Annotated in this window: 113 protein-coding genes and 3 riboswitches (1 of these 116 only partly in view); of the genes, 31 read left to right on the forward strand and 82 right to left on the reverse strand. The window is 47.6% G+C overall.

The genetic code is table 11. The annotated features are described in order from the left end of the window. The 6 genes from gatA to pcrB form a co-directional block, all read right to left on the reverse strand. Positions 1–335 carry the start of an Asp-tRNA(Asn)/Glu-tRNA(Gln) amidotransferase subunit GatA gene (gene gatA, locus ATL39_RS12865; protein ID WP_120193762.1) on the reverse strand. The gene continues 1123 nt to the left of window position 1, outside the view, so only the first 335 of its 1458 coding nucleotides appear in the window; its start codon is at positions 333–335; the stop codon falls past the left edge of the window. A gap of 13 nt (positions 336–348) precedes the next feature. Continuing rightward, positions 349–639: an Asp-tRNA(Asn)/Glu-tRNA(Gln) amidotransferase subunit GatC gene (gatC, locus tag ATL39_RS12870; protein ID WP_120193763.1), complete on the reverse strand. Its 291-nt coding sequence runs from the start codon at positions 637–639 to the stop codon at positions 349–351. 110 nt (positions 640–749) lie between these two features. Next, positions 750–1937 (reverse strand): CamS family sex pheromone protein, encoded by a 1188-nt coding sequence (locus ATL39_RS12875; RefSeq protein ID WP_170146929.1) that lies wholly within the window; start codon positions 1935–1937, stop codon positions 750–752. A gap of 36 nt (positions 1938–1973) precedes the next feature. Next, positions 1974–3980, reverse strand: a complete 2007-nt coding sequence (gene ligA, locus ATL39_RS12880) for an NAD-dependent DNA ligase LigA (protein ID WP_120193765.1) — start codon at positions 3978–3980, stop codon at positions 1974–1976. 20 nt (positions 3981–4000) lie between these two features. Next, positions 4001–6226 carry a DNA helicase PcrA gene (gene pcrA, locus ATL39_RS12885; RefSeq protein WP_120193766.1) on the reverse strand — a complete coding sequence of 742 codons (2226 nt, stop codon included), beginning with the start codon at positions 6224–6226 and terminating at the stop codon, positions 4001–4003. Between the two features lie 28 nt (positions 6227–6254). Further along, entirely contained in the window at positions 6255–6941 is a 687-nt protein-coding gene (gene pcrB / locus ATL39_RS12890; protein ID WP_120193767.1) for a heptaprenylglyceryl phosphate synthase, read from the reverse strand. Positions 6942–7193: 252 nt separating this feature from the next. On the opposite strand from pcrB, the gene ATL39_RS12895 reads away from it, so the two are divergent. Together ATL39_RS12895 and ATL39_RS12900 are read left to right on the forward strand one after the other, a co-directional pair. Continuing rightward, complete coding sequence (locus ATL39_RS12895) at positions 7194–7835, forward strand: ABC transporter ATP-binding protein (protein WP_120193768.1); 642 nt, start codon at positions 7194–7196, stop codon at positions 7833–7835. Next, the gene (locus tag ATL39_RS12900) at positions 7828–8607 is read left to right on the forward strand and encodes an ABC transporter permease (RefSeq protein WP_120193769.1); all 780 of its coding nucleotides are present in this window, start codon (positions 7828–7830) and stop codon (positions 8605–8607) included. Before ATL39_RS12895 ends, ATL39_RS12900 begins: the two co-directional genes overlap by 8 nt. A 33-nt stretch (positions 8608–8640) precedes the next feature. Here ATL39_RS12900 and ATL39_RS12905 read toward each other — a convergent pair whose 3' ends face one another. The 8 genes from ATL39_RS12905 to ureA all read right to left on the reverse strand — a co-directional run bounded on the left by ATL39_RS12905 (position 8641) and on the right by ureA (position 15050). Continuing rightward, positions 8641–9972 carry a TrkH family potassium uptake protein gene (locus ATL39_RS12905; RefSeq protein ID WP_120193770.1) on the reverse strand — a complete coding sequence of 444 codons (1332 nt, stop codon included), beginning with the start codon at positions 9970–9972 and terminating at the stop codon, positions 8641–8643. Between the two features lie 99 nt (positions 9973–10071). After that, positions 10072–10872: an urease accessory protein UreD gene (locus ATL39_RS12910; RefSeq protein ID WP_120193771.1), complete on the reverse strand. Its 801-nt coding sequence runs from the start codon at positions 10870–10872 to the stop codon at positions 10072–10074. Continuing rightward, positions 10862–11500: an urease accessory protein UreG gene (ureG, locus tag ATL39_RS12915; RefSeq protein ID WP_120193772.1), complete on the reverse strand. Its 639-nt coding sequence runs from the start codon at positions 11498–11500 to the stop codon at positions 10862–10864. Before ureG ends, ATL39_RS12910 begins: the two co-directional genes overlap by 11 nt. A gap of 18 nt (positions 11501–11518) precedes the next feature. Beyond that, positions 11519–12193 (reverse strand): urease accessory protein UreF, encoded by a 675-nt coding sequence (locus tag ATL39_RS12920; protein WP_170146930.1) that lies wholly within the window; start codon positions 12191–12193, stop codon positions 11519–11521. Then, positions 12183–12632, reverse strand: a complete 450-nt coding sequence (locus tag ATL39_RS12925) for an urease accessory protein UreE (protein ID WP_120193774.1) — start codon at positions 12630–12632, stop codon at positions 12183–12185. The genes ATL39_RS12920 and ATL39_RS12925 overlap by 11 nt, the downstream gene beginning before the upstream one ends. Positions 12633–12650: 18 nt before the next feature. Then, positions 12651–14366: an urease subunit alpha gene (ureC, locus tag ATL39_RS12930; RefSeq protein WP_120193775.1), complete on the reverse strand. Its 1716-nt coding sequence runs from the start codon at positions 14364–14366 to the stop codon at positions 12651–12653. Further along, positions 14366–14728, reverse strand: a complete 363-nt coding sequence (locus ATL39_RS12935) for an urease subunit beta (protein WP_120193776.1) — start codon at positions 14726–14728, stop codon at positions 14366–14368. Before ATL39_RS12935 ends, ureC begins: the two co-directional genes overlap by 1 nt. Positions 14729–14747: 19 nt before the next feature. Continuing rightward, complete coding sequence (gene ureA, locus ATL39_RS12940) at positions 14748–15050, reverse strand: urease subunit gamma (RefSeq protein ID WP_120193977.1); 303 nt, start codon at positions 15048–15050, stop codon at positions 14748–14750. A 261-nt stretch (positions 15051–15311) separates the two neighbouring features. Between ureA and urtA the strand changes: the two genes are divergently transcribed. From urtA to urtE, 5 genes are read left to right on the forward strand one after another with little or no spacing between them, the layout of a single operon-like run. Continuing rightward, on the forward strand, positions 15312–16616 hold the full coding sequence (gene urtA, locus ATL39_RS12945; protein WP_245960988.1) for an urea ABC transporter substrate-binding protein: 1305 nt from the start codon (positions 15312–15314) through the stop codon (positions 16614–16616). 14 nt (positions 16617–16630) lie between these two features. Beyond that, entirely contained in the window at positions 16631–17533 is a 903-nt protein-coding gene (gene urtB / locus ATL39_RS12950) for an urea ABC transporter permease subunit UrtB (RefSeq protein WP_120193777.1), read from the forward strand. Positions 17534–17553: 20 nt separating this feature from the next. Beyond that, the gene (gene urtC / locus ATL39_RS12955) at positions 17554–18642 is read left to right on the forward strand and encodes an urea ABC transporter permease subunit UrtC (protein WP_120193778.1); all 1089 of its coding nucleotides are present in this window, start codon (positions 17554–17556) and stop codon (positions 18640–18642) included. Beyond that, on the forward strand, positions 18593–19384 hold the full coding sequence (gene urtD, locus ATL39_RS12960) for an urea ABC transporter ATP-binding protein UrtD (protein ID WP_245960989.1): 792 nt from the start codon (positions 18593–18595) through the stop codon (positions 19382–19384). The genes urtC and urtD overlap by 50 nt, the downstream gene beginning before the upstream one ends. Then, on the forward strand, positions 19377–20066 hold the full coding sequence (gene urtE, locus ATL39_RS12965; protein WP_120193779.1) for an urea ABC transporter ATP-binding subunit UrtE: 690 nt from the start codon (positions 19377–19379) through the stop codon (positions 20064–20066). Before urtD ends, urtE begins: the two co-directional genes overlap by 8 nt. A gap of 118 nt (positions 20067–20184) precedes the next feature. On the opposite strand, the gene ggt is transcribed toward urtE, so the two are convergent. Both ggt and allB read right to left on the reverse strand, forming a co-directional pair. Further along, positions 20185–21795, reverse strand: coding sequence for a gamma-glutamyltransferase (ggt, locus tag ATL39_RS12970; protein ID WP_120193780.1), 1611 nt, complete (start codon positions 21793–21795; stop codon positions 20185–20187). Between the two features lie 16 nt (positions 21796–21811). Beyond that, positions 21812–23158, reverse strand: coding sequence for an allantoinase AllB (allB, locus tag ATL39_RS12975; protein WP_120193781.1), 1347 nt, complete (start codon positions 23156–23158; stop codon positions 21812–21814). Positions 23159–23330: 172 nt separating this feature from the next. Here allB and ATL39_RS12980 point away from each other — a divergent pair, with 172 nt between their 5' ends. The 4 genes from ATL39_RS12980 (at position 23331) to ATL39_RS12995 (ending at position 27374) form a co-directional block, all read left to right on the forward strand. Then, a complete protein-coding gene (locus tag ATL39_RS12980; RefSeq protein ID WP_120193782.1) occupies positions 23331–24953 on the forward strand; it encodes a PucR family transcriptional regulator in 1623 nt (540 codons plus the stop codon). Positions 24954–25049: 96 nt separating this feature from the next. After that, complete coding sequence (uraD, locus tag ATL39_RS12985) at positions 25050–25640, forward strand: 2-oxo-4-hydroxy-4-carboxy-5-ureidoimidazoline decarboxylase (protein ID WP_170146931.1); 591 nt, start codon at positions 25050–25052, stop codon at positions 25638–25640. Positions 25641–25668: 28 nt separating this feature from the next. Continuing rightward, positions 25669–26028, forward strand: coding sequence for a hydroxyisourate hydrolase (uraH, locus tag ATL39_RS12990; RefSeq protein ID WP_120193784.1), 360 nt, complete (start codon positions 25669–25671; stop codon positions 26026–26028). Positions 26029–26060: 32 nt separating this feature from the next. Further along, positions 26061–27374: an NCS2 family permease gene (locus ATL39_RS12995; RefSeq protein WP_120193785.1), complete on the forward strand. Its 1314-nt coding sequence runs from the start codon at positions 26061–26063 to the stop codon at positions 27372–27374. Positions 27375–27453: 79 nt separating this feature from the next. Here the strand turns inward: ATL39_RS12995 and ATL39_RS13000 are convergent, their stop codons facing one another. The 38 genes from ATL39_RS13000 to ATL39_RS13185 form a co-directional block, all read right to left on the reverse strand. After that, on the reverse strand, positions 27454–28305 hold the full coding sequence (locus ATL39_RS13000) for a class I SAM-dependent methyltransferase (protein WP_245960990.1): 852 nt from the start codon (positions 28303–28305) through the stop codon (positions 27454–27456). A gap of 72 nt (positions 28306–28377) precedes the next feature. Further along, a complete protein-coding gene (locus tag ATL39_RS13005; protein ID WP_120193787.1) occupies positions 28378–28785 on the reverse strand; it encodes an Rrf2 family transcriptional regulator in 408 nt (135 codons plus the stop codon). Between the two features lie 137 nt (positions 28786–28922). After that, on the reverse strand, positions 28923–29849 hold the full coding sequence (locus ATL39_RS13010; RefSeq protein ID WP_120193788.1) for a metal ABC transporter solute-binding protein, Zn/Mn family: 927 nt from the start codon (positions 29847–29849) through the stop codon (positions 28923–28925). Positions 29850–30001: 152 nt separating this feature from the next. Further along, the gene (locus ATL39_RS13015; protein WP_425453019.1) at positions 30002–30523 is read right to left on the reverse strand and encodes a (2Fe-2S)-binding protein; all 522 of its coding nucleotides are present in this window, start codon (positions 30521–30523) and stop codon (positions 30002–30004) included. Beyond that, complete coding sequence (gene pucD / locus ATL39_RS13020; protein WP_120193790.1) at positions 30501–32768, reverse strand: xanthine dehydrogenase subunit D; 2268 nt, start codon at positions 32766–32768, stop codon at positions 30501–30503. Before pucD ends, ATL39_RS13015 begins: the two co-directional genes overlap by 23 nt. After that, complete coding sequence (locus ATL39_RS13025; RefSeq protein ID WP_120193791.1) at positions 32752–33627, reverse strand: FAD binding domain-containing protein; 876 nt, start codon at positions 33625–33627, stop codon at positions 32752–32754. Before ATL39_RS13025 ends, pucD begins: the two co-directional genes overlap by 17 nt. Beyond that, positions 33600–34220, reverse strand: a complete 621-nt coding sequence (locus ATL39_RS13030; protein WP_120193792.1) for an NTP transferase domain-containing protein — start codon at positions 34218–34220, stop codon at positions 33600–33602. Before ATL39_RS13030 ends, ATL39_RS13025 begins: the two co-directional genes overlap by 28 nt. Continuing rightward, complete coding sequence (locus ATL39_RS13035) at positions 34217–35191, reverse strand: XdhC family protein (protein ID WP_120193793.1); 975 nt, start codon at positions 35189–35191, stop codon at positions 34217–34219. Before ATL39_RS13035 ends, ATL39_RS13030 begins: the two co-directional genes overlap by 4 nt. Positions 35192–35205: 14 nt before the next feature. Beyond that, positions 35206–36552, reverse strand: a complete 1347-nt coding sequence (locus ATL39_RS13040) for a 5'-deoxyadenosine deaminase (RefSeq protein WP_120193980.1) — start codon at positions 36550–36552, stop codon at positions 35206–35208. A gap of 234 nt (positions 36553–36786) precedes the next feature. Beyond that, complete coding sequence (locus ATL39_RS13045) at positions 36787–37137, reverse strand: Na-translocating system protein MpsC family protein (RefSeq protein WP_120193794.1); 351 nt, start codon at positions 37135–37137, stop codon at positions 36787–36789. 120 nt (positions 37138–37257) lie between these two features. Beyond that, complete coding sequence (locus tag ATL39_RS13050) at positions 37258–37560, reverse strand: YerC/YecD family TrpR-related protein (RefSeq protein WP_120193795.1); 303 nt, start codon at positions 37558–37560, stop codon at positions 37258–37260. 132 nt (positions 37561–37692) lie between these two features. Beyond that, positions 37693–39435, reverse strand: coding sequence for an adenine deaminase C-terminal domain-containing protein (locus ATL39_RS13055; RefSeq protein ID WP_120193796.1), 1743 nt, complete (start codon positions 39433–39435; stop codon positions 37693–37695). 250 nt (positions 39436–39685) lie between these two features. Further along, positions 39686–40942, reverse strand: coding sequence for a phosphoribosylamine--glycine ligase (purD, locus tag ATL39_RS13060; protein ID WP_120193797.1), 1257 nt, complete (start codon positions 40940–40942; stop codon positions 39686–39688). 17 nt (positions 40943–40959) lie between these two features. Then, on the reverse strand, positions 40960–42498 hold the full coding sequence (purH, locus tag ATL39_RS13065; RefSeq protein WP_120193798.1) for a bifunctional phosphoribosylaminoimidazolecarboxamide formyltransferase/IMP cyclohydrolase: 1539 nt from the start codon (positions 42496–42498) through the stop codon (positions 40960–40962). Positions 42499–42503: 5 nt separating this feature from the next. Further along, positions 42504–43085: a phosphoribosylglycinamide formyltransferase gene (purN, locus tag ATL39_RS13070; RefSeq protein WP_120193799.1), complete on the reverse strand. Its 582-nt coding sequence runs from the start codon at positions 43083–43085 to the stop codon at positions 42504–42506. Further along, positions 43082–44119 carry a phosphoribosylformylglycinamidine cyclo-ligase gene (gene purM, locus ATL39_RS13075; protein WP_120193800.1) on the reverse strand — a complete coding sequence of 346 codons (1038 nt, stop codon included), beginning with the start codon at positions 44117–44119 and terminating at the stop codon, positions 43082–43084. Before purM ends, purN begins: the two co-directional genes overlap by 4 nt. Before the next feature lie 19 nt (positions 44120–44138). After that, positions 44139–45560 (reverse strand): amidophosphoribosyltransferase, encoded by a 1422-nt coding sequence (purF, locus tag ATL39_RS13080; protein ID WP_120193801.1) that lies wholly within the window; start codon positions 45558–45560, stop codon positions 44139–44141. Continuing rightward, positions 45536–47761, reverse strand: a complete 2226-nt coding sequence (purL, locus tag ATL39_RS13085; RefSeq protein WP_120193802.1) for a phosphoribosylformylglycinamidine synthase subunit PurL — start codon at positions 47759–47761, stop codon at positions 45536–45538. Before purL ends, purF begins: the two co-directional genes overlap by 25 nt. Beyond that, on the reverse strand, positions 47745–48428 hold the full coding sequence (gene purQ, locus ATL39_RS13090; protein WP_120193803.1) for a phosphoribosylformylglycinamidine synthase subunit PurQ: 684 nt from the start codon (positions 48426–48428) through the stop codon (positions 47745–47747). The genes purL and purQ overlap by 17 nt, the downstream gene beginning before the upstream one ends. Beyond that, entirely contained in the window at positions 48425–48676 is a 252-nt protein-coding gene (gene purS, locus ATL39_RS13095) for a phosphoribosylformylglycinamidine synthase subunit PurS (protein ID WP_120193804.1), read from the reverse strand. The genes purQ and purS overlap by 4 nt, the downstream gene beginning before the upstream one ends. After that, positions 48669–49388 (reverse strand): phosphoribosylaminoimidazolesuccinocarboxamide synthase, encoded by a 720-nt coding sequence (gene purC / locus ATL39_RS13100; protein ID WP_120193805.1) that lies wholly within the window; start codon positions 49386–49388, stop codon positions 48669–48671. Before purC ends, purS begins: the two co-directional genes overlap by 8 nt. 22 nt (positions 49389–49410) lie before the next feature. Beyond that, positions 49411–50706, reverse strand: coding sequence for an adenylosuccinate lyase (gene purB, locus ATL39_RS13105; protein ID WP_120193806.1), 1296 nt, complete (start codon positions 50704–50706; stop codon positions 49411–49413). Positions 50707–50737: 31 nt separating this feature from the next. Beyond that, on the reverse strand, positions 50738–51871 hold the full coding sequence (gene purK, locus ATL39_RS13110) for a 5-(carboxyamino)imidazole ribonucleotide synthase (RefSeq protein ID WP_120193807.1): 1134 nt from the start codon (positions 51869–51871) through the stop codon (positions 50738–50740). Further along, positions 51868–52356, reverse strand: coding sequence for a 5-(carboxyamino)imidazole ribonucleotide mutase (gene purE / locus ATL39_RS13115; RefSeq protein WP_120193808.1), 489 nt, complete (start codon positions 52354–52356; stop codon positions 51868–51870). The genes purK and purE overlap by 4 nt, the downstream gene beginning before the upstream one ends. 140 nt (positions 52357–52496) lie before the next feature. Continuing rightward, positions 52497–52598: riboswitch (purine riboswitch) on the reverse strand. Positions 52599–52679: 81 nt separating this feature from the next. Then, entirely contained in the window at positions 52680–52871 is a 192-nt protein-coding gene (locus ATL39_RS13120; RefSeq protein ID WP_120193809.1) for an NETI motif-containing protein, read from the reverse strand. An 11-nt stretch (positions 52872–52882) separates the two neighbouring features. Continuing rightward, positions 52883–53386, reverse strand: coding sequence for a DUF2179 domain-containing protein (locus ATL39_RS13125; RefSeq protein ID WP_211326996.1), 504 nt, complete (start codon positions 53384–53386; stop codon positions 52883–52885). Positions 53387–53567: 181 nt separating this feature from the next. Then, positions 53568–56390 carry an ATP-binding protein gene (locus tag ATL39_RS13130; RefSeq protein WP_120193810.1) on the reverse strand — a complete coding sequence of 941 codons (2823 nt, stop codon included), beginning with the start codon at positions 56388–56390 and terminating at the stop codon, positions 53568–53570. Continuing rightward, positions 56383–56748 (reverse strand): response regulator transcription factor, encoded by a 366-nt coding sequence (locus tag ATL39_RS13135; RefSeq protein WP_120193811.1) that lies wholly within the window; start codon positions 56746–56748, stop codon positions 56383–56385. Before ATL39_RS13135 ends, ATL39_RS13130 begins: the two co-directional genes overlap by 8 nt. A 24-nt stretch (positions 56749–56772) precedes the next feature. Then, the gene (locus tag ATL39_RS13140) at positions 56773–58182 is read right to left on the reverse strand and encodes a glycosyltransferase family 2 protein (RefSeq protein WP_120193812.1); all 1410 of its coding nucleotides are present in this window, start codon (positions 58180–58182) and stop codon (positions 56773–56775) included. Then, positions 58179–59234, reverse strand: a complete 1056-nt coding sequence (locus ATL39_RS13145) for a HEAT repeat domain-containing protein (RefSeq protein ID WP_120193813.1) — start codon at positions 59232–59234, stop codon at positions 58179–58181. Before ATL39_RS13145 ends, ATL39_RS13140 begins: the two co-directional genes overlap by 4 nt. After that, the gene (locus ATL39_RS13150) at positions 59235–60836 is read right to left on the reverse strand and encodes a GGDEF domain-containing response regulator (RefSeq protein ID WP_120193814.1); all 1602 of its coding nucleotides are present in this window, start codon (positions 60834–60836) and stop codon (positions 59235–59237) included. 185 nt (positions 60837–61021) lie between these two features. Then, positions 61022–62017 (reverse strand): NADPH:quinone oxidoreductase family protein, encoded by a 996-nt coding sequence (locus ATL39_RS13155; RefSeq protein ID WP_120193815.1) that lies wholly within the window; start codon positions 62015–62017, stop codon positions 61022–61024. 107 nt (positions 62018–62124) lie between these two features. After that, complete coding sequence (locus ATL39_RS13160) at positions 62125–63438, reverse strand: NCS2 family permease (protein ID WP_120193816.1); 1314 nt, start codon at positions 63436–63438, stop codon at positions 62125–62127. A 128-nt stretch (positions 63439–63566) separates the two neighbouring features. Next, positions 63567–63667: riboswitch (purine riboswitch) on the reverse strand. Continuing rightward, complete coding sequence (guaA, locus tag ATL39_RS13165) at positions 63660–65198, reverse strand: glutamine-hydrolyzing GMP synthase (protein ID WP_120193817.1); 1539 nt, start codon at positions 65196–65198, stop codon at positions 63660–63662. It overlaps the preceding riboswitch by 8 nt. 127 nt (positions 65199–65325) lie before the next feature. Continuing rightward, positions 65326–65425, reverse strand: a riboswitch (purine riboswitch). Positions 65426–65482: 57 nt separating this feature from the next. Further along, positions 65483–67603, reverse strand: a complete 2121-nt coding sequence (locus ATL39_RS13170; protein WP_120193818.1) for a transglutaminase TgpA family protein — start codon at positions 67601–67603, stop codon at positions 65483–65485. 12 nt (positions 67604–67615) lie between these two features. Next, positions 67616–68812 (reverse strand): DUF58 domain-containing protein, encoded by a 1197-nt coding sequence (locus ATL39_RS13175; protein WP_120193819.1) that lies wholly within the window; start codon positions 68810–68812, stop codon positions 67616–67618. Further along, positions 68809–69774, reverse strand: coding sequence for an AAA family ATPase (locus tag ATL39_RS13180; RefSeq protein WP_120193820.1), 966 nt, complete (start codon positions 69772–69774; stop codon positions 68809–68811). Before ATL39_RS13180 ends, ATL39_RS13175 begins: the two co-directional genes overlap by 4 nt. 298 nt (positions 69775–70072) lie before the next feature. Further along, on the reverse strand, positions 70073–71434 hold the full coding sequence (locus ATL39_RS13185) for a sodium-dependent transporter (protein WP_120193821.1): 1362 nt from the start codon (positions 71432–71434) through the stop codon (positions 70073–70075). 236 nt (positions 71435–71670) lie between these two features. Here ATL39_RS13185 and ATL39_RS13190 point away from each other — a divergent pair, with 236 nt between their 5' ends. Further along, positions 71671–72060, forward strand: a complete 390-nt coding sequence (locus ATL39_RS13190) for a hypothetical protein (protein ID WP_120193822.1) — start codon at positions 71671–71673, stop codon at positions 72058–72060. A gap of 46 nt (positions 72061–72106) precedes the next feature. Here the strand turns inward: ATL39_RS13190 and ATL39_RS13195 are convergent, their stop codons facing one another. The 3 genes from ATL39_RS13195 to ATL39_RS17455 all read right to left on the reverse strand — a co-directional run bounded on the left by ATL39_RS13195 (position 72107) and on the right by ATL39_RS17455 (position 74895). Continuing rightward, on the reverse strand, positions 72107–73048 hold the full coding sequence (locus ATL39_RS13195) for a 2-hydroxyacid dehydrogenase (protein WP_120193823.1): 942 nt from the start codon (positions 73046–73048) through the stop codon (positions 72107–72109). Between the two features lie 137 nt (positions 73049–73185). Continuing rightward, on the reverse strand, positions 73186–74571 hold the full coding sequence (locus tag ATL39_RS13200; RefSeq protein WP_120193982.1) for an acetamidase/formamidase family protein: 1386 nt from the start codon (positions 74569–74571) through the stop codon (positions 73186–73188). A gap of 171 nt (positions 74572–74742) precedes the next feature. Then, complete coding sequence (locus tag ATL39_RS17455; protein WP_170146932.1) at positions 74743–74895, reverse strand: hypothetical protein; 153 nt, start codon at positions 74893–74895, stop codon at positions 74743–74745. A 201-nt stretch (positions 74896–75096) separates the two neighbouring features. On the opposite strand from ATL39_RS17455, the gene ATL39_RS13205 reads away from it, so the two are divergent. Beyond that, positions 75097–75393, forward strand: coding sequence for a hypothetical protein (locus ATL39_RS13205; RefSeq protein WP_120193824.1), 297 nt, complete (start codon positions 75097–75099; stop codon positions 75391–75393). Next, the gene (locus ATL39_RS13210) at positions 75390–75749 is read left to right on the forward strand and encodes a hypothetical protein (protein ID WP_120193825.1); all 360 of its coding nucleotides are present in this window, start codon (positions 75390–75392) and stop codon (positions 75747–75749) included. The genes ATL39_RS13205 and ATL39_RS13210 overlap by 4 nt, the downstream gene beginning before the upstream one ends. A 9-nt stretch (positions 75750–75758) precedes the next feature. On the opposite strand, the gene ATL39_RS13215 is transcribed toward ATL39_RS13210, so the two are convergent. From ATL39_RS13215 to ATL39_RS13250, 8 genes are all read right to left on the reverse strand, one after another. After that, positions 75759–75941 carry a hypothetical protein gene (locus ATL39_RS13215; RefSeq protein ID WP_120193826.1) on the reverse strand — a complete coding sequence of 61 codons (183 nt, stop codon included), beginning with the start codon at positions 75939–75941 and terminating at the stop codon, positions 75759–75761. 25 nt (positions 75942–75966) lie between these two features. Beyond that, positions 75967–77154 (reverse strand): patatin-like phospholipase family protein, encoded by a 1188-nt coding sequence (locus tag ATL39_RS13220; RefSeq protein WP_120193827.1) that lies wholly within the window; start codon positions 77152–77154, stop codon positions 75967–75969. A gap of 14 nt (positions 77155–77168) precedes the next feature. Beyond that, entirely contained in the window at positions 77169–78047 is an 879-nt protein-coding gene (locus ATL39_RS13225; RefSeq protein ID WP_120193828.1) for an ROK family protein, read from the reverse strand. Positions 78048–78113: 66 nt separating this feature from the next. Beyond that, positions 78114–78752, reverse strand: a complete 639-nt coding sequence (locus tag ATL39_RS13230; RefSeq protein ID WP_120193829.1) for a response regulator — start codon at positions 78750–78752, stop codon at positions 78114–78116. After that, positions 78745–79791, reverse strand: a complete 1047-nt coding sequence (locus ATL39_RS13235; RefSeq protein ID WP_120193830.1) for a sensor histidine kinase — start codon at positions 79789–79791, stop codon at positions 78745–78747. Before ATL39_RS13235 ends, ATL39_RS13230 begins: the two co-directional genes overlap by 8 nt. After that, positions 79788–80510, reverse strand: coding sequence for a cell wall-active antibiotics response protein LiaF (gene liaF / locus ATL39_RS13240; protein ID WP_120193831.1), 723 nt, complete (start codon positions 80508–80510; stop codon positions 79788–79790). Before liaF ends, ATL39_RS13235 begins: the two co-directional genes overlap by 4 nt. Positions 80511–80572: 62 nt before the next feature. Continuing rightward, positions 80573–81184 (reverse strand): PspA/IM30 family protein, encoded by a 612-nt coding sequence (locus tag ATL39_RS13245; protein WP_120193832.1) that lies wholly within the window; start codon positions 81182–81184, stop codon positions 80573–80575. A gap of 12 nt (positions 81185–81196) precedes the next feature. After that, the gene (locus tag ATL39_RS13250) at positions 81197–81544 is read right to left on the reverse strand and encodes a lmo0954 family membrane protein (protein ID WP_120193833.1); all 348 of its coding nucleotides are present in this window, start codon (positions 81542–81544) and stop codon (positions 81197–81199) included. 173 nt (positions 81545–81717) lie between these two features. On the opposite strand from ATL39_RS13250, the gene ATL39_RS13255 reads away from it, so the two are divergent. The 4 genes from ATL39_RS13255 (at position 81718) to ATL39_RS13270 (ending at position 86257) form a co-directional block, all read left to right on the forward strand. Further along, complete coding sequence (locus ATL39_RS13255; RefSeq protein WP_120193834.1) at positions 81718–82503, forward strand: SDR family oxidoreductase; 786 nt, start codon at positions 81718–81720, stop codon at positions 82501–82503. Positions 82504–82623: 120 nt separating this feature from the next. Next, positions 82624–83295, forward strand: coding sequence for a TVP38/TMEM64 family protein (locus ATL39_RS13260; RefSeq protein WP_120193983.1), 672 nt, complete (start codon positions 82624–82626; stop codon positions 83293–83295). Positions 83296–83630: 335 nt separating this feature from the next. After that, the gene (locus ATL39_RS13265) at positions 83631–84593 is read left to right on the forward strand and encodes an L-lactate dehydrogenase (protein ID WP_120193984.1); all 963 of its coding nucleotides are present in this window, start codon (positions 83631–83633) and stop codon (positions 84591–84593) included. Between the two features lie 35 nt (positions 84594–84628). Then, on the forward strand, positions 84629–86257 hold the full coding sequence (locus tag ATL39_RS13270; RefSeq protein WP_120193835.1) for an L-lactate permease: 1629 nt from the start codon (positions 84629–84631) through the stop codon (positions 86255–86257). Between the two features lie 65 nt (positions 86258–86322). Here the strand turns inward: ATL39_RS13270 and ATL39_RS13275 are convergent, their stop codons facing one another. From ATL39_RS13275 to ATL39_RS13295, 5 genes are all read right to left on the reverse strand, one after another. Further along, positions 86323–87300, reverse strand: a complete 978-nt coding sequence (locus tag ATL39_RS13275) for a ring-cleaving dioxygenase (RefSeq protein WP_120193836.1) — start codon at positions 87298–87300, stop codon at positions 86323–86325. A 104-nt stretch (positions 87301–87404) separates the two neighbouring features. Then, complete coding sequence (locus tag ATL39_RS13280; protein ID WP_120193837.1) at positions 87405–88700, reverse strand: acetamidase/formamidase family protein; 1296 nt, start codon at positions 88698–88700, stop codon at positions 87405–87407. 174 nt (positions 88701–88874) lie between these two features. Next, positions 88875–89921, reverse strand: a complete 1047-nt coding sequence (locus tag ATL39_RS13285; protein WP_120193838.1) for a LysM peptidoglycan-binding domain-containing protein — start codon at positions 89919–89921, stop codon at positions 88875–88877. Positions 89922–90174: 253 nt separating this feature from the next. Next, complete coding sequence (locus tag ATL39_RS13290; RefSeq protein WP_120193839.1) at positions 90175–90732, reverse strand: DUF4256 domain-containing protein; 558 nt, start codon at positions 90730–90732, stop codon at positions 90175–90177. A 40-nt stretch (positions 90733–90772) separates the two neighbouring features. After that, positions 90773–91258: a VOC family protein gene (locus tag ATL39_RS13295; protein WP_120193840.1), complete on the reverse strand. Its 486-nt coding sequence runs from the start codon at positions 91256–91258 to the stop codon at positions 90773–90775. 106 nt (positions 91259–91364) lie between these two features. On the opposite strand from ATL39_RS13295, the gene ATL39_RS17460 reads away from it, so the two are divergent. Further along, positions 91365–91523, forward strand: a complete 159-nt coding sequence (locus ATL39_RS17460; protein ID WP_170146933.1) for a hypothetical protein — start codon at positions 91365–91367, stop codon at positions 91521–91523. Positions 91524–91626: 103 nt separating this feature from the next. Beyond that, a complete protein-coding gene (locus ATL39_RS13300) occupies positions 91627–91986 on the forward strand; it encodes a SpoIIAA family protein (RefSeq protein WP_120193841.1) in 360 nt (119 codons plus the stop codon). 41 nt (positions 91987–92027) lie between these two features. On the opposite strand, the gene ATL39_RS13305 is transcribed toward ATL39_RS13300, so the two are convergent. After that, positions 92028–92492 (reverse strand): NUDIX domain-containing protein, encoded by a 465-nt coding sequence (locus ATL39_RS13305; RefSeq protein WP_120193842.1) that lies wholly within the window; start codon positions 92490–92492, stop codon positions 92028–92030. A 271-nt stretch (positions 92493–92763) separates the two neighbouring features. Here ATL39_RS13305 and ATL39_RS13310 point away from each other — a divergent pair, with 271 nt between their 5' ends. Then, the gene (locus ATL39_RS13310; protein ID WP_120193843.1) at positions 92764–94512 is read left to right on the forward strand and encodes an amidase; all 1749 of its coding nucleotides are present in this window, start codon (positions 92764–92766) and stop codon (positions 94510–94512) included. A gap of 43 nt (positions 94513–94555) precedes the next feature. Here the strand turns inward: ATL39_RS13310 and ATL39_RS13315 are convergent, their stop codons facing one another. Together ATL39_RS13315 and ATL39_RS13320 are read right to left on the reverse strand one after the other, a co-directional pair. Beyond that, a complete protein-coding gene (locus ATL39_RS13315) occupies positions 94556–95113 on the reverse strand; it encodes a flavodoxin family protein (protein WP_120193844.1) in 558 nt (185 codons plus the stop codon). Between the two features lie 260 nt (positions 95114–95373). Further along, positions 95374–96231 carry a YusW family protein gene (locus tag ATL39_RS13320; RefSeq protein ID WP_120193845.1) on the reverse strand — a complete coding sequence of 286 codons (858 nt, stop codon included), beginning with the start codon at positions 96229–96231 and terminating at the stop codon, positions 95374–95376. A 167-nt stretch (positions 96232–96398) separates the two neighbouring features. On the opposite strand from ATL39_RS13320, the gene cls reads away from it, so the two are divergent. Beyond that, on the forward strand, positions 96399–97853 hold the full coding sequence (gene cls / locus ATL39_RS13325) for a cardiolipin synthase (RefSeq protein WP_120193846.1): 1455 nt from the start codon (positions 96399–96401) through the stop codon (positions 97851–97853). Positions 97854–97902: 49 nt separating this feature from the next. Here cls and ATL39_RS13330 read toward each other — a convergent pair whose 3' ends face one another. After that, positions 97903–99075, reverse strand: a complete 1173-nt coding sequence (locus tag ATL39_RS13330) for a GTP-binding protein (RefSeq protein WP_120193847.1) — start codon at positions 99073–99075, stop codon at positions 97903–97905. Between the two features lie 151 nt (positions 99076–99226). Between ATL39_RS13330 and ATL39_RS13335 the strand changes: the two genes are divergently transcribed. Then, a complete protein-coding gene (locus ATL39_RS13335; protein WP_120193848.1) occupies positions 99227–99592 on the forward strand; it encodes a SpoIIAA family protein in 366 nt (121 codons plus the stop codon). Between the two features lie 66 nt (positions 99593–99658). Here the strand turns inward: ATL39_RS13335 and ATL39_RS13340 are convergent, their stop codons facing one another. From ATL39_RS13340 to ATL39_RS13365, 6 genes are all read right to left on the reverse strand, one after another. Next, positions 99659–100423, reverse strand: a complete 765-nt coding sequence (locus tag ATL39_RS13340) for a LamB/YcsF family protein (RefSeq protein ID WP_120193849.1) — start codon at positions 100421–100423, stop codon at positions 99659–99661. Between the two features lie 4 nt (positions 100424–100427). Then, a complete protein-coding gene (locus ATL39_RS13345) occupies positions 100428–101780 on the reverse strand; it encodes an acetyl-CoA carboxylase biotin carboxylase subunit (protein WP_120193850.1) in 1353 nt (450 codons plus the stop codon). A gap of 19 nt (positions 101781–101799) precedes the next feature. Continuing rightward, entirely contained in the window at positions 101800–102033 is a 234-nt protein-coding gene (locus ATL39_RS13350; protein ID WP_120193851.1) for an acetyl-CoA carboxylase, read from the reverse strand. 19 nt (positions 102034–102052) lie between these two features. Continuing rightward, positions 102053–103030: a 5-oxoprolinase subunit C family protein gene (locus ATL39_RS13355; RefSeq protein WP_120193852.1), complete on the reverse strand. Its 978-nt coding sequence runs from the start codon at positions 103028–103030 to the stop codon at positions 102053–102055. Further along, complete coding sequence (locus ATL39_RS13360) at positions 103023–103910, reverse strand: 5-oxoprolinase subunit B family protein (RefSeq protein ID WP_120193853.1); 888 nt, start codon at positions 103908–103910, stop codon at positions 103023–103025. Before ATL39_RS13360 ends, ATL39_RS13355 begins: the two co-directional genes overlap by 8 nt. Positions 103911–104359: 449 nt before the next feature. After that, on the reverse strand, positions 104360–104572 hold the full coding sequence (locus tag ATL39_RS13365; protein ID WP_120193854.1) for a hypothetical protein: 213 nt from the start codon (positions 104570–104572) through the stop codon (positions 104360–104362). A gap of 178 nt (positions 104573–104750) precedes the next feature. Here ATL39_RS13365 and ATL39_RS13370 point away from each other — a divergent pair, with 178 nt between their 5' ends. Continuing rightward, a complete protein-coding gene (locus tag ATL39_RS13370) occupies positions 104751–105626 on the forward strand; it encodes an AraC family transcriptional regulator (RefSeq protein WP_120193855.1) in 876 nt (291 codons plus the stop codon). A 54-nt stretch (positions 105627–105680) separates the two neighbouring features. Here the strand turns inward: ATL39_RS13370 and ATL39_RS13375 are convergent, their stop codons facing one another. Further along, a complete protein-coding gene (locus tag ATL39_RS13375; protein WP_120193856.1) occupies positions 105681–106136 on the reverse strand; it encodes a hypothetical protein in 456 nt (151 codons plus the stop codon). A 243-nt stretch (positions 106137–106379) separates the two neighbouring features. Here ATL39_RS13375 and ATL39_RS13380 point away from each other — a divergent pair, with 243 nt between their 5' ends. The 7 genes from ATL39_RS13380 (at position 106380) to ATL39_RS13410 (ending at position 113417) form a co-directional block, all read left to right on the forward strand. After that, a complete protein-coding gene (locus tag ATL39_RS13380) occupies positions 106380–106730 on the forward strand; it encodes a DUF2294 domain-containing protein (protein ID WP_342768789.1) in 351 nt (116 codons plus the stop codon). Between the two features lie 244 nt (positions 106731–106974). Next, positions 106975–108030 carry an ABC transporter substrate-binding protein gene (locus ATL39_RS13385; RefSeq protein WP_120193858.1) on the forward strand — a complete coding sequence of 352 codons (1056 nt, stop codon included), beginning with the start codon at positions 106975–106977 and terminating at the stop codon, positions 108028–108030. A 27-nt stretch (positions 108031–108057) separates the two neighbouring features. Further along, positions 108058–109026, forward strand: coding sequence for a nucleoside hydrolase (locus ATL39_RS13390; RefSeq protein WP_245960993.1), 969 nt, complete (start codon positions 108058–108060; stop codon positions 109024–109026). Continuing rightward, positions 109023–109856, forward strand: a complete 834-nt coding sequence (locus ATL39_RS13395) for an ABC transporter permease (RefSeq protein ID WP_120193860.1) — start codon at positions 109023–109025, stop codon at positions 109854–109856. The genes ATL39_RS13390 and ATL39_RS13395 overlap by 4 nt, the downstream gene beginning before the upstream one ends. Further along, complete coding sequence (locus tag ATL39_RS13400; protein WP_425453006.1) at positions 109849–110631, forward strand: ABC transporter permease; 783 nt, start codon at positions 109849–109851, stop codon at positions 110629–110631. Before ATL39_RS13395 ends, ATL39_RS13400 begins: the two co-directional genes overlap by 8 nt. Positions 110632–110647: 16 nt before the next feature. Further along, positions 110648–111724, forward strand: a complete 1077-nt coding sequence (locus tag ATL39_RS13405; protein WP_120193861.1) for an ABC transporter ATP-binding protein — start codon at positions 110648–110650, stop codon at positions 111722–111724. Further along, positions 111714–113417: an adenine deaminase C-terminal domain-containing protein gene (locus tag ATL39_RS13410; protein ID WP_120193862.1), complete on the forward strand. Its 1704-nt coding sequence runs from the start codon at positions 111714–111716 to the stop codon at positions 113415–113417. The genes ATL39_RS13405 and ATL39_RS13410 overlap by 11 nt, the downstream gene beginning before the upstream one ends. Before the next feature lie 56 nt (positions 113418–113473). Here ATL39_RS13410 and ATL39_RS13415 read toward each other — a convergent pair whose 3' ends face one another. Next, positions 113474–114907 carry a glycoside hydrolase family 1 protein gene (locus tag ATL39_RS13415; RefSeq protein ID WP_120193863.1) on the reverse strand — a complete coding sequence of 478 codons (1434 nt, stop codon included), beginning with the start codon at positions 114905–114907 and terminating at the stop codon, positions 113474–113476. Positions 114908–114933: the final 26 nt, after the last annotated feature.

Genomic DNA, 114933 nt, shown 5'->3' on the forward strand with positions numbered 1-114933 from the left:
TGCAGCCCTTCAACAACTGTGGCATCATACACGGGTATAAAGTTATCCAACAGCTGGCTCGCGCAGGTCGTGCGCAGATTTTTGGTGACGATATTATCTTTAATACCGCCAGGCAGGCCAAACAGCATACCGTTTATACGATCCTCAGCAATCGCTTCATCCAGCGTTTTTGCATGGGCTCTGGCCTGCTCTTCATTTAATGTGAGAAAGGCCTTTACTTTATCGTCCACTTCATTAATACGATTATAAGAAGCATCTACCAGTTCAGATACTTTTATTTCTTTATTTTCAAGCTTCTTATGTACGCTCGAAAAACTTTCTTCTAATATAGACATGGTCTTCCCCCCTTTACTCTAAAACTGATGGTACTTTCACCTGGCCGTCTTCCTGATCCGGCGCATTTCTTAATGCTTCTTCTCTATCTAAAGATGGTGCTGTTTTATCTTCACGAAGTACGTTATGAATATCAAGTACGTGTGATGTCGGCGAAATATGATCTGTATCCACCTCATTAAGCTGCTCGGCAAACTCAATAATTTTATCAAGCTGCTCGGTAAACCTGTCCGCTTCTTCTTCTGATACCGACAGCCGTGCCAGATGTGCCACATGCTTTACCTGTTCTTTTGTAATTTTATCCATTCTTTGTCACCTCCGGCTTCTTATGCTTTCACAATATACTGATGATACCAAATTAGCTGTGGCTCAGCAACGCTGAGACAAGCGGCCCCCTCAAGAAGGGAGCCGGCTTTTTAGTAAATATGGGTGTATGGGTCTTCCCCTGATTCTCTTACAATTAATGCTTCCTGTCCCTGAGTGGAATTAATTTCAATTTCAATTTCCATTTCAGATGGGAAACGGGCTTCCATTCGATCCACTACAAACTGGGTAAACGCAATAACTTCTGTTTTGCTGTAGAAACGGATGGGGATTTCAATATGAAGCTCTCTCATTTCCCCATTCTGATAATAGCCTTCCCCTACCACACCTGTAAAGTTCTCAAAGAAATTATTAATATCCGATTGAAAAGAATCAAATGCTTCCGAATCAGCGCGCTGGGCGTCTGACGCTGTAGTGGAAGGGAACAAGTAATGATTTTCGTTGATTTCCGTCCAGTTCCCTACATCATTGCCGGGCTGGGCAATGCCGGTGGCGATAAAATCGCCCGGGACTGAGGAATCACGAGGTGCCTCACGGAATACTGAAAACATAATCGGCACCTCTTCGAGCACGCCGTTTCTCCGGTCTTCACTGCGAAGGCGGTCAGTGATCTCCTGGGCAATGCGCTTTGCATCTTCCAGACTCGTCTCTTCATCGATGTTTTCCTGAAGCCATGGGCCGTAGGAGCCATCGTCGAGTTCCTCACGGAAATAATACGTGCTGTTCATCGACAAGCCGATCATGACGCCGCCCGGCTCATAGTCACTACCGTCTTCCACCATATAATTATGTTCAATGATGTTTGAGAGGGTCCGGGGAGCAGAGCTTTCTCTTGCTTCAAAATCGTCCCCGCTTCCAAGAACCGGATTCAAGCCTTCCGGATTTCCTTCCTCGTCGTCTGTTGCTTCTTCTTCGCGGCTCAGCCAGCTGTTTAATTCATTTCTTGTAATAAAGCGGCCTTCCCGGAAAAAATAATCATCCTGGCTGAATTCATCTACAGCAATTTCCTGCATGCCTGTTTCCAGGCGTTCCAGATCCAGCCGATTGTATGTCATCTGTGTACTGAATCCGCGTGACTGCCCATGCACATACTGTCCATCTACGAGAATGCTGCGGTAATATTCATCCAGGCCCGGAATATCAGGACTGACTTCTACTGTCGTTTCTTCTTCCTCCTGGTTTTCCTCCGAACTTTCTTCTTCGTCTGAAGACATTCCCGGAAGGCACCCGGAGAGCAGCAGCACAGCAGATATTCCAAACAAGCCTGTTTTTCTCCACATATCTTTCATCTCCCTATCTGAATCGGCCGTGCTTTATTAAACAGCATCCGTTTCCTTTTTAAAACGAGCTTCGTCCCACACTTCAACAGAGAGCTCTTCTGCTTTAGACAGCTTGGACCCCGCGTCTTCACCGGCAATAAGAATATCTGTTTTTTTACTCACGCTGCCCGTGACGTTTCCGCCCAGCTCTTCTACAATTCCCTGAAGCTCTTTTCGGGAATAGTTTTCCATTTTGCCGGTAAGTACAACGGTTTTGTCTTTAAGCGGTGATTCTTTAACCGCCGTCTGCTTTTTCGGTCCTTTGTACTCCATATTGACGCCAAGGCGCTTTAATTCGGACAAAAGCTCTGCGGCTTCTTCATTATCAAAAAAGCTCACAACCGAATCCGCCATCTTTTCACCGATTTCATATACTGCCAGCAGTTCATCTTTAGAAGCATTCATCAGCTGGTCCATGGATTCAAATTCCACTGCAAGGGTTCTTGCTGCTTTTGCTCCGACAAAACGAATACCCAGGCCGAAAAGCAGCTTTTCCATGGAGTTGCTTTTGGAGGCTTCAATGGCCTCCAGTAAATTCTGTACGGATTTTTCGCCCATGCGTTCCAGTTCCAGCAGTTTTGCTTTCTCCAATTTGTATAAATCGGCAATTCCGTGAATAAGTTCATGCTGGAACAGCTGAATCACCACTTTTTCACCGAGACCGTCGATGTTCATCGCTCCTCGGGAGACGAAATGGATAACAGCTTCTTTCAGCTGAGCCGGACACTGCGGATTGATACAGCGCAGAGCTACTTCACCTTCAAGGCGGACGAGCTCACTTTCACAAGCCGGGCAGTGTGTCGGCATGACAAAATCTTTCTCTTCTCCGCTTCTAAGCTCTGTCAGAACCTTTACTACTTCCGGAATAATGTCACCGGCTTTTTTGATGACAACTTTATCTCCAAGCTTAACGTCTTTTTCCCGGATCAGATCTTCGTTATGAAGCGATGCACGTTTGACAGTCGTTCCTGCTACCTGCACAGGCTCGAGCAGGGCGGTCGGCGTCACCACGCCGGTACGTCCAACGGACAGGATAATATCCTCAAGCGTGGTTACTTTTTCTTCAGCCGGAAATTTGTAGGCCGTAGCCCAGCGCGGACTTTTGGCCGTAAAGCCAAGCTTCTGCTGCTGTGCCAGCGAATTCACTTTTATAACAATACCGTCTGTTTCATATGCAAGATTCGTCCGGGCATCTTCCCATTCGTTCACGTAGGCGATGACTTCTTCAATAGAGCGGCAGTACCGGCTTTCCGGATTCGTTTTGAAACCCAGTTCCTTCATATATTCAAGAGATTCCAGATGAGAGGGAAGGCCCCGCCCTTTGTCGTCGGCAATCGCATATAAAAAGATATCCAAATTGCGGTTGGCAGCAATTTTAGGATCCAGCTGGCGGAGTGAGCCGGCTGCTGCATTTCTTGGATTCGCAAATGGCTCTTCGCCGTTTTTTTCTTTTTCTTCATTCAGCCGTTCAAATGATTTTTCCGGCATGAATACTTCTCCACGTACTTCAATATTGACCTGGTTATCAAGACGGAGCGGAATCGAACCGACCGTCCGGAGGTTTTTCGTTATATCTTCTCCAGTTGTACCGTCACCTCTGGTTGCCCCACGGACAAACCGTCCTTCTTCATATGTTAAAGAGACGGCAAGTCCGTCAATTTTCAATTCACAGATATACTCCGCAGGCTCATCCAGATTCTGCTGTACGCGCCGGTCAAAATCCCGGAGGTCCTGCTCATTAAAGGCGTTTCCCAGACTCATCATCGGAATCTCATGCTGGACTTTTTTAAACGAATCCAGCGGCACTCCTCCGATGCGGACCGTTGGGGAATCCTCTGTCTGCAGCTCCGGGTAGGCTTCTTCTATATCTACCAGTTCTTTTAGTTTCTCATCGTATTCCGAGTCGGGAACGATTGGATCATCAAGTACATAGTAATGGTAGCCGTATTTCTCGAGCAGCCTGCGCAGCTCGACGGCTTTTTCTTCTGCTTGTGCCTGCTGCATCTTGTACTTCCTTTCTTTGCTTATTCCTTCGTAATCGGAGCAAACCGGGCCAGAAGCCGCTTGATACCGTCTTTAGGAAAAGCAATATCGAGCTCCATGTCCTCTGCGTCTCCTTTGACGCTTACAACGGTACCCGTTCCCCATTTTTTATGGGAGGCTTTGTCTCCCACTTTCCAGCCAATCTCGGATCCTCCGGTTTCGGCCTGCACTGAGTGTTTTCTGTCAGAGACAGCCGCCTGCCGCCGGCGTTCATACGGCGACAGCTTCTGCTGAAAAGAAGGAGAGAGCGGTTTTTCTTCCTCCATGCCTTCGAGCAGTTCTTTCGGAAGCTCACCGATAAACCGCGATACAGGGTTGGCCTGGGTTTTTCCGTAAAGCTGTCTTACTCTGGCATGCGTAATGAACAGCTCCTGCTCGGCTCTCGTAATTCCAACGTAAGCCAGACGGCGCTCTTCTTCCATTTCTTCTGCTTCAAACAATGAGCGGCTGTGCGGGAAGATTCCTTCCTCCATACCTGCAATAAACACTGTAGGAAACTCCAGCCCCTTGGCCGAATGGAGCGTCATCATGACAACCGCGCCTTTTTCTTTTTCTTCTTCGTCCGGAGCATTTATGTCAGAGACGAGTGCTAGATCAGTCAGAAAGCCGATCAGCGACTTATCTTCAGCATTTTTTTCGAAATCTTTTGTTACAGATAAAAATTCATCGATGTTTTCCATCCGGCTCTGCGCTTCAATGGTCTGTTCTTCTTTGAGCGCCTGGCGGTATCCCGTTTTTTCCAGTATTTCTTCCACCAGTTCGGTAACGGAAAGATATTCCTGCATCTCTATCCAGCCCGCCATCTGCCGCGAAAAATCAATTAATTTTTTAGCTGCTCTGGCGCCGAGGCCGATCTGGTCGGCATCCTGGATCGCGTCAAACATCGTAATATCGTTTCCGGCAGCAAAATGGGCGACTTTATCAATTGTAGTCGCACCAATGCCGCGTTTTGGAACATTAACGATCCGTCCAAGGCTGATGTCATCATTTGGATTCGCGATCGTACGGAGATAGGCGAGCACATCTTTGATTTCTTTTCTGTCATAGAACTTGGTGCCGCCGATCATATTATAGGCAATATTGGATTTCACAAACATTTCCTCTATCATCCGCGACTGGGCGTTGGTACGGTACAAAATAGCAACATCCGAGTAATTGCGGCGTCCACTGTTCACTTCATCTTTTATCTTTTCAATAATATAGGCGGCCTCATCGCGTTCGTCTGACGCATTGTAATAACGGATATTCAGACCGTCGTCATTATCGGTCCAAAGATTTTTTGGCTTTCGTCCCGCATTGTTTGTAATAACCGCGTTTGCCGCCTGCAGGATTTTCTTGGTAGAACGGTAATTCTGCTCGAGCAGAATTGTTCGTGCTTCTTCATAGTCGGATTCAAACGATAATATATTGGAAATATCGGCCCCGCGCCACTTATATATGGACTGATCCGAATCCCCCACCACACAGATGTTGTGGCGTTTTTCAGCGAGCATCTGCACGATAGTGTACTGTGCTTTATTCGTATCCTGATACTCATCTACGTGTATATATTGAAATTTCCGCTGGTAAAACTCGAGCACTTCCGGGACCTGGCGGAATAGACGAATGGTCGTCATAATCAAATCGTCAAAATCGAGCGCGTGGTTACGGCGCAGACGCTTTTGGTATTCGCTGTAGACTTTGGCCGCCGTTTCTTCAAATGGGCCAAAAGCACGTTCCGTCAGTTTCTCCGGTGATTCCAGCACGTTTTTACTTGCTGAAATAACGCTCAGCATACTCCGGGCATCAAACTTTTTGGAATCAATGTTTTCGTCTTTGAGTATCTGCCGGATAACGGAAAGCTGATCCGTTCCGTCCAAAATAGAGAAATTGCGGTTATAGCCGACCCGGTCGATGTCTCTTCGCAGGATCCGGACACACATCGAATGAAACGTGGACATCCAGATATCTTCCGCTACCGGCCCGACAAGTTTTCCGACCCGGTTTTTCATTTCCCGTGCTGCCTTATTTGTAAATGTAATGGCCAGAATCGCGTAGGGCGGAATTCCCTTCTCTCTCATTAAGTAGGCAATCCGGTGGGTTAACACTCTCGTTTTTCCACTTCCTGCCCCGGCCATAACAAGCAGCGGTCCTTCCGTATGAAGGACGGCTTCTTTTTGTTCCGGGTTCATGCCCGCGAGCATTTTTTCAATAATTTCTTTTTGCATGCCGATTCCTCCGTCATAATCAGAATAGCTATCTCTTTACTGCTTTTACCGTGGAAAGAGCAGCTTTCATGTTTTCATAAATAATGTTCCCTACCACAATGGTATCTGCAAAAGCGGCCATCTCAGCGGCTTCCTCTTTCGTCCGAATGCCCCCTCCGTAAAAAAAACGGGCCTGCTCAAGCACCGCGGCTGTTTTCTTTACCGTTTCCACCGGTCCCAGCACTCCGCTGTATTCAAGATAAAACACCGGGATGCGGAACAACTTGTCAGCAAGCTGTGCATACGCCAGAATATCTTCATCATCGAGGCTGCCGGCTACGCCGGTACGGTTCGCTGCTTTGGAATCGGGATTGGCGATGCAGTACCCTTCCATAATCATCTCTTCCCATTGTATCAGAGGACCGATCGATTTGAGAGCTTCCTGATGCGCTCCGGTAATCCACTTAGGGTCACCGGCGTTCAGGACACTCGGAACAAGGTAATAATCAAATCCCGGCGTCACCGCATCGAGCTCTGATATTTCCAGGGCACAAGCCACCGAATACCTGCGGATTCTTGCCAGAAGATCAAGTGTGTTATCGAGCGTTACGCCGTCGGTACCACCTACGATAACCGCATCAGTACCCGATTCGCAAAGCTTTTCCAAATCCTCATCCGATATTTCTTTAGCCGGATCTAATTTAAATACATGCTGCCATTCTGTATATAAAAGCATTTCTGCTCCTCCAAATTCACGCTTCAAAGTAATAAGTCTCAGCCATTAATTATACCAAAACCAAACGCATATTCCTAAGATAATTTCACCCGTATGCACATAGATACCCTTATCATCTGCAGGCTTTTTCTTTTTATACCTTTTGCCGCCACGCGCTCTGCATGCGATGCAGAATGTTCGACACGCTGCTTTTCCTGCTTTATACTATTTTTCGTTCTATGTAAAAAACCCGAAGCCGGAAGGAGCCCCTGTATGTTCGAATGCAGAAACGTTCAGTATAAAGATATCCTGCAAATTGACAGCCTGACCATAAAAGGCGGCGCTATCACCTGTATTGTGGGAGAAAGCGGAAGCGGAAAATCCACCTTTTTAATGCTGCTCAACCGGATGATTGAGCCGGACCGCGGGGAGATTTCCTATACTGGAAATGTTTTATCTTCGCTTGATCCCATTAAGCATAGACGGGAAGTGGCAATGCTGCCGCAGACGCCGGTTCTATTCGGCGATACGATCCGCGACAATATCAACGCCGGCCGCCGCTTCGCCGGTAAATCGGAGGCTGATGATGATTTTCTCAAACAGATGATGAGTGCTTTTTACTTATCCAAAGATCTGGATGTTGAAGCAGATACACTTTCCGGAGGAGAAAAGCAGCGTCTCGCCCTCATACGGGCTGCCGTGCTCGACAGCCCGGTGCTGCTGCTCGACGAACCAACATCCGCCCTGGATGACAACCTCGAGCACGAAGTTATGGAACGCTTTGTACAATGGGCACGTGAACACAGGAAGACAGTTATTTTTGTCACCCATTCCCGTCCTATTGGTGAAGCATTTTCCGATACGTTAATCGATTTCAACCAGTATACGCTGCAGGGAGGTGCGCTTGATGGATAACGATATGATAAGCCTGGGTCTTTACCAGCTTCTGGCGGCTTACGTTTTTATTATTCTGCTTCTCGTCATCGTGCGCATCCGGAAAATACCGCGCGATAAGGAAATTCTTATTGCCACCCTGCGCATGACCGTTCAGCTTCTTATTGTAGGCTATGTGCTTATGTATTTATTTGAAAACCCGCACCCTCTTTTTACCATCGGCGTCGTTTTATTCATGACTGCTTTTGCTATTCATAATGTTCATAAAAGAGTTCGCGGCGAAATCAGCAGAGAACTGAAAAAAGCGGTGGCTGTGTCCATCACAGTTGGCACGCTTACCAGCCTGATTTACTTTAATTTTATTGTTATTCAGTTTTCCCCCTGGTATGACCCACGCTATACCATTCCTATTGCCGGCATGATTATCGGCAACTCCATGACCGGGGTCACACTTGGGGTTCAGACGCTTGTCGACAGCATGAAAAACCAGCGGAATCAGGTGGAAGCCGCGCTTATGCTTGGCGCTGATCCTAAAGAAGCAAGCAGGGAAATTGTAAACAAAGCCTTCGACTCCTCTATACTTCCGACCATCAATTCTATGGTAGGAATGGGGATTGTTTTCCTTCCAGGTATGATGACCGGGCAGATTTTAGCAGGCGCCGATCCGGTCACTGCGATTGAATACCAGATTGCGATTCTGCTCGGTATTACCGGAGCCGTAGCGCTTACCGTTATCATCTTCGCCCGGATGGGATATAAAGTTTTTTTCACAGAAAACAGCCAGTTAAAATAAAAAAATCTCCCGATTTGACGGGAGATTCTTTTTTTATCCGGTATAAATATCAGCCCGTGGATAGCGTACGTTTGATTTTTCCGTCCGGGCCAGTGCAAATACGATCGTAAGCGGGCCGATCCGGCCAAAAAACATCAGCAGCATGATTACATATTTTCCAGGCTCCGTCAGTTCGTAGGTGAGTCCCATAGACAGCCCTACCGTGCCAAAAGCTGAAAAAACTTCAAATAAAATAACTAAAAACGGCGCCTGTTCGGTGAGCGTTAAAAGGAACAGACCGGTAAATACAAGCATCAGGCTCGTCACCGTAATAATAAACGACCGGGCGATAACAGCCTGCGGAACCGAGCGTTTAAACAGGACCGGCTCCTCCTCCCCTTTGAAAAAAGTAATAACTGCCCAGATAATAACAATAACCGTCGTTAATTTAATTCCGGAAGCGGTGGAGGCACTTCCGCCACCGATAAACATTAGAAGGGACATAAGTAAAGCCGTCCCCGGCTCTATCTGCGTGATATCCACCGAGTTAAATCCTGCCGTTCTCGGAGTAACGGCTTGAAAATAAGACGCCCACAGCTTATCGCCGAGAGATAATGAAGCCATGGTTCCCGGGTTATTTGACTCCAGCAGAAAGATGATTATGGCAGCGGATGCGTTTATAATCAGCGTGCCGACAATCATTATTTTCGAATGAACCTGCAGGGATTTGAACCGCTTCTTTTCAATAACATCATACAGGACGGTGAATCCAATACCACCTGCTATAAAAAGGCTGGTAATTATCACGTTTACAAGCGGGTCTCCGACGTATTTTGTAAGCCCGTCCGACCAAAGCGAAAATCCTGCATTGTTAAATGCCGAGATAGAATGAAACAAGCTCGTAAATAAGCCGTACCGCCAGCCGTATTCAGGCACCCAGTCAATCGCCAGAAGCGCAGCGGCCAGTGCTTCCATGCATACAGAAAAAATAAACAGCACTTTTACAAGCTTTACCATACCGCCTATGGACGTCTGGTTAAAGGACTGCTGGATACGCAGTCTCTCCTTCAGCCCGATCTTCTTCCCGAGCAGAATAACAATCATCATTGCAACCGTTAACAAGCCGAGGCCGCCGATTTTGATTAAAATCATAATTACCACCTGACCGAAAATGGTATACACCGTTCCCGTGTCCAGTACAATCAGGCCGGTTACCGTCGTAGCGGAGACGGCAGTGAATAGAGCATCTGTAAAACTTACCGGTTCAACCGCTGATACCGGCAGCAGCAACAGCAGCGTTCCTGCCGCAATAACGGCCAGAAAACTCAACGCTAATATCTGCGGCGGCGTCATGTTAATTTTACGACGGTGCATGTATGATGCCATTGGGCAGCCTCTCTCTTTATCTATTACGTTTCATTTGAAAGATTTGTCAATTGTATACATATTAAAGACCCATTCACTTTAAAAGTAAATGGGTCTTTATTACTGCATAAAATAAGCTGCTGCCTGCTGCCATAGCTTTTTCAAAGCAATGAGATCAGAAGATAGAATCCGCATATGAATAATATTATCTTCGGGTTTCGTTACAGCAGCCCTCGTGCCCTCGGGAATTAACAGATGTCGGTTTAACGCGCCGGCATCTGCCTCTTCGGCTGCTGCTCCTGCTGCCCAGAAGGACGCGTAGTAATCACAGCCGTCCATAATGCCTATATGATGAGGATGAGATTTATCCGGCTCCAGCTGCAGACGGTCCAGGCATTTGAGCTCCTGATTAATCCACAGCGTAAAAGAGGTATCCAGCTTCTGATATTCCCAGGCTTCGCGGCGCTCCCGCCGCCCCGGGGTCAAAATCTCCCCCCAGATCACCGATGCCTCCCCGCTCATCCGAACTGTCGTCCGGCTTGTAAAAGAAGACGCTTTATAAGGAATTAATGTATCCGGCTGCAGGACGAGAACGGCTCCATTCTCTACATCCACCGTGAATTCCTGAAGGGTATCCTGAGCTTTCGTCTGTGGATATACCTTTACCGCTGACTGCGGAATCAGCGTCACATCCGCGTTTTCTTCTAAATGTATGCGGTAGGTGTACGTATCACCCGAAACCATCCCGCCGGAAGTTTCCACTAAGTAGGCCACCGCCCGTGCGGAATTTTCCGGATAGAGCACCCGGCTTACCTTGAGCGGCGGGGACTGGTAGGCATCTTTTAAAATCGTACGCCCGGATTTGCGCGCGAACCGAATATCGAGCTTCCCCTGAAGAGCCAGGCTTGTATCAGGCCCCACTTTTCACTTCATCATCAAGCTTGACATCTTCAAGCAGCAGCGAATGGCGGATCCAGGAAATAACCCCATCAAGCCCCGATCCGTCTTTTTGATTTGCGAAGACAAAAGGTCTTCTGCCTCTGGCATTGCGCGCATCCTGCTCCATTATTTCAAGATCCACCCCAACATAAGGAGCCAGGTCTTTTTTATTTATAACAAGAAAATCCGAACGCGCTACGCCGGGTCCGCCTTTACGGGGAATATCCTGACCTTCCGCTACATCAGTTACATAAATAAAGCCGTCGACCAGCTCCGGGCTGAACGTAGCCGATAAATTATCCCCGCCGCTTTCAACGAAAATAATATCGAGTCCGGGAAATGATTCATTCAATTCATCAATAGCCGCAAAATTCATCGAAGCATCCTCACGAATAGCTGTATGCGGGCATCCGCCCGTTTCTACGCCGAGGATACGTTCTTCCGGAAGTACACCGTTTTTCGCCAAAAACTGGGCGTCTTCTTTTGTATAAATATCGTTGGTAATGACAGCTATATAATAATCTTCATGCATTCTTCTCGTCAGCTGTTCAATTAACGCTGTTTTGCCGGATCCTACGGGACCCGCTACACCAATACGTACTGGATTCATCTTCCATCTCTCCTTTTATTATGAGCTGAATAAACGTACTTTAATATGTTCATGTTCCATCGAAGCAAGTTCTATGCCGACCGCCTGGTTTCGTACGTCTTCAAGAGACAGCTCTTCTACTAAGGCTGCAGCTTTCATTACAGAAGGAAGAAGGGCGGAAATCGTCCGCATGCCGCTTTTCTGCCCCAGAGGAACCGCCCGGACGGCATTGTGCACGAGAGATGTTGTTGTGGAATACAAAAACCCCGTCACGGCTTCCTTTGTCCCTATATTTGTCTGTAGCATATACAGAGCATAGACGACACTGTAGTGCCGCCTCAGCTGATGAGCGGTCATTATTCTCTTCAGCTCCTCGGCCGCTGCCTCTCCTTCTATTGATTCCACCGTCTGCAGAAACTGGCTTCCCATCCGCAGGCTCGCTTCTTTGGTTTCTCTTGCAATTTTCACGGCGTGCGCGACGGCTCCTGCATGAGCAAGGCTTTCTTCAGTACCGTTCATGATTTCCTGAACGATAATCGCATCGCCGTAGACGACATTTTCAAACAAGTAGGATTCACAGAACGCAAGAAGCTCGTCGCCGTTTGTAATCCAGTCCCTCTGAATATAGGTTTCCATTCCAAACGACTGCGTATACGATCCGATCGGAAACGCACTGTCATGAAGCTGCATCAGCTTCAGAAAATCAATGTGCATGCGCATGCCCTTTATATTTGAACGGACGGTCGATCCGTCTCTGTTCCAGCTTATAGGCAGTTCCTGTGTCCTTAAAAATCGTTTCCAGCGTGCTGTCGTATCTCACCGTTATATGATCATCTTCTACAAGACAGGGTGTATGGCGGTTGCCCAGTTCAAAAGCAACCTTCCCCATTTCTGTCATCGAAGCCGGCGTAATCACATACACATCTTCCAAAGTCGTGCGGACGGCAATCTGCAGGTTCTCGTCTTCATAAAGCAGGCCGCCCGTTTCCAGATGCTCTCCCGGCTCCAGGGAAATCGAGAGATCCCGTCCCGCCGCGGTGTCTTTTCTTAAAATACGCTTAGCCAGCTCCTCCCACTCTACTTCCAGCCAGTCCACTTCTTTGGAAGAAGCGTCTTTCTCGTTAAATCGTCCAGCCATTTTTGTGATTTTCATAACAGGTCTCTCCTCTTTTTAAAATAAAAAATACCGCTGGGCCATCGCCACTTCTTTTAAGGGCTCGCACGTCAGTACAACGCCGTCGGCTTTTACCTCATAGGTTTCCGGATCAATTTCAATATTGGGCATCTTATCATTGGCTTTCATATCCTGTTTGCCGATCGTGCGGCAGTTTTTTACATAGGAGATATTCTTCTGGAGGCTGAGCTTCTCTCCAATCCCGTCTTCGTAGGCCGCCTTTGATACAAATGTCAGGCAGGAAGAATACAGGGCACGGCCGAAGCTTGCGAACATCGGGCGCTGAAAGACCGGCTGCGGCGTCGGAATAGAAGCATTCGGATCCCCCATCTGTGCATGCGCAATATGACCGCCTTTCACAATAATTTCCGGTTTGACTCCGAAAAAAGCCGGCTCCCAGAGGACCAGATCGGCCCATTTTCCTGGTTCGACTGATCCAATTTCGTGGCTGATGCCGTGGGCGACAGCCGGATTGATCGTATATTTGGCGACGTATCGTTTCGCACGTTCATTATCATTTTCCTGTGCTTTGTCTTCATCTATAAAACCAAACTGCTTTTTCATTTTATCTGCCGTCTGCCACGTCCGGATAATAACTTCGCCTACCCTTCCCATGGCCTGGGAGTCTGAGGAAATAATACTCATCGCTCCCATATCATGAAGAATGTCTTCTGCGGCGATCGTTTCCGGCCGGATCCGCGAGTCAGCAAACGCCACATCCTCCGGGGAGTTATGATCCAGATGATGGCATACCATGAGCATGTCCAGATGCTCATCAATCGTATTATGCGTAAACGGCCGTGTCGGGTTGGTGGAAGAAGGCAGCACGTTCGGATACCCGGCAATTTTCATAATGTCCGGTGCGTGACCGCCACCTGCCCCTTCCGTGTGATACGTATGAATGACGCGTCCCGCAATCGCATTAATGGTATCTTCGACGAACCCTGCTTCATTCAGCGTATCGGTATGTATCGCTACCTGTACATCCATATCGTCCGCTACGCTCAGCGCTGCATCGATCGCGGCCGGCGTTGTTCCCCAGTCTTCATGAAGCTTCAAGCCGATCGCCCCGGCTTTCACCTGTTCTTCGAGCGGCTCTTTGGACGCTCCATTTCCTTTGCCCAGAAAACCGAGATTAACCGGAAACCCTTCGGCGGCTTCCAGCATGCGGTGAATATTCCACTCGCCCGGCGTACACGTCGTCGCTTTCGTTCCGGTAGCAGGACCGGTACCTCCGCCAAGCATGGTGGTGACTCCTGACGAAATAGCAACATCCACCTGCTGGGGGCTGATAAAGTGAATGTGGGCATCAATTCCTCCCGCTGTTACAATCATACCTTCAGCGGCTATCACTTCTGTGGAAGCTCCTGCAACCAGTTCAGGGTGAACCCCATCCATAATGTCCGGATTCCCACTTTTGCCAATCGCTTTAATGCGCCCGTCTTTAATTCCAATATCGGCTTTATAGATACCCGTGTAGTCTACAATCAGGGCGTTCGTGATCAACACATCCACGACTCCCTGGTCACGCACGGCCCGCGAGCTCTGCCCCATTCCTTCACGCAGGACTTTCCCCCCGCCGAATTTAGCTTCTTCTCCGTATACGGTATGATCCTTTTCCACTTCTATCCAAAGATCGGTATCTGCCAGTCTAACCTGGTCCCCTGTCGTTGGTCCGTACAGACCGGCATAGCTTTTTCTCGAAATATCCATTACCGCTCTCCTCCAAACCCTTTTTTCTCAGCATCTGCCGCCAATTGTTCCGGATCGTCCACCGTTCCATCGGTCAGGCCGTTCAGGCCGTAAACTTCCTTTTTTCCGCCGATTTCCACAAGCTCAACTTCGCGCTCTTCTCCCGGCTCGAACCGCACAGCTGAACCGGAGGAAATATTAAGCCGCATGCCCACCGCCTGTTTCCTATCAAAAGACAGGTTTCGATTCACTTCAAAAAAATGAAAATGCGACCCTGTCTGTACAGGCCGGTCGCCTCGATTCGCTACTCGGATCGTTACGGTGCGCCGGTTTTCGTTAATCGCAACCGGCTCCTCTTTTAATCTGTATTCTCCCGGAATCATGAACAGCATCCTCCTTTTGTTATTGTATAGGCTGATGAACGGTCACAAGCTTAACTCCATCTGGAAATGTCGCTTCGATCTGTACGTTATCGATCATCTCCGGAATGCCCTCCATTACCTCTTCGGATGTAAGGACATGCTTTCCCTCTTTCATCAGCTGGGCTACTGTTTTACCTTCTCTTGCCCCTTCCATTAAAAAAGAACTTAAAATAGCCATCGCTTCCGGATAATTTAATTTGAGTCCTTTTTCCCGGCGCTGTTTTGCCAGTTCAGATGCCATAAAAATTAACAGCTTTTCCTGTTCAGTTGGAGTCAATTTCATTTTTTCACGTCCCCAGACAATTTTCAGAATCATGAGACTTTCTTATACGTCGATATTATACCTATCATCAAATGTTAACTTCAAGCTGTCTGTCAGATTATGTGACACTGTTTATATATGGTGAAAATCACTCCTCGATTTCCTCTTCTTTGTGCAAAGTGTCCAAGTAAATTCTATGTTATGTAATCTGACAGTGATATCCAAACCCCTTCGTATATATGCTACTTTAACAATTACACATGTTAAGGAGGTTTACATACGATGTTATATTCCCCCAAAAAAGCAGTACTTGTTTTCGGTATGACCGCTCTATTAACGGCTGCCGGTTGCTCCAGCCAGGATGAAGCGGCTGTAGAAGACGGTACAGCCAGCGGCGAAGCGTCCACCTCTGCGGAAGGCGGCTCCTCCGAAGAAGAAGCGGTAGAAGTTGATTCCGACCAGATTCCGGTGGGCATTCTCCATTCCCTGAGCGGAACGATGGCCATGAGTGAATCTTCCGTCCGGGACTCTGAGCTGCTTGCTATAGAAGAAATCAATGAAGCAGGCGGCGTCCTCGGCAAAGAACTTGTACCGGTTATTGAAGACGGCGCATCCGACTGGCCGACATTTGCGGAGCGTGCCTCCAAGCTTCTGCAGCAGGATGATGTTCCCGTTATCTTCGGCGGCTGGACATCTGCCAGCCGAAAAGCGATGCTGCCAGTCGTTGAAAACAATAACGGCCTGTTATTTTATCCCGTTCAATATGAAGGAATGGAGTCCTCACCGAACATATTTTATGCAGGTGCTGCTCCCAATCAGCAGATTACTCCTGCGATTGAATGGCTGATGGAAAACAAAGGCGATGATATCTTTCTGCTGGGGTCGGACTATGTGTTTCCCCGCATTGCCAACCAGGCGGTCATTTCCCAGGTGGATGATGCCGGCGGAACGATTGTAAACGAGCAGTATACTCCGCTCGGCCATACAGACTACAATACGATTATTTCCCGTATTAAAGAAGAAGAGCCTGACGTTATTTTCAATACGTTAAATGGAGACAGCAATGTTGCTTTCTTTAAACAGCTGTATGACGCCGGCATTACATCAGAAGATATTCCCGTCCTCAGCGTGTCAGTAGCTGAAGAGGAAATTCAGGGGATCGGCGCTGACGTCCTTGAAGGCCATTATGCCAGCTGGAATTACTATCAGAGTACCGACACTCCGGAAAACGAAGAATTTGTAGAATCCTTTAAAGAGGAATACGGGGAGTCCCGGGTAACGGGTGACCCGATTGAAGCAGGATATTTCATGGTGCATCTATGGGCTAAAGCTGTAGAAGAAGCCGGCACAACAGATGTTGATGCAGTAAGGGAAGCTGCCGGCGGCGTTACCTTTGATGCTCCGGGAGGCCCTGTAGAAATCAACGGAGACAACCAGCACGTCAGTAAGACAGTCCGTATTGGTGAAGTCCAGGAAGACGGCCAGTTTGAAGAAGTGTGGAATTCAGGGGATCCGGTTGTACCCGACCCTTACCTCGAAAACTACGACTGGGCATCCGGCCTAAGCGACGTGCTTACAGACGAATAAAAGGAGGACTCACTGTGGAAGGTATTATTTCTCAACTGTTCAACGGCATCAGCCTCGGGTCTATCCTGCTGCTGATTGCCCTTGGGCTCGCCATTACATTTGGATTAATGAACGTTATTAATATGGCACACGGCGAATTAATTATGATCGGGGCCTACGCAACCTATGTGGTGCAGAGCCTGTTTATCGATTACCTGCCCGAATCCATGTTTAACTGGTATTTTATTTTAGCTGTCCCTGCCGCCTTTTTAACTGCGGCGCTTATCGGCTGGCTGCTCGAATGGACGGTCATCCGCCATTTGTACGGCAGGCCGCTCGACAGCCTGCTTGCTACATTCGGTGCCGGCCTTATTCTGCAGCAGGCCGCCCGCTCTATTTTCGGCGCCCCAAACGTTGGCGTCCAGAGCCCGGCGTTGTTATCCGGCGCTGTAGAAATTTTTTCCATCAGCTTTCCTAAATCACGAATCTTCATTATTCTGCTCGTGACCGCCTGCGTATTGTTTATGTTTTACTACTTTTACAAAACATCCAACGGCAGACGAATCCGTGCCGTAATGCAGAACCGGGATATGGCGTCGAGCGTCGGTATCTCCACGCGCCAGGTCGACTCCACCACCTTTGCGCTCGGGGCAGGATTTGCCGGTATCGCCGGAATGGCACTTACTTTAATTGGCCCGATCGGCCCGACACTTGGTACCGCCTATATTATCGATGCATTTATGGTTGTAGTGGTCGGCGGCGTCGGAATGCTTCTTGGTACCGTTATTGCAGCTCTTGGAATCGGTGTATTTAATACCGGCTTTGAATATTTCACTAATGCGTCTATGGGACGCGTGCTGTTATTTGCCGTTATTATTTTATTTCTGCAGTGGCGCCCAAATGGTTTATTCAACCTGAGTACACGAAAGCTTGATTAATACAAGAACGGAGGGAAGACATGGGATTATCAAAATGGATCGGAACAAAGCAGGGCATTTTTATCGTGCTGCTTGTTCTGTTGGCTGTACTGCCTCTTATACTTAATGATTTTCATACAAATCTGCTCGGCCGCTATCTGGCCTTTGCCATACTCGTCATCGGCCTGGATCTTGTCTGGGGCTATACCGGCATATTAAGCCTTGGCCATGGAATTTTCTTTGGGCTTGGTGCTTACATTATGGCTATCTACGTAACGACTGAATCATCCGGAGGCGCCCTCCCCGACTTTATGATGTGGAGCGGGATGACTGAACTTCCGTTTTTATGGGAACTGCTTTCCAATCCCGTAGCTGCTATTCTTCTTGGAATTCTTCTACCGATGGCTATCGCCTCCCTGCTCGGTTTTTTTACATTTCGGAACCGGATTAAAGGCGTGTACTTCACTATCTTAACGCAGGCGCTTGTGCTCGTAACCGTCACCCTTATTGTCAGCCAGCAGCGCTACACCGGCGGTTCGGATGGGTTAAGCGGTTTAAGCACGATGTTTGGATTTTCTTTATCGAGTCCGCAGACCCAGCTGTTTTTATACTTTCTGACGCTTGTCGTGCTGGCAGCTGTCTTTTACTTCTGCTTCAAGCTGGTGAACAGCCGTTTTGGTAAAGTGCTGATTGCCATACGGGACGGGGAAAACCGTCTTCGTTTTTCCGGCTACAATACCGCTTATTATAAAATGGTGGTATTTACGCTCTCTGCCGGTATTGCCGGACTCGCCGGAATGTTATACGTGCTTCAGATCCGCATTATCACGCCGACGATGATCGATATTATTCCATCCATTGAAATGGCTCTCTGGGTCGCGATAGGTGGACGCGGTACCCTTCTCGGACCGATATTCGGGGCCATTCTTGCCAATGTGGGAACTACCTTTTTCAGTGAAAATTACCCTGAATTATGGACCTATTTTATCGGACTTGTCTTTATTGTCGTTATCGTCTTTCTGCCGGGAGGCCTGATGTCGATTGGAAATAAATTAAAAAGAAAACGGAGGGGATCAGATCATGAAGAAGCAGAACAACAAGCAGGATCAGCCGCTGACAAGCATTCTTAAATGCCGGGACGTTCTTGTGAAATTTGGTGATTTTACCGCACTGGACCGCTTTTCGTTCGGCATGGCCGATAAAGAAATTCACTTTCTTATCGGGCCGAATGGCGCCGGTAAAACGACATTTCTTGATGTGCTCTGCGGATTAACAAAAATGAGCGATGGCAGCATTACTTTCCAGAAAAATTATTCCATTGATGATAAAAAGGAATTTGAAATTGCCAGAAAAGGGATCGGACGGAAATTTCAGGCGCCTTCCATTTTTCCGCACCTTACTGTGCAGGAGAACCTCGAAGTTGCCATGAAGCAGGAAAAAGGCGTCTTTTCCATGCTGCGGGCCAAAATGACTAAAAAACAAAAAGAAAAAATAGACCGTCAGCTGGAGATTATCGGCCTGGCCGGCAAACGCGACATTCTGGCGGGAGGCTTATCGCACGGACAGAAACAGTGGCTTGAAATCGGCATGGTCATGATGCAGGAACCTGAACTTCTCCTGCTTGATGAGCCGATCGCCGGCATGACCGAAGAAGAGGAAGAAAAAACAGGCAGCCTTCTCCGCGAGCTGAAACAGGACTGCTCTCTGATTGTGGTAGAGCATGACATGGATTTTGTAAGGGAGTATGCCGAAAAAGTAACCGTCATGCATGAAGGAACGCTTCTCAGTGAAGGCACCATGGAAGAAATCCAGCAGAACGATAAAGTTCGGGAAGTATACCTCGGCAGCAAAGGAGCCGATGCTCATGCTTAGTGTTGACCGCATTGACGCGGCATATGATGAAAGTACGGTTCTGCGCGGTGTCTCTATTAACGCCAAAAAAAATCAGGTAACCTGCATTCTCGGCCGTAATGGAGTCGGCAAATCGACGTTGATCAAATCGATTATGGGTGTGCTGAAAGTGCAGGAAGGCCGTTTAACGTTTAACGATAAAGACATTACAAAGGCAATACCCGCCAAACGCGCCCGGGCCGGTATGAGCTATGTGCCGCAGGGCCGCGAGATCTTTTCCAGCCTGACCGTGGAGGAAAATCTGCTTCTTGGACTCGAAGCAAATCAGAACAAAAAAACAGATATATTCGAAACCATTTACCGCTATTTCCCTGTGCTCAAAGAAATGAAAAACCGTAAAGGCGGTGATTTGAGCGGCGGTCAGCAGCAGCAGCTTGCGATCGGCCGGGCGCTTGCAGCAGAACCCGCCCTTCTTCTGCTCGATGAACCGGCTGAAGGCATCCAGCCTAACATTGTAGAAGACATTCAGCAGGTTATCATCGATTTGAAACAGAATACAGAAACGGCCATGATACTCGTCGAGCAGAATATCGAGTTCGCCCGTTCCGTCGGAGATTATTTTTATGTAATGGACCGGGGACGGATTATGTTTGAAGGACCCGAGCTTGTGCAGGAAGAGCTTGAACAGTACCTAAGTATTTAAAAACAACTTAAAAAGAGATTCCCGAAAGTATGCGGGAATCTCTTTTTTGTGAAACATACAATATCGCTCTAATAAGTGTACCTGTCAGGCGGCATAACCAGCATAAAAATAGAACCGTTTAATATACCGATATATGCCCATCCGCCCGGGATTCCGTCCCTCCAATGTACACGCCGCTATCTGGATCTCTCCAGATAATCTGCCCGCGGCCAAAACCGGTTTCATCTGCTGCCTTTCGAATATGATGGCCTCTGCGCTCCAGCGCCTGTGCAATATGATCAGGAAATAACGGTTCAATTTCAATCGTCTTCCTTTCCGACCACCTCCACCTCGGAGCATCCAGCGCCGCCTGCGGGTTCAGACCGAAATCAATGCTGCTTGTGAGCACCTGCAGATGTCCCTGCGGCTGCATGAATCCTCCCATTACGCCGAATGCCCCTGCTGCCCGGCCGTCTTTTGTTAAAAAGCCGGGAATGATCGTATGATAGGTTCGTTTGGCGGGTCCCGCTGCATTTACCGCGTTTTCATCCATACTGAAGTTGCGCCCTCGGTTCTGCAGGTTAATCCCCGTGCCGGGAACAACAAGTCCGGACCCAAAATCCATATAGTTGCTTTGAATATAGGACACCATATTTCCCTCTTTATCTGCGGCCGCCAGATAAACTGTGCCCCCCTTTTGAGGCTTTCCGGGTTTCGGAAGCATTGCTTCTTCTCCAATCAAGGTTCTCCGCTCTGCCGCATATTCTTTGGAAAGCAGTTCTTCCACCGTTACTTTCATATCTTTCGGATCTGTAATGTAGTGCAGGCCGTCCGTGTACCCGAGCTTCATTGCCTCCATTAATGCATGATAGGTATCCGTCGATTCTTTTCCCTTCAATTTCATATCTTCGAGAATATTCAGTGCGAGAAGCGTATTCAGTCCATGCCCGTTCGGCGGAATTTCCCAGACGTCATACCCTTTATAGGAAACAGAAATCGGCTTCACCCAGTCTGCCTGGAAATTTTTTAAATCTTCTGCTGCAATCCATCCCCCGTGCTGTTTTGAAAAGGCATCCACCTTCGCGGCAAGCTCCCCCTCATAAAAAGAGGCGGCTTTTGTGGCGGCAATATCACGAAGCGTGCCGGCATGATCCGGAAACGTCCATATATCTCCTGCTTTGGGGGCCTGTCCATTTTTCGTAAAAACGCGGAACCACTCTTCAAATTCAGCTCCCTTTAATGTATCGCTGAATAGCTGAACCCCGCGTTTCCAGTACTTCGCCACCGCTGCGCTGACAGGAAATCCTTCTTCCGCAAGCTTTACTGCCGGCGCCAGCACCTCTTCAAGCGGCAGTACACCAAATGCTTCGGAAAGTTCAGCCCATGCGCCGGGTGCTCCCGGAACGGTTACCGGAATAAACCCATGGTCCGGCACATCCGTGAGCCCTTTTTCTTTCAGTTTTTCCAAAGTAAACGCCTTGGGTGAGCGTCCGCTGGCGTTTAACCCGTACAGCTTTTCCTTCATCCAGACAAGCGCAAACGCATCCCCGCCTATCCCGTTGGAGGTTGGCTCCACTACCGTAAGAGCAGCAGCGGCGGCAATGGCCGCATCTACGGCGTTGCCTCCTTTTTCAAGCATCTGCCTGCCGCAGTCAGCAGCCTGCGGCTGCGATGCGGCCACCATTCCATTTTTTGCGTAGATTGGAAGTCTTGCCGTTCGATAAGGCTGATACAGCTCATCATATATCATCTTTTATTTCCTCCTTTTATTGCTGCGGCTGCGTCCATCTCCCGATCCTTTTTACCGGTTTTCCCGCGGCTGAAAAAATGGTTTCCCCCCGAAGAAAAGTTTGTTCAATGGAAGCGGAAAAAGTCATTCCTTCATAAACACTGTGTTTGTTTTTCATATACATGTTTTCTTTTGTGACAGTAAAGCTTTTATTCATGTCCACAAGCACAAGGTCCGCATCTTTTCCTTCCTTTATCTCTCCTTTGCTGCCGGAAAGGCCGAAGCGCTCTGCCGGAGCTCCTGAGAGCCACTGTGCTGTCCTCGGAAACTTTATGCCATGAGCGGCGGCGAGTTCCAGCACGGCGAGAAACGTATACTGCCCTCCGCTGATTCCGCCCCACGCCGCAAACATGTCATCTGTATCTTTCATGTCAGATGGACAAGGAGAATGATCGGAGGATACCATATCAATTTTCCCGTCAAGCAGCGCCTCGATAAGCTTCTGTTTCTGCTCGTTGGAACGAAGAGGCGGTGCGCATTTTGCAGCAGCTCCCTTTTCAACGAGCGTATCTTCCGTAAACAATAAGTAATGCGGGCATGTTTCCAGCGTCACATCTACTCCCGCCAGCCGGGCTTCCTGAATACGTTCCACTGCCTCTGCTGTACTGATATGAACAAAGTGAAGCGGGCATTTTGTTACTTTTGCATAGGAGATCGCCCGGTTCACTGCCTCTACTTCCGCTTCCTCCGGCCGGCTTCTTGAAAAAGAAACCGCGTCTGTATGTTCGCTGTATCGCTGCTCCATGCCTTTTACGATCACAGCACTTTCCGAATGGAGAGCCAGCAGTTTTCCCGTTGGGGCAATCTTCTGCATGCCATTAAAAAGGGTATGGTCATCCGAGCGTTCAAACTCTTTATTTCCCGTGGGTGACATAAACGCTTTGAATCCTACTACTCCTTCAGCTGCGAGGGTCTCCAGCTCTTCTTCGTTTCCGGGCACAAGACCTCCCCATAAACCGAAATCTGCGATTGATTTCCGGCTGCCCGTTTCTGCTTTTTCTTTCAGTGCCTCTACCGTAACAGTAGAAGGAATGCCGTTTAACGGCATATCAAAATATGTAGTCATTCCCCCGGCAGCCATCATGGCCGATCCCGTTTCAAACCCTTCCCAATGCTCACGGCCTGGTTCGCTGAAATGGGCATGTACATCAATGCCCCCCGGAAAGACGTAAAGTCCCTGCGCATCGACTTCGGAATCAGCTGTCCCGGCGATAGAAGAATGAACCTTTTCGATGAGCCCGTTCTTAATGGCGACATCCGCAGTGACGACCGTTTCCTTCAAAACAACCCGGCCTTTCCGGATGATTACATCATAATTATCCATCAATTACCTCTCCTTATCTGTTTTCATGTCAGCTTTCTTCACAATGATTGTATATGCTTTTCATTTTACTGGTAATATGACAATTAATCATTAGCAATTCCAGCAATTTCTTTCTCTATTATTGGCTATAGTGACTAAATTCGTGTTCGAAGAATAGAAAGGACGATACAGCTTGAAAATAGAACATTTATTTCAGACTCCGCTGCTTAAAGAAGCTTCTATTCTTGCCGGCCGGAATGGCCAGGATCGGTCCATCACCAATGTCAGCATGATGGATGCGCCGGATATCGGGGAGTACTTAAATGAGCATGACCTGCTCGTAACCACCGCTTATCATTTTAAAGACGACCCGGCTATGCTTACAGACCTTATTAAACATATGAACGAAAAAGGCTGTGCCGGCATCGGTATTAAAACAAAACGCTTTCTGCATGAAGTACCTGAAGAAGCCGTGGCGCTCGCTGATGTGCTTGATTTCCCGATCATTGATCTGCCCGCCCACATCAGCCTGAGCACTATTGCAGCACACCTTCTCAGCAGTATGCTTGATACGCGCACTACGGAACTGCAAAAAGCTATTTCCGCCCATCAGACCTTCACCCGTCATATTATCAGCGGGAAAGACCTGCAGAGCCTTATTGTAAGCGTGGCGGCGACAGTAAATCAGCCGGTGTTCATGCTCGACCACCATGCCAGGCTTATTTCTGCTTCCGAGCCGATGCCTGAAGTGATTGATTCTTTTACCGCATTATACAAAATGAATTTTTTATTCTTTCTCGAAAATACGACGCATACTACTTTTTCCCTGCTTTCCCCGCCCTGCACGCAAATTACGCTGTTTCCCATCTATACTCATGAATCAACATGCAGCTACCTTGCTGTTGCCGGAAAAGCAGACAGCTTCAGCAGTGAACTTATTCTTACAATGGAACAGGCCGCCAACGTTATCGCTTTCGAACGTCTAAAGGAAAACGCATTGAAGCAGCATCAGCAGAAAGCCAGAAATGAATTTTTTATTAATTACTTAGAAGGCGCTTTTACAACAAAAGAAGAAATTATTAACCGGGCCAAGGAATTCAACCTTCCGAACGAAGGAAAATATATATGCGTCGTAGGTAAAGTGGACCGGGAGGAAAAATGGAGAAGCTTTACCCAGTCCCAGCTGGAAACGAGCGAGGTTTTTGACTTCATTGAAGGAGAACTGCCCGACTTTCCATTTCCCCCCCACTTGTTTATAAAAGGAGAAATGCTGATCGTACTGCTTCAGGCCGACGAGCATACCGGAGAAGCCGTTACTTCTATTACCAGTGTACTCAGATCTCTTCAACGGGAAACAAAAAGCTATTTCCAGCGCACGATCTCGTTTGGAATCAGCAATATCACCCATCAGTTTCTTGATGTCGATACAGCTTTCCGCGAAGCAAGAGATGCCCTGCAGACCGGCCAGCTTTCCGGCGTGCCGGCGTCCGTTCAGGCCTATCAGACAAAGGACGTGGCAGAACTGCTCCGCGTTATTCCTGTCGATGATTTAAAAGAATTTTATATTCACACGATGCAGCAGCTTGGGCAGGCAGGAAACGATGATCCTACCCTCCTTTACACCCTCGCTGTTTATCTGGAAACCCACTGTCATATTTCCGAGACGGCTAAACGGCTTTACGTCCACCGCAATACCGTTATTTACAGGCTGGAGAAATGCGAAGAGCTGATCGGCAAGAGCCTTAAAGACCCGGAAATCACGCTGCGCCTCCGTCTCGCACTTCGGATTAGAGCATCTCTTTCCATGGTCGAATGATGGGAAGATAATCTACAATTTTTTGTAAAAACCACCTATTATTTTTATATTATTCAGTTATTTAAACCAATGACTTGGAAGGATTTATCAATTACGATGAATTTATATCACGAAAAACAGCAGCCGGACCGGCGGACACTTACTGCACAAGGAGGCAGAAAAGCGATGTATACTCTTCAGGAGCTAAATGATATGACAGAACACGATTTCACCAATTCGTTAAAGGATATTTATGAACACTCGCCGTGGGTGGCTGAAAAGGCTGCGATCCATCGTCCTTTTTTCAGCCGGAATGATCTTCACAGCGCCATGGTACAGCAGGTCAGAAAAGCGTCTCCCGAAGAACAGACAAACCTTATCTGCGCACATCCAGTACTCGGCACATCCAAACCGATGAGCAGCTCCTCTGTTTCAGAACAGGAAGGTGCAGGTCTCCAGCATTTAACGGAAGAAGAACAGCAGCGTTTTGATGAATTAAATGCGCTGTATATGGAAAAATTTGAGTTCCCCTTCATTTATGCTGTAAAAAATAAAACCAAACGTGATATTTATGAGTCACTGGAAGCCCGGATAGAGCTCACCAAAGAGCAGGAAAGAGAACAGGCATTGGAAGAAATATTTAAAATTGCCAACTTTCGGCTGGATGCCCTTCTAATAGAAGAAAAAGAAGAACGTCTGTCCCATTAACTTTTGATTTTCAGAAAGGAGAATCGTACTGATGGCACTAACTACTCACATTCTAGATATCGCCCACGGCCGCCCGGCAGCTTCCGTCCAGGTGCAGCTGTTCTCTATTGATGAAGCTGGTACCCGTACCCAGCTGCGTGAGGATTGGACAAATGACGATGGCAGGCTGAATGTGCCCATGCTCCATGCAGATCAGCTTAAAGCCGGTGAATATGAAATGCTGTTTTTTATTGGAAATTACTTTGCATCTATAGAACAAGCCCCGGCAGACGAACCTCGTTTCCTGCAGCATGTCTGCATAAGATTCGGCATCTCTGCACCTGAGGAGCATTATCACATACCGCTCCTTATTTCTCCCTGGGGCTACCAGACCTACCGGGGCAGCTGATACTTTATCGTCGAAGAAGGAGAGAACCATAGATGAAGAATTATTTTTCTTTTGAAGCCCTACATACTAATTACCGTAAAGAAAGCATTGCAGGCGTGACCACTTTCCTGTCGATGGCATATATTTTATTTGTTAATCCGATGATTCTCAGTGATGCAGGAATGGATGAAGGAGCCGTTTTTACAGCCACCGCGCTTGCTGCGGCTCTTGGTACCATTATCATGGGTATTCTGGCTAAATATCCAATTGCCCTTGCGCCCGGCATGGGATTGAACGCTTTTTTCTCCTACACTGTCGTGCTGGGGCTGGGCATTGACTGGCAGATTGCTTTATTTGGAGTGTTTATGTCCGGTATTGTGTTTATGGCTATCACCATGTTTGGAGTTAGGGAAAAAGTCATCAACGCTATTCCCGCCCAGCTGAAATATGCTGTTGGGGCCGGTATTGGATTGTTTATTGCTTTTATCGGCCTGAAAAATGCCGGAATTGTCGTTGCAGATGAATCGACTGTAGTAGGTCTCGGTTCCATTACCGAACCGACAGTACTGCTCGCCTGCTTCGGTCTTGTCGTCACTGTCATTCTAATGGTTCTCAAAGTATACGGCGGGATTTTCTTCGGCATGATTCTTACATCGATTGCCGGCATGGCAGCAGGTCTTATTGCATTCCCATCCGCAGTCATATCTCCTGCCCCAAGCCTGGCGCCCACGTTTGGAGCGGCTTTCACACAGCTTGGGAGCCTGGATTGGACAACAGCTGTCATTGTTCAGCTTATTATCGTCATCTTAACGTTTTTATTTGTCGATTTTTTTGACACGGCCGGAACCTTGTATGCCGTGGCCAACCAGGCAGGTTTTATAAAAGATAACAAGCTTCCGCGGGCGGGCAAAGCCCTTCTGTCTGACTCATCCGCTACGGCAATAGGCGCTGTTCTTGGTACCTCAACGACGACTGCTTATATTGAATCTTCATCCGGAGTAGCAGCAGGCGGCCGGACAGGCTTTACGTCTATCGTTACGGCGGGATGCTTTTTAGCGGCCCTGTTTTTCTCCCCCCTTCTGGCAGTCGTAACAGAAGAGGTAACAGCTGCTGCCTTAATTATGGTAGGAGTGCTTATGGCTTCCTCCCTCCGCTTTATTGAATGGGACAAGCTCGAAATAGCCGTCCCGGCTTTTCTGACTATTGTTGCGATGCCCCTGACATACAGCATCGCTACCGGTATCGCCTTTGGCTTTATCTTTTATCCCATTACCATGCTTTTAAGCGGACGCCGCAAAGAAATACACCCTGTAATGTATGTGCTGCTTTTCGTTTTTCTCGCCTACTTTTTCTTTTTAAGCGAATAATACAGGTAGAAAAACAAACAGGCTGTTGAGAATGTTGTTTCTCAGCAGCCTGTTTGTTTCCATTCTGTCATTGTATACATTAGAGATGAATCAGCACTTTGCCGAATTTACCTCCTGTTGTTACCGGTACGTCTTTTCCATACATATCGTTTAAGTACTCAACAGCTTCTTGGATCTGATCGTTATTTAACGAAATGTTGTAATCAGTAAACCACGCATTTATATTATTTCCAACTTCGTCTAAGCTCATGCTGGTCGTTTTTTGATGACGTTCAATTAATGACTGATACGAATAATCATTTACATAAAGCAGCTGCAGTAAATAATACATATCCGTAGAAATACTTTCGCCCTCTACTTCCAGCACCGGCATTAATTCTTCAACCAACTTATTTTCTTTAGCCCCTGCCATCAGGCTGATATAGACATATTTATCTGCGCAGCTGATTGCTTTTTCTACGGCTTTCCAACTCGTAAGAGCCGGACACATAGAGGCAAACACCAGGTCAAACGTACCGTATTTATCCAATTCCACTTCTTCAAATGATTGATTGATAATGTTTAGATTAACTGCATGATGCTCCGCATTTTCTTCCAGCATACTTGTTAGCATCGAAGAGGGTTCCAGTGAATGGACGCCGGCACCTTTTTTTGAAAAAGGAATGCTGAAAACACCTGAAGCAGCCCCGACATCCAAAATAGATAAATGTTCAAAAGAACCCGTCTGCTGTTCGATCCATGTGATGATCCGTTTCGTGCGTTTTATTCCCCCGGCACTAAAAGAATCTGCATTAAATTTTTCTGCCCAATTTTCAAAACCTTTGGATTGATACGAGCCCTGCCCCGCTTTTTCCATCTTTTTAATCGCAGTATTCGGATCATTCTGCCACGCCTGTTCCCAATAATCCTTGGTGAACAATGGTTTATTCATTATCTTCTTCCTTTCTATTACAACTATAAAAGAGTCATGATGTATGTGATCAGCCTAAAAATAAAGACTGTCTTATTTAGGAACAGCCTCTTTATTCTTTATTAAATCTGCTATTGTTGTCTGTCTTAGTTCATCTTCCATTTTCAACTCTGCTGTGGACATCACCTGTTCAATGGCACATCCTTCTCCATGGTTAAAGTGGCAGTCAAACAGCGAAGATTTCCCTTCGATTGCATGAATAATATCGAGAAAAGAAATAGATTCCCATTCACGTGGTAACGAGTAACCGCCATGAGCGCCCGATGCAGAAACCACGAGCCTTTCTTTTACTAACTTCGTCAATATTTTCGATAAATACGTTGGAGACACGGATTGTTGTTCCGCCAGCTGCTGGACTCCTACAGGCTTGTCCACTTCAGAAGTCACAGCCAGATGGAGCATAGTGTGCAGTGCATAATTGGTTCCTTTAGAAAACTTCAACTGCTTCACCTACTTTTAATAATAAAGATATCATAGATTCATTTTATCTTTTATAAATTTTTCTGTCAATTGATATCGATGGCCTGCTGTTAAAATACATGTGCACATGTTCTTTTCAGGAGCCAAAGAGAATCTTTCTACTGAAGCGAACCGGCGATTGTATCTATATTATGACGGAACATTCCTTCGTAGGTTCCTTCTTCTGTTCCTGCGTCTCCCATCGCATCCGAATACAATTCGCCTCCGACCTCCACTTCATGATCCTGCCGGGCGGCTCCTTCTATAATGGCATTAATAGAACGTCCGGACACGCTGGATTCTACAAACACAGCACCTATTTCCCGCTCTACAAGCAGATTCACAATGTTATCTACATCCCGCACGCTGTACTCCGAATCCGTACTCAGCCCCTGCAGTCCTTCTACTTCCAAATCATAGGCGCTGCCGAAATACCCGAAGGCGTCATGAGCTGTAACGAGAACCCTGCTTTCATCCGGTATCCTGCCCAGCTCTTCTTCTGCATACGTGTCAAGCTCTGTCAGCATGTTCTTATATGCCTCTCCCTGCTGCTCATAGTATTCACCGTTCTCTGTATTCAGCGAAGACAGCTCTTCTGTTACAGCGTCCGCCGTGTAGCTCCACATGTCCGGATCAAACCAGACGTGCGGATCCGTGGAATCACTGTCTGCTTCGGTCTGCAGCATATCTTCTGGAATATTCTCCGCTACGGGCACAGCGGTTGTTTCACTTCCTACATTATCAAACACTTCCTGCATGTTCCCTTCCAGATTCAATCCATTGTAAAAAATAATATCGGCATTCGCCAGTTTGCCTATATCTTCCTGGGTCGGTTGATACAGGTGAGGATCCACCCCCGGTCCCATTAACGTTTCCACTTCTACGTATTCGCCGCCGATGTCGTTAACCATGTCCCCGACTTGAGAGGTAGTTGCAAGAATCCGCAGTGGTTCCTCTTCGCTTACCGAAGTAGTCTCTTCGGTGCCACAGGCCGCCAATATCCCCGTCAATGCAGCAATACAAATTCCGAATCCGGCTTTTTTCAACTTGCTTCCTCCTATGTTTTGCCTATGGGCAAATCTTATAGTAAAAAAATATAATTTAGCTAAAGTCTAAAATGTTTCCTTAAGGAAAGAATAGACTATTTTTTATTTTTCGTCAATTATCTTTCCATCTGCCCAAATAAAAAAAGCCCTGTTCAGGACTTTTCATTCGCTGCCTGAACATTCAGGACTTCGGCAGCCTTTCGAACCGCCCTGATAATACTGGCATACCCTGTACAGCGGCAGAGGTTGCCTGCCAGAGCTTCCTGAATGTCTGTGATAGACGGATCACTATTTTGATTTAAAAGAGCTTTAGCCGCTACAATCATGCCGGGCGTACAGTATCCGCACTGGAATCCACCCTCTGTCAAAAACGCTTCCTGAATGGGATCCATCGCTTCTTTTGATCCGATTCCTTCAATGGTCGTTATGCTGCTTCCTTCTACCTGGCAGGGCATCAGCAGACAGGCATTCATCAGCTCACCGTCTACGAGAATCGAACAGGCTCCGCAGCGTCCCACCCCGCAGGAAATCTTGGTCCCCGTCTGCTGCAGATCTTCTCTAAGCACGTCCGCCATTCTTGCTGATGGATTCCCGCTGTAGCTCACCTGTTGGTTATTCACCTGAAAGTGAACATCCTTTTTCACCGTGCTGTTATACCCTGGCTTCATATCTATTCTCCTTTCGGCCGAGCTTCATCAGTATTTCCCTGGAAATCGGAATGCTCGTAATATGTGTGCCGATGGCCTGAAAAACAGCTTCAGCAATTGCAGGAGCCACAGCCACCGTTCCGATTTCACCTACTCCCCGCGGTCCATACTGGTCATTTTCATACAAGTCTTCAATTGCTTCCACTTTCATTTCAGCCGGCGCATCCTGAATACTTGGAATCATATACGTATCCAGGTTATCTGTATCATACTGCCCATTTGTCATCGCGGCATTTTCCATTAAGCTGTAGCCGATCGACATCACGCCGCCGCCTTCCACCTGGCCTCTGTATCCTTTAGGATTTACTACGGGTCCGGCCGCTACAGCATGCTGCAGGTCTATCACTCTCACGACGCCAAGACGCATGTCAATTTCTATTTCCACCACAACAGATCCGAATGTATATAAGAAATGACCGGAATCAATTTCATCAGGCGTAACCGGAAAATCAAAAGTAGTCTGGACTTCCAGCGTTTTCTCCGGAAATGCTTCAGCGAGCTCACGGTAGGTTATGGCCTGTTCCCTCGTTTCAAACTTATAAAGACCGCCTTTTCCTGTATAAAAATCCGCCGGGCTTTTGTCCAGGAGTGCGGCAGCCCGTTCAAACAGCTGCTGTTGAAATAATGGCTTCAGGCGCTGGACGGCATGATGGACCATGCTGGTTCCGCGTGATGCTGTAGTTGACCCCGACACCGGGACTTTTTCAGTGTCTCCAATAAGAAAACAAACATCCTCCCGCCGGCATTCGAAAGCCTGGACGAGAGTATTTTCAATAACCGCTACGATGCCCTGCCCGCACTCCTCAAATCCAAATACACCTTCTATTTTCCCTTCCCGGTTCAGGCGGATCATGCCTCCGGAAGGATCCAGCCTTCCGTATCCAAGCCCGCCGCCGTGCATCGTTACAGCCGTACCAATACCGCGTTTAATATATTTGCCGGGGGGCTGCTTTTCTTTCAGCTCTGCTTCCTTTTCTTTTCTTATACGTTCAGCTGCTTCCAGGACAAGCAGGCCGCCATTTGTCGGTGCAATACGATGGCCGAGCGGTCCCGGTGACTCATTTTTCCTCATATTCGCTGCCTGAAAATCATGCAGATCCATATTTAAAGCTGCAGCAAGCCGGCTGATCTGGCCTTCAAGTGCAAATGTGATCTGGTTGCCGCCAAAGCCGCGGAATTCACCGGCTACACCATTATTTGTGTAAATCGACAAGCCTTTCGTATGCACATTTTCGATGTCATAAGGACCTGAGGCATGTTCTACGGCAAACTCCAGAATAGCCGGCCCCAGCGTGGCATAGGCTCCCGTATCAGCCTCAATATAGGTCTGGTGGGCGAGCAGTTTTCCTTCTCTGTCCGCCCCGGTTTTCATTTTAATTTTCATCGCATGGCGTTTAATGCCGGCACGAACTGATTCTTTACGGCTGTTATGAATATGGACCGGTTTTCCTGTTTTTAACGCAAGCAGCGCCGCATAAGGCTGAACGTTAAGCTCATCTTTTCCACCGAACGAACCTCCCATTGGACTCGATACTACACGGATGTTCTCTTCTTCCATTTGTAGAATTCTGGAGAGCTGAAACCGGTCTTTCAGGCCGTGCTGAGTGCCCATGTAGACGGTAATGCCTCCGTTTTTTTCCGGCACTACTACCCCGCCTTCTGTTTCCATATAGGTGTGCATCTGCCGGGGCGTTTCATAGGTTTCCTCCACTACCACATCGCAGGACGCAAAAGCTTCTTCTGCACTGCCGCGTTTCTGCTCAGCCCGATGAAGAATATTTCCCTCTTTATGAAGCTCCGCTGCTTCTTTCGCCAGGCTTTTTTCCATCGTATCCAGAATCGGAAGCTCTTCATACTCTACAATAATTTTATCCAAAGCTTCTTCTGCAGCTTCTTTGGAAACAGCTGCGACTGCTGCAACCGCATCTCCCATGTATCGTACTTTCTCTTCGCAGAAGACCGGCTGATTGGGCGTAACAATGCCAAACCCGTTTAAACCGGGAACATCTGCCGCTGTGATGACCGCCTTTACGCCGGGAAGTTCTTCAGCATCTTTTGTATGAATGCTTTTGATCAAAGCGTGGGGATAATGGCTCCGCAGAACCCTTCCATAGAGCATTCCTTCCATACGGCGGTCTGTTAAATATTTAAGTGATCCCGTTACTTTCTCTATTCCATCCGGGCGGATTTTTCCATCATTTTTCAGGGGCATTGCTTACCTCCTCCTTTTTCCATGTCTCCAGTGCCGATTCCAAAATCATACCGGCCGCCATTTTTCGATACTCTGCCCCTGCAAACACATCAGATTCCGGAGCATAGTCCTCCAAAATAGTATCGCAGGCTGTCGTGACAGCAGCATTTGTCAGTGCCTGATTTTCCAGACAGGATTCTACTGCCTGCATCCGCTGCGGGGTCTGATTTCCTCCGCCTACAGCGATTCGTACATGCTTGAGCCGTCCTGACGGGGTCCAGTCTGCAGATGCGGCTACCGTTAAAATGGATGGACTGAAGGTTTCCCGGCTGCCTACCTTTTCAAAAAAAGCAAGCGCCGGTGCCGGCAGGGGAATCTTTACAGCCAGAAGCAGTGCGGCTTTTTCCTGCATCAGGCTTAAATATTGGTCCAGGGGGAGCACCTGTTCTCCTTTTTCATCTATGAAATGGACGTCGGCATTTAATGCAAGCAGGGACGCCGCCGCATCGCCTTTGCGATAGCCGATGTTCCCTCCAATCGTTCCCTGATTTCTGACAGCAGGCGAGCCGACAGCTCCGGCTGCTCTGCATAATACAGGAGCGTATGCCTTTAGAATAGGATGATTCATGCAATAACGAAGAGGCACATCCGCTCCAATGGAGAGAACATCTTTTCCATCAAGCACTTGTCTTTGCAGTGTTTTCAGATCAAGAGCCTTGAGCATAATCACATAGGGCGGCAGCGGCACACCTTTTTCCCGCTGGAGCTGAAAAGTGGTGCCTCCCATCATAAAAGCGGCATCTCTGCCGTATTTTTCTTTCATCTGCCAGGCTTCTTCTATTGTATTTGGTGTTAAAATGACACTGTTTGCAGCAGCCATTGGTAATCTTCCTTTGTGTCTATGTCATAGAAAAACTCATCATTCCCCCGGGAAATAAAGCTTCCCTGAAGAGAATCATCGGCGCGGAGAAGGGAGCGCGCACCCTTGTCTCCTTTAAGCTGTTTCAAGCGGGGAAACAGCTGCTTTTGCAGCAGAAGCGGCGGCTGCAGGCAGCCTTCTCCTTTTACTGCTGCATAATCCTGTGATGCTTCTTCACACGTACTAATTAATTGATTGATGATATCTGCAGTAATCAACGGCTGGTCGGCGAGCATAACGATAACTGCTTCCGCCCCGGCAGCTTCTGCTTCTTCTATACCACGCCGCAGGGAATAAGCCTGGCCTTCCAAAGCCCGCTCCGCCTCCACCGTTTTCCATTTGTTTCTCAAACCGCTGTGATAAAATTCGGAATGGATCCATTCGGCATCTGCTCCGGGACGTGTAATAATAAACGTGGCATCCAGTCTGGATATAAGAGCCTGCTTTAAGGCAATACTCCCAAGCGTAAAATCGCCTGCCGGCAGATGAAGCTTGCTTTCCTGCATGCGTGTACTCTGTCCCGCCGCCAGATAAATGCCGAATATTTTTTTCATCCCGCCGCCTCCTTAATAGCAGCGTGTTTCGATAAAGGAATGATTTCTGCTAAAATACTGACGGCAATTTCCTCAGGCCCTTCGGCTTTGATAGAAAGGCCGATGGGAGACGTTACCCATTCCGGAAGTTCCTGCCCATCACGCAGCCTTTCCGCCCTTGCCTTGGATCCGAGAATACCAAGATATGCCGGGCGTCTGGGGATCAGGCTTTCCAGCAGTTCTTTGTCATACTGAAAATGATGGGTCATCAACAGCACAAAATCGGAAGCAGATACAGGCACCTGTTCAGCCAGTTTTTCAGGAAACCCACAATAGACGGCATCTGCTGATGGATGAATACGCTTTTGGCACCTTTCTTTCCGCCAGTCTGCAAGAATTACGGAAAAACCGCTCATTGACGCCATATGCACAAGCGGCTCCACGTCAGTTCCGGCTCCAAATATAACGAGCCGCCGTTTCGGTTTGATTAGCTGCGCGTACATTACTTCTCCGGAAGGAGCAATAAATCGGCCCGTTTTCTGCCCAACGGGAATTTCTCCTGCCGGTACCAGAAACGTTTCCAGCTGTGTCCCCTTCTCTACGCGAAGTACAGCCGCTTCTTTTCCTTCCTGCAGAAGAGCTTCAATCGTAAACAACCGGTCGACCTCTTCTGTTCTCAGCGGCTCCATGTGAACAAGTACACTTCCATTACAGCCGGACCCTTCTCCCCAGGAAAGCGGATCGTATCCGCGCATATCGTACTCCACCGTCCGGGCTCCGTATTTCCAGACCTCCTCCGTTCTCGCGGCAACATCCTGCTCCAGACACCCGCCGCTCAATACTCCAGTCATACTGCCGTTTTTATCAACAAGCATGGTAGTGCCTTCTTTTCTATAGGCAGAGCCTTCCACGTGAATAATAGTAGCCAGCATAGCTGGTTCGCTGCGGTTCATACGGCGCAGAGCCTGAATAATGTTGTGCAGGTTTTCCATACGGGATCTCCTTTCTACTTTACTGTTTTCTGGATGGAGTCGAGCATGCGCTTAATAGAGATATTTGACTGGGTAAGCACTTCTGATTTGTTTACGGTTAGATGCTTTTTGTTTTCCATAACAATCTTTCCATCAATAATTGTGGTTTCCACGTCATGTGCCTGGGCGGAGTAAACAACGCGGGAATAAGGATCGACCGTTTCGGATGGATAGCTGTGAAAATCACGCAGATCCATTAAAAATAAGTCTGCTTTTTTGCCGATTTCAATACTTCCCAGTTCATGATCCATTCCTATCGCTTTCGCGCCGCCGCGTGTGGCCATGCGGAGTACCTTCGCCGCAGGCATGGCCGTAGGGCCGTGAGTCGGCTTTGGCAGAAGCGCAGCCAGCTTCATTTCATGAAACATATTCAAATTATTGTTACACGCTGCCCCGTCTGCTCCAATGCTGATATCACAGCCGTCGGCATCGAGGCTGTACGTATCGGCTATACCAGAGGCAAGCTTTAAGTTGGAGCCCGGACAGTGCACCATTTTCACCCGTTTTTCTTTAATAATCTGTTTTTCTTTTTCATTGAGCCAGACACAGTGCGCCAGAATAAGGCGTTCGTTCGCCAGCCCAATGTGGTCAAGGTATTCTACATTCGGCATGCCGCGCTGCGATTCAACCAGTTCAATTTCACCTTTATTTTCCGAAGCATGGGTGTGAACATATACATTATAATAAGCAGATAAATCACGGACTTCGGTCAGCAGTTCTTCTGTGCAGGATACAACGAAGCGCGGACTGAAGGCATACTGGATTCTGCCGTTGTCATAGCCGTGCCAACGTTCCAGGAGATCTACACTCTGCTTGATGGAACTTCTCGTATTTTCCAGCAGCTGAGGAGGCACACCGTCTCCGACATCCATCATAACTTTTCCGGAAAGAGCGCGGATTCCGCTTTCAGCTATTGCCTGAAACGCCGATTCAGTATGATTAACGGTTTCCATATCAACGATCGTGGTGGTTCCACCGCTGATGCACTCCCCGATTCCAAGCATGGCTGAATAATAAAGGGATTCTTCATCGTGGGCGGCTTCAAGCGGCCACAGTCTTTTTTTCAGCCAGTCCATCAGTTCCATATCATCTGCCTGGCCCCGGAAAATCGTCTGGCATAGATGAATATGCGTTTGGATAAACCCCGGAAGCACCGTTTTACCGGTACCGTCGATAATTCTTGTCTGAGCCGGATCCGAAGCCTGGATATCTTTCCCTAGTGCTGCGATGCGGCCATCCTGTATTAGTATGTCTCCGTATACAATCTCCATTTCATCGTTCATCGTAATGATTTCAGCGTTTTTTATTAGTATGTCTTTCATGAAAATCCCTTCTTTACTGTGTATTTGGGATAAAAAAGCCGGAGAAATACACAGTCCTTCGACTATGTGCTTCTCCGGCTTCCATTCTTCTCCGCTCAGCAGAGAGACAGCTCCCGATTTCCCGATTAAAAGAGGCAGCCCGGATGAACAGGCTGTTTCCTTTTCGTTGATTAATGCCATCGTATGAAAAAAATGACGTTCTGTCTTGTTATTTGTTAGATCTCCTTACATATTTTATGTAGTAACATAGATAATCGCTGCGGCTTCTTCTGTGACAGGATCAAAGTCCTTTAAAATTGTTTTTACGTTTATAGAAAGCTGCTTTTCCAATTCTTTTTTCAAACGCTCTTTAAATTCTTTAATCAGTGTTGTATCCACCGTTAATGTGAGTTCTGGATACTTTTCATGAATGGCTTCCAGCGCCGGCACACGCTGATGCTCTCCAAACACAAGAATTTTATCCTGCAGCACTTCAATCTTGAGCTTTCTGACCCCGACCTTATACATTTCCTGGTTTACTTTATTGTAAATCTGCGCCACTTCTTTCCGCAGCGTTTTTTCATCCATGTTGTTATATATATTCATGCGGTACCTCCTCGTTTTACTGTAATACATCTCTTCAGGCTTCCGGGCTGTTTATGTATATACTCTAACAGCTTTTTATCATACAAAAACCGCCCCCTGCCTGAGCCGGGAGCGGTTTCTTTATTTTTGCTGGGTTTCTTTAATGCGGTCGAGCGTCATTTGATAACTGTCATTTCCATAGTTTAAACAACGCTTTACGCGGGATATGGTAGCCGTACTGGCTCCGGTTTCCGTTTCAATCTTGTGATACGTATTTCCGCTCTGCAGCATTCTGGCTACTTCCAGGCGCTGTGCTAAAGATTGAATTTCGTTTATCGTACACAGATCATCAAAAAATGCATAGCATTCCTCAAGATCCTTCAAAGACAATATAGCCTGAAACAGCTGATCTAATTCTTTTCCACGAAGTTTATCAATCTGCATTCTTTACACCTCACTTTAAAACGAATGTCCAACTTTCATTCCTGCTGTAAAAACCGCTTCTTATATGCTGATGAATAGGAGAATAGCTGACTTGTTTTGTTAGGTTAACATTCTATCCTGTACTTTTACAGTTTAACGCATAATAGAAGGAAAGAGTACCGTTTTCTTATGAACGTCAAAAATTCCCTTTTGGGTCACCCGGATGTAAGGCAGATGGGTAGAGGAAAAGAAAAGCATGCTGTAAATTGGGTCAGCGTGCTTGTATCCACGCTCACGCAGCTTCTTATCGATGCTCTCATGCTTGGCAATAACTTCTTCCATCGGTGCCAGCGACATAGCGCCGAACAGCTTCAGCGGAAGCCCTTCAATCACTTCATTGTTTTCTACTAGAAAGATACCGCCGTCATTCTGCTTAAGCTCTTCAAAGGCACGGAGCATATCTTTCTTCCGTTTACCGATTAAAATAATATCGCCGGTGTTGGAAAATGTTGTGGCAAGTCCGCCCAGATTCTCGGCAAATCCTTTAATAACGGTATTAATCCGCCATTTCCCGTGCCGGTCCAGCATCGTAAAAAAGCACTCATCGTGATCAGGATCAAGCTCTTCGTTAGTCGCATCCACACCTATCTGGTACGGCTTTAAAATCACCGAATTCACCAGTTCAATACCCATCGGCATGGAAAAATGCAGATCTTCGTCGGAAAGATTCCAATCAAGCATTAACGGGTGTACGCCGTATTCACTCCAGGAAAAATGCTTCTGTGGATAGAGATTCTTTTCCTCCCGGTATACCCATTTTCCTTTCGCCATGACCGCTTCCGGCTTTGGTGTGGAGGGATCTTTCAGAAAGTTAATATGGGCAATACGTCCGGGCGCGATCATTCCAACGTAGTCATCAATACCAAGATGCTTAGCGGCATTATAGGAGGCCATTTCATATGCTTCTATTTCCGGCACTCCTTTTTCCAGCGCTATTTCAATAGTCTGATCCATCACTCCGTCTTTATAAAAGGCGGGTGTGGAGCCATCTGTGTTCATGGTAAACCGGCTGAAATCAGTAATACCTGCTTCCAGCAGGCCTTCCAGCATTTCCGGCAGATCCGGACGGATGGAAGAGTAGCGCAGCGATGTAGTCATCCCTGCATCGAGCCTCATTAACGCCTCATCTGCCGTCATCGCCTCATGGTCGCCCGAAACGCCGAGCAGAGCCATTTGTATGATCGTTTTTTCAGAAGCGCCCGGCAGGTGGCCTTCTATAGGTTTGTTTATTTCTTTTGTCTGCTGCATCCAGTGGAGAATTGTATCGTCTCCGGTCATAACCCGAGGCCATGCGGTAAGTTCACCGCCCTGAACAACTAATGGATGCTCCACCCATGCCATCATTTTGGAAGGAGAAAAAATAGAATCTTCTTCCTCCATTTCCGTCTGGGCGTCATATCGTGCCCACCAATACATGGAAGTCGGAAGGTTATCCAGCTCTTCAATCAAAGTAAGCGCTTTCTTTTTTTCAACATGCAGAAAGAAAAACATATTGTCATTTACCAGTGTCGTTGTTCCCCGCTGAGATGCATAAGCTGCAAATGTATGAGGGTTGTAAAGCTGAAACGGATGTACATGGGGCTCTATATAACCGGGCACAAGATACTGGCCTGTACAGTTCACTACCTCTGCCTGATCTGTATTATCAGGAAGGCTGTCTCCTACGTATATAATTCGATCATCCGCTATCCATATATGGCCTTCCAGCCATTTTTTCCGTGCACTGCTCAAATACGTCGCATTTTTTAATACAATGTCAGGTGAGCGTTGTCCTCTAATAACGGAAAGTTGGTTTCGCAGCGTTTGTTTGTTCCATCTAAATAACCGGGATGCCATGTTTTCACCTGCTTTGCTGTATTTTTATTGGTTGATTGTTTACTCCCATCGTATCACACTTTGCCTCTGTACTCCACGAAAGGAAGTGACAACTGTGGGAACTCTGCCTTGTTAAACCGGGCAGTCCACCCATATCACTGTATCAAAAATAGAGGGGCTGCTTCGTTTCATTGAGAGGAAATCTCCCATTGTAATTTCACTGCCGGTAATAAAACAGCCCTCCGCCTGGCCGGCGGAGGGCTGAGATGCATCAGGTGGCAGCCGATATGGCTTTATGGCCGATGTCTGTACGGTAAAATAAATTGGTCGTATCAAGATCTTCAAGCTTCGCGTAAACCTTCGTCTGCGCTTCTTCAAGCGTGGAGGCTTTTTCTGCAATTAACAGCACACGGCCGCCTGCCGTTTTGTACTGACCTTCTTCCTCTTCAACTCCTGCAAAAAAGAGCATATCGGAATTAGGCACCGAAGTTATCGGCTGGTGCTTTGCATAAGATCCCGGATAGCCTTTGGAAGCGGCCACTACCCCGAGAACCGCATCATCCGACCAGGAAAGAACAGGCTTTCTCCCGGCAAGCAGCTCCATGATCACTTCTGCCAGATCGGACTCAAGGCGCGGCAGCACGACCTGCGCTTCCGGGTCACCGAAACGAGCATTAAACTCGATGACTTTAGCCCCGTCGTTTGTCATCATCAGGCCGGCATACAAAATACCGGTAAACGAGCGTCCTTCCTTTACGAGCGCTTTGGCAGCAGGCTCGAGCACCTGCTCCACTGCTTCCTGCACCTGCTTTTCCTTAAACTGCGGCACGGGGCTGTAGGCACCCATCCCTCCTGTATTCGGTCCCTGGTCCTGATCATAGGCGCGCTTATGATCCTGCGCCCCCACCATAGGGATAACCGTTTCCCCATGGACAAAAGCCATCAGGGACAGCTCTTCTCCGCTCAAATACTCTTCAATGACGACTTCCGCGCCGGCACCGCCGAATTTACTGTCTACGAGAATGTCGCGGAGTGCTTCTGCGGCTTCCTCTTCTGTTAAGGCAACAGTAACTCCCTTGCCGGCAGCCAGACCATCCGCCTTAATCACAATAGGCGCACCGATTTTCTGTACGTAAGCGAGCGCTTTTTCGTAATCAGAAAACACTTCATAAAAACCAGTCGGAATATTGTAGCGTTCCATAATGTCTTTAGCAAACGATTTACTGCCTTCAATTTCAGCGGCAGCCCGGGAAGGGCCGAATACGGTAAGGCCCTCCTTATGAAAACGGTCCGCCAGCCCTTCAAGCAGCGGTACTTCCGGGCCAATCACGGTCAGTCCGATCTCTTCCTGTTTTGCAAAGGAAACCAGGCCGTCATGATCCGACTCGCTGATTTTTATGCATTCTGCTGCTTCTTTCATGCCAGGATTGCCAGGAGCCGCGAACACTTTATTGGTTTTTCTGCTTTTTGAGAACGCCCACGCAAGAGCATGCTCCCGGCCGCCTCCGCCGATAACGAGTACATTCATAAGTGGATCGCTCCTTTTTAGTGTTTAAAATGGCGGATGCCGGTAAATACCATCGTAATTCCCAGCTCGTCAGCCATGGAAATGGATTCTTCGTCGCGGATGGAACCGCCCGGCTGAATAATAGCCGTTACGCCTGCAGCCCCTGCTGCTTCTACCGTATCTTTCATAGGGAAAAAGGCATCAGAACCCATTGCAGAACCGACGGCTTCTTCGCCTGCCTGTTCTACAGCAATTGCCGCAGAGCCGACACGGTTCATCTGTCCGGCACCAATTCCAATGGTTTTGTCGCCTTTAGCCAGTACGATCGCATTCGATTTCACGTGCTTTACGATTTTCCAGGCCAGCTTAAGATCCTGCCATTCCTGCTCGGAAGGTTCTCTTTTTGTTACAACGCGCACATCTGCATCCAGAAATCCTTTGGCATCCTGCTCCTGGACGAGCGTTCCGCCGTAAATAGAAGTCATAACCGAACGCTCCATTGGAGCTTCATCCATGGAAACACTTAGCAGGCGGATGTTCTTTTTAGCGGACAAAATTTCCAGCGCTTCCTTTGAAAAATGGGGAGCAATAACGATTTCGAGGAAGATATTCTTCAGCTGATCCGCTGTTTCCTTATCGACTTCTTCGTTTAGCGCTACAATCCCGCCGAAAATAGACACGGGGTCTGCTTCGTATGCTTTCTGGTACGCTTCGGAAATCGTGCCGGCAACGCCGACGCCGCACGGATTCATATGCTTTACGGCTACCGCAGCCGGCTGATTAAATTCTTTTACCATTTCAAGCGCCGCCTGGGCGTCGTTAATATTGTTGTAGGAAAGCTCTTTTCCATGGAGCTGAAGGGCATTGGCAATGGAGCTGATCGGCCCGATCGGCTCCCGATAGAAAGCCGCTTTCTGATGAGGATTTTCGCCGTAACGCAGATCCTGCTTTTTCTCGTATGTCACCGTGTATGTTTCCGGATAGAGTTCTCCTGTCTGGTCTGTTAAGTAATTGGCAATCATGGCGTCATAAGCCGCAGTATGGCGGAATACTTTCGCTGCAAGCATTTTTCTGCGTTCCACGCTGATTTCTCCATGCTTCTCGAGTTCATGTACAAGCTCTTCATAATCGGTTGGATCCGTTACAACGGCTACGTCCTGATAGTTTTTAGAAGCAGCGCGAAGCATGGTCGGTCCACCGATATCAATATTTTCGATCGCTTCTTCAAACGTCGTCTCCGGACGTTCAATTGTTTCTTTGAACGGATATAGATTAACAATTACATAGTCAATCGGGGCAATATTGTGCTCTTCTAGCTGTTTCATGTGGCTTTCTTCCGACCGCATCGCAAGAAGACCGCTGTGAATATTGGGATGAAGAGTTTTTACACGGCCGTCAAGAATTTCCGGGAATCCGGTAACATCCGATATACCTATTACCTTCACGCCGCCTTCTTTAAGGACACGGCTTGTACCTCCTGTAGAAATAATTTCAATGCCGAGGCTTTCCAGTTTTTTCGCAAATGGAACAATACCTTCTTTGTTTGATACGCTGATTAGTGCTCTTTTTGTATACATGCCTGTTAAAAGCTCCTTTCCAATTTTCCAGCCAGTTCATCAATAACTTCCGGATACAATCTATGCTCGATCGCCTGAATGGCGTTTGTTAATGTCTCTTTGGAATCCGTGCGGCGGATATTTACCGCTTCCTGCGCAATAATACGGCCGGTATCCATTCCTTCATCCACATAGTGAATCGTCACACCGGTGATTTTCACGCCTGCTTCCCAGGCCTGGCCGATCGCGTCTTTACCGGGAAAAGCAGGCAGCAGCGACGGATGAATATTAATAATGCGGCCCTCAAATGCCTGAAGAAGAACCGATCCGATCAGGCGCATATAGCCTGCCAGAAACACAAAAGAGATACTATGCTGTTCCAATTCCTGTACGATCTCTGTTTCAAACGCCTGTTTGGAATCGTATTGTTTTGGCAGAAAGGAAAAGACGGGAATATTCAGTGCTTCTGCTTTTCGTACAACAGCTGCCTGCGGTTTATCGCATACAAGCAGGGAGACTGCTGCATCCAGCCTCCCCTCCTGCTCTGCCCGGACAATGGCTTCAAAATTCGAGCCGCTGCCTGAAGCAAATACTGCTATTTTTTTCATGAAATCGTTCCATCCAGTACAATCGTTTCTCCAGCTGTCACGGTTCCGATCCGCACTGCCGGTTCCTGCTCTGCATGAAGCGCCTGAAGCGCCTTATCAGCGTCTTCGGGGCGGACCGCTGCGATCAGACCGATTCCCATATTAAACGTGCCGTACATATCTTTATCCGACAGGCTGCCGGCAGACTGAATCAAGGAAAAAATGTCTGGTGTCTTCCAGGCGGAAGTCTGAATGGAAGCACCAAGACCTTCCGGCAGCATCCGTGGAATATTTTCGTAAAATCCGCCGCCTGTAATGTGCGCCATCCCCTGTACGGTTACGGCATTCATTAAGTCGCGTACGGCTTTCACATATATTCTTGTCGGGGTTAACAGCTCCAGACCCAGCTTTTTATCGAGCGGAGAGTAAATTTCCTGCATATCCATATTCCCTTTATCAAACAGGACACTTCTCGCAAGGGAGAGCCCGTTGCTGTGAATGCCGGAGGAAACGAGCCCGATCAGCACGTCTCCTTCCCGGATATTTCCGCCGGTAACGATATTTTTCTTTTCCGCTGCGCCGACCGCAAATCCAGCAAGATCATACTCATCCGCGTCATACATGCCCGGCATTTCCGCCGTTTCTCCTCCGATCAGGGCGCAGCCCGACTGCTCACAGCCGTCGGCCACTCCCTTTACAATCGCTTCGATTTTTTCCGGAACGGCTTTGCCGCATGCCAGATAATCGAGAAAATAAAGCGGCTCTGCTCCCTGAACGGCAATGTCATTTACACACATGGCGACAGCGTCCTGGCCGATCGTATCGTGTTTATCCATTTGAAAAGCGATCATCAGCTTTGTGCCGACGCCGTCCGTTCCCGAAATAAGCACAGGCTCTTTGTACGGAAGGGCGGAAAGATCAAACATCGCGCCAAATCCTCCCAGACCTCCCATCACTTCCGGCCGCATCGTGCGGCTTGTATGCTTTTTCATCCGTTTTACTGCTTCATAGCCGGCCTCTACATCAACGCCGGCTTGTTTATATGCATCAGACATCGTCAAGCCCCTTTCTATTCTAGCTGTTCATCACTTTATCATGGGGATGAACGGTGTCTTCGTAAATTTCCGTCGGATAATTCCCTGTAAAACAGGCGAGACACTGGCCGCAGTTCTTGTCCTGGCTGCTTCTGCCGATACCTTCGAGCATGCCATCGATGGAAATGAAGGCCAGGGAATCAGCTCCCATTTTTTCGCGCATTTCTTCGGTTGTATGAGTGGAAGCAATCAGCTCCGCCTTCGTTGACGTATCAATGCCGTAAAAGCAGGGATGTGTAATCGGCGGTGACGTAATCCGCACATGTACTTCAAGCGCGCCCGCATCCTTTAAAAGCTGGACGATCCGGCGGCTTGTTGTGCCGCGGACGATTGAATCATCTACCATTACGACACGCTTGCCGGCGACTACGCCGCGGACCGGCGACAGCTTCATCTTCACGCCCTGCTCCCGCAGCTCCTGGGTCGGCTGAATAAAGGTCCGGCCGACATAGCGGTTTTTAATAAGGCCGAGCTCGTAGGGGATCCCGCTCTGCTCTGCAAAACCGATAGCCGCAGAGATGGAAGAGTCCGGAACACCGGTAACAACATCCGCTTCCACGGGCGTTTCTTTAGCCATCTGCTTGCCGAGGCTTTTCCGGGCGGTATGCACATTAATCTGGTCCACATCCGAATCCGGTCTTGCAAAATAAACGTATTCCATGCTGCAGATCTGTCTGTCCGCCGGTTTTGAAAACAGCTGCGAGCGCATTCCGTCATTATCGATAATAACAATTTCCCCGGGCTGCACTTCACGCTCATGTACAGCACCTACAGCATCAAATGCGCACGTTTCTGATGCTACAACATATGCGTCTCCCATTCGTCCGATAGAAAGCGGACGAAGTCCATTTGGATCCATAGCCACCATCAGCTTGTCTTCAGTTAGAACAGCTAACGCGTAAGCTCCTTTTATAGTGGAAAGTGCATCTTTAAACTGTTCTTCGAGCGTTGGATGAGGACTGCGTTTAATCAGGTGGGCTATTACTTCTGTATCGGAAGTGGATTGAAAAATACTGCCTTCCCGTTCCAGGTCACTTTTCACTCCATTTGCATTTACAATGTTTCCGTTATGAGCGAGAGCCAGCCCGCTCGTCTGTGACTGGAATAAAAGCGGCTGTACGTTTAAGAGTCCGCCTCCGCCGGATGTAGCATAACGAACATGCCCTATGGCCGCATGTCCCTGTAGCTTTTCCAGTTCGCCTTCTTTAAATGCTTTCGTAACAAGACCGAGCCCTTTGTGCGTACTCAGTTTATCCCCGTCGCTTACAACGATGCCGGCACCTTCCTGCCCTCTGTGCTGCAGGCTGTGCAGGCCGTAATACGTTACCTGTGATGCATCTTTATGTCCCCAGATCGCAAAAACTCCGCATTCTTCATTTAAGCCTTTGATTTCACCAAACATGGAATTGCTCCTTTCCAGGTCTCCTCTAATGTCTTTAAAGAAGCCTGTACCACCGTTTCTCCTGTTGCTGATGCAATATGAAGCTGGCTGTTGTCCGTCACTGTGCCAATGAAATGAGCATCTTCGATCATATCTTCGATCATTTTTGTCTGGTCGGCGGGTACGCTGATAACAAAACGGGACTGGGTTTCAGAAAACAATTCCTTGACCGGGTGCTCGGAAAGCGTTACGTCGGCTCCAAGCGACGTACCTATTAAGCTTTCTGTAATCGCTACGCCGAGTCCCCCTTCTGAAATATCATGTGCGGAAGAAACAATACCTGTTTTAATAGCTTCCAGAAGCTGCTGCTGACGTTTTTTCTCGACATTCAGATCCAGTTTAGGCGCCCGGCCGGAAATAAAGCCCTGTTCCATTTTCTGAAGCTCGCTGCCTCCGAATTCCGGTGCTGCTTCGCCGATCACGTACACGGCGTCACCTGCCTTCTTAAATGTCTGGGTCGTAATATGCTTTAAATCTTCGATCAGTCCTACCATGCCGATAACCGGCGTTGGGTATACGGCTCCCTGACTTGTTTCATTATATAAAGAGACATTTCCTCCGATAACCGGTGTAGAAAGCTCCGTGCAGGCTTCGCTTATGCCGTCCGCTGATTTTTCAATCTGCCAGAAGATTTCCGGGTTTTCCGGGCTTCCGTAGTTCAGACAGTCCGTGATGCCTAAAGGCTGGGCGCCTGAACAGACGATATTACGGGCTGCTTCTGCCACTGCGATACGTCCACCTGTTTCCGGATCGAGATAAATATAGCGCGAGTTGCAGTCCGTCGTCATCGCGAGCGCTTTGTTTTTGTCTCTAACTTTAATAACGGCTGCATCTGATCCCGGCTGCACGACTGTGTTTGTCTGCACCATGTAATCATATTGATCATAAATCCATTCTTTGCTCGCGATGGTCGGCTGCTTTAATAAACGGAGCAGGGTTTCCTGTACGTCTTCTACATCCGGCAGCCATTTAATTTCCTGGTTTTCCCGATAGTAAGCGGGTTCTGAGGAAGCCGGGTGGTAGACCGGTGCATCTTCTGCAAGCGAGTCCACGGGAACATCTGCGACTACTTCGCCGTTATGAATCAGGCGGAGCACCTGCTCTTCAATAACTTCTCCGACATTGGCGGAAAGAAGTCCCCATTTATCACAAATATCAATAATCTCCTGCTCGCGTCCTTTTTCTACAACGAGAAGCATGCGCTCCTGTGATTCGGAAAGCATCATTTCGTAAGGTGTCATACCTTTTTCACGCTGTGGTACCAGATCAAGGTTCATTTCAATACCTGAACCTGCCTTGCTTGCCATTTCGGCAGACGAAGACGTCAGTCCGGCTGCCCCCATGTCCTGTATCCCAACGAGCGCATCTGATTTCACGAGCTCAAGGCATGCTTCGAGAAGCAGCTTTTCTTTAAATGGATCTCCTACCTGAACCGCAGGGCGTTTGCTCTCCGACTCTTCGCTCAGTTCTTCCGAAGCGAACGTGGCGCCGTGTATGCCATCGCGTCCGGTGTCAGCTCCGACATAAAGGACCGTGTTTCCCACCCCTTTAGCCTGGCCTTTCTGGATATCTTTATGGTCAATCAAGCCTACGCACATAGCATTAACGAGCGGATTGCCTTCATAGCAGGGGTCAAACTGAATTTCGCCTCCTACCGTCGGTACGCCGACGCAGTTGCCGTAGCCTGCAATGCCTGCGACTACTTCTTCGAGCAGATAGCGGACGCGCGGATTTTCCAGCTCTCCGAAACGGAGGGAGTTTAACATCGCAATTGGCCGGGCACCCATCGAGAACACGTCACGGAGAATACCGCCGACTCCCGTGGCCGCTCCCTGATAAGGCTCAATGGCGGAAGGGTGATTGTGGCTTTCTATTTTAAATACTACCGCCTGCTCATCGCCAATATCGATGATGCCTGCGCCTTCCCCGGGTCCCTGCAGGACTTTTTCTCCGGTAACCGGAAATTTTTTCAGCACGACTTTGGAGTGCTTATAGCTGCAGTGTTCGGACCACATAACGGAAAAAAGCCCCGTTTCTGTATAATTCGGCAGACGTCCGAGAATTTTTTCCACCATCGCAAATTCCTGCTCTTTAAGGCCCATTTCTTTGTAAATATGCTCTTTCTTAATTTGCTCTGGGGATGGTTCAAGTAGTAACGACATGGGATTTCCTCCAATGATTGAGAATAGATTGAAACAGCGGCAGGCCGTCAGCGCTGCCAAGCAGGTCAAGAGTAGCACGTTCCGGGTGCGGCATCATGCCGAGCACATTGCCTTCTTTATTTACAATGCCGGCAATATCGCCGACGGATCCGTTAATATCGTCTTTATAGGTGAATACAATCTGGTTATTGTCCTGCAGCTCCTGCAGGGTGGTTTCGTCGCAGAAATAATTGCCTTCCCCATGGGCAACAGGAATTGTAATTTCTTCGTCCTGTTCGTATTTTTCGGAAAAGGCTGTTGCATTATTTTTCACCTGAAGCGTTGTCTGCCGGCAGATAAACTTCAGCGATTTATTCCGCTGCATCGCCCCCGGCAGCAGCCCGGCTTCGAGCAGAACCTGAAAACCATTGCAGATGCCAAGAACCGGCTTTCCTTTTGCCGCTTCTTCAATTACGCTTTCCATTACCGGAGCAAAACGGGCAATGGCACCGGAGCGGAGATAGTCCCCATAGGAAAATCCGCCAGGAATTAAAATCGCATCATAGGCTTCAACGCTTTTCTCGGTATACCATACTTTTTCTACATCTTCTCCAAGGCCGTCCTTGATGGCGTAGAACATATCGTCATCACAGTTGGAGCCGGGAAATACGATTACGGCGAACTTCATGAGGAAACGACCTCCTCCATATTGTACGTATAGTCTTCAATAACCGGATTCGTTAACAGCTTATGGCACATCTCTTCGACTTTCTCCTGTACATCGTCTGTTTTTTCCATATGAAGCTCGATAAATTTGCCCGTCTGCACTTCGCTTACTTCGTTGTATCCCATCGTATGAAGCGCGTTATTAATGGCGCTTCCCTGCGGATCCAATACGCCGGCCTTTAACGTTACGTAAATTTGTACTTTAACCATGAATAGTGCCTCCCAGTCTTTTTAAAATCTCCGTGTAGCCATCCTGAAGTGAACCAAGCCCGTAGCGGAACAGGTCTTTATCGAACTTTTCCCGTGTGGTTTTGTCCCAGAGCCTGCATGTATCCGGGGAAATTTCGTCGGACAGCAGGATCGTTCCATCTTCTGTCGTGCCGAATTCCAGTTTAAAATCAACAAGAATAAGTTCACATTCGTCAAAATGCCTTTGCAGCGCATCATTGACTTCGAGGGCCAGCTTTCTCATTTCGATCGTCTGCGCCGGCTCTGCGGCATGAAGAAGGCGGATATGATCATCATTAATAAGCGGATCGCCAAGCTCATCGTCTTTGTAATAAAATTCCACTACCGGCACATCTACTTCCGTGCCTTCCGGAATACCGGTGCGTTTTTTCAGGCTGCCCGCTACTACGTTCCGGACTACCACTTCAAGCGGAATAATCGTTGTTTTATGCACGAGCTGTTCTGTTTCAGAGATCTTTTTTTCAAAATGATTGCGGATGCCAAGAGACGTCAGCTTTTCAAAAAGAAGGGAAGAGATGACATTATTAAGCTCTCCTTTTCCTTTCAGGACATCTTTTTTCTCTCCATTAAATGCTGTCGCTTCATCCTTATATTCCACCCAGAGAAGTCCTGGTGTATCTGTTTCATAAAGCCGTTTGGCTTTTCCTTCATACAGAAGATCCTGCTTTTCCACTCAAAACGCCTCCCCGGTTTATTTACTCAATACCTGCACGCTTAAAAATTGTGTCGACCTGTTTCATGTGGTGATTGTAGTCAAAGCATTCATCAATTTCTTTTTCAGTAAGTACTTCCGTAATACGCGGCTGCTGGTCCACCAGGGTGCGGAACTGCACGCCCTCTTCCCACGCCTGCATCGCCGTCGGCTGCACGAGGTCATAGGCTTCTTCGCGGGCCATGCCTTTGTTGATAAGCGTCAGCATCACGCGCTGTGAATAAATAAGGCCGAACGTTCTTTTCATATTGGCTTTCATGTTTTCAGGAAACACAGTGAGATTCTTTACGATATTGCCGAAGCGGTTCAACATATAGTTAAGTGCAATCGTTGCGTCCGGCAGGATAATCCGCTCCGCCGACGAGTGGGAAATGTCACGCTCATGCCAAAGCGGCACGTTTTCGTAAGCAGTCAGCATGTGGCCGCGGATAACGCGGGCAAGCCCTGACATATTTTCCGAGCCGATCGGATTGCGTTTGTGAGGCATGGCAGAAGATCCCTTCTGGCCTTTAGCGAAAAACTCCTCTACTTCACGGGTTTCACTTTTCTGCAGGCCGCGGATTTCCACAGCCATTTTTTCGATAGATCCGGCAATAAGGGCAATCGTGCTCATGTAGTGGGCGTGACGGTCCCGCTGCAGCGTCTGAGTGGAAACAGGTGCCGCTTCAAGGCCGAGCTCACGGCAGACGTGCTCTTCGATGTACGGCGGAATGTTGGCAAATGTACCGACTGCGCCGGACAATTTTCCAACACGTACCGTTTCTGCGGCAGCACGGAAGCGCTCCAGGTTACGCTGCATTTCCTGATACCAGAGGGCAAGCTTTAGACCGAAAGTTGTCGGCTCTGCGTGCACGCCGTGTGTACGCCCCATCATTACCGTATATTTATGTTCTTTTGCTTTTTCTTTCAGAATAGAAGTGAAGTTTTCCAGGTCCTTCAACAGGATAGCGTTCGCCTGTTTCAGCTGGTAGGAAAGAGCTGTGTCCACGACGTCGGTGGAAGTCAGGCCGTAATGCACCCATTTGCGTTCTTCCCCAAGCGTTTCTGATACGGCTCTTGTGAAAGCTACGACGTCATGTCGCGTTTCCTGCTCGATTTCATTGATGCGCGCCACATCAAAGCCTGCTTTTTCCCGGATCTTTTCCACGTCTTCCTTTGGAATATCCCCAAGCTCGGACCATGCTTCACAGGCGGAAATTTCCACCTCTAGCCAGGCGTTAAAGCGGTTGTTTTCTGTCCATATTTCTCCCATTTCCGGGCGGGTGTAACGTTCGATCATGTTGATTCCTCCACTCTCTCTATCTGCTGCTTTATTTTATATAGGTATTCCATACATTATTGCTGTCTTCGAGCGCGTGTTCCACGCTGTCGCGCAGCACGGTCCAGTGTCCCATTTTCCGGCCGGGCCGGCTTTCGGCTTTTCCGTAAAGATGAATATGCTCTTTGGCAAAATCCTGCAGGCCGTTCATTACCGGCTCCACGTGCTCACCAAGTATATTCGTCATCACGACCGGCTTCAGAAGTCCGGTCGGTCCCAGAGGAAGACCGCAGACGGCACGGATATGCTGCTCAAACTGGGATGTTTCACAAGCTTCGATCGTATAGTGCCCGGAATTGTGCGGGCGGGGCGCTACTTCATTGACATAGAGCGTTTCTTCATCTATAACAAACATTTCAATAGCGAGTGTCCCGACAAGCTTTAGATGGCCGGCTAATGTTTCCGCCACTGCGTAGGCTTTCTCTGCGAGGCTTCCGGATATACGGGCCGGAACAATTGTTTGATGGAGAATATTGTTTTCATGAATATTTTCGCCTACCGGAAAAACCGCTGTTTCCCCTGTTGTCGATCTGGTAATAATCACGGATATTTCTTTTTCAAAAGGAATCCAGGCTTCAAGCACAAAGTCCGCCGGATTTTTTTCTGCAAGCCGGCTGTAGGCTTCCTGAAGACCGGATTCGTTTTTCAGTACTTCCTGTCCTTTGCCGTCATAACCGCCCCGGCATGTTTTCAAGACAGCAGGAAAACCGATGGCTTCAACCGCGGCCTCCAGAGACTCATAGTCGGTTACCGGCCGGTAAGGGGCAACCGGAACGCCGGCGTCTTGAATGGCCTGCTTCTCGCGAAGCCTGTGCTGGGTCGTTTGAAGAAGAGTGCCCCCCTGCGGAAGGTACATGGACTTTTCCAGGAAAGAAGCCGTTTCTGCATCAATATTCTCAAATTCATAAGTCAAAACGCTGCAGTGGGAGGAAAGCTCCTCTGCTGCGCTGCGGTCATCGTAGGCGCCTTCTACTTCTACATCGGATACCTGACCGGCAGGTGAGCCTGTCGAAGGTTCCAGTACTGCTGTGCGGTAGCCCATCGGCCGGGCCGCAATCGCCATCATGCGTCCGAGCTGGCCGCCGCCGAGTATGCCTATTGTACTGCCGGGAGGAATTAACGTCATGATGGAAGCTCCCCCGTTTCTATTACTTTACTGCGCATTTCTTCGCGCCGGTTATCCATTTTTTCAGCAAGATTTTCATCAAAGGCTGATAAAATCTGGGCAGCAAGCAGGCCTGCATTAACAGCGCCTGCTTTTCCGATAGCTACTGTGGCAACCGGAACGCCGCCGGGCATCTGCGCAATCGATAAAAGCGAATCCATTCCCTGCAGCGCTTTGGACTGAATCGGTACGCCGATCACAGGAAGGGTTGTCTTGGCCGCGGTCATGCCCGGGAGATGAGCGGCGCCTCCTGCTCCTGCAATAATTACCTTCAACCCTTTCTTCCGGGCCGTTTCTGCATATTCAAACATTAAATCCGGTGTCCGGTGAGCGGAAACCACCTGTTTTTCGTACGTAATATCTAATTCGTCCAGCACATCACATGCGTTCTTCATCGTTTCCCAATCGGATGTGCTTCCCATAATTACTCCAACCTGCGGATTCATTCTTCCACTCCTCTACGACTTTGCTCCATTGTATTCTATGTGTTAAAAATCCACGAAAAAAGCCCCGGTAGGTTGACTTTTCTTTTATAGAAAGCTGTCAGACTTGCCGGGGCCGGAAAGAACACACCCCGGACACGGTGCCGGGGGCGTTCTTTCCTCATAGTCCGGCGATTTACGGTCACCAGGTAGAAACGTTTGGGCCCTATTCCCAATTTTATATGAGGGTTATATGTCGTTTTTATTCCTCTTACAGCTTAACAAGATGTCATGAAATCTGTCAACGGAAATCGAACATTATAATTATATTAAGTTTTAATGTTCGGTTATTGAGGTTTTGCTTCAAAAATGATTTGTTGTTTTAATACCGTATGCTCTTTTTTGCCATTTATGATCGTTTCAGTAAATACGGGTTTTTCCATCCTGCGCACAGGAACAAAGCCTTCCCTGCTGATGCGGTCGAGACATTCGGAGATCGTTTCTCCCTCCTGCACTTCAAACGTTTTCTTTGCAGCCATATTTAATACTCCTATCGTCGTATTCCTTTCACCCAGAAGCCGCCGAAAAAGGCTTTCGGTTCGTGCGAAATAATAAAGGCTTTCGCATCAAGTTCTTTCACCGTCCGGTACAGACGCGCCTCCGATTTCCGGGAAGTCAGAATTTCCATCATCATTCGTTCGCCTTCGCGTCCATATGCCACCCAGTTTGTAACACCATAACCTTTGTCACGAAGGGTGTTGGGAATATCCGGTTCATATTCTTTTGTTATAACATTTACCGTTATATATCCTAAAGCCAGCTTTTCTTCAATTTTCATGCCGACCAGTACCCCTGTTCCAAATCCAACGGAATAGGCAACCAGATTTAAATAGTTATCCAGATTTTCAAGGACAAGCCCCAGGCCGATAACATAGACCAGCGTTTCGATAATACCGAACAGGCCGGCAAAATATTTTTGTCCTTTTAATGTAAAAATCAGCCGCAGCGTTAACAGCGTTACGTATAAAATATTAATAACAAATACAATCGCCATAAAACTCCAGGCATTAGCGAGCAGTGTACTTAACAATGATATGACCTCCTTTTTTGCCCACTAATTCATTATCGCATATCAGTTAAGCCACCGGGAAAGAAAAAAACTGTCCCCCGCCGGGACAGTTTTCGAGATGCCAGCAGAATACACTGGTTTTTTGAAAAAAGATGCAAACAGATCCTTATTCTTTTACCGAAGGGACATAAATTTCTCCGGAAGGATTTGTTTTCTTTAATAAATAGCGCACCTGCTGGGACAGCTTCTGCGGTGGATAAGGTTTTGTTAAATAATGATGCACTTCCAGTTCCTGCATTTTTTCTGTATCTTCATTTAATGCAGAAGAAACAATGATCGGTATATTTTTGAGTTCTTCTCTCGCTTTTATATGCTGAATAAATGTCCACCCATCCATTTCATCGCCAAGCATAACGTCGACAATAAATATATCCGGCTTCAGGCCGCTGTCAATCGCAGCCAGGGCGGCGGTTGGATTAAAATGAAACGCAACCTCATATTTAGCATGGCGCAGCTCCTCTGACAGCAGCAGGCCGAGACTTCTATCGTCCTCGAGGACGAGCGCAGTCAATGTGGAATCCGATTGCGTATACTGAAGAAGTTCTTCCCCGTCAAGTGCCGGCAGATAAAAAGTAAATGTACTGCCTTTGCCTTCTTCAGACGTCACCATAATTCTGCCGTTATGGTCTTCGAGAATTTTTTTGCATACCGCGAGCCCCAGGCCGGTGCCGCGGATTTTCTGGCGCTTTTCTCCTTCTACCCGGTGGAATTTACTGAACAGCTTTGGCAGCTCTTTTTCTGGAATGCCCAGCCCCTGATCCGTAACGGATACCATTACGTTATCCTGGGAATTCTGCATGCTGATAGTAATATTACCACCGTTCGGCGAGAATTTCACAGCGTTGCTGATGAGGTTGGTCATCACCTGAACCAGCTTATCTTCATCCGCGAAAATTTTTCCTGACTGCAGCTTGTCTTCTATTATAAATGAATGATTCGGCTGACCGGGCTCCATTGTATGAACCACGTTCATAATAATTTCGGCAGCATCCACCCGTTCTTTTTCATAGCTTTCCTTGCCTGATTCCATTCGCTGCAGATCCAGAAAATCGTTGATCAGATGAGTCAGCCGGTTTCCTTCTTTATGAATCGTTTCTATATATTTTCTCTGCTTTTCCGGTTTTAGTTCTTTCATCAGCATAAGCTCTGCAAAGCCGAGAATACTGGAAAGCGGAGTGCGCAGCTCATGGCTGACGGTACTCACAAGGTCGGACTTCATTTTATCAAGCTCATAGTTTCTCGTATGATCCCTGTGTACAAAAATAGTACCCTGCAGCTCTCCATCGCTGAACAGCTGCTCTCCGTATACTTCATACACCCGGACTTCTTCTTCATCGTGAACGTGATAGTACACTTTTTCGATATTCGGTTTTTCCCCTTCACGATAGGAGTAGAAATAAGCTTCAAGCATAGAGCGGTCTTTTTCATCTACGTGGGAAAGCAGGCCGGACGTCCATCTTTCAAAAGACGGCTTCTGAGATTTTTTAAGGGCGCACTTTCCGGCTATTTGATCCATCTTACTGTTGCTGTGAATCATTCTGCCCTTTGCGTCAATAAATTGAATGCCCTCATTCACATTATTAATAATTGCCTGATAAAGAGCACTGTCCTTTTCCGTTGTTTCATGAAGAATAATCCGCTCAAAGGAGATCTTGGACTGGCTCAGCAGGCCGAACATCGCATGCTGCTCTTCTTGTGAAAATGGACGGCCGATCCGATACATACAGCAGATACCAATTAAATGTTCCCCTTCGGAAAAGATAGGCATATACAGCTCGTACATATCCCGGCTTTCCTCTGAAAGCCCCTGCTCCGATGCGTCCGCCTGCACTTTAACCATGTGCGGAGCTTTTGTTTCATACGTTATCATCGCAGGAGTTTCCTCAATATGTTCTGTGAGCCACTTGACCCGCGCATCGCTCATTCCGAGACTTGCCGTCATCCATTCCGGCTGCATCGTTAAAATCATCGCCTTCTCAAATGGAAACAACTCCTGAAAATGAACTAATATGGTCTGCAGCAGTTCATTTTTTTCCGACACGGCTGATAATGAGGAGTTAAATTCATTCATCTGATGAAGGCGTTCCCGCTGAAGCTCCAATTCTTCCTGCTGGCTTTCCAGCTCTTCATTACGGTCAGTCAACATTTCCTGGTTATTCTGGATGCTTGCCGCCATCTGCGAGAACGTGCGGCTGAGCGCCCCCATTTCATCCTTGCGCTTTGTATACTTAAGCTCCACGTCTTCTCCGGTTTCAATTTTGTCTGCGGCTTCTTCTAAATCCTGAAGCGGTTTCGTGAGCCAGTACAATAAAGTCCAGACGCTCACACCCAGAACAAGCAGGATCAGAACAAAATAAAGCAGAATGGAATTATTGGCCTGTATAGTGGAGGCAAAATAATCATCATTTATAGCGGCACGTTCACTTTCTATCGCAGTATATTCTTCTGTTGTCTGGTCAATAATACGATTAGCCTGGTCATTAATTTCCCCTGACGTAACCGCACTTATTTCGCCCCCGCCATTTTCGATCTGAGCAGTCACCTGCGGAATCCATTCCTCCGAATACCGCGTTATAAATGCGTCAATTGCCTGACCGAATTCTTCATTTTTGCGGGTGCTGTCAAGCGCCTGATAGTCTGCAAGTATAGATTCCAGCTCCGTTATTTCCGTGTTTAAATTTTCAAGGATAGCCTCCTCCTGATAAATGTAATACCCCCGGCCTTGTATCACTACCTGCTGAAGAGTTGTTTCCAAATCGAATAACAAACCATCAAGTTCTCTTAATTCAACCGATTGGTTTCGGATGTCTTCCTGTTCACTGCTGATATGATTTAACTGAATAACAGCCCCGATCCCCATTAGCAAAAGCAGGCACACAAAAATTAATAAAAAACTCCGGTGCGCCTTTTCCAGAATATAGTTAATCATCCAGAAGGTCCTCTACGACGCTTACAAGTAAAGCGGGGCTGAATGGCTTTGTTAAAAAATCCGTCGCACCCGCTTTCAAAGCGCTTTCTCTGTCGGATTCCTGACTTTTAGCCGTCAGCATCAGGCTTTTCATCTGCGTCAGCCTTCCCTGTTCTTTTAGGTGGCTCAGCACTTCCACTCCGTTGTAGCCGGGCATCATATAATCCACAATTAACAGGTCATATTCTTTTGCTAGAGCCATTTCAAGCGCCTCTGAGCCGTTTTCTGCTTCCTCTATTTCATACTCATCGTCTTCTAGTGTATCCACTATCAGCATTCTCAGCACATCTTCATCATCTGCTACTAATATTTTTTTCATAAATCCCACCCCTCTTCCGCCATATTATGACGAAATTCCTTTTCTTTCAGCTTTAGACCAGTCTTTACTGCGCCTGATTGCTTTCCATATTCCTTCTACGCGCCAGAACACCGTGAGCGGACGGTACCAGAAGGATTCTGTCCAGGCATACCAGAACAGCCTGTCTAAATCTTTTACGTTTGTATGCCTGCCGTTTCCCTGCTCTTCCAGCAGTACAGAAGTAACGGAAAGCAGGGATCCCATCATAATCATCAGTAAAAACAAAATGATGGCAAACACAGCGTTTACTTCTCCAAATAGCAGCGCCCATAGCAGCAGGCCGTAGCCCAATAGTTCAAACACAGGTCCGCACCATTCAATCAGGAAAAAAACCGGCATGCCGATCCATCCGACCGTTCCATATTTTTTTCGGAAAAACATGCTTCTATGAATCCAGAACGTTTCTGTGAGTCCCTGATGCCAGCGTCTCCGCTGCCTGCGGAGTACAGCCGCGGTTTCCGGCGCTTCCGTCCAGCAGACCGGATCAGGTATGTAGGATATTTTTGACTTGCGGTTATTTTCCCGTGCTGTCCGGTGCATCCGCACGACCAGTTCCATGTCTTCTCCTACCGTATCGGTACGATAGCCGCCTGCTGCGATGACGGCACTTTTTTCAAACAGGCCGAAAGCACCTGATACAATCAGCAGAATATTAAAATGGCTCATGCCAAGACGCCCAATTAAAAAGGCGCGGAAGTATTCAATCACCTGCATAATAACAACCGGCCGCTTCGAAACGGTGACATTCATAATTTCACCGCGTTCGATGGAAGAAGAATTAGCGATACGGATGCTTCCGCCTACGGCAATGACTTCTCCGTTCCCGTCAATGATCGGCTGAACAGCTTTAATCAGGGCATCGCGCTCCAGCACCGAATCGGCATCAATGGAACAAACGTAGGGGTAGTTCGAAGCGTTAATGCCGGCATTCAGCGCGTCGGCTTTCCCTCCGTTCTCTTTATCAATGAGGTATACATTTCGATGAATTTCAGATTGGTACACAGCCTTTACAGGTTTGGATGAAACGTAGCGGCGTACCACCTGCTCTATCTTTTTCATGCGAAAAGCCTCAATGGCGGTGTTCAGCATATTATCAGTGGAGCCGTCATTGACTATAATAATTTCAAATGCCTGGTAGCGCAGTCCGAGAAGCGACTTGACCGTTCCTTCCACCGACACTTCTTCATTATAGCCCGGCACCAGAATCGATACCGGCGGTATGTCATCAGACTGAAGCCTGTCTTCGTAAGGCTCTGTTTCATGAATGCCCTCTGCCTTTTTCATTGCACGCATAGCCGTTACGGCCGTTACGATATACCAGATAAGCACAAGAAAGGTATAACAGATAAAACCGAGAACCAGCATGAAAAAAATAAAATTCAGAACACCTGTCATACTACTTCTCCTTTCATTGCATCCAGCCACTGTCCGGCCATATCTCTTGCAAAAGGATCCTCGCTCGTATTATGGATAAACAGCAGCTCTTCCTCTCCGTTCGGATGACAGCTTAGCGCTTCTCCTGCATAATATCGGACCCACCAGGAGGAATCTTTAATTAATTCCCGGATAAATTCCTGGATCCCGCGGGAATGAGCCACGCGCCAAAGCCGCGCTGCCATCATCCGTTCCGGCCAGTACTCCGATGCGGCAATGTCGGCGGGAATAATCATATCCGGCACAACCCCAAGCTTTTCAAATCCTTTGTAGGCCTGCAGGCGGACTTCCAGCTCATCATCTACGGCTGCTTTTTCAAATAATGGGATCGCGCTCCAATCCCCCTTTTGGGCAGCGACAGCCAGCACAGCACTGCGGATTTTCCGGTTCGGGTGAACAACAAGGGTTTCCATCCACTGAGAATAGACGACGTCATCCAGACGACGTATCACTTCTTTGTATAAATAGCCGGCCTCGCTGGAATCCTCATGAAAGAACAGCTTCCTAAATGTCCCGGATTGAAGGGCCGCCAGAGTTCGGGATGCCTGCGGATTCAGTTCCGCCCTGTTTCTATTTTCACGGTACAGGGCTAATACATCCGGCTCCAGCTCCGTTAGATGAAAATTCTCTATAAAATACATAGCATTCAGACGAGCGCTTACCTTTCTGGAACGAAGCTGCTTCCGGTAGGGTTCTGCCAGCTTTAAAGAAGCCAGGTTGTTGATCACAGCTACTGTATCTTCATCATTCATCCATTTCATAAATTCGAGCAGCACGTCCTGAAGTGCTGACTGCGCGGCTTCTGTACCTGCATCGAGCAGAGCGGGATCTCCCTGATCTTTTCCTTCAAGTGCTGCCGATACGAAAGGACGTATCTGTTTTTTTAACCGTTCCATTTCTTCTTCTTTTCTAAAACGCTGTGCTTTTATGATCCGCAGGTATACATAAAAACACATCAGGCTGATCAGAAACAGGATGAGTACGATGAGAAGCAGTAAGACTAACGGCCCCATTTATAATATCCTCTGAATAAACCGTCTGGACCTGGCCAGCAGTTCTTCTACTTTAAAAGGTTTCACAAGGTAATCATCCGCACCCAGCTCCAACGCCCGTATTACGTCTTTTTCTGCTTTGCTTCCGGTCAGCATAAGCACGACAATATCAGAAGCCGGGAAATTCTTCCTTAGGTTGGTCAGCACTTCAAATCCATTCATTCTGGGCATCGTCACGTCCAGAATAATAAAAAATTTCTGGGAGCGCTTGTACCAATCATCTTTGAGAAAGCTTTCCCCTTCCCGGTAATAAGACACGTTAATATCATATTTAGGCAGCTCCAGCCGCTGAAAGCGATTCAGCAGAAAACCGCCCATTACTTCGTCATCATCCACAATAATAATATTCATCGGCATTTTTCGGATTATTTCATTTCCCCGCTGATACGTGCGTATACGGTTTCTGCCTTCTTCCTTGGCTATGGCCAGTGCCTGATCGCACTCATTCAGCAGTACATCGAGCGATTCGGTGTTCGGCGTTACGGTAGACACTCCGGCAGAAAACGTCAGCACCATATCGTCGAGGGAATCGAGCATCATTTCAGAATAATTTTTACACCAGCGTTCAGCTGCTTTTATCGCCTGATCTTTCCCTGTATTTGGAAGAACCATTAGAAATTCCTCCCCGCCAAGGCGGATCAGCATGTCCTGCGGACGCTTCTGTCCGTCGAGAAACGCCGCAAACTGCTTCAATACTTTATCGCCCCGGTCATGGCCGAACGTATCATTTACTGCTTTAAAATGATCCAGATCAAGAAGCACGCCGGAAAATTCCGCACCTTCTCTACGATAGGCACCAAAAAAACGGTCACTTGCCGTGTCGAGAATCTTGCGGTTAAATACGCCTGTCAGCTCATCTATCGTTATAGCATTCTGAATTCTTTCTTTCCTGGTGAGCTGGTTGGATAAAATATGTTTTAATTCACGGATATCAAAGGGCTTATGAAGCACAAAAGAAGCACCCTGCCGGTAGGCCTCATATTTCGTTTCCGGCGTTGTATCCGATGTAATTGCTATAACCGGCGTCACCAGTGCTTCTGCAATCTGTGACACGGTGTTTAATAGATAAAATCCATCCTGTTTATCCGGGACAAAAATGTCCACAAGCAGGCAGTCCGGATGGTAATGATGGTACATTTCAAGAGCTTTCTTTTTATCCGGGGCCAGCAGCACCAGATATCCTTCCTCCTGAAACTGATCTTTTATGTAATTGGCAAAATCCACGTCGTCGTCTACGAGAAGAAGCAGCGGTCCCTGGCCTGCTTCTTCTTTTACAGACACCGGTGTCGTATTCAGGCTTTCTTCTTCCTGAAATGTCCGGATGAGAGGAGCCAGGAAATCCGAAAGCTGGTCAATATTCCACCTGGCATCCTCATTGTCATCCAGGTTTTCCATTTTTTCTTCTGAAACTGCCGACAGTTCACTGAGTCCAAGCGTGCCGCCTGTACCTTTGAGCGTGTGAAGCCATCGGTATACTTCATCATTTTCAATCGTCTGCCTCATCTGAAACGACTGCCATGTCTGCCTTGTCTTCTTTAAAAACAATGCTTGATAATTCTCCATTACCTTCCTCCCGAACCAAGTCCTTATACAATAATTTACAATTTACTGTGACTATTACTCTATTATATCTGAAATATGTTCTCCTGTAGAGTAATTATTTGGTACAAGTCCATGTACAGGAATATGTATTTATAATATATAAAAACAGCGCTCATCAAATAATGATGAGCGCTGTGCCAGTTTAATTAATTAAAAGTAACAATTTTTCTTCCACGGACTTTTCCTGAAATGATAAGTTCCAACGCTTCCGGAAGTTCATTGAGAGTGATATCACTTCCGATTTCAGATAATAAATCTTCTGTTTTCAAATCGGCTGCCAGACGGTTCCATACTTCTTTCCGGCGGTCCATCGGGCAGTTGACTGAATCAATGCCAACAAGATTTATGCCGCGGAGAATAAAAGGAAAGACTGTAGTCGGTACTTTGGTACCAGCAGTAAGACCGCTTACGGCAACGGCTCCTCCGTACTGCAGGCAGCTTAAAATGTAAGAAAGGGTTTCTCCGCCGACTGGATCGACTGCTCCTGCAAATCTCTCTTTGTCGATCGGTCTGATTTTTTCGGGCACCAGGTCTTCTCTTGCAATAATTTCTTTAACGCCGAGCTTTTTTAAATAGTCGTGCTCTCCGCTTTTTCCTGTACTTGCCGCTACATCATATCCCAGCTTGGAGAGCATGGCCGCGGCCATGCTTCCGACACCGCCTGTAGCGCCTGTTACGAGCACAGTACCTTTGTCCGGCGTAACGCCCTCTTCCTGCAGCCTCATCACGGACAGGGCTGCTGTAAAGCCGGCTGTGCCATAGATCATCGCCTCTTTCAGTGAAAGACCTTCCGGCAGCGGCACCACCCATTCAGCGGGCACCCGTGCATATTCACTGTAGCCCCCATAATGAGATACACCCAGCTCGTAGCTTGTCACAATTACTTCCTGGCCTTTGGAAAAAGCGGGATCGCTGGACTCCTCCACCGTACCGGATAAATCGATGCCGGGCACCATTGGATATTCGTTAACGATGTTGCCGTTTTCCATGGCAGCCATACCGTCTTTAAAGTTTACGCTTGAATAATGAACCTTTATAAGGACATCGCCTTCCGGCAGATCCTTTTCCGAGAGCTGTTGAATATCTTTCGTTACATGGCCGTCCTCTATCTGCTGGACTACCAGGGCTTTAAATGCGTTCATTGTTGTTTCCTCCTTCGGCTGATTGATTCTTCCTCCGCTTCTATTCCCGGACGAAAAGATTTCTAATCAAAAAAAGCACGCTTCCGGCGGGAAGCATGCTTTTTCGTTTATTCTCCCAGAAAAGCAAAGTAAGCAATAAATACAAAGAACAACACGTACATTATCGGGTTAATTTCCCGGCCGCGCCCTTTAACGAGCATCGTTATCGGATAGAAAATAAAGCCGATCGCAATACCTGTCGCAATGCTGTATGTCAGCGGCATGGCCACTACGGTCAGAAAAGCGGGAAGCGCAATTTCGAGTTTGTTCCATTCTATCAGCCGGAGTGATGATGCCATCAGCACCCCGACAATAATGAGAGCCGGGGCCGTTACCGTTTCCGTTACGACAACGAGAAGCGGCGAAAAGAACATGGCCGCTAAAAACAGCATCGCTGTTACAACGGACGTGAAGCCGGTTCTGCCGCCTGCAGCCACGCCTGCTGATGATTCAATATACGCCGTCGTTGTAGATGTTCCCAGAACCGCACCAATCGAGGTGGCCGAGGAATCGGCAAGCAGCGCACGTCCGGCACGCGGCAGCTTATTGTCTTTGACGTAGCCTGCCTGATTGGCTACGGCGTATAAGGTGCCTGCTGTATCAAAGAAATCAACGAACAAAAACGTTAAAATAACAATAATCAACTGCACAATAAGCTGGGAGGTCCATTCGACTTCCCCAAGAATACTAAAGGCAGCGCCAAAAGTCGGAGCAAGACTTGGCACAGCGCCTACGATACCTGAAGGCAGGTCAATCAAACCGAAAATAATACCGGTTAGTGCCGTAATCAGCATTCCATAAAAAATACCTCCATGAATGCCTTTTACCATCAGGACAGCCGTTACAATTAGTCCAAAGCTTGCCAGAAGCGTCAGCGGGGAGGTGATGGAACCAAGACCGACGAGAGTGGACTCATCTCCTACTACAATGCCCGCTCCCTTTAAGCCGATAAATGCGATAAACAGACCAATACCTGCGGCAACCGCATATTTCAGTTCTGCCGGGATCGCATTAATTACTTTTTCTCTTACACCTAATAATGTGATACCAATAAAAATGATACCCGACATGAACACGCCGAACAGTGCCAGCTCCCATGGAATGCCGAGTCCGATGACAACGGTATAGGCAAAAAAGGCGTTGAGACCCATCCCCGGTGCCAGTGCAATCGGGTATTTTGCGATAATTCCCATGATCAATGTGCCGACAGCCGCGGAAAGCGCCGTTGCTGTGAACACAGCGCCCTGATCCATACCTGCATCTGATAAAATCAATGGGTTTACAAATAGTATGTAAGCCATGGAAAGAAAGGTGGTTAATCCAGCCAGGCTTTCCCTCTTCAACGTCGTGCCCTGTTTCGCAAATTCGAAATAACGATTCATTTTCTATACCCCTTATTCTCTGTTTCCGCTTAGAAGCGGTTCTCTCTCATAAAGAAAAAGCTCCGGCAGAGTGTTTCTGCCGGAGCTGGACATAGAAAAAGACAGCGCAGAAAAAAGCGGACTGCTCCGCTTGCTGCTGTCCTTTTCGTAGCCAAGCTGTTCATGGCAGCTGGTAGAAACCTGCGGGCCTTATTCCCGCAATTATACGAAAAGATGATGATTTATTCCCACTCGATAGTGGAAGGCGGCTTGGACGTCACGTCATACACGACGCGGTTCACGTGCGCTACTTCATTTACGATCCGGGTGGATATTTTCTCAAGCACGTCGTACGGGATTCGGGCCCAATCGGAAGTCATCCCGTCTATAGACGTTACTGCGCGGATGCCTACCGTGTAATCATAGGTTCTTGCGTCTCCCATAACGCCGACACTTCTCATATTCGGAAGCGCGGTAAAGTACTGCCAGATTTCACGATCCAGTCCGGCAAGCTTAATCTCTTCACGGAGGATAGCATCAGAATCTCTTACAATCGTAAGCTTTTCGTCCGTTATTTCTCCAAGAACGCGGATTCCAAGACCCGGTCCCGGGAATGGCTGTCTCCAGACAATTTCTTCCGGCACGCCCAGCTCTTCGCCAAGTTTCCGGACTTCATCTTTAAACAACGTCTTTAACGGCTCAATTAATTCAAAGTGCATATCTTCCGGAAGGCCGCCGACGTTGTGGTGGGACTTAATCGTCTGGGCTGTGTCCGTGCCGCTCTCAATAATATCTGTATACAATGTTCCCTGTGCTAAGAAGTCCATGTTTTCCAATTTGCCGGCTTCTTCTTCAAACAGGTAGATAAATTCGTTGCCAATAATTTTCCGCTTCTGCTCTGGATCGGATACCCCGTCCAGCTTGCCGAGAAAACGGTCCTTGGCTTCAATTTTAATAATGTTCATGGAGAACTCACCTGCGAATGTTTCCATCACGCTTTCCGCTTCTCCTTTTCGAAGAAGGCCATGGTCAATAAACATACATGTCAGCTGATCACCAATAGCCTGGTGAATCAGTGCCGCTACGATGGAAGAATCCACGCCGCCGCTTAAAGCACACAGGACGTTTTTATCTCCTACCTGCTCACGGATAATATCCACCTGTTCTTCTACGAAGTTTGCCATGGACCACTCACCCTGCGCTCCGCAGATTTCAAAAGCAAAATTCTTCAGGATGTCATCGCCGAACTGAGTGTTGCGCACTTCCGGATGAAACTGAACGCCGTACATTTTCCGTCCGGCATCGCTCATTCCGGCGACAGGGCAGGATGGATTAACAGCGTCTACTTCAAATCCTTCCGGCGGCGCGAGAATCAGGTCGCCGTGGCTCATCCATACAGACTGCTCTTTCGGAAGATCATGGTAAAGAGAAGAACCATTTTGTACGGTAATCATTGCCTTTCCGTACTCTCTGTGATGAGCTGCTTCCACTTTTCCTCCAAAATGATGAGTCATCAGCTGCATGCCGTAGCAGATACCGAGAATCGGAATGCCCATATCAAATATAGCCGGATCACAGTTCGGTGCCCCTTCTACATAAGCGCTGTTCGGTCCTCCGGAAAAAATAATGCCAATCGGATTAAGTTCTTTTAGTTCATCTGCCGTGATTTTGTTGGAATGCAGCTCACTGTACACTCCTAAATCTCTAATTCTTCTTGTAATCAGCTGATTATACTGGCCTCCAAAATCGAGAACCACAATTGTTTCATGTTCAAATTCCACACCTGCCACCCCATTCTCTATTAATACAGTGCATCAAGATATTCTTAAAGCATAAAAAATCCGCAGCACCCCTTCATTATGCATAGAAAACGAAGGCTGTCCTACGGATAGCGGAGCACTTCTGCTCTTCTATAAAGACGGCCTTCGTAGTCCAGTCATTAAGGTGCCCGGGTAGATACTCCCGGCCCAATTGCCGGGGATATACGAAGTATTTATTGTTTGCAATACGGTTGCTGCGTACGATGAAAACATGCCTTTCATTTTATCAGCAGGCTTACAAGCGGTCAAGGCGTTATTCGATGAACCATTTCTTTCCATATGCTGTTTGCTTTTTCGACATCTGTGAGTTCTGCCCGTCCCCCGTAATAATATTTCTCGAATTCACGGGTTAAATATCCCATATCATTTGTTTGGTAATGATGGTCCATCCGCTCTGCATATTCACGCATGGTTTCACTGCTTTCTTTTTTCCAGCCGGCATAGCCGAGAAGCCAGATCAGGGAATGAAAGGACTTCACAAATGTGCCGGTATCATGAACATCACGGTACTTTGTCAGTAAATAAGCCGCTATCAATTTTTTCCGAAACACAAATCCCAGCACAGCAGCCAGCGCGGCCAGTAAAAAGAAAGGCCATACAGGCATTGTAAACGAATCGGCCGCCGCTTCTTCTGGTTCTTCCTGCTCCTCCGGCTGCTCTTCTTCCGGCTGTTCCTCTTCTTCCTCCGGCGTTTCTTCCGCTTCGTCATTATTCGCAAAAATGTAATCTGCTTCTGAATCAAAGCCGCGGGTTGGTTCAAAAGGAACCCAGCCTACATCAGGAAAATATACTTCTACCCATGAGTGGGCATTGGCATTTGTCACTTCATACACCGATTCGCTCTCAGAGGATTCAACCATCTCCCCGCTCGTATAGCCTTTCACCCATCGGGTCGGTATATCAAGCGTTCGGAGCATCACAGCCATAGAAGTGGAAAAGTTATCACAGTAGCCGGTCTGCGTTTCAAATAAAAATTGTTCTACATAGTCGGTTCCTTCTTCCGGCACCGCTACATCCTGGGTATCGTACGTAAAATCGGGTCCGCGCAGATAATTTTCCACTGCCTTTACCTGATCATACCGATTATCCTCTTCGGCCGTCAGCTCTGCTGCCAGGCTTCCGATAGAATCCGGAAGATCATCCGGCACCTGCAGAAAAGCATCATTTACCTCATCTTCTGCGTCTCCCGTTACTTCTCTCATTTCTTCCACCGGAAAAGCAGGGTCTTCATAAACAACATCGTAGGAGGAAAGCGGAAAGCTCTCTCCATTACGGGACGCGTCAGCCCGCCCGGTATAGCGGTCAATGGAAAAAGATACTTCCTGCCCGGAAGCAGTTATCTCTTCTGCAGATCCTGGATAAAAAGCAAATTCATTGGTTCTTCCTTCCGCCATCGTTACGCTTATCCGCTGTTCCTCTGTCGGAGTGGCTTCTTCATAAAAAGAGCTGTTGAGCGTTCCTTCCTGAGGTAAGTCCGTCTCCCATCCCAGACCCGTGTATTCGTCTTTTGACTCCCCCCGCCAATAGCCGCTCTCTGTCCCAACGGCGGTAAATACCGGGCTGTCATTCATTTCGAATCCACCGCCCAGGCGTTCATCGTTTGCCCCGTATCCAATTCTTTGGGCGGCACCGCCATCTTCCATATCTCCGTCTACGCCGGTTCTTGCCTGAAGAAACGGCACGGGATCTGCCCACTTCGGCTCCGACTTAGGAGCAGCAATACCGATACCTGTTGCCGTCACAAGAACAGCCATCGTAAGGGCTGCCCAGCGCAGCCATACTCTGCCTCGTCTTTCACCGGGAAAATACTCAGAAAGCCGGTCCCACTGCAGAAGGGCAAGCAGTACAAAACCAACAGCAAATACGCGGATAATCGCACTGCTTCCATTATAAGGAAGAAATGTATCCATTATTCCTATATAAATAATGGTAAATACAAAGAAAAATAAAATCCGCTTCGCCTGAATCACCCAAAAATAAACCAGATAGCTCATCACGGCCAGCAGAAGCAGAAATAAAAACGTCCGGAACGGATCTGTGAGCGCCTGCCATTCGCCGCTCAGCATCGTCTGGGTATTAACCGATATTTCGTTTGAAAAATTAACCCACCACGCAGGACTTAAAAAACTTATATTAAAAAATACGGTATGAAGCGTATATAAAATACTTCCTCCAATCAGCAGCAGATGCAGCCACCAGGGAAAACGGAAAAAGGTTACCAGAAAGAAAAAAGCAGATGCCATCATAAACATCGGCACAAAACCGGTATCGGATACTTCAGGGAGGGGAAGCAGCCATTCCATCAATAGAATATATCCAAGCACATACATAGCAAACATCTTTGGTGTTCGTTCGGACAGATCCATGCCCTTCCCCCTTTATATCAGTTTAATACCATCTGCCTGTGTCCGGGCAGTGAAGATACGCATTCCCTGCTTTCTGAGGTTTAATAACATATCACGATTCCCGCCCGTATCTGACATGTTTGTTTCCACCAGACAGATAGTTACTTCACGTCCATACCACAAATAGGACTGCAGCTCCTCTATTCGCTCAGAAGAAAGAGAAGACGTGACAAATAAGAGAGAATTAGAAGCAGGCACCTTTTTAAAAAAGGGAGCAGCTCCTTTTTTATTTGATTCTATACGGGCTACGGCAAGTCTTTCATACATTGCTTTAAAATGAGAGATGCCGCCTGCTTCCTCCATTACGGCATTCTGCTCTGAAGAAAAAGCCAGGCCGAGAGAAATGCCCCTGCTTCTGTTTTCATCTGCTAAAGCGGCTGCGCATTCAATCACTGCTTCAAACGTTTCCTCATCCTTTTGCTGCATCAGATTTTCCACGATAAGCAGGTAGCCTTCCCCTTTTTGGGATTCAAATTCTTTTGTAACCAGTTTGCCTCCCCTGGCGGTTGCTTTCCAGTCGATGCTCGTCATCCGGTCACCCGGCACGTAATCTCTGGCTCCGGCAATGGAATAGGCTTCCTCTGACGTCCGCCGCGATATCGCTACGTCGTCGGATTGTTCATCAGAAGAAGGCTGCCAGCCGAACAGCGGCTGGATTTTCGGGAGCACGAGCAGGGTGCTTTTTACCGGGCTTTCATAATCTTTGGTGAAAAATCCAAACAAATCCCCTGCCTGCAGATGGATCTGCTTAAACCGGTACTCGCCTCGGCGGACACCTTTTACGTCATACTCATAGGTTACCGTTTTGGCCATGGAAAAAAAATAAATGGTTCCGGAAGGCCTGCCGGTTCCCTCCAGCCCGTAGGGTACATGATCCCAGATACTGATAAATACGAGTGGAAAAGCAAATCGCTTCGTCATTGTCAGCCGCACGGTAATCTGCTCTCCGTGGGCCAGTATGTTTTTGCTGCACGTCCGCTCTATATCGATCCAGCGGAGCGGAAACAGGACAAACAGCAGGTTGAATAAAATAACCGTCAGAATACTGTAAAACAAAAACCAGGACACGAATCCGCCTTGAAACATAGCGTACGCATACAAAGCTCCTGCCAGCACAAGCACAAACAGAAGCTTTGCATATTTGATTACCCCATACCAGGCATTCGTCATTTAATTACCGTTTCTGACGCAGACGTCGGCACTCGGAGCCTGGAGAGAATATCTTTAATCACATCTGCTCCCTGCCTGTCCATTACCTGCATATCAGACCGGAGCATCATCCGGTGCACAAGCGCATAAGGAGCCAGGTATTTCACGTCATCCGGAACGACAAAGTCCCGTCCCTGCAGGTAAGCATAGGCCTGCGAAGCTTTCATTAAGGCAATCGATCCTCTGGGGCTCACTCCCAAATAAACTTCAGCATGCTCTCTTGTTTCCCTCACAATATTTACAATGTACTGTTTAATCGATTGATCCACAAACACGCGGCCGGCTGCGTGCTGCATCGAAAGTATTTCCTCCAGGGAAAGAACATGTTCCAGTTCTTCAATCGGGTGGCGCTGCTCTACTCTATTCAGCACTTCAAGCTCTTCACTTCCCGTCGGATAGCCCATTTTCATCTTCAAAAGAAAACGGTCCAGCTGGGCTTCCGGCAGCGGATAGGTTCCCCCGTGCTCTATTGGATTCTGCGTAGCCATTACAAAAAAAGGCTCATGGAGCTTTCTAGTCTTTCCATCCACCGTCACACTGCTTTCTTCCAATGCTTCCAGCAGCGCGGACTGGGTTTTCGGCGATGTCCGGTTAATCTCATCGGCCAGCACAACATGGCTCATAATCGGACCCGATCGAAACTCAAATTCCATATTTTTTTGATTAAAAATGGATACCCCCGTCACGTCGGACGGCAGCAGGTCCGGCGTAAACTGAATACGTTTGAATTCGGCGCCGATCGAACGCGCAATTGCGCGTACCATCATGGTTTTTCCGACGCCGGGTACATCTTCAAGCAGAACATGCCCTTTGGCTAATAAAGCTGTTAAGCTCAGTTCAATTTCTTCTCTTTTTCCAACGACAACCCGTTCTATGTTTTCCATTACTCTATTTAAGGCGGCGCGCTCAACTGTCACGATCATTCCCCCATTACTTTACAGCTTCATATTACTGTCTTTTATCCTCTTTATAATATCACATATACGCGTTCCAGAGATAGAATCACCCCGACACGGCACTTGTTTCAGCCCGAGGCTGACCGGGAATATAGGTCTTGTCTGTACCATAAATACCTCATAAGGCCGAAGGGAGTGGTTTGATGATCCGGGGATGCCTTACATTTATAGGAGCCTGTGTTGTAATAGGAATTATTCTTCTAATAGTTCTTTTATAAAAACAAAGAAAAGGAGCCGTCTCGTATTCGAGTCGGCTCCTTTTTCACTAAAACAATCCGATAGAACTTAGGAAAATCAACAAAATGGCAATCGGTGCAATAAAGCGCAGGATAAACAGCCAGATATACCCGATAGTGGTCTGACCAAAATCGGATTCCCGAAGCGCATCCACTGTCTTCCAGCTCCAGCCTACAAACAAAGCAATAATCAGGCCGCCGAGCGGAAGCAAAATGTTAGAAGCAATAAAGTCAATGGAATCCAATATGCCGTTTTCTCCAATAATCGTTACGCCTGCCCACGGGCCAAAGCCGAGTGAGGAAGGAATACCGATAAGGAAAATAATTGTTCCAATAACAAGAGCGGCACGAATCCGGCTCCAGTTGAACTTCCGCATAAAGAAGGCTACGGCTACTTCAAGAATAGAGATGGCAGAAGACAGGGCTGCGGCGGCAAGTAGAAAGAAGAAACCAAGGCCGACAATGCCTCCGGCTGCAATGTTATTAAATATGTCCGGCAGCACCATAAATACAAGGCCCGGTCCCGAACTTGGATCAATCCCAAAAGCAAACACCGCCGGGAAAATCATTACACCGGCAAGAATGGCAAATCCGGTATCCAGCCCGGCAACGCTGAAGGCGGCTCCCGGCAGCTGTTCTTTTTTGGAAAGGTAGCTTCCGTAAGTGATCATCGTTCCCATACCAAGACTTAAAGAGAAAAATGCCTGGCCCATGGCTGCAAGATACACCGCAGGGTCAGAAAAAGCCGACCAGTCCGGCGTGAATAGGAAAGAAAGTCCCTCAGCTGCGCCTCCAAGCGTTAAGCTGTAGCCTGCCAGTACAATAAGCAGCACCCCAAGAAGCGGCATTAATATTTTGTTGGAAAGCTCAATACCTTTTTTCACTCCAAGCATAACGATGATAATAACCAGCGCCATGAAAAGAAAATGCCAGAGAATCGACTGCGTAAAGCTGCCGGTGAAAGATACAAAGTAGCCTTCATATCCTTCGGCCGGAGCCGTCCAGAAGCTGCCGTTCAAGTACTGAATGAAGTAGTGCATAATCCATCCGGATATAACAGCATAGAAGGATAAAATCATAAATGCGGCCGTCACGCCGAGCAGCCCGGCATACCGCCACGCACCTCCGGATGACAATGATTCAAACGACCCAACTACGTCCTGCTGGGAACGGCGTCCAATCGTAAATTCCGCCATAATGATCGGAATACCAATAATTAATATACACAATAAATAAATCAGAAGAAACGCACCGCCGCCGCTTTCCCCGGCAACATAGGAAAAACGCCAAATATTTCCAAGCCCGACAGCCGATCCCATTGCCGCCAGTATAAACCCGGTCCTCGAAGCCCACTGCTCCCGAGGTTTGTTGTTATGTAGTGCCAAGTTCATCTACTCCCCTTTTTGTATGTGCCTTATTGAGAACTTTCTTTATCTCATTAACGCATTCTATCTTTTCTATATTAAAGCATTAGAGCCCCTTTTTCAGCAACAAATCTGAATAAATTCCGATTTTTAACACATCTATCCAAATTACTGGTCCATTTAGGTTCTTTATGCCCATGACTTGCTTTTTTTATGTTGTATACTTTGAGAAAAGATAAGTTTCCTGGAATAGGAGGAATTTCATGGAATTCGGTACGATTGACCCCTGCTCACTTAAGCTGGCCGAACGTTATGTCCTTTCCCGACTCCTGCTTGATACAGAACCGAAACCTGTCTCCCCTGCCCGATTCCCTGCCGCCTTTTCCTACTACAACAACTGGACACCTTCCTGCCAATTCAAACTAGAGCGTGACACCTCAGAGCTTGAACAAATACTTATCCGTCTGCACATTGATGTTTCCATTGATAAACACGCTGTCAGCAGAGCCGTGCTGTTCAACGTTATTTACCGGAAATGCGAAGAAAAAATTATTATGCAGCATGCCGTTCTAAAGCGTAAGCTTTCTGAACTCGCAAGCTACTATACTATTGGAAACAACAGCTATTTTGTAAATATGGAATCCACCTCCTGATACGTACAATTTTAAAAAAAGACACGCCGCAGAAGGCGGATACCATTTATCCTTCTATTTTATGCTCCGGAACCTTTCCTGCAAGCGCAGCTGCACACTGCTCAGCTGCATCCTGGTACATAGCTTCTCTTGTTTCCGCAGTGGCGGAGCCGATATGAGGAAGAGTCACAGCTGAGTCCAGTGCGAGCAGAGGATTACCAGGATCGACCGGCTCCTGCTCGTATACATCAATACCTGCAGCAAGTATCTCTTTTGTTTCCAGTGCTTCTATCAGGTCAGTCTCCTTTACGACAGCACCGCGGGCAGCGTTCAAAAAGACCGCTGTTTTTTTCATTTTCCGAAAATGCTCTCTTCGAATGAAATGCTTTGTTTCCGCTGTTAATGGTGTCATAAGCAGGACAAAATCAGAGGCCTCAAGAAGCTCATCCAAACCGGCATACACCGCTTCTACATTCTGCTTTTCGCTGCGGTTATGGTACAGTACGTCCATATGAAAGCCCGCTGAAGCCCGCCTTGCCACTTCTTCGCCTATTTTCCCCATACCAATAATCCCAAGCGTTTTATGATGCACATTCACTCCAAAAAAAGATTCATCGCGTTTGTCTTTCCAGCGTCCTTCTTTTACGCCTCTATCAGCCTGGGGAATTCTTCTTGCCGCAGCCAGCATCATCCCCATAATCGTATCTGCTACAGTATCAATCAGTACATAAGGCGTGTTGGTAGCCGTAATGCCTCGCGCCGTCAGGGCTTTCATATCTAAATTATCATAGCCGGTGGACACATTGCTGACCACTTTCAAACGCGGCGCCATTTCCAGCAGTTTTTCATTAACCGGGTAACCCGCCCCAATTAACCCATCAGCCTCTGGAAGGGCCTGGAGAAAAGCTTCCTCATCCTGATGGGCAGGACGTATTTTCACTTCCGCATGTTGTTCCAGAAAAGCCAGAACCCGTTCAGGTGGTTTTGTATACGCTACAATTGTCGGCATTTGTTTTCTCTCCTTTTTTCTACTATCTATAGAATGGTTTCCATAATGGGATCACCAATTCCTGCTTTTTAGTTTCTCTCCTCAAAAAAAAGACTTTCTGCTTTTGCAGAAAGTCCTTTTTGATTATCTATTTATTTTTATGAAACGCTGCGGTTTTTTCTTTTGAACAGGAACACTCCGCCGGCAAAGGCAGTTAATGCTCCAAGCAGAGCAAACAGCGGCATATTAGAGGCTGTATTTGGAAGAAGTCCGCCTTCTTCTGATTCTTCCTCTTCCTGCTCATCTGCCGCAGCCATTGCTGCAGCGTTTAATGCTATTTTTTCTTCAAAGTCCGATTTGCGGATTAAGGAATGAATTCCTTTGGTCTGGTCGACGACCTGCGATACCTCATAATCAGTTGCAGCACTTAAATAAGCGAGTGCCTTGGCCCGGTCCATTCCAAATTCTTCGTCCAGAAAATCGATGGACTCTCTTGTCGCTTCTTTCATCGCTTCATCCAGATCTTCATCGAGGCCGACAGGAATCCAGAAATCATCTGTTTCCCCAAATGGCTGAGTAAAATCTTCAGAGTCTCCCGGAATGGCGTCTTCCCCATTTTTCAAAACGGTCAGCCGGAACGTTCCACGCAGGGATCCTTCCAAAGCTGTTAATGCCACTTCGCCGTCCCCCTGCGAAAAATGAGGGTCGCCGGTATAGAACATTCCGCCTTCCACCTGAATCGGCAGATAAAGAGAAGAGTCTTCTCCCAGCTCATTAATATCAATATTGCCGCCGGTTTCTGAAGGCGGAACAGAACTAACGTATTCTTCTGTAGCAGAAGCTACTCCCATCATTCCCATAAAAGGGTCCAGCGGGAACGTAACGTCTTCTCCAGGTATTTCGCCTCTCCATTCCCCGTCCACTTTTTCAATAGGAGTGAATGTGGAAATATTGTTGTAGAGCTCCGGATTATCTTCATCCGCTCCCTCCTGCGGTCCCTCATTTTCCGGGAACTCGCCGGGAAGCGCTCCTTTGTAATGACGGTTGGATATAACGCCGTAAGGAACACGCGGTTCCAGATCGAGTACTTCAATTTTCAGCACATCGCCGGGCTCCGCTCCTTCAATTGCCACCGGACCGGTAACAACGTGAGGGCCGTGGTCATCAAAATCATGATCAATATCAGAAGCAGCGATGTCTTTTGCTTCTTCAAGAATTTCATCTTCTTCTATTCCATACTCTTCAAAAAACTCCACAGGATCTCTTCCCTGGTCTTCAAGAATCCCTTCATGCGATACGGTATCAAACGTTACCGTTTCACCGGATTTAATCGTCTTCACTGCTTCACTTTCCAGATTCGGCAGATCACCCCATTGAATATTTTCCACCGTAGATGGTATGTAATGATCTCCATCTGCTTCTTCTGGAGTAATCGTGTTCTTTGTAAATGATGATTCCTGTTCTGCAGATACGCCGGCTGCAAATGGAAGGCTCATTAATACTGCCATAGAACTTACTCCCACTTTTTTCTTCAGATTGCTCATACGTACTCCCCCTTTTTTTGTAAAATGTCCTCACTATCGTAACAGGTCGCATGACCTAAAACCTTCAGCCTGGAAGATAATCTGTCACTAAATATAATTAAATGCATAAAAAAAGCTTCCCTTATTCAGGAAAGCCTTACATTAAAGTGGATATATCAGATCGTTCTGCCGCTACATTCGTTTTCCTTTTTTAAAGAAATACTTTTCCATCAGCTGACGGGTCGTTTCCTTGCGCTCTTCAGTGTATCCTCCCATATAGAGGACTTTGTTTGTCTTTTTCAGGCGGTCCGGATGAGTTGGCTTCTGCTTTTCCGTGCTCACCATCGATTGTTCCTCCTTTTATAAGAAAAGCTTTATTCATTCACGTACATACTGGCTTCTTAGCTTCATTTTACCGAAGCTTTTTATTATTTACAAACAAAATATTCTGAACATTCATATGAGCCGATTCAACGGAAGCGGGTTACAAACACACAGAGAAAGGGAAGCAGATATATAGTATAGAAACAAAGGAGATGGCTCACCATGAAGGCACTGCTTTTTAAAGTCCCTGAAAAAACATATTCTATCCAGGTGGTGGCAAGATTGTTCAGGCCCCAGACGCAGAAAAAAGGATCCTTTGATGAAGAAGGCGTCTTTTCTTTTGAAGACGGTCCTATGCTTCCCGGACGGATTTCTTTTCTTACGTCAGAAAAGCTGCGCTACGGATCCACTTATTATATTCAAATGAACAAAAAGGTATATGGTTTTGAACCGGAAAAAATGCGTGAACAGGGTTCAAAATATGTAGTGACCGGCCTTTACACGTATCTCGACCGATGATACTGCGCAGCCGCACGAAAGAAGAGCCTATTACCCATCCTGAAAACGCCGGTAAAATAAACAAAGCCCGCCGGAAGAAGTCTCCCTATTTTACAATAGAAGGCGAGCTGGCCGAAGAATTTAAAAAGGTGCTGCCCTTTCAGAATATAAGCAAAGAGGAAGCTGACACGCTGGATACGAGCTGGACACCGCGCCATACAGTGAAAAAGGTGACCGGAATAACTGTATCTGTCCAGGACATTGTATTTGTGATAAAGCTGAAAGGATTCACCGGCCTGCATAAGCTCTTTACAGCCTACCAGGTGGATGTCTCCGAACAGGAAAGCGCCCCGGTTATTACATTTACACGTAACTAAAAGGGCGCTTTATTTTTCTTCTTTTTTCAACTCTTCCTGTATTACCTGAAGATCTTCTTCTGCCTGCTTTTGGTAATCATGATGAACATGCTGCAGCTCCCGCTCAAATTTCCGCTTTTCATTCCAGGATAAGTACACAGAGCCGATACCGGCCATAACAGCACCCGCTGCCATTACTATAGGCTTTTTCATTATTCCTTCCCCCTTTGTATCATTATTACCAAAGTACCCGCTTTTCTCCTTCCTTTAACACTTTTTCTACATAACGAATATCCTCAAAAGGGAATGCAGGAGTTTCTTTCCATTTTCCGGCCGGGATTTCCTCTGGATAAAGCAACTTCAATGCCGCATCCATTCTGACAGCACCGATCCACTGCAGAACGCTCATTTCCACTTCATTAAATGCATCCAGATCTGTCCGGAGGTAACCCGCAAGCTCTTCCACTCGTTTATATTTCTTATAATCCCATGCCAGTCGTTGGATTGAATGGAAACTTTTCTGTTTTTTAATAAACTCTTCTGTATTATCCTCCAATATAATCTGAATCCCACGTCTGTCGTGTTCTTTACTTAATATTTCCCTTCTTAAATAGATCATTTCACTCATGCTTATGTTGAGTATCCTCAGGGTGCGCGTAGGAAAGCTCGATTTGTATCCCGGCGGCCAAATACGGTTTCTGTCACTGGCGTCCATCGTAATAAAATCGCCTTCTTCCTGAAGAATGCTATTCGTTCCTAAGTTATCAAACACCCCGCCATCCGTGAGATAGAGATATTCAGGAAGCACATCCGGATAGCTGGATGTTCCATCTGTATCTATAAAAGTAAGCCCTTTTGTGGATAGACGCACAGGTGCAAAAATCATTGGATACGCTGCGGAAACCGCTACGGCAAAGGCTACGGAAATACTATCTATGTCTTTACTCCGTCCTATCTTCTCTCCCTCCATTGAAAAAGCATTAAAATAAAAGCCCTTCATCGTATTCAGGCAGGCAGCGTTACAGTTCCACAGCGGAGCATGGGGAAGTTCATTCATTTTTATATTTCCATAAATTTCTTTTTTCAGCATCTCCGGAAACATCATGCTTAAGTTCAGACGGGGAGCCCACAGCTTATGCGGGCGGCGCAGCAGCTTCCAGAAAAGCTTCCGCCTTATATTAACCAAACCCATGTCTGTCATGGGTTTGGTTACTCTATCATCGAAGTCTTTTACATCTGTAAAAGGACCGTCTGCCAGAGCTTTCATGACAGCCCCTGCTGTAATGCTTCCGCCGGAAACTGATGTAATGCCCTGTACCTTATGGTCAAGTCCGAGCTCCACCAGCCTTCGGTAGCCGCCCAGGCAATAGTAGGAAGCACGGAAGCCGCCGCCGGAAAAACCTATGTTTAAGCCGTCTTGTTTCATCCACAGCCTCTCCTTTACAGATGATTAAAAAAGCCGTAGGCGGCTCCTATGATATTCGCATGCTGACGGTAGCTGCACGGAAGTACTTTAGGCGTTATTGTGGCATCAGGTATCGAGTGTACCAGCTTGTCTACTGCGCGCTGTATTTCCTCTACTGCACTTTCTCTTTCACTGATACCCCCTCCAATTAATATAACTTCAGGGTCATAGACGTATTGGATATTATAAATGCCTGCTGCCAGATCACGGTAAAAATTGGCTATCGCCTCCTTACAGACCACATCCCCCTCTTCTGCAAGCCGATATACATCCTGTCCAGTCAGGGTATCGCCGCCCGGTGATTTTTTTTGATTTACTTTATCCACAAGCGCTCCCATAGATGCTGTTTCGCTCCATGTTTTTGGATTCGGGCTGCTCCAGTTGGTCAGCATATATCCAAACTCCCCGCCGTGCAGATGAGCCCCTTTATGCAGTTCGCGGTTTTTTATAACCGCTCCGCCTATTCCTGTTCCTATTGTCATGACAATAATATTTTTCCTATCGGCGCCTGCTCCGTTCCAGACTTCCGCATAGGCTGCACAATTTGCATCGTTTTCTAAGTATACCGGGCACTGAAGGGACGTCTGCACAGCTGCTTTAATGTTTGGTCCATGAAAATAAGGAAGCGCACTGGTCCCATAAATTATCCCATCTTCCCCAACTGCGCCCGGCGCGCTCACGGCGGCTCCCTGGACTGCTCCGGATTTATCCCATATTCGCCTGATTGAGTTGATCAGTTCTTCCAATGTTTCAGGCGTCCGGTATTTATCACTCTTTTTCATCTCTGCTTTTTCATTTACAATCCCGTGCTTAACGTAGGTTCCGCCTATATCAAATACTAGAATGTCCGGCACTATGATCCCTCACTTCTATGTTGTAAGAATGCGCTGTTGTATATATTCTACTTTATCAATAGATAATCATTCTTCTTTTACCAGCCCATGCTTGAATGCGTAAACAACCGCCTGCGTGCGGTCATGGACGCCAAGCTTGCCAAGAATATTGCTCACATGAACCTTGGTGGTTTTCAGCGCAATAAAAAGCTGACCGGCAATTTCCTGGTTGCTCTTTCCTTCCGCCATCAGCTGAAGCACTTCCTGCTCTCTCGCTGTGAGCTGTTCATAAAGATCAACTTGTACGGGTTTTCTCATCTTGTGCAGCATTTTCTCGGTCACTTCCGGTTCGAGAATTGACTCTCCGCTGCATGCCGCCCGGACCGCATCGGCGATTCTGCCGGCTTTGGAGGTTTTAAGTATATAGCTCATAGCTCCCGCCTCGAGAGCCGGGTACACTTTTTCATCATCCAGAAAGCTTGTAACAATAATAATTCTGGCAGACGGCCATTTATCCATAATGGCTTTTGTTGCTTCAATGCCGTCCATATCTTTCATGACAAGGTCCATTAGAATGACGTCCGGGCGGTGCTTGAATGCCTCTGCCACTGCCTCTCTTCCGCTGGACGCCTCTGCTACTACTTCCATATCGGGCTGGGATGACAAATAGGCAGTGACGCCGATCCGTACCATTTCATGATCATCTGCAAACAGTATTCTAATCAACGCTTTGATCCTCCCTCCGCAGCTGCGGTACTTTTACTTCCACCCGGCTTCCTTCACCGGGAACACTCACAATTTTACAGCGCCCCCCGACTTCTTCTGCACGTTCTTTCATGTTGGTCAGCCCGTAGCTGTCTGTGCGTGCTTCTGCCGCTTCAAAACCAATCCCGTCATCGCTGATACGAAGAATAATCGTTTGATCCCGTTCAATCAGCAGCACGTGCAGGCTGTGCGCTCTGGCATGTCGCAGCGTATTGGAAACTGCTTCCTGAACGACACGGAACAGCTGATCTTCAACCCCTTTTTCAATCGGAAATTCTTCTGTCTTAATATGAATATCAAGCGGCACCTTTTCCCTCAGCTCTTCCACCAGTTTAATGACCCCCGCCTGAAGCGACTGCTCCTGGAGGGCGGCCGGCCTTAAATGCAGCAGCAGTGCTCTCATTTCCACCTGGGACTGAATAATCATATCCTCTACGAGCCTCCAGCGTTTTTTGGAAGTATCCGCTATCTCCTTTTCCTCATCACTAATAGCAGAAACCATCATAGATGCCGCAAAAAGCTGCTGGCTGACGGAATCATGAAGCTCTCTGGCAATACGGGTGCGTTCCTGTTCAATAACTTCCTGCAGGCTCTGCTGTCTTTCCTCCGCCCGTTCGGTTGCCAGCTTTTGGCTTCGCTCCGCCTGAAGCTCCGCCTGCGTCTCCAGCTCCCTGAATGCTTTCTGAAGCTGCCTGAGCTCGGGCAGTGCCTCCTGGTCCTGTTTCGGAAGTCTTTCCCCTCTGACTAACGAAGAAGCTTCTATAATTGCTTTCTGCCACTTATGCTGCCAGTATAATCCGGAGATCAGGCCCAATACCGCCCCCGCTGTAACGAGCACAGCAGGGACCATAAATGCGTAGGGCAGATCCCCTATTCTTGCCTCCCATAGTATGCGCAGCGACACCGGCTCAAATACCCGGAAGGTCAGAATCAAAATCAGCAGCCCAATAAGCAGTGAGGCCGCAATACCTATAACTATCTGTTTCATCAGCAGGGTCATCTGCGTTTCACCTCCAGGTCTCCGGACAAAATGGAAGTAAAAATCTGCAGATGGACCGCTTCCGGTTCCTCTTCCTCAGAATGATAGATCATCGATTTATTAAACAAGCGCTCTTTTTCCATACCGGGCAAAAACACATGACCGAATACCGTACTGTGATACAGGCTGAACTTCACTTCATACGGCACATAGATCGTTACCTTTCCCATGCCGTGCCTTATGACAATAACGGCTTCCTCCGGGAGAACAGTATTCGTTGTATCAATAATACGGTCTCCGACGCCTCCGGTTATATTAATGTGCTTCCAGCCGTAGGGCTGCTCCAGCGTCTTTTCCCTGCCCAGAAATCTATTTTTCAGCAGTGGGCGCACGGCTTCCCTCTCCCTGTCCGGTTTTTCTATTAAAAAAGAAGGAACCAGTTCATCCGGCTGTTCCCGTTTTTTATGGCTCTGGATAAGCAGAAGCACTAAGAATGCCACAATGGCGAACCGTACCGAAATAGTGCTGAGAGCCGATAGTCCCAAACCGACAGCACCTATCCAGAAGACCACCTTTCCGAGCGTTCGTTTCATAAATTTTTTACCTAAAAAAAGAAGAACGGCAAAAAATAACAGGGAAAAAATAATACCGCCGTCTGTAAATAACAGCTCTATGGCTAAAAGAATGACAGCAATCAGGCCGACTGTATTTATCGTTGTTGTTGAAATTCTGGAAAGCATCGCCGTTCTCCTTTCTTCACGCTGTTATGTAGAAAAAAAGGGGACCTGTTGCCCCCCTTTGATTATTTTTCTTCAAGCCTTGCCACCCGCTCGTCAAATGACTGTTTTTCCTCGTCATTCTTTTCCCAGTGGGCCAGCCCGTCCAAATACCACTCCATATCGGAGAAGTGATCGGCGGCGGCATTTTCTTCTTCATTATACACTTTCCGGCTGTTGTAATTGACCCGGAACACATTTTCTTTACCCATCAATTCCAGCCGCTTGATATGCATATCTTTGACTTTATGCTTCATGCTTTCATATTTGGCTTCGATCTCTTCAAGCTGTTTTTCTGTTTCTTTTTTCATGGCTGCCAGCTTTTCGGTGCGGGTTTCATATTCTTCTTTTTCACGGAGCGCAAACGCATAGAATTCGTCATTGCCCTTTTCTTTTACTATCTCGGCCTGATAGGTGCGTTTTTCCAGCATAGCGGAGGCTTCCTCGTGTTCTTTCGTAAACGTGTCGACAAGCTGCCGCTGTCTTGCAACAAGTACTGCCGTCTTTTCGGTTTCCCGCTCGGCCTGCTTAATGTAATGCTGAAGCGACTCGGCCGGATTATTTCTCTCCTTTTTCTCCTGCCAGTGCTGCATTTCCGTATCCATCGTTTCTTTCATTTTCATCCATAGGGTGCTCATGTTTATCCTCCTTTATTTTTGAAGTCTGGACCATTCCCGGTCAAAGCTTGAAAATGGATCATTGTGGTCCTTAAAGCTCCGGGCTTCGTTCAGCCCTTTGTACTTTTCCCAGCACCAGTATAAAAGCCACGCGGCCAACGCGCCCAGAATGGCATAAATATTGGATACTGCGAGTACAATACCGGTAATACCCAGGAGAACCCAGAGGATCCTGCCTCCTGTGCTGAAGCTTTTCTGATACTGTACGTAGGCGGCATAAGCCGCGAATACACCAAGTGCCAGCAGCAGGAGCGGACCGAGGTTGGCAAGCAGAACAATCACCGCAAACAGGGCAAGAACAATCAATCCAAATTTTTTCATTTTCTTTCCTCCTTTCCTTTCGTTAGTTTTATTTTACGATTCATTTTCGGTCTGCATCAGCAGCCGCCGGCATATTTATGTCTAAGCCTGGAGGCGTATTTCTATATAGTTTCGGATTTTGCCTGGACGGGTACTCTGTTTAGAAGAGCTTCACTATGAAGGAGGATATTCAAATGAGTAAAACCATATTTATTACAGGAGCAGGAACCGGCCTTGGAAAAGGCACGGCAATCGGTCTGGCAAAAAAAGGCCATCGCGTAATTGCAGCGGTTGAAATTATTTCCCAGGTAACAAGCCTTCGCGAAGCAGCCGATGCGGCAGGAGTCAAACTGGAAGTGATTAAGCTTGATGTGAGGAGCAGACGTGATCAGCAGCTGATCGAAGAATACGATTATGACGTATTTGTCGCCAATGCAGCGATCGGTGAAGGCGGCCCGATTTCGGAAATACCAGTGGACCGGGTGCGTGAAGTATACGAAACAAATGTCTTCAGCACGCTGGAAAACGCCCAGATTGCAGCAAAGAAATTCGTAAACAAAAAGCAGGGCAAGATCATTTTCCTTAGTTCTATCGTTGGTATTGTAGCAATGCCTTACCTCGGCGCGTACAGCTCCTCCAAGCACGCCATCGAAGCGATTGCGAAGACGATGAAAGCAGAGCTTGAAGAATTCGGCGTCCAGGTTGCCACCATTAATCCCGGCCCGTTTGAAACAGGATTTAACGACCGCATGTTTGAAGAAAAATGGAAATGGTATGATGAAAAAGAAAACTTCACCAAACGCTCTTCGATTGAAGAAACAGAAACTATTCTTGATCAGCAGTATGATCCTGAAGACATGATCAATAAAATGGTGGAAGTGATTGAATCCGATCACCATGCCTTCCGTACCGCGCATCCACAGGAAACAGAAGATACAATGAAACAGACCGAAAAAGACAAGTGGGAAGAACGCGTATAATCCTATAGAATGAAAAGGTGCCGGCCTGCAGCCGGTACTTTTTTATGGCAGGACTTTCTTTTTGCCAGCCTTCTTTTTATTCAGTACAGTAGAGACAAATGGTTATTCGGGGGTTTGGTTATGGCGCTGAGACGGATAGTGGTACTGCTTTTTTATGTTGGGGTGTTCTGGCTCATATATCAATATGGAGGATCTTTATACAACTGGCTGCAGGTAAACAGCCGGGACTATTTCTTTTTAACAGCCGGGGCCGCCGTTCTGTTTTCCCTGTTTCCGATTATTCCCTACCCTATTATCGGCGGGGTTATCGGCGCCGCTTACGGAGCGGTTCTCGGCTCGTTTCTTGTCTGGTTTGGGTCTGCGATGGCTTCCATTTTAATGTTTTTACTTGTTCGTTACGGATTTCAGGACATTGGCCGCCGCATCATTAACAAGTATGCGGCTTTGGAGCGGATCACGGTGCTTTTTGAAAAAAATGCGTTCTTTACGCTGTTTGTTACCCGTCTGATTCCGATTATTCCAAGCATCATCGTTAACTGCTATGCCGCCTTAAGCAGCATCCGGCTGCTTCCTTACGCCGTTGCTTCTTCACTTGGCAAAATCCCATCAATGATTTTATTTGCAACCATTGGGACACTCGTTACGACCAACCCGTCCCAGCTTCTTTATGCAGCGATGGTGTATGCCGTGTTTCTCCTGATTTTCTATTTTGTTTACCGCTGGTTTAAGAAACGGGCAGCGGCGGAAGCCGTGCTTAATAAAACACCAAAACAGAATCCTCCTCCCTCATAACGAAAGCCGCCCGGTTAGACCGGACGGCTTTTTTTACACGGTCATACAGAAGTTTCCTATTATTGGATATCTATTTTCTAAAAATTGTGATATTTTTAAAATTAACAGCATGATTCCTTCTACTTCCTCTTCCGTTACAGCGTCCTTTATTCTTAGAAAAGGAGACAGCCTTTAATGGACCCGCGTGTTCTTGATTCATCCACCCTCAGACCCTGCCATTTTCAAAAACAGAAAAAAAGCAAAAATACCTCTTGCTAAAGTTTGTGAAATGTTGCACAATTAAATTGTGAAGTAATTCACATGATTACTAAAAAGGAGTGATTCATATGGATACGATGAAAAAAGAAAAAGTAAACCGCGTAGTACTGATTGGTGCAGGTCTTGTCGGAAGCAGCTATGCTTTTGCCTTAATTAATCAGGCAATTACCGAGGAACTGGTTATTATTGATGTAAACAAAGAAAAAGCAATCGGAGACGTAATGGATTTAAACCACGGAAAAGCATTTGCCCCATCTCCTACAAATACATGGTACGGCGATTTCAGCGACTGCAAGGAAGCAGATATTGTCTGCATCTGCGCAGGCGCCAACCAGAAGCCCGGCGAAACCCGCCTTGACCTTGTGGAAAAAAATATGAAGATTTTTAAAACACTGGTCGATCAGGTAATGGAAAATCATTTCGACGGCATTTTCCTTGTCGCCACCAACCCGGTTGATATTCTTACCCAGGCTGTTAAAATGTTCAGCGGTTTCCCGGCCTCCCGCGTAATTGGCAGTGGTACGACGCTTGATACGGCGCGCTTTAGATTTCTATTGAGCGATTATTTTAACGTATCTGCAAGCAACGTCCATGCCGACGTAATCGGCGAGCACGGCGATACCGAACTTCCCGTCTGGAGCAGCGCGACAATCGGAAGCGTTCCTATCACTGAGTATATAAAAACCAACCCGGCCTACAAGGCAGAGGACCTGGACAAAATTTTCGAAAACGTCCGCGATGCCGCCTACCATATCATCCAGAAAAAAGGAGCTACCTATTACGGTATTGCAATGAGTCTGGCCCGCGTTACCCGAGCAATTCTGGGGAACGAAAACTGCATTCTTACCGTAAGCGCCTATTTGGATGGAGAATACGGAGCAAAAGACGTGTATGCCGGCGTGCCGACGATTGTAAACCGTCAGGGCATCCGCGAAGTCGTGCAGCTGGCGCTTACCGAAAAAGAACAGCAGCAGTTTGACCACAGCATGAAAACGCTCAAGGATACGCTGCAACCAGCTGTCAAAAATCTTACTAACTAACTACACTACAGATTATAGAAGAGAGATGACCTTTCATGTGGTACCAGCAGTATGACCCTTTTGGAAATGAATGGATCAGTGCGCTGATCGCGTTTCTTCCCATCCTTCTTTTCCTGCTTGCAATGACCGTCTTTAAAATGAAAGGCGTTTATGCGGCGGCTTTATCCCTTGCAGCATGTACAGGTATTACCATTCTTTTCTTTGATATGCCGGCGGCCACCGCTCTTTCAGCTGTTATTCTGGGCTTTGGACGGGCGCTGTGGCCGATCGGCTACATCGTTATTATGGCCGTATGGCTGTATAAAATAGCCGTAGAAACCGGTAAATTCGACATTATCCGCGGCAGTATCGCTAACATTTCCCAGGATCACCGCCTCCAGCTTCTATTGATTGGCTTCAGCTTTAACGCCTTTCTTGAAGGGGCTGCCGGATTTGGTGTTCCTATCGCTATAAGCGCCGCCCTTCTGGTGACGCTTGGATTCAAGCCTTTAAAAGCGGCCGGACTCTGCCTGATCGCCAATGCTGCATCCGGCGCATTCGGCGCTATCGGTATTCCGGTTATTACCGGCGCTCAGGTCGGGGGACTGGAAACACTGGAACTTTCCCGCATGCTCGCCTGGATCCTTCCCGGCATCAGCTTTGCCGTGCCATTTATTCTTATATTCATTCTTGATGGCCGGAAAGGGGTAAAGGAAATCCTTCCTGCTCTCTTCGTTGTGAGCGGTACGTATACTCTTGCCCAGATCGTGACGATTGTATTTATGGGGCCGGAGCTTGCCAATATTTTATCCTCTCTGCTCAGTATGGTTGCACTTGCTGTGTTTCTCCGCACCTGGCAGCCGAAAACCATTTACCGGGAACCCGGTGCAGAAGTGCTTCCTGAAAAGGAACACTACAGCTTTAAACAAATTATCGTCTCCTGGTCTCCTTTCTACATTTTAACGGCAGTTATTGCCGTTTGGAGCCTGCCTTCTTTTCAGGCCTTGTTTGCAGAAGGCGGACGATTTGCTTCCACTACATTAGCCCTCCAGATGCCGGCTCTTCATCAGCAGGTGATGCAGCTTCCTCCAATTGCTGCCGTGGAAACCGCCATGGATGCAGTATGGAGCGTGAATCTTTTGTCTGCCACCGGAACTGCTATCTTAGTATCTATTCTGCTGACGAGCACATTCTTTCCATCCCTAAATGGCTTTCAGACCATGCAGGTCCTGGGAAAAACGATTAAAGAGCTGTGGCTTCCTGTGTTGACCATCTGCCTTGTTATGGCTTTTGCGAACCTTTCCAACTACGCTGGACTCAGTGCCTCCATGGGATTAGCCTTATCGAAGACAGGGATGTTCTTTCCTTTTGTAAGCCCTGTGCTTGGCTGGATCGGCGTGTTTCTAACAGGTTCTGTCGTTAATAACAATGCCCTGTTTGGAAGTCTCCAGGTTGTTACAGCCAATCAAATCGGGACAAGCCCGGCTCTTCTGCTTGCTTCGAACACAGCAGGCGGCGTCATGGGTAAATTGATTTCCCCGCAGTCTATTGCTATTGCAGCTGCCGCCGTTCAACAGACAGGCAAAGAATCCGAACTGTTTAAATTTACGCTCCGCTACAGCCTCGCCCTTCTGTTTATCGTCTGTCTGCTTACTTTTGTACTTTCATTTATATTTACCACGTGAGACGTGGGATACACAATATTTAGAAACAAAAAAGAAGCGGAGACTTTTCCGCTTCTTTTTTATGCTTATTCTTTTGTCATATCTTTGGTGCTTCGTACCGTGTCAATCGGACGCACCATTTTTTCAATGTCTTCCCGCTGCGGTTCAAGCATAGGCGGAAGTGACAGCTTCTCTCCAAGCGTTTCATATGGTTCGTCTCCCATAAAGCCCGGTCCGTCTGTCGCAAATTCAAATAAAATCTGCGGTGCTACTCTTGTGTACAGCGATTTAAAGAAATGACGGTCTACGTAACCGGAGTGCTGAAATCCGAACTGGTCGAGCCTGCCGATCCATTCTTCGAGCGCCGGGCGGTCATCCACACGCAGAGCCGCATGGTGAACCGTTCCGTATCCCTGGCGGGCCGGTGGGAGAATTACGTTGTACTCTACAATAATCTGTGCGCCGTTTCCGCCGTCCCCCGTCTCAAATAAACGGAAGGCGCCATCCTGCTCGATTTCACGGAACATCAGGACCTTCTCCAGCACTTCTTTAAACTGGTTCACATTATCCACTCTTACATAAATCGGACCGAGACCGGTAATTGCATGCTCCAGCGGAACCGGACCGTTCTGCCACGGTGTGCCGGAAGCCACGCCTTCATTTGTTTCATCAGACACAAGCTCATACTGCTGATCATCAAAATCTGTAAACGCCAGCCTCTTTTTCCCAAAACGCTCTTTGATGCCGTGGTGTTTAACATTCAGGCGGTCAAAACGATCCACCCAGTAGTCAAGCGCTTTGTTATCCGGCACCCGGAAAGACGTTTTGGCAATTTCATTTGTGCCGTGCTGCCCTTTCGGAATACCCGGGAAATCAAAAAACGTCATATCTGTGCCGGCACTGCCTTTGTCGTCGGCAAAGAAAAGATGATAGGTTTTTATGTCGTCCTGGTTTACTGTCTTTTTCACGAGGCGCATGCCGAGAACATACGTAAAAAACTCATAGTTTTTCTCTGCACTGCTTGTAATAGCCGTAACATGATGCATTCCTGTTAACTCATTCATTTACTTCAGCTCCTTATTTATCTATCCGTTCTCTATAGTACCTTAATCGTTTTTCCGTTCCAATGAATCAGACCTGAAAAAAAGAAGCCCGGAGGCTTCTTATATCAGCTGCCGTACCGTTCTTTAACAAGCGGCAGCAGACCGTTTGTTTCCAGATAAGGACGCGGAGCCAGAAATGTTACCGTCACGACTCCTGGATGACGTCCGATTTCAATCGATCCGGTAATAGTCGAGCGGTTCATAACCTCCGGCACGTCAATTCCAAACAGTTTGGCAGCACGCTCCATTCCATTGGTCGTAGCTGCGTTTAAATCAGCTCCCGTGCCGACAAAGGAAATCGGATATGATTCTTCCATTTCTGTTACACCCCATTCACGGCTTAAAGCAAGAGCCTCCTGCTTTTCCTGCTCGGAGAAAGGTTTGGCCAGATAAGGAAGATCCTCTGTCACCGGAAGCAGCACCGGTCCTTCTATGTTCAGTCCCTTCATTACCTGCACTTCAAGGGTAACGATGCCGGATACATCCGTCGTATGGCCCGCGATCTCTCCATCTCCCTGCATCGCATGCATATCTCCTAAATATACTCCTCCGCCCGGAACTTTTACCGGACAAATCACTACGGCACCCTGGCGCACCCGGTTAATATCCATATGGCCGTCGGTACGCTCCTCCAATTGCTCTTCTGTTACAGCAAACTCATGCGGCGCCCCAATTAAAAACTGGCCAAAATCGCCGGCATTATGGGAATCCGGCAGTGCCCGGGAAGGCGTTGTGCCCAGCTGGCCGAGAAATGGACGCAGCCTTGCCATTGCTCCGACCAAATCGTGGGGGGCAAACGTAACGACCGGATTTTGGATGGAGTGTTCGGGAGTATTCATGTATTCTTTCGCACTGGCTGCGATTTTTTCCGCGGCTTCCTGAGGAAGCGTCAGCCCTACTGTTTTCTGCTGGTTGAAAGCCATCGTATACGCATTCGTAAAGACAAATGGCGTAATATCCTCGCCACACGTATTGCAGCGGACGGCGGTCTGACCTATGCCGTCAATAGTAGTCTCCGGACGCATGGTTCCGCACCCCGGGCATTTCACTGCCACGAATGGATCTCCAACGAAACGGCCGTCTACTGGTTTATCATTTCCGGAAGCCGTTGCGGCCGATGTCACTTCAATGGATTGGATCCGGATAATAATCGCATCTCCCACTTCTGCGCCTTCCACATACACGGGCTTTGTTACTTCATGCCCTCCCCGCAGAGCCGGGGTAATCATTGGCCCCCAGCATCCAGGTGCTGTGTTGGCAATAATATGTCCTCCGTCTTTCACTTTATATTCCATCTCTTTTGCCGGATCAAGCACTCCATCCGTGAATTCATTAACATATACCGTCTGCTTTGCTGCCATTTTACCCGCTCCTTCTGCCAAAAGTAGATTTATTATGAAAAGTAACTACACTTACCTATTCGCTTTCTGCGGCAGACATTCCTTTTCTTTATAAAAATTTATCATCAAAAAAAGAATGTACTACTTTTATAAACATGCACAAATGCCCTGTCCTCAAAAGGACAGGGCGTCTAATTATCTCGGTATGGTAAGAACCTGACCGACACGAATCACATTATTGCTTCCTATTTTGTTGGCTGTTTTGATTTTAGTGACAGTCGTACCGTATTTTCGGGAGAGGCTGTACAGTGTGTCTCCTGACTTAACGGTGTGTTTTACTGAAGTCGTTGGAGCCGGTTTAACAGGTGCAGCGTCTTTTCCCGGGATCACCAGCTTCTGTCCAATACGGATCACATTGGCATTGCTCAGCTTATTTGCACTTACGAGCTGGGATACACTCACTTTATACCGGTTGGCGATGCTGTACAGCGTATCGCCGGCTTTCACGGTATACGTGGTGCCTGTACCGGCCGGCGGAGTAGATGCTTTTATTTTCAGCAGTTCGGACACGGTGACAAATTTATACCCCTTTGCTTTAAGCTGCTTGATGATTTCCGGCAGTGCTCCTGGAGTTCCTGATGCCCCTGCACCGGTATGCATCAGCACAATAGAGCCCGGCACGATGTTTTTTACGACCCGGTTGGTAATATCGGTTTTGGAATTTCCCTTCCAGTCCACGGTATCAATGTTCCAGTGGATAGTGTGGGTATACCCTGCATCCCCCACTGCTTTTAATACAGAAGAATTAGTGGAACCGAATGGTGCCCGAAATAAAGGCTTTGTCGATTTCCCGGTTGTATTTTTTACAATAGTTTCTGTACGGCTGAGTTCACTTTTCATCTGCGTGGCGGTCAGTTTGGTGAAATCCGGATGAGTGTAGGAGTGGTTGGCCAGCTCATGCCCCTGAGCAGCTATATTACGAATAGCTTGAGGATGATGATTTGTTCCTGATCCGGTCAGGAAAAAAGTAGACTTAATGTTGTTTGCGGACAAAGTATTCAGAATTTTGGGAATATTAGTTCCGTCCGCTCCATCATCAAAGGTTAACGCGACAACTTTACTTGAGGTATTTCCTTTTGTTACATACTGGGAGCTGGCAGCATCAGCGGGAGGCGTAAACGAAAACAGGGTAACAAACAGCAGAAAGAACACCGCAGCGGCCTTCAACAGCTTGATCCACATGACCCTTCACCTCTTCTATTATTTATGCTAAGGGGCATTAGCATATGTAAAAGAGCATAGACCTATAAGTATTTTATAGTTCCATTATACTCCCGGCAGTTAATATATTGTATGTATATTTTAGGTTTTTATCATAAATATTTTTCTGTGCTGTTGGATTAAACAGCTGCGCTTCCGCGTTGTAAGCACGTAAATACTTCATAAAAAAAGAACCCGGTCGTAACAGCCGGATCCTGCAATATAAAAGATGGATTTACACTTTCAGCAATCCCCGGAAGCCTCTTGCGGTATAGTAGGAATCTGCTCCGTTATGGTACACAAACACAGTGTCGTAGCGGCGGTCGCAGAAGAGCGCTCCGCCCAGCTTTCTAACGGCTGCAGGCGTCTGCACCCAGCTTGATGTTTTTAAATCAACGCTTTCTATCTTCTGCAGTTCCCGGTACTGTTCTTCTGTTAAAAGTTCAATACCCATGGAGGCAGCCATATCCACCGCGTTGTTTTCCGGCTTGAATTTTTTCCTTGCCTCCAGCGCTTCCCGGTCGTAACACAGCTTTCTGCGGCCTTTTGGGCTTTCAGCTGAACAATCATAAAAGATATATTCCCCTGTTTTGCTGTCATAGCCTACTACATCCGGTTCCCCGGCCGTTCTTTCCATTTCGTAGAGCGGCCATAGCTTTCCTTCATCCGCTTCAAGCTTCGCCTGCACATCCTCCCAGTTTATTTCTTCATGCCGGTTCCTGTGCTTCTCAAACCGGTCCTTTAATGCTCCCAGCAGTTCTTCTCTCTGCTCCAATGATAATTTTTCCGCCATATAGACCTCCCTGTGGTTTCATTGCTTTTACAGGCTGTGCTCAGACCTGATCGTACGCCTGCTTTAATTCTGAAATATTTATTTTTTTCATCTGCAGCATTGCCTGCATGACTGCTTCTGCTTTATTTGTATCTTTATCCTGGAGCATTTCCGTAAGAACTGCAGGCACTACCTGCCACGACACTCCATATTTATCCTGTATCCACCCACACTGGTCTTCTTTTCCCTCCGCTGCGAAATAGTCCCAATACCGGTCTACTTCCTCCTGGCTGTGGCAGTCTATAACCATGGATACAGCGGGGGTGAACGTAAAGTAAGGACCTCCGTTCAACGCCATAAAATTCTGCCCTTCCAACTCGAAAACGATGGTCAATACGTCTCCTGCTCTACCAGGACTGTGTTCCCCGTGATAGCTTGTTTCTTTAATTTTTCCGGTGCTGAAAACCTCCAGATAGTAATGCACTGCCTCTTCTGCCTGATTATCAAACCAAAGACAAGGAGTGATTTTTTGAGATGCTGTACTCATTGCCATGCATCCTCCTTTCTTTTTATTATACTGCGGAAAGTGCTGTATGTGGTTGAAATCGGCGATATCGTTTATGCTTAAACTATATTCAAAAGGGGGCTTTCCCATGACAACAAAGCCTTTTCAACTCAAACTCGCCGTTATGATTGCCGGTATCGCCTGTGCTCTCGTTTATTCCAATGTACTGTATATTGCTGCAGTCTTTTTTATTAATGCCTGGATCGATTTTTCCTATTCGCGGAAAAAAAGAAATACTGACAAATAAACGCCGCCAGCTCCTTCTATAGTTGCTATTTCCGCTGTTTTCGTTTAATATGTACCGAATTCGGAAATACTAGAGATAGAACAAGATAGAAGGAGATTTTGCTATGTATACCCTGCTTTACACAGAGGATCCCTCTACGATCGCAGTAGAGATTGAAGGAACAGTTACACAAGAAGATGCTGAACAGCTTGACCATCACGTAGAAGAAAACTTTGGAAGCAGCAGTACGTTTAACGTGTTTGTTGTGTTTAACGAAGTAGACCGTACCTCTTTAAAAGAAATGGTAGAAGGAAGTACTTTTAACGAAAAGCGCCGGGGCCAGTTTGATAAATTTGCTATTCTCAGCGATAAAACGTGGCTGAAGTTCGCCGCAAAAGCAGGCGGCCTGATGCCCGGCCTCTCGATGAAGCACTTCGATAAAGATGAAACCGACAAAGCCTGGGACTGGATCCAGGAATCCTAAATAAAACCCCCTCTTCTATATTAGGATGAAGGGGTTTTATTTTAGAAAAAAGAAGCCGCGTGGTCAAAATCGGCAAACAATGAATCCGGGTATGGGAGCACCAGCTGCGGGATACTGCAGGAGGAATAGTAAGCAGCCGTACCCGCGGCGATGGAGCCTGCATCCAGACGTCCTCCCCGCACCACGCATTCAAAGCAGAGCATGACATACTCCACCTGGTCACCGTTTTCGTATGTATGCCTGAAATCCTTTCCTGTGAAAACTCCCTGCAGCTGAATGGGCTGCACATGAAGCCCTGTTTCTTCCCAGACTTTCCGGATTAATGCCTGAGAAGGCGTCTCACCCGGTTCCATTGCGCCGGTGGGAAGGTCCCACTCCCCGTTTTCAGCCTGCAGAAATAATATTTCGTTATTTTCATTGCGGATAACTGCCGCTGTACACGGCATGTAGATCAACTCTGCCCCTACTTTAGCCCGCAGGCTGTCATAGTATTCAGATGCAGCCATAATTGTCGCCCTCCTCTTATTTATGCATTTACCTACATTCCATATTCTTTTGTATATTCCTTCTTTTTCATAACAATTAGATAATAAGAAAACGAATACACAACCATAGACCCAACAAAATGAATGGGTCTATCCCTTCTGCCGATCTACAGAAGAAACCAGAAAGGCTGTCCGGTTATCTTACAGACCCCTTGTACTCGTTCGCCTCCCGAAATAGGATAAAAAAGAAGTGATGCTTTTACCTATTTCATACTAAAGGAGACGTGATTTGATGAAAAAGCCCGTCAACGTTTTTGCTAAAAAAGCATCCCTTACCGCTTTAGCCACCGCTTTTGGAGCATCCATCGCTTTTAGTCCACTATCCTCCGTGTCTGCAGAAGAAAGCTTCCCGTTTGAAGAAATTACTGCCAATGAATTAAAGCAGGGTTTTGAATCAGGAGAGTATTCCTCCAAAGAAGTTGTTCAATCCTACTTAGACCGCATTGCCACCTATGAAGAAACGTACAATGCTTTTACCTTTATGAATCCTAATGCCTTAGAAGAAGCAGAAGAAATAGACAACATGCGTGAAAACGGAGAGCCTCTCGGTGAGCTCGCCGGCGTACCGATCGTTATTAAAGAAGCCGTCGACGTTGAAGGCTTTCCCACCACCTTCGGCTGGGCTCCGCTGAGCGAGGAAGCCGGAGGCATTGAGCTTGCTCCAACATCTGATGCCCCGGTTGTGGAAGATTTAAAAGAAGCCGGTGCCATCATTATTGGAAAAACCAACATACCGGCGTTCAGCGCTTCGGGTACCAATGCCTCTACAAGCTGGGCCGGCGATACGTATAACGTTGTCGATCCACGTCTAGCGCCCGGCGGAAGCAGCAGCGGAACCGCCGCTTCGGTTTCCGGCAATTTTGCCATGATGGGAATCGCTGAAGAAACCGGCGGATCCATTCAAAACCCTGCTGCAGCCCAGGCGTTAGCCAGCGTCAAGCCTACCTTTGGCCTTGTACCGACTACAGGGGTAACGCCTCTTGCCGGCGGAACCCGTGATGTTCTCGGTCCTCATGCCCGTACCGTAGAGGATGCTGCTCTCATGCTTGACGTTATCGCAGGGGAAGACGAAGGAGATCCAAAAACGGAAGCTGCAGCCGGCAATGTACCAGAGGATGGTTACACTGCATCATTAGATGATGAAGCTCTGGAAGGTAAAAGAATCGGCCTCTACGGCGCCGAGTGGCGGGAAGACGGAGAGCTCAGCGCAGAAACGCAGGAGCTGTACGACCGCTCTATCGCAGAATTGGAAGCCCAGGGAGCTGAAGTGATCAGCGATCCTTTTGAAGGCAGCGGACTTGCCGCTTTCACTGAGGAAGCCGGAAACGTCGGCTATGATGCTTTTGTGTACGACCTAAACAACTACCTGCAGGACCTGGATCCCGGAAATGAATCATTAAACGTAAATGATGTATTTGAAGAAGCCGGGGAAGTGCCCTGGACAGAAGAAGGACCGCTTCGTTTTCTAGTGGAACGCGGTGTGGACTTTGAAGGAACGCTCGAAGATCCGGAAACGATGCCGGATCAAAGTGAATTCGAGGAAGCAAAAGCAGAGTATCTCCAGATCATAGATAACGTGATGGAAGAACAGGATCTCGACGGCTTTGTATACCCGCAGATGGCAGAAGAAATTCCGCCTCTGGCCGATCAGGAAGCAAATATTGAAGCCACTACGGTGCCGGAAATTAATATCAGCGGCCTTCCGCTTGTTACCGTACCGGCCGGCTATTACGAAAGCGGTTCTCCATTCTCTCTTGCCTTTTTTGGAGAAGAATGGAGTGAAGCAGATCTTATCGGCATGGCGTACGACTACGAGCAGGCCACCGATTACCGGGAAACGCCGGAGCTCGACGTACAAGAAGGCGGTGCCCTTCCGGAAACTGCCTCCCACTATGCCGTATGGATGATGAGCGGTTTTGCTGCTGCAGGACTTGGCGGTATTCTGTGGATGAGAAACAGACGCCGGCATACAAACGCCTAATAATAAACCCCTTGAATCAGGCTGGCTGGTTCAAGGGGTTTATTTATGAAGTTAATTCATCCGACTGCTGTTTTTTATCAAGAAGCTTGTTCAGCGCTCGAGCCTGATTAATGACTTCTTTATCTTTTTCAATATCTCCCGGATTGACTGCTTCCCCAATCAGGTAGCCATTAAAGTCCATCTTTGCGGCACGGCAGATATACTTAAACTGCTGGATGATCGGGAGCGCTTTTTTACGAGGATCGTCTTTTCCTGTAATAATTAAATATACCTGCTTTCCACGCATTGCTTTCATAAAATGTTTGGAAGGATCTTCTTCATCAACCTGCGGCCACCTGTCGACAAATGTTTTCATTAATCCCGACATGCCGTAGCAGTACATAGGCATAGCAAGTATAAGTACTTCGCTCCCAATTATCTGATCGATAACCTGAATATATTCGTCTTTTTCTCCCGACTGGTGCATCTGGTCTCTACTTTTCATATGATATTCTCTTAAATGAACTTCTGTCACGTTCGATTTGCCTTCAATCACATAGCGGGTGAGCACTTCTATGTTTTCAAGCGGCGCTGTGCTCCCGTAAATCACACTTATTTTCACTACCTTTTCCTCCTTTTTTTACCCCAGCTGCCTATTACTGCATTTGGATGACAGCATTTCCATTTTTTCATTATCTCTATTTGTCTTTTCTCTATTTTACCATTTATTCGGAGAAAAAACTAAATTTTCTCTCTTTTTTATAGGTATTTATCCTTATTTTTTTATTTACTTTAGTTCTTTAGTCTTTGTTTTACTTTTGAACATATTTTGTATAACAAAAAAGCCTGCAGGGTGGCATAAGCCATCCTGCAGAACTTCATTTATTCTTTATCATGCTTAAACTTTACGGATTCCCCACTCTCATATTCCACGTCTATATCAAAATCCTGTACGTCTTCTTCAGTGAGTCCGAGTTCACCCAGCACTTCCTGCTTCATTTCATCGATAGAATAGTCCATCGTAATAGAAATACTATCAAGCAGCGCTTCTGCTTCCGATACTGCTTCCTGTCCTTCTATCTCTCTTCCATCCCCCTGCTCTATTTCAGCTTCAGGCTCATCGGCTTCGTAGTCATATTCCCAGCTGCCGCTATTTGTCAGCTCAATATCCATATTCAGCTGCCTTGCAGCACCGGGCTCTCCTCCACCTGCGGTTTCATGATCAAATTCGATCGTTTCTCCACCGTCATATTCGATTTCCAGATCCATGTCCTCCAGTTCATCTTCGGATACGTTCAGTACTTCCAGTACTTCCTGCTTCATGTCGAGCAGCGGACGATCCGTTGTAATATTGATCTCTCCGAGCAGGCCTTCGATTTCAGCTTCCGCATCAGCTCCCAAAATGGCTTCTTCGCCATCCCGGTCCACTTCCATGCCCTGGCTGTTATTACGCTCGTATTCATATTCCCACTCTTCATCATTTAAGAACTCCAGGTGCAGATCAAATTCTTGTACATTCGATGCCTGTCCCTGCGTTTCAGCCGCAGAGTCCACCTGTTCTGCCGATTCTTCCTGTTCCGTAGTTGAACCTTCCTCATCTGCCTGGTTGTCCGCTTCTGTTGATTCCTCCTGTACAGACTGTTCTCCGCTGCCCGAGGACTCCTCTTCCATATCTACCACATCATCTCCGCAGGCCGCCAATAGAAACACAGCCGACAATCCCACTATTGCTTTTTTCATGTAAAATACCACCTTTGTTGTATAAGGATATTGTATCTTTCCTGGATTAACCTGCTATGAGATGAAGATTAGAATTTAATGAGAAAACCTTTACTTAATAAAAGTACATATCTTTTCTAAATAGAATACAATACTAGTAAGAGATAACTGATAAAGGAGGAATGAGAATGGACTGGTTTTCCTGGAGCGTCAATATTCTTTTATTCGTTAACCTCGTATTAGCCATTTTTCTTATTTTTAATGAGCGCCGGGATGCCGGTTCTACGTGGGCGTGGCTGCTCATCCTGTTTTTTCTGCCGATTATCGGCTTCCTGTTGTATCTATTTTTAGGACGGCAGATGAAACAAGAAAACTTCTACCGTCTGACCCGGGAAGAACAGGCCTATCATTCCGGTCATATTCACACTCAGCTTATGCAGCTTGATTCTCCCGACAATAAGGCAAAATTGAAGATTCACACGAGCTCAAAATACGATTCACTCGCTGCGATGAACCTTCGCGGAAGTAAAGCCCTTCTCAGCTTTCATAACCGGATTTCCCTGCTTCATGACGGCAACCAGAAGTTCAATAAGATGATGGAGGATATGCAGCAGGCCCGGACCGAGATTAATATTCAATATTTTATTATTAAGCGGGATCCGCTGGGCCGGAAGCTTCTCGATATTTTAACGGAAAAAGCCAGGGAAGGCGTGAAAGTCCGGATTTTGTATGACGGCATCGGCTCGATGCATCTGAAGTCCTCTGATTTTGAAGAGCTCGCTTCCTATAAAGGAGAAGTCCGTGTTTTCTTCCCGTCCCTGTTTAAGTATATTAATCTGCGGATTAACAACCGTAATCACCGCAAGCTCTGCGTTATCGATGGAAAAATCGGCTACATCGGCGGCTTTAATGTGGGAACGGAGTATCTCGGGGAAGCTGAGAAGTTCGGCTACTGGCGAGACACCCACCTTCGTCTGGAAGGAGACGCCGTTTATCAGATTCAGGAGCGCTTTATTATGGACTGGCATTATGCCGGTTCAGGACGGCCGGACCCGGAGGAGTGGTTTGAATTTGCCCCGCATGCAATTGAAGACACGGCGGCAGTCCAAATTGTTGCAAGCGGCCCAAACTCCCGCACGGAGCATTTAAAAAATGCGATGATCCATATGATTTTAAGAGCCGAACACCGGATCTATATCCAGACCCCCTACTTCATTCCGGATCAAAGCTTCATTGATGCCTGCAAAATGGCGCTTCTCTCCGGCGTGGAGCTGCATATTATGATTCCCGGCAAAAAGGACCACCCCTTTGTAATGTGGGCCTCCTGGTCGTTTTTGGGGGAACTGCTTGATTACGGGGCGCAGGCGTATTTGTATGACGGCGGATTTCTGCATGCCAAAACCCTTGTGATTGACGGCGAAGCTTCCACCGTAGGAACGACTAATCTCGATGCCAGAAGCTTCCGCCTGAACTTTGAAGTGAATGCCATTGTGTACAACAACAAGCTTGCGCTCGAGCTGGAATCCTTGTTTGAAACCGACGCGGCCCAGTGCCGCATGCTCACAAAAGACATATACAACAGGCGCGCCTGGCATATTAAAGCAAGAGAAGGATTTGCCAGGCTGCTGAGTCCTATTTTATAGCATGAATAAAAACCTTCCGCCCTTTATTTGGGTGAAAGGTTTTTTTCTATCATATACTCGCTATCGTTTCTTTTACATTCACTTCCGCCATTTCTTCATCCGTCAACAGGCAAGTGTCAAGCGACGCTTCGAGCCAGCTTTTATCAAGGTCTATGCCGATAAATACCGTTTCTATTTTCCGGTCGCCGTAAGGCTCCTGTTCGAGTTCCTCCCGCACCTCCGGATTATCCAGAAGTGTCTGGACCTGTTCTGCTTTTGGCAGCGCATCGACCCAGTAAGCCACAGGTTCTACAATCACGCTTCTTCCCGCCTGGGAAAGGGTCAGCGCCTGCGTGTTATGAGAACTAATCCAGACGATACCTTTTGCCCGGGCGATTTTATGTCCGTGTTCATCGAACCACTGCGTCAGGCGCTCCAGCTGAAACGGCCGGCGCCGTCTGTATATCATGGAGCTGATGCCATACTCTTCTGTTTCCGGCTCGTGCTCCTCCTGCTCCAGTTCCTGCAGCCATCCCGCTGATTCACTGGCAGTCTCAAAATCAAACAACCCTGTGCCAACTACGTCCTGAAGCGCAACCTGCCCATAGTTCGTTTCAATAATTCGCGCGTCCGGCTGCAGTTTACGAAGCAGAGCCAGAAGCTGCTGACGGCCTGGTTCCGGCAGACTGTCAATCTTATTCACAACGAGCACGTTGCAAAATTCAATCTGGTCTACGAGCAGATCTACAATCGTACGGGTGTCTTCTTCATCTGTTCCCTGCTGTCGGCTTAACAGCGTATCATCCGACCCAAAGTCTTCCCAGAAACGAGCCGCATCGACGACGGTCACCATTGTATCAAGCGTGCAGACCGATGTCAGATCAATACCGCTCTCTTCATCCACGTAGCTGAGCGTCTGCGCCACCGGCACCGGTTCGCTGATACCACTCGACTCAATTAAAATGCAGTCCAGCTCTCCATTTTCTGCCAGCCGTTTCACTTCAATAAGCAGATCCTCCCGCAGCGTGCAGCAGATACAGCCGTTGGACAGCTCCACCATTTTTTCCTCCGTCCGCGAGAATCCGCCTTGTTCAATTAAGGCAGCATCCACGTTTACTTCACTCATATCATTAACGATAACCGCCGCCTTCAGCCCTTCCCGGTTGGAAAGAATGTGGTTCATCATCGTTGTTTTTCCGGCTCCCAGGTAGCCGCTCAATACAGTCACAGGTACTTTTTTCATTTTATTTTCCTCCTTGTTTAAATCGTAATGATTACGATTTAAAAAGTGTACCATAGTTTTTCTTCGATTTGTACCTGCTTTCGCGTTTGGTTATTTTTCCTTAGGGAAACGCCTGTAATAAGCAGACTAATAAAATAGAGGAGACGATACGATGTTTACATTTCTTCCGAGCGAAGATAAATATACGGTGGCCGTAGAAGTAAAAGGAACGATTACCGGAGAAGATGCAAGAAACCTCGATGCGTTTGTAGAAAAGCAGTTTGGCAGTGATCAGCCGTTTAACGGATTCGTTATTTTTAACGATGTCGACAAAACGACTCTTAAAGGACTCATTGAAGGCAATATGTTTGATGCCAAACGCTGGGGACAGTTTCAGAAATTTGCAGTGCTGAGCGACAAAAAATGGATGGAGACCGCTGTAAATGCAGGTAATATTCTTCCCGGCATTACCGTGAAGCATTTTGATAAAGCAGACATGACGGATGCCTGGGCGTGGATCAAAGAGGAAAACGCTTAATAACGACCTTTACTAACAGCAAAACAACACAGCGGGCACTCCGCTGTGTTGTTCCCTGCCGCTTTATTATTTCAGGACAGCATGGGCCGGCGCGACCTCGATATCATTTTTTCTCAGTTGATGATGAATCGTTTTTGCCAGTTCGACAGCTCCCGGGGTATCCCCGTGAATGCAGACCGTATCGGCCGTGACATTTACGTCGTTTCCAGTATGAGCCATAACTTTACCTTCTTTTACCATTCGAACAACACGCTCTGCCATTGTTTCCACATCGGACGCCGCGGAGCCTTTTCGGGTCATAATAATCGATCCTGTTTCCGTATGCTCCCGGTCAGCATAGGTTTCTTTGGCCACCCGTACCCCCATCTTTTCTCCCATTTCAGCTACGGCTGAATTATTCATCGCAAACACAATAATATCGTCATTCAGTGCGGCAAGCGCTTCAAGCACTGCTCTGGCTGTTTTTTCGTCTTCCATTGCCCGCATGTACATCGCGCCGTGGGGTTTGCAGTGGGCGACAGGCCGGCCATACTGGCTCGCAAACTCCCGCAGGGCGCCTAATTGATACGTAACATAATCTTTTATCTCTTCCGGAGTGCAGTCGAGCTGCCTGCGGCCGAATCCCATCAAATCCGGAAACGCCGGGTGCGCGCCGATCTGAACCCCATGTTCGCCTGCAAGCTCCACTGTTTTCCGCATTGTTACAGGGTCCCCGGCGTGATAGCCGCATGCGATGTTGGCAGAAGTAATATACTGCATCATCTCTTCGTCATTTCCGAGTTGATACATGCCAAAGCTCTCCCCCATATCGCAGTTCAAATCCACTTTCATTTCCTCACTCCCTCCCTGCTTTTCTTGTCTGCAGATAGTTCGTCGTGTAGCTGCCTTCCCGGAAATCTTTTTCATTTACGAGTTGTTTAAGTAAAGGCAGATTGGTTGTGATACCTTCTATTTCTATGCCGTCCAGCACATTATCGAGCCAGTCGAGCGCTTCTTCCCGATTTGCTCCATGAACGATAATTTTGCCAACCATCGGATCGTAAAAAGGAGAGACGGTGTTGCCTTCTTCATAAGCAAAATCAAATCGCCCTATCCCTTCCGGGAGCTTAAGCTTTGTCAGTTTACCCGGAGACGGGAAATAGGTGTCAGGGTCTTCCGCATACAGACGCGCTTCTATCGCGTAGCCGTTATGTTTAATATCTGCCTGGGTGAAGCCGATATCCTCTCCCGCTGCAATTTTTAACTGCAGCTCCACGAGATCAATACCGGTAATTTCTTCTGTGACAGGATGCTCCACCTGCAGCCTTGTATTCATTTCCAGGAAATAAAAGTCGCCGGTCTCATCATCAAAAATAAACTCCACCGTCCCTGCATTCGTATAGCCAATTTCCTTCACTCCTGTAACCGCCGTTTCACAAAGCTTTCTGCGCAGTGCTTCTGTTAAAAAAGGGGATGGGCTTTCCTCGATCACTTTCTGATTGCGGCGCTGGATCGAACATTCCCGTTCAAAGAGGTGAATCGCATGCCCCTTATGGTCTGCGGCGATCTGGACTTCGATATGGCGGGCATGTTCAATAAACCGCTCCAAAAACACGGTATCGTCGCCGAATGACGCGCCGGCCGTCTGCTGGGCGGAAGAGAAGCTTTTTGTGAGCTCTTCTTTGTTGTAGACAATATGCATCCCGATGCCGCCGCCCCCGGCACTTGCTTTCAGCATGAGCGGATAGCCTAGCTCTTCGGCAATCTCGAGTGCATGCTCAGCGGAATCAAGCTTTCCGTCCCAGCCCGGAACGACCGGGACTCCTGCCTTCTGCATGTGGCGCCTCGCTTCAATTTTATCTCCCATCAGCTGAATTTTTTCAGCGTCCGGCCCAATAAAAGTAATGCCCGCGTCTTCGCACAGTTTCGTGAACTTCGTATTTTCTGATAAAAAACCGTAGCCGGGATGGATCGCGTCTGCACCTGTGTCCTTTGCCGTCTGTATAATTTTCTCCATGTTCAGGTAACTCTCTTTAGCCTGCGAGCCTCCGATGTGCCTGGCTTCACCCGCCTCTTTTACACACGGCGTGTCCGCATCGGCATCCGAGTACACTGCCACCGTTTCAATCCCCAGTCGATGGCACGTTTTGATAATCCGCCGCGCAATTTCACCCCGGTTGGCAATCAACACCTTTTTAAAATAGCTCATACCGCCACTCCCCTGTAGGTTATTCCAGTTCTGCCACTACTTGTCCGGCATCCACGACAGCTTTGTCTTCGACTTTAATACTTTTAATCACGCCGTCGGCTTCTGCTTTAACTTCCTGGAAGCTTTTCATGACCTCAATCAGTCCGATAGTATCCCCGGCTTTAACCTCATCTCCTTCTTCAACAAATACAGGCTTATCCGGTTCCGGTCTTCTGTAAAATACGCCCGGTAATGAAGATACGATTTCTTTCATCCTCTGCTTCCTCCTTTGGTTAACTCGACTGCATCATTTGTTTTACTTCTGCAAGCTTACGGTTGTTCTGCTGCCGGGCCTCCAGTGCTTCTTCCAGGGTGACGGAAATAAACTTTATCTTTTCATTCGTTTTTGCCTGGCCGATACGGTTCAGGTCTGTGCTGATGATCGTCGCCACCGGCGCATACCCTCCGCCGGTTACGGCATCATTTAACAGCGCAATCGGTTCAATGCCGTCCGGGACTTGAATGGAGCCGATCGGATAACCGAGATCTACTACGTTGGACGGGTTGCTTCCTGCTCCAAACGGCTGCTCACGCGGCACAAAATCAAGTCGTTCCCCCTTCAGGCGGTAGCCGACCCGATTTGCTTCGGGCGTAACCGTCCACTCGATGTCCAGGAAGCGCTGCTTGCTTTCTTCGGTCAGCCTGTAGCTGCATAAACCGATAATGACGCGTATTTCGTGATTGGCGGAGAACTCCGGGATATACTCACCGGTCACCCGGGTGCCCGGCTTGACCTCTTTCTCCTGCATGTTTCCGATAGAGAGCACGTCGCCCTCCTGCAGAGCCCGGCCGTCAAAACCGCCGATCCCGCACAGCGTATAGGTGGATCTCGAATCCATAATGACCGGTACGTCAATTCCACCGGCTGCCGCGAGGTAGGCTCTGGCCCCCTGCTTTACGAAATCAAAGGTCAGAACGTCGCCTTTTTTCACTTCGAGCGTCTCCCACATCGGGACCGGTGCTTCATTAATCTGCGGAGGAATCACCCCTCCCGTGATCGCAATCACCGCATCCTCCTGAAACTCAAGAGCCGGACCCATATACGTAATCTCAAGCACGGCTGCTCCTTTTTTATTTCCGGCTAACATATTTGCCACGGCATAGGAGTATTGATCAACGGCCCCTGAGGGCGGCATGCCCGTTTCGTAGTAGCCGACTCTTCCATCATCCTGTACCGTCGTCTGCAGACCCGGCTTTAATACGTTAATCATGATATAACCTCCCCAGCACCATTTCAGAAAATCCGGCAGGATCTTTCAGCACATCGTCGGGGCGGAACGTGAAGTCTTTTTTATGATAGGCAAACGTGCCCGCTTCCACATCGGCACGGACGTCGTCGTACTCTTCACGTGTAATGCCGCGGTAGCGGAAAATGTCGCCCTGACGGGGAAAGACGATCGAATCCTGAAAATCGGGAAGTTTCTGCTCTTTATCAAACACGGGGGACGCTGAAATGCCAAACATCTGGTATCCGCCTGCGCCCTGCACCGGATAGACGACCGAAAACCCTCCGCCAAACCCAAAGCATCGTTCCGGCGTGAAAGTACGGGGCCGGACGTATTTTGGTACTTCAATCTGTTTTTCGCGCGGCACAATTTGAAAACAAAACGGAAGCCCAGGAACAAACCCGATCATCGATACTAAAAACGGGGAGCCGGTGACCGCCTCGATAAAGGCTTCCTTTGACTCATAGCCGTTAATCCGCGCCGCATATTCCAGATCGGTCGATTCCGGATCCTGATGCCGGTCCCGGAACTGCATGACCGCGTCATGCGTCCACGGGTCCTCAAACAGAACAGGCACATCGACGAGCCGGGAGTTAATGACAATATCATCGAGGTTTTGGGCAGAGCTTTCCAATCGTTTCAGCTCATCAATCAGCTCCGCTGCCGGAAGTACATCCGGGTTATAACGCACCATGTAGGAGGCGTTCGATGGGCAGATATCCAAAATGCCGGGCATCTGCTGCTCTCTCAGTTTTTTCGTGATCGCCATCGCCTGAAAGTTTACTTCCAAAGTCATTTCTTCACTGAGTTCGACGAATATGAATTCATCGCCGCCATAGCTGTAGCGTGTTGTAAAATCAGTCACTATCAGTCACCTCACTCAAATTTTCAAATGTCCTCTGTGTACTCAGGTAAAAAGAGAGTCCTGTCTATGAAATGCTTTAACCATACGCCGGTGTTCCGGCATCAATTTCACTTCACTCAGACGCTTTCAGGCATTTAGAGTCCGGCTCTACTGAATTCTGTTTTATGTTCAATTCTGTATTAATCTAATTTTCTTCCAGGGGCTGACCAAGCAGAAGTTTTTTAAACATAATTATCCAGCTTCACTTTTTCCTAGGCAGATGCTTCGTTGTTCGATCTGTTCTTCATCACGTAACTGCCAGTGCATTTAAAAATTGTATAAATATTCTGATTTATAAGAAATTTTAACGCAGATTGGCATGTATATCCAGTTATTTTTGGAAAGAGACCCCTTTGCCCATAAAAAAAGAGAGACGCGATGTCTCTCTCATAAACCTTGATCCTATCTGCTTACAAGGACAGATACGTCCGGCTCTGCTTTTTAAAAAAGTTGTCCCGCTCCATTGAAAACTGCAGATGCTCCAGATCTTCGCGGCTGACCGCTATCAGCACTTCGTCGAATTCGTAATGCTTCGCATGGGGAATAATGGCCTTGTTCGATACAATCATCGGGTAGGAGCCGTCTTTTCTCAAGCGGTACCCTTTCATCATGACAGAATCCATTTTTGCCTTCCTCCTTTTTATACAGCATATACGAACGTTTGTTCTATTTCAATAGGTATTTAATACTTTTAGGATGTATAACATAAAAAATATCCACCCAGCCTGCAGAAGACAACACCGATAAGCGGACTCCCGGCCTCCATGGCTGTTATTCTAGATGAACAAGGAGGTGAAAGGGATGAATCAGCTGAATGATTTAAACAAGGCGCTTACGTATATAGAAGAAAATCTGGACGGCGAGATCGATTATGCAGCCGCAGCCAGAAAGGCGCTTTGTTCTGAATTTCATTTTAAACGCATGTTTTCTTTTCTGGCAGGCGTTTCCATCTCGGAGTATGTCCGGCGCCGCCGGTTAACGCTGGCTGCGTTTGAGCTGAATCAGAATGAGATCCGCATTGTGGATGCCGCTGTAAAATACGGGTATCACTCTCCCGATGCGTTTACCAGAGCGTTCCAGCAGCTGCACGGTCTTGCACCGTCCGAAGCCAGACAGAACAGCCAGCAGCTGAAGGCCTATCCGCCGATGACCTTTCAGCTTTCTATTAAAGGAGGAGAATCAATGAACTATCGAATGGAAGAAAAACAAGGATTTTATATTGCAGGAATCCATAAGCGGGTTTCTATTGTGTTTGAAGGAGAAAATCCGGAAATCGCCGAAATGTGGAAATCCCTTACGAAAGAAAAAATCCAGGAACTGCAGGCTATCAGCAGCACCGATCCGAAAGGACTTATTCAGGCTTCGACGAACTTCTCGGAAGGCCGTATGCGGGAGGAAGGCGGACTGGACCATTATATCGGGGCCGCCGTCTCAGAAAAGCCGGACGGCTCTTACGATACGCTTTCCGTTCCTCCCCTGACCTGGGCGGTGTTCGAAGTGAGCGGTCCCTTTCCGGAGACCTTGCAGGAAACGTGGGGCCGTATTTATTCGGAATGGTTCCCATCCTCCGTGTACGAGCAGGCCGAAGGTCCGGAAATACTCTGGAATGAAAATGAGCACTTTGATTCCGACACGTTTAAAAGTGAAATCTGGATTCCCGTTAGAAAAAACCGGTAACAAATACAAAAAGACAAGCCCAGCGCTTGTCTTTTTTTCGTTATATATAATTTGTTATTGCCCGCCCGCTTCTGTCTGCAGCGCCTGCAGAATCACCTGCTTTAAGTAGGGCGTCATTTCCTTTAGCTGCTCCACTGTATACACCCCGATAAAATACTGGATGACCATGCCATCTACAAAAGCGACAAGAAACGAGGCGCCGTGCTGGTTATGCAGCGCAGGATACGCCTGTTCTGCGTCCAGCTCCTGCAGCTTTACCCGGAGATGATCAACCATCTCATTAAAGGCACCAATAAAGGTGGTGGAATACACTTCCCCCGTGCTGTAGCGGCTTAAGACGGTTTTGATATTCTGGATATTCTCATCGTTATACGTCCACGAATCATACAGAAACTGCTCCACAAACTCTTCCACGCTCCTGCTTTCGTTCTCTTTGACTGCTTTTATATAATCGTCTTCCAGCTTTTTCAGAATCTCGTCCATTCCCTCATGGGATATGCGGTCTTTCATAGAGAAATCCTCCTTTTACCTTTGCTATTCCCTGTTTGTGCATGCCGCATCCTTGTTCTTTTTCACCTTCGTAAAAGCAGATATACTGTCAGGTTTCCTGTCATATTGTTTGCTTTTTTGACTAATAAATCTTTCTAAATCAGTATTTACTGCGTTTTTTCTTCTTATTGCCGAACATTCCCCCTTGCACCTCCTCTGAGATTTCGCTATAATCAATTACTAAGAAGCGAATACTTATAGGTGATGATGGATATTATAGAAAATCAGACGGAAACAAAAAAACTGCTGGCCCATCTCTACAATGACATTTCCATTGATTTGTTTGGTGGTGGAACAACGCTGTTAAAGGTTTCTTTTCTGGAATCAGAATCGCTTATCACGATGCAGGCCCGACATAAGAAAGCTCCACGATCCAATGCGCTGGAAGAAGCTGCTCCTGAATTGAAGCAGCAGGTGGATTTCCGCCTTTCGCAGCTGTACAAGCAGCGAATGAAACAACGACTGGAGGAAGACTTTCACTGGGAGATTGAATCCTTGTTTCGTGATTATGACGGTCCCACCCAGACAGCCTTCACCAATATTAAGCTGCGTTAATCTGCGGCAGGACAGCTGATTTTGGACAAGTTCTAAAATAGGCATCCACCGCTGCGGATCTCTCAGAAACCAAACGTATTACCCTTACAACTGCATACAGAAATAATAAGTTTCTCTTTACTTTGTTTACAAAATAAAGGTGGCTTTATAGATATTTTCTCTATAATGCCGCCTTTTTTTATTTTCCTTTTTTCTATCCATCATCACCGGTGGGCTTCAACTACACTATCTGGAGGTTTTTTTAATGAAAATGTCTATGAAATGTCTTGTTCCTTTGTCCCTGCTGATGCTTCCCCTCGCTGCCTGCGGTTCATCCGATGACGCAGCAGGCGGAGAAGAGCCGACGGAACTGGTAATATCCACGTGGGGATTTGCTGAAGATTTCTTTCGTGAAGAAGTGTATGCCCCGTTTGAAGAAGAACATAATGTAGAAATTGTACTAGAAACAGGAAACAACTCAGAACGCCTGAATAAAATCCGCCAGGGCAACTCCAGCGTCGACTTGATTTATCTGTCTGATTATTACGCACAGCAGGGAATCAATGATGAACTTTTTGCTGAAATCAACCGGGACAACATCCCGAATATAGAAGACATCTATGAAATGGCCCAGGCACCAACCGGCGAGAATTACGGACCTGCCTATACCGTGAGTCAGCTGGGTATTGCCTACAATCCGGAAGAAACAGATGTGGAAATCACGTCCTGGGCAGACCTCTGGAATCCTGAACTCGAGAGCAGCATCGGCCTGCCGAGCATTACAGCTACCGCTGGTCCAATGGTACTCGACGCCGCTTCTGTCGTCAGCGGCAGTGAATCGTTTGATGAAGATGCTGCTTTCGCCCAGATGAAAGAGCTGAACCCGAACGTCGCCAATGAATACAGCCAGACTTCTGCCTACGTGAACATGTTTACACAGGGAGAAATTGCTGCCGGTCCAATTATGGAGATGTACGTAGCTGACTTGAAAGAAGCCGTGCCATCTACCGAATTTGTTACACCTGAAGAAGGCGCCTACGCTATCGTTAATACGGTGAATGTTATCGAAGGAAGCGAGAACCAGGAGCTTGCTGAAGAATTTATTAACTGGCAGCTGAGCGCGGAAGTTCAGGAAACAGCAGCTGCAGCAAAGGTGGATTCTCCCGTTAATACAACTCTTGATCTCACCGATGAGGAAGCAGAAGGCATCACGTACGGAGCAGATACGGTAGAGAACCTGATTCTGTTGGATACCGAAATGATCAATGAACGCTCAGAAGAATGGATCGACCGCTGGAACCGGGAACTAACCCAGCAGTAATTCATTTATCGAAACAAAGGAGGCACTATGATGTCCACAAAAAAAATCTGGCTGGATGTCGACACAGGGGTTGATGATGCGCTTGGGCTGCTTCTGGCCTGCGGCTCCCCTGCATTTGATATTAAAGCAGTATCGGTCACACACGGAAATGTATCACTCGACCAGGCCGCAGCCAATACGCTGCAGGTACTTGATATCGTAGAGCGTCCGGACATTCCGGTATACAAAGGCGCTTCCCGTCCGCTCGTAAGAGCTCCCCTGTACGAACATGCGGTTCACGGAAAAGACGGCATAAGCGGCATGTCAGAAGAACGATACCTGGCTCAAAAGCCGGACGCAGGCTATGCACCTGAGCGCCTGATTGAAATGCTGCACGCTTATCCGCATGAACTAACGCTTATTTTCACCGGCCCTTTAACCAACCTTGCCCTGGCTCTGCAGCGGGATCCCGCGGCAGCCGGCCTCATCAATGAGGTCATATTCATGGGCGGCGTGGTGCATGGGCCGGGAAATATTACCCCGGCTGCAGAATTTAACACGTATGTGGACCCGGAGGCAGTGAAAGTAGTCCTGCACAGCGGTATTTCCCGGTTAACCCAGGTCGGGCTCGATGTAACCAAACAGGTTCTGCTTACTGAAGACAGGCTGCAGGCATTCAAACACTCTTATCCCTTTTGGGGAGATTGGATCGAACGTGTGACAACACAGTACCGGGAACGTTATTTTACCGTAAACGGTGTACGAGCCTGTGCACTGCACGATCCGCTCGCGGTTGCAGCAGCCCTTACTCCGGAACTGCTGCAGACCGTTCCTTATTACACGGATATTGAATGCCGCAGCAGCATCTCGGACGGAAGCCTCGTTGTGGATGAAAAAAACCGCCTGCAGAAAAGTCCTAATGCGTATATCGCACTGGGTGTGGATCTGCCGCTGTTTTTCAGCCTGTTTGAGAGAGCTGTCGCCCGGCTGCCTGAGCGGAAGGAGAATTCATCATGAAGCAGTATGGTAAATACCTTTTTCTTCTTCCCGGTCTTCTTGTACTTACATTATTTATGATCATCCCGATTGCCGGAACCATTCTTTCCACCTTTTTTGATGCCGGGTCCTTTACGCTGGCCGGCTACATGCAGTACCTGCAGGATCCTTACTTTTTAAATATTCTATGGGTGACGCTCCGGACGAGCCTGCTGACTACACTGATCTGCATTCTTCTGGCGTTTCCTGCAGCCTACTACATATCCAAATGCCGGCCTCGCATGAAAATGATACTGCTTCTGCTGTCGATATTTCCACTGCTGACAAGTCCGGTCGTCCGGTCTTTCAGCTGGATGGTTATTCTCGGGAAAGGCGGCATTATTGATAATACGATGGCTCTGTTTGGAAGCGACACGTCGATATCGATTCTTTATACTCCGACGGCTATCCTTATCGGACTGGTTCATCTGTTTCTGCCGTTAAGTATTATTACGCTCGTCGGCGTGATGGAAAATATCGGCGATGACGTCGTAGAGGCAGCCAAAAGCCTTGGTGCTTCCGCCTCTACTACCTTCTGGCATATTCTGCTTCCGCTAAGTGTGCCCGGCCTGATGACCGGAAGTATTCTTGTATTTGTGGGAAGCTTTACGGCTTATACAACACCGGCCCTGCTCGGAGGACGGGAGAGCGTCATTTCGACCTTTTTATATCAGAATGCAGTGACATTAAATGACTGGCAGCTGGCTTCGGTTGTAGCCACCATTATGATTGTGCTTTCCTTTGTCGTGATTGGCATCATGAACTGGCTGGCCGGCAAAGTCGCTGTACGGGGAGGGAATATTCGTGGCTAATCGATGGCTCGGCTTTGTTACATTACTCGTATTTACCTTTCTACTCGGTCCGCTCGTGATTATGCTTGTCTCTTCGTTCGGTGAGGCCGGTGTGCTTCAGTTTCCTCCTGAAAACTGGTCGCTTAAATGGTATGCCAATATTTTTCAGGGCAGCATGTTTATGACGGCTTTTCAGACATCGATTCTTGTTTCCTTTGCCGGCAATATGCTGGCACTCCTTGTCGGACTGCCGGCAGCCTATGCTATGAGCCGGTTTCAATTTAAAGGAAAAGCATTTCTGCAGACACTCTTTATTTCTCCGGTACTGATTCCAGGTATCGTACTCGGTTTTGCGCTTCTACGCTACATTATCGTAACCTTTCAGATTCCTGTTTATACGGCGCTTTTTATAGGCCATACGATCATCATGCTCCCTTTTATCGTACGGGTCATTTCCTCCAACCTCGACAACTTCGACTTCTCGATTGAAGAAGCAGCGGTCAGTCTTGGTGCGAGCCGCGTCGGCGCATTCTTCCGCATCGTTCTGCCGAATATCAAATCCGGCATTATCGCAGGGGTACTGATTGCTTTTCTCGAGTCCTTTAATAATGTAGATATTTCTGTCTTTATGACAGGACCCGGCGTAAGCACACTCCCTATTCAAATGCTTACCTATGTGGAGAACTATTTCGATCCGACGATTGCCGCGCTGTCTGTTCTCTTAATGGCATTAACGGCTGTGCTGATGTTTGTCATTGAGCGTCTTGTCGGTATATCCTATTTCACTAAAAAATAATGGAGGCTTCCTTACTATGTCACATGTTTCCCTGCAAAACGTAGCCGTGGCCTATCAAAAAACAAATATATTGGAAAACTTCAACCTTGATATTCCGGAAGGAGAACTCGTTTCCCTTCTCGGCCCGAGCGGCTGCGGGAAAACGACCACACTCCGTCTTGTAGCTGGATTTCTGCAGTCCCATCAGGGAAGTATCCAGGTTGGCGGAAAAGATTATACTACCGTTCCGGTAAACAAGCGCAACTTTGGCTTTGTATTTCAGAACTATGCCCTCTTCCCCCATATGTCTATCTTCGATAATATTGCATTCGGCCTGCGCCAGCGGAAAGTGTCCAAAAAAGACACATACACAAAGGTGATGGAAATGCTTGAGCTCGTCGGCTTGCAGCACTTTGAAAACCGCTTTCCCAAGGAGCTTTCCGGGGGCCAGAAGCAGCGCGTCGCTATTGCGCGGGCGCTCGTCATCAATCCGGACCTGCTTTTATTTGATGAACCGCTCAGCAACCTCGATGCGAATCTGCGGGTCAGTATGCGCTCGGAAATCCGCCGCATCCAGCAGGAATCGGGAATTGCTGCTATTTATGTATCTCATGATCAGGAAGAATGCTTTTCCATTTCCGACCGGGTCGCGATTATGAACAAAGGCGTGATTGAACAGCTCGATCACCCTGCAGCTATATACCACCGGCCCCGTACGTCTTTTGTGGCTTCTTTTATCGGATTTAAAAATTTCCTCCGCTTTGACCGGCGCAGTGAAAATGGCCAAAAACCTATTTTTTATAAAGGAGACAGCACGTTTGCCGTCTCTTATGAAAAAGACACGGGCAGTATGACCGGAGTAATCCGTCCGGACGATATCCGCATTAAACCAGCCGGACCGCCTGTAACGGAAAACGAACTGAGCGGTACAATTATTACCGCTATTTTTCTTGGCAGAAGTTATCAGTATGAAGTCAAGACCGAGCACGGCAGCTTCACAGCCAATCAGGAAATGACCATTCCCTTTCAGAGCGGAGATTCAGTGGTACTGGATATGCCGCCCCACAAATGGGTGCTCGTGGAAGAATCGGAGGTTCCGTCTTATGCAGGTTGATACACTTATTCTCGGGGCCCGCGTTTTCAACAGCTATATCAAGCGCTTCGAGGTGAAAAACGCAGCGCTGCTCGATAGTCGTTTTTTCTACATCGGCGATCGGGGCCCAGCTGATTTTCAGGCAGACTCAGTGGTTCATGCAGAAGGCAAATGGATGATTCCAGGCCTGATCGATATTCATCTGCATATTGAAAGCTCGATGGTCTCCCCTGCTGTTTTTTCTGAAGCTTTATTGGAGCGCGGAATAACTACCATTGTTCCCGAGCCGCATGAAATGGCCAATGTGTTCGGCCTGGAAGGGGTGCAGCAGATGATCAACGTCAGCCGGGAATGCGCAGTGGATATGTTTTATGCCATTCCAAGCTCCGTTCCGGCAACCGATTGGGAAACGACGGGAGGCTCTATCGCGATCGAGGACGTGGAGACCTTAATTCAGTCGGAGTCTGTGGCCTGTATGGGAGAAATTATGAATTACAACGATATCGTCCAGCAGAAAAACGGACGGACGCTGGAACTGCTGGATTATCTTCGCCGCCATCACCCTGCGATGATTATCGAAGGGCACGTCCCCCGGCTGATGGATCTGGATCTGCAGCGGATGCTGTATGCCGGCGTGAACTCCGACCATACCCACCAGACCGTGGAAGGGCTGGAAGAGCGTATTAAAGCGGGTATGTTTGTAGAGATTCAGGAAAAATCAATGTCGGCACCGGTGATGGACTATTTAATACAGGAAGACGTTAACGAACACTTCTGCTTTGTGACCGATGACATTATGCCGGACGATCTGCATCGGACCGGCCACCTGGATATGATTCTCCGCAAAGCGGTACGGATGGGGATGAGCCCGGAGGATGCCTTATATGCATGCACCTTCACACCCGCGCGCCGCATGGGATTCAGTGACCGCGGCGCCATTAAGGCAGGAAGCAACGCGGACTTTGTACTGCTGAACGATCTGGAGACGTTTACTGTGGACCGTGTTTATAAAAATGGAAAGCCTTCAGTCCCATATCAGGCAGTGGATTCAGACCGTAAAGCTTTTCCTGATTCTTTCTATAAAAGCATCCGCCTTTCCGATTTATCAGGAGATGATTTTCGTATTCCTGTGTTGACAACGGATGTTTCATCGCTGCAGCGGGTCATTATGGTAAAGGACGGCTCTACATTTACGACGGAAGAGCAACACGACATTACTGTCTCCGGACAGGAGCTGCTGTGGGAAAACAGCTCCTTTGGCCTGCTTTCCACTTTTGAACGCTACGGCAGGAACGGAAACCATTCCCACGTTCTCATAGGCGGCGATGTTCTTGACCGCGGAGCCGTGGCTACGTCTTATTCCCACGATAACCATAATCTGCTCGTTGCCGGACACAGCGCTTCCGATATGGCGCTCGCGGCCAACGAGGTCATTGCTCACCAAGGCGGAATCTGTGTGGTTGAAAATGGCGAAGTGCTTGCCATGATCTATCTCCCTGTTGGGGGCATCCTGACCGAAGAACCATTACAGTCGTTTGCCCCAAAGGTGCAGAAGGTCCGCGATGCCTTGAAGCAGTTGGGGTACCGCCATTACAATCCTTTTATGTCTCTCAGTACCCTCTCCCTGCCGGTCAGCCCGGCGCTGAAGCTAACGGACCAGGGACTGATAGATGTACAGAAGGGCTGTATTGTATCCACCGCTGTAAACGACTAGAAAGCCGTTTTTATAAAGAAAAAGGGACAAGCCTGACACGGCTTGTCCCTTCGTTTTTATAAAATTTCCCCGTTGCTGTTAATAACATCTTTGTACCAGAAAAATGACTTTTTCCTGCTTCGTTCCATCGTTCCGCTTCCATCGTCGTGCTTATCGACGTAGATAAAGCCGTACCTTTTCGAATATTCTCCTGAAGAAGCACTTACTAAATCAATGCATCCCCACGATGTATATCCGATCAGATCCACTCCATCTTCAATCGCTTCCCCCATTGCCTGAATGTGGCCGCGCAGGTAATCTATGCGGTAATCGTCGATAATGCTTCCGTCTTCCTCCACCTTATCGTAGGCGCCGAGTCCATTTTCCACAACCATCAGCGGCTTCTGATAACGGCCGTACAGCTCGTTTAATGCCACGCGCAGGCCGGTCGGGTCAATTTCCCAGCCCCAGTCACTTGCTTTGAGGAATGGATTCTTCACTCCGCCGATCAGATTTCCTTCGCCGATTTCATCCGTTGTTTTTTCCTTTTTCTCCGTTCTCGACATGTAGTAGCTGAATGAAATAAAGTCTACCGTGCCTTCTTTAATCGTCTCCAGATCGCTTTCCTCCATTTCAATCTGAATGCCATTTTCCTTGAAATAGCGGTGGATGAATGCCGGATACTCGCCGCGGACATGAACATCGCCGCTGAAGAAATTAAACAGCCTTCCTTCTTCTAAAGCATGCATGACGTTTTCCGGGTTCGAATCGTAGGCATAGGTTGGAGCGTAAATCAACATGCAGCCAATCTGGGATTCCGGAATGATTTCGTGTCCAAGCTTTACTGCAATCGCACTGGCGACAAATTGGTGATGAAGCCCCTGGAAGCTTTCCTGAAGGCGCGTTTCCTCGCTCGTCGGCGAGAATCCAAGGCCAAACAACGGAAAGTGGGTGGCGCCATTGATTTCATTAAACGTCAGCCAGTATTTCACTTTATCTTTATAGCGGTTAAACAGAACGGTTACATAACGCTCAAAGAAAGCGATCAGCTTTCGGTTTTTCCAGCCGCCGTATTCTTTAATCAGATGCAGCGGCGTTTCGTAATGGGCAATCGTTACGAGCGGTTCGATCCCGTGTTTATGAAGCTCATCAAAGACGCGGTCATAAAAAGCCAGCCCTTCTTCATTCGGCTCGTGCTCATCTCCATTTGGAAAAATACGGCTCCACGCAATACTCATGCGGTATACTTTGAATCCCATTTCCGCAAAAAGCGCAATGTCTTCTTTATAGCGGTGGTAAAAATCAACCGCTTCATGATTGGGGTACGTGTATGTTTCTTTATCGATTTCAAAGTCAAAGCCCGGCTGGGTTAACAGCTTCATACGAACCTTTCCACCCGGCAGCACGTCTGCGAGATTCAGCCCTTTTCCTCCTTCAAGAGAAGCTCCTTCTACCTGATTGGCCGCTGTTGCGCCGCCCCACAAAAAATTATCCGGAAATTGTTTACCCATGATACTGCCTCCTATGAATGTTCTAT

This window comes from Sinobaca qinghaiensis (assembly GCF_003610495.1).
GTDB classification, from domain to species: Bacteria; Bacillota; Bacilli; order Bacillales; family Marinococcaceae; genus Sinobaca; species Sinobaca qinghaiensis.

Excerpts from the sequence above, each read along its gene's own strand:
- ATL39_RS13340 (WP_120193849.1), bottom strand. The coding sequence starts at position 100,423 with ATGAAAGTGGATTTGAACTGCGATATGGGGGAGAGCTTTGGCATGTAT.
- ATL39_RS13190 (WP_120193822.1), top strand. The coding sequence starts at position 71,671 with ATGGAATTCGGTACGATTGACCCCTGCTCACTTAAGCTGGCCGAACGT.
- ATL39_RS13145 (WP_120193813.1), bottom strand. The coding sequence starts at position 59,234 with ATGGGGCCGTTAGTCTTACTGCTTCTCATCGTACTCATCCTGTTTCTG.
- ATL39_RS13160 (WP_120193816.1), bottom strand. The coding sequence starts at position 63,438 with ATGAATCGTTATTTCGAATTTGCGAAACAGGGCACGACGTTGAAGAGG.
- purF (WP_120193801.1), bottom strand. The coding sequence starts at position 45,560 with ATGTTTGGTGAAATCAAAGGCTTAAATGAAGAATGCGGAGTTTTTGCG.
- purD (WP_120193797.1), bottom strand. The coding sequence starts at position 40,942 with ATGAATGTACTCGTTATCGGCGGAGGCGGCCGGGAGCATGCTCTTGCG.
- ATL39_RS13050 (WP_120193795.1), bottom strand. The coding sequence starts at position 37,560 with ATGCAGATTGATAAACTTCGTGGAAAAGAATTAGATCAGCTGTTTCAG.
- liaF (WP_120193831.1), bottom strand. The coding sequence starts at position 80,510 with ATGCTTTCCAGAATTTCAACAACAACGATAAATACAGTCGGCCTGATT.
- ATL39_RS13135 (WP_120193811.1), bottom strand. The coding sequence starts at position 56,748 with ATGAAAAAAATATTAGTAGCAGATGATGAAGATGTGCTGAGAATGCTG.
- purN (WP_120193799.1), bottom strand. The coding sequence starts at position 43,085 with ATGAAAAAAATAGCAGTATTTGCTTCAGGCAGCGGCTCGAATTTTGAA.
- ATL39_RS13310 (WP_120193843.1), top strand. The coding sequence starts at position 92,764 with ATGAAAAAGCCCGTCAACGTTTTTGCTAAAAAAGCATCCCTTACCGCT.
- ATL39_RS13260 (WP_120193983.1), top strand. The coding sequence starts at position 82,624 with ATGGCGCTGAGACGGATAGTGGTACTGCTTTTTTATGTTGGGGTGTTC.
- ATL39_RS13330 (WP_120193847.1), bottom strand. The coding sequence starts at position 99,075 with ATGAAAAAAGTACCTGTGACTGTATTGAGCGGCTACCTGGGAGCCGGA.
- ATL39_RS17455 (WP_170146932.1), bottom strand. The coding sequence starts at position 74,895 with ATGGTGAGCACGGAAAAGCAGAAGCCAACTCATCCGGACCGCCTGAAA.
- ATL39_RS13270 (WP_120193835.1), top strand. The coding sequence starts at position 84,629 with ATGTGGTACCAGCAGTATGACCCTTTTGGAAATGAATGGATCAGTGCG.
- ATL39_RS13255 (WP_120193834.1), top strand. The coding sequence starts at position 81,718 with ATGAGTAAAACCATATTTATTACAGGAGCAGGAACCGGCCTTGGAAAA.
- ATL39_RS13385 (WP_120193858.1), top strand. The coding sequence starts at position 106,975 with ATGAAAATGTCTATGAAATGTCTTGTTCCTTTGTCCCTGCTGATGCTT.
- ATL39_RS13035 (WP_120193793.1), bottom strand. The coding sequence starts at position 35,191 with ATGGAAAACCTGCACAACATTATTCAGGCTCTGCGCCGTATGAACCGC.
- ATL39_RS13025 (WP_120193791.1), bottom strand. The coding sequence starts at position 33,627 with ATGGCTGCTGCAAACAGTGTCATTTTAACACCAAATACAATAGAAGAA.
- ureC (WP_120193775.1), bottom strand. The coding sequence starts at position 14,366 with ATGGATATTTCGAGAAAAAGCTATGCCGGTCTGTACGGACCAACGACA.
- ATL39_RS12925 (WP_120193774.1), bottom strand. The coding sequence starts at position 12,632 with ATGAAAATCACAAAAATGGCTGGACGATTTAACGAGAAAGACGCTTCT.
- ATL39_RS13390 (WP_245960993.1), top strand. The coding sequence starts at position 108,058 with ATGATGTCCACAAAAAAAATCTGGCTGGATGTCGACACAGGGGTTGAT.
- ATL39_RS13295 (WP_120193840.1), bottom strand. The coding sequence starts at position 91,258 with ATGAGTACAGCATCTCAAAAAATCACTCCTTGTCTTTGGTTTGATAAT.
- ATL39_RS13000 (WP_245960990.1), bottom strand. The coding sequence starts at position 28,305 with ATGAATAAACCATTGTTCACCAAGGATTATTGGGAACAGGCGTGGCAG.
- purL (WP_120193802.1), bottom strand. The coding sequence starts at position 47,761 with ATGTCGTTACTACTTGAACCATCCCCAGAGCAAATTAAGAAAGAGCAT.
- ATL39_RS12920 (WP_170146930.1), bottom strand. The coding sequence starts at position 12,193 with ATGCACATTGATTTTCTGAAGCTGATGCAGCTTCATGACAGTGCGTTT.
- ATL39_RS13245 (WP_120193832.1), bottom strand. The coding sequence starts at position 81,184 with ATGAGCACCCTATGGATGAAAATGAAAGAAACGATGGATACGGAAATG.
- purM (WP_120193800.1), bottom strand. The coding sequence starts at position 44,119 with ATGTCTGATGCATATAAACAAGCCGGCGTTGATGTAGAGGCCGGCTAT.
- ATL39_RS13395 (WP_120193860.1), top strand. The coding sequence starts at position 109,023 with ATGAAGCAGTATGGTAAATACCTTTTTCTTCTTCCCGGTCTTCTTGTA.
- urtC (WP_120193778.1), top strand. The coding sequence starts at position 17,554 with ATGGGATTATCAAAATGGATCGGAACAAAGCAGGGCATTTTTATCGTG.
- purQ (WP_120193803.1), bottom strand. The coding sequence starts at position 48,428 with ATGAAGTTCGCCGTAATCGTATTTCCCGGCTCCAACTGTGATGACGAT.
- ATL39_RS13180 (WP_120193820.1), bottom strand. The coding sequence starts at position 69,774 with ATGATCGTGACAGTTGAGCGCGCCGCCTTAAATAGAGTAATGGAAAAC.
- ATL39_RS13170 (WP_120193818.1), bottom strand. The coding sequence starts at position 67,603 with ATGGATCTGTCCGAACGAACACCAAAGATGTTTGCTATGTATGTGCTT.
- pcrA (WP_120193766.1), bottom strand. The coding sequence starts at position 6,226 with ATGCAAAAAGAAATTATTGAAAAAATGCTCGCGGGCATGAACCCGGAA.
- ATL39_RS12995 (WP_120193785.1), top strand. The coding sequence starts at position 26,061 with ATGAAGAATTATTTTTCTTTTGAAGCCCTACATACTAATTACCGTAAA.
- ATL39_RS13300 (WP_120193841.1), top strand. The coding sequence starts at position 91,627 with ATGTATACCCTGCTTTACACAGAGGATCCCTCTACGATCGCAGTAGAG.
- ATL39_RS13285 (WP_120193838.1), bottom strand. The coding sequence starts at position 89,921 with ATGTGGATCAAGCTGTTGAAGGCCGCTGCGGTGTTCTTTCTGCTGTTT.
- ATL39_RS13130 (WP_120193810.1), bottom strand. The coding sequence starts at position 56,390 with ATGATTAACTATATTCTGGAAAAGGCGCACCGGAGTTTTTTATTAATT.
- urtD (WP_245960989.1), top strand. The coding sequence starts at position 18,593 with ATGAAGAAGCAGAACAACAAGCAGGATCAGCCGCTGACAAGCATTCTT.
- ATL39_RS13320 (WP_120193845.1), bottom strand. The coding sequence starts at position 96,231 with ATGAAAAAAGCAATAGTGGGATTGTCGGCTGTGTTTCTATTGGCGGCC.
- ATL39_RS13150 (WP_120193814.1), bottom strand. The coding sequence starts at position 60,836 with ATGGAGAATTATCAAGCATTGTTTTTAAAGAAGACAAGGCAGACATGG.
- ligA (WP_120193765.1), bottom strand. The coding sequence starts at position 3,980 with ATGCAGCAGGCACAAGCAGAAGAAAAAGCCGTCGAGCTGCGCAGGCTG.
- ATL39_RS13350 (WP_120193851.1), bottom strand. The coding sequence starts at position 102,033 with ATGAAAGAAATCGTATCTTCATTACCGGGCGTATTTTACAGAAGACCG.
- purK (WP_120193807.1), bottom strand. The coding sequence starts at position 51,871 with ATGACGTTAATTCCTCCCGGCAGTACAATAGGCATACTCGGCGGCGGC.
- ATL39_RS13210 (WP_120193825.1), top strand. The coding sequence starts at position 75,390 with ATGATACTGCGCAGCCGCACGAAAGAAGAGCCTATTACCCATCCTGAA.
- ATL39_RS13250 (WP_120193833.1), bottom strand. The coding sequence starts at position 81,544 with ATGAAAAAATTTGGATTGATTGTTCTTGCCCTGTTTGCGGTGATTGTT.
- ATL39_RS13290 (WP_120193839.1), bottom strand. The coding sequence starts at position 90,732 with ATGGCGGAAAAATTATCATTGGAGCAGAGAGAAGAACTGCTGGGAGCA.
- purH (WP_120193798.1), bottom strand. The coding sequence starts at position 42,498 with ATGTATACAAAAAGAGCACTAATCAGCGTATCAAACAAAGAAGGTATT.
- cls (WP_120193846.1), top strand. The coding sequence starts at position 96,399 with ATGGACTGGTTTTCCTGGAGCGTCAATATTCTTTTATTCGTTAACCTC.
- ATL39_RS13220 (WP_120193827.1), bottom strand. The coding sequence starts at position 77,154 with ATGAAACAAGACGGCTTAAACATAGGTTTTTCCGGCGGCGGCTTCCGT.
- urtE (WP_120193779.1), top strand. The coding sequence starts at position 19,377 with ATGCTTAGTGTTGACCGCATTGACGCGGCATATGATGAAAGTACGGTT.
- ATL39_RS13305 (WP_120193842.1), bottom strand. The coding sequence starts at position 92,492 with ATGGCTGCATCTGAATACTATGACAGCCTGCGGGCTAAAGTAGGGGCA.
- purS (WP_120193804.1), bottom strand. The coding sequence starts at position 48,676 with ATGGTTAAAGTACAAATTTACGTAACGTTAAAGGCCGGCGTATTGGAT.
- ATL39_RS13405 (WP_120193861.1), top strand. The coding sequence starts at position 110,648 with ATGTCACATGTTTCCCTGCAAAACGTAGCCGTGGCCTATCAAAAAACA.
- purB (WP_120193806.1), bottom strand. The coding sequence starts at position 50,706 with ATGATCGAACGTTACACCCGCCCGGAAATGGGAGAAATATGGACAGAA.
- ATL39_RS13125 (WP_211326996.1), bottom strand. The coding sequence starts at position 53,386 with ATGGCGATTGTATTTGTTATTAATATTTTATACGTAACGCTGTTAACG.
- ATL39_RS13200 (WP_120193982.1), bottom strand. The coding sequence starts at position 74,571 with ATGAGCAATCTGAAGAAAAAAGTGGGAGTAAGTTCTATGGCAGTATTA.
- ATL39_RS13055 (WP_120193796.1), bottom strand. The coding sequence starts at position 39,435 with ATGGCATCCCGGTTATTTAGATGGAACAAACAAACGCTGCGAAACCAA.
- ATL39_RS13365 (WP_120193854.1), bottom strand. The coding sequence starts at position 104,572 with ATGGATTCTGTCATGATGAAAGGGTACCGCTTGAGAAAAGACGGCTCC.
- ATL39_RS13375 (WP_120193856.1), bottom strand. The coding sequence starts at position 106,136 with ATGAAAGACCGCATATCCCATGAGGGAATGGACGAGATTCTGAAAAAG.
- purE (WP_120193808.1), bottom strand. The coding sequence starts at position 52,356 with ATGAATCCGCAGGTTGGAGTAATTATGGGAAGCACATCCGATTGGGAA.
- ATL39_RS13280 (WP_120193837.1), bottom strand. The coding sequence starts at position 88,700 with ATGGCAGCAAAGCAGACGGTATATGTTAATGAATTCACGGATGGAGTG.
- ATL39_RS13410 (WP_120193862.1), top strand. The coding sequence starts at position 111,714 with ATGCAGGTTGATACACTTATTCTCGGGGCCCGCGTTTTCAACAGCTAT.
- ATL39_RS13370 (WP_120193855.1), top strand. The coding sequence starts at position 104,751 with ATGAATCAGCTGAATGATTTAAACAAGGCGCTTACGTATATAGAAGAA.
- ATL39_RS13030 (WP_120193792.1), bottom strand. The coding sequence starts at position 34,220 with ATGAAAAAAATATTCGGCATTTATCTGGCGGCGGGACAGAGTACACGC.
- ATL39_RS13415 (WP_120193863.1), bottom strand. The coding sequence starts at position 114,907 with ATGGGTAAACAATTTCCGGATAATTTTTTGTGGGGCGGCGCAACAGCG.
- gatC (WP_120193763.1), bottom strand. The coding sequence starts at position 639 with ATGGATAAAATTACAAAAGAACAGGTAAAGCATGTGGCACATCTGGCA.
- ATL39_RS13265 (WP_120193984.1), top strand. The coding sequence starts at position 83,631 with ATGAAAAAAGAAAAAGTAAACCGCGTAGTACTGATTGGTGCAGGTCTT.
- pcrB (WP_120193767.1), bottom strand. The coding sequence starts at position 6,941 with ATGCTTTTATATACAGAATGGCAGCATGTATTTAAATTAGATCCGGCT.
- ATL39_RS13355 (WP_120193852.1), bottom strand. The coding sequence starts at position 103,030 with ATGATTAACGTATTAAAGCCGGGTCTGCAGACGACGGTACAGGATGAT.
- ATL39_RS13045 (WP_120193794.1), bottom strand. The coding sequence starts at position 37,137 with ATGAATATATATAACAACATGGATGAAAAAACGCTGCGGAAAGAAGTG.
- ATL39_RS12935 (WP_120193776.1), bottom strand. The coding sequence starts at position 14,728 with ATGATTCCGGGAGAATACAGATTAAAAGAGGAGCCGGTTGCGATTAAC.
- ATL39_RS13120 (WP_120193809.1), bottom strand. The coding sequence starts at position 52,871 with ATGGCTGCAAAGAAAACGTTTGAAGTGCAGGAGGGAGAAACGATCTCC.
- ATL39_RS13155 (WP_120193815.1), bottom strand. The coding sequence starts at position 62,017 with ATGAACGCATTTAAAGCCCTGGTAGTCCAGCAGATAGAGGACGGCCAT.
- ureA (WP_120193977.1), bottom strand. The coding sequence starts at position 15,050 with ATGAAATTGACTCCAACTGAACAGGAAAAGCTGTTAATTTTTATGGCA.
- ATL39_RS17460 (WP_170146933.1), top strand. The coding sequence starts at position 91,365 with ATGACAACAAAGCCTTTTCAACTCAAACTCGCCGTTATGATTGCCGGT.
- ATL39_RS13215 (WP_120193826.1), bottom strand. The coding sequence starts at position 75,941 with ATGAAAAAGCCTATAGTAATGGCAGCGGGTGCTGTTATGGCCGGTATC.
- ATL39_RS12905 (WP_120193770.1), bottom strand. The coding sequence starts at position 9,972 with ATGGCATCATACATGCACCGTCGTAAAATTAACATGACGCCGCCGCAG.
- ATL39_RS13345 (WP_120193850.1), bottom strand. The coding sequence starts at position 101,780 with ATGAGCTATTTTAAAAAGGTGTTGATTGCCAACCGGGGTGAAATTGCG.
- ATL39_RS13235 (WP_120193830.1), bottom strand. The coding sequence starts at position 79,791 with ATGACCCTGCTGATGAAACAGATAGTTATAGGTATTGCGGCCTCACTG.
- uraD (WP_170146931.1), top strand. The coding sequence starts at position 25,050 with ATGAATTTATATCACGAAAAACAGCAGCCGGACCGGCGGACACTTACT.
- pucD (WP_120193790.1), bottom strand. The coding sequence starts at position 32,768 with ATGCCCCTGAAAAATGATGGAAAAATCCGCCCGGATGGAATAGAGAAA.
- ATL39_RS13140 (WP_120193812.1), bottom strand. The coding sequence starts at position 58,182 with ATGACAGGTGTTCTGAATTTTATTTTTTTCATGCTGGTTCTCGGTTTT.
- allB (WP_120193781.1), bottom strand. The coding sequence starts at position 23,158 with ATGGATAATTATGATGTAATCATCCGGAAAGGCCGGGTTGTTTTGAAG.
- ATL39_RS13185 (WP_120193821.1), bottom strand. The coding sequence starts at position 71,434 with ATGAACTTGGCACTACATAACAACAAACCTCGGGAGCAGTGGGCTTCG.
- ATL39_RS12875 (WP_170146929.1), bottom strand. The coding sequence starts at position 1,937 with ATGTGGAGAAAAACAGGCTTGTTTGGAATATCTGCTGTGCTGCTGCTC.
- ATL39_RS13205 (WP_120193824.1), top strand. The coding sequence starts at position 75,097 with ATGAAGGCACTGCTTTTTAAAGTCCCTGAAAAAACATATTCTATCCAG.
- ATL39_RS13175 (WP_120193819.1), bottom strand. The coding sequence starts at position 68,812 with ATGACGAATGCCTGGTATGGGGTAATCAAATATGCAAAGCTTCTGTTT.
- ureG (WP_120193772.1), bottom strand. The coding sequence starts at position 11,500 with ATGAATCCAGTACGTATTGGTGTAGCGGGTCCCGTAGGATCCGGCAAA.
- ATL39_RS13040 (WP_120193980.1), bottom strand. The coding sequence starts at position 36,552 with ATGAAAGACATACTAATAAAAAACGCTGAAATCATTACGATGAACGAT.
- ATL39_RS12895 (WP_120193768.1), top strand. The coding sequence starts at position 7,194 with ATGTTCGAATGCAGAAACGTTCAGTATAAAGATATCCTGCAAATTGAC.
- ATL39_RS13275 (WP_120193836.1), bottom strand. The coding sequence starts at position 87,300 with ATGAATGAGTTAACAGGAATGCATCATGTTACGGCTATTACAAGCAGT.
- ATL39_RS13195 (WP_120193823.1), bottom strand. The coding sequence starts at position 73,048 with ATGCCGACAATTGTAGCGTATACAAAACCACCTGAACGGGTTCTGGCT.
- ATL39_RS13380 (WP_342768789.1), top strand. The coding sequence starts at position 106,380 with ATGATGGATATTATAGAAAATCAGACGGAAACAAAAAAACTGCTGGCC.
- ATL39_RS13335 (WP_120193848.1), top strand. The coding sequence starts at position 99,227 with ATGTTTACATTTCTTCCGAGCGAAGATAAATATACGGTGGCCGTAGAA.
- urtA (WP_245960988.1), top strand. The coding sequence starts at position 15,312 with ATGTTATATTCCCCCAAAAAAGCAGTACTTGTTTTCGGTATGACCGCT.
- ATL39_RS12900 (WP_120193769.1), top strand. The coding sequence starts at position 7,828 with ATGGATAACGATATGATAAGCCTGGGTCTTTACCAGCTTCTGGCGGCT.
- ggt (WP_120193780.1), bottom strand. The coding sequence starts at position 21,795 with ATGATATATGATGAGCTGTATCAGCCTTATCGAACGGCAAGACTTCCA.